Consider the following 111,974-nt stretch of genomic DNA (forward strand, 5'->3'; position numbering starts at 1 on the left):
CCCGTAGCCGAGATACGCCGAGCACCAGGGCTCGTTGAGCGTGGTCCAGGTGTGCACGCGGTCGCCGAGCGCCGCGCCCATGATCTCCGCGTAGCGCTCGAAGGCGTCCGTCGTCGCGCGCGACGTCCAGCCGCCGGCATCCTCGAGGTACTGCGGCAGGTCCCAGTGGTAGAGCGTCGCCACCGGACGGATGCCCCGGTCGAGGAGCCCATCCACCAGGCGGGAGTAGAAGTCGATGCCGGCACGGTTGACTTCGCCGGATGCGGTGGGGACGATGCGCGGCCAGGCGATCGAGAAGCGGTACGCCTCCAGTCCGAGCTCGCTCATGAGATCGAGATCGTCGTCGACGCGGTGGTAGTGGTCGCAGGCCACGTCGCCGGTGTCGCCGTTCCAGACCTTGCCCGGCGTCTTGCTGAAGGTGTCCCAGATCGAGGGGGTCCGGTCGTCTTCGGATGCCGCACCCTCGATCTGGTACGACGCCGTCGCCGATCCGAAGGTGAAGTGGGCGGGGAAGACGAGTCCGGAACCGCGGTAGTCGTCGCGGGTGGGCGGCACAGGCATTTGCAGGGTCCTCGAGAGCGGTCCAGGGCGACGAGGTCTCGATGGGGGAGGGGATTCGAGACCCCGCCGCCGGCCTAGGTCGTGATGCGGATCTCGGCGATGACCTCGCCGTACTCGGTCTCGCCGACGGGCGTGAAGCCGACCCGGTGGAAGAAGGTCTCCGGGCCGCCCTCACCGGCCTCGTAGATCACGTCGACGTGATCCATGCGGCGGGAGCGGGCCTCGTCGACCAGCGCCTCGACCGCATAGCGGCCGACACCGCGGCCCTGATCGTCGGCGTCGACGTTGATGCGCCACAGTACGGAGCGGAAGTGCTCCTCCGGCGCCTCGGGATCGAAGTTCGCGCTGACGAAGCCGACGACCTCGTCGCCGTCGAGGATAACCCGCTGCCAGGAGGTCTGCGGGTTGATGACGGTCGCTGCGATGCCGTACGAGACGGGCGCAAGGAACTGCTCCTGTCCGGGCTTGAGCGACAGGTTGTTCACAGCGACGATCGTCGCAGCGGAGAGTTCGACCATGCGCAGTTCGGACATGTCACCAGGCTAACCCCTCGCGACGAGCCGGACACGCCCCGGGGGACATTTCACCCGGAGCATCCTCATCCGCCGCCCACCGACAGGCGTCCGGAGCACCCGCGGGCCGCGGGCTCGGAGCCGCTCAGGTATCTTGGTATCGAGACAAATCACCCCGCGAACGGAGAACCTCCCGGTGACCGACGACGCCATCATCTACACGTACACAGACGAGGCACCGGCGCTCGCCACCGCCTCGTTCCTCCCGATCATCCAGGCCTACACCGGCCAGGCCGGCATCGAGGTCGAGACCCGCGACATCTCGCTGGCAGGCCGCATCCTCGCGGCGTTCCCGCAGAAGCTCACGCCGGAGCAGCAGGTCGGCGACGCGCTCGCCGAGCTCGGCGGGCTCGCCACCCTCCCGGAGGCGAACATCATCAAGCTGCCGAACATCTCGGCATCCATCCCGCAGCTCAAGGGCGCGATCGCCGAACTGCAGAAGCAGGGCTTCGACATCCCCGACTTCCCGGACGACCCGACCTCCCTCGAGGAGAAGGACGTCCGCGCCCGCTACGACCGCATCAAGGGCTCCGCCGTGAACCCGGTGCTGCGCGAGGGCAACAGCGACCGCCGCGCCCCGCTCGCGGTGAAGAACTACGCCAAGAAGCACCCGCACCGCAACAAGCCGTTCGCGGAGGGGTCCAAGACCCGCGTCGCGACGCTCGGGCACGACGACTTCAAGCACAACGAGCGCTCCTGGGTCGCCGCCCACGACGACGTGCTGAGCTTCCGTCACACGGCCGAAGACGGCACCGTCACCGTGCTCAAGGAGGGCCTCAAGGTCCTGCCGCGCGAGATCATCGACGCCACGTTCCTCTCCGCCAAGGAGCTCGACGCGTTCCTCGCCGAGACGCTGCAGACGGCGAAGGCCGATGACGTGCTGTACTCCGTGCACCTCAAGGCGACCATGATGAAGGTCAGCGACCCGATCATCGTCGGTCACGTCGTGCGGGCATTCTTCAAGGATGTCTTCGCGCAGTACGGTGACCAGCTCGCCGCTGCCGGCCTGAGCGCGAACGACGGACTCGGATCGATCCTCTCGGGCCTGGCGAACGTCACCGGTGGTGACGAGATCGCCGCCGCGTTCGACAAGGCGATCGCCGAGGGCCCGCGCCTGTCGTACGTGAACTCCGACAAGGGCATCACGAACCTGCACGTGCCGAGCGACGTCATCGTCGATGCGTCGATGCCCGCGCTGGTCCGCAACGGCGGCAAGCTTTGGGGCAAGGAGGGCGAAGAGGCGGACACGCTCGCCGTCATCCCCGACTCCTCGTACGCCGGCGTCTACCAGGCCGTGATCGACGACGTGATCGCGAACGGTCCGCTCGACCCGGCCACGATCGGCACCGTCCCGAACGTGGGCCTCATGGCTCAGGCCGCCGAGGAGTACGGCAGCCACGACAAGACGTTCGAGATCGCCGCGGACGGCATCGTGCAGGTGCTCGACAGCGAGGGCACCGTCCTCATCGAGCACCAGGTCGGCAAGGGCGACATCTGGCGTGCGACGCAGACCAAGCACATCCCGGTGATGGACTGGGTCAAGCTCGCCGTCACCCGTGCCCGCGCGACCGGTGTTCCCGCCGTGTTCTGGCTCGACGCGAACCGCTCGCACGACGCGCAGATCATCGCGAAGGTGCACCAGGGGCTCGCGACGCTCGACACCAAGGGCCTCACGATCACGATCCTGGCGCCCGAGGAGGCCACCCGCTACACGCTCGCGCGCATGCGTCACGGTCTCGACACGATCTCCGTCACCGGAAACGTGCTGCGCGACTACCTGACCGACCTGTTCCCGATCCTCGAAGTGGGCACGAGCGCCAAGATGCTCTCGATCGTCCCGCTGCTCGCGGGCGGCGGACTGTTCGAGACGGGCGCCGGCGGCTCGGCTCCGAAGCACGTGCAGCAGCTCGTCGAGGAGAACTACCTGCGCTGGGATTCGCTGGGCGAGTTCTTCGCTCTCGCGGCGTCGCTCGAGCACTTCGCCGACCGCACCGGCAACGAGAAGGCCCGGGTGCTTGCGGAGACGCTCGACGCCGCGACCGGCACGTTCCTCGAGGAGGACCGGTCTCCGGGTCGTGCTCTGGGCACGATCGACAACCGCGGCAGCCACTTCTACCTGAGCCTGTACTGGGCGCAGGAGCTGGCGAAGCAGACGAAGGACGCCGAGCTCGCCGCGGCCTTCGCGCCGATCGCGGCCACCCTCACCGAGAACGAGGAGAAGATCGTCTCCGAGCTCAACGCGGTGCAGGGTGCCCCGGTGGAGATCGGCGGCTACTACCGCCCGGACGACGCGCTCGTCGAGGCGGTCATGCGCCCGTCCGCGACGCTGAACGGCATCGTCGACGCACTGCGCTGACGAGACGGAGAAGGGGCGGATGCTGCGGCATCCGCCCCTTCTTCATATCCGGAAACGAGGTGAGAAGAAGGTCTCCCACCGCTTTCGCGTGGATCGCGCGTCAGTAGTGGACGGAGATCTCCAGACCCTTCGGCGACCAGTCGTACACGTACTTGGCGAGGTTGATCGGCAGGTTGACGCAACCGTGGCTCATGCGCTGGCCGAAGTTGTTGTGCCAGTACGTGCCGTGGAACCCGATGTTCGGCGCGAACCAGGTGATCCAGGGGACATCCTTGGTGCAGTACGGGGCGCCTTCGTAGCAGCCCATGTCCTGCATGCGAGTGTGCGCGAACACCTTGAAGTTGCCGGTGGGTGTCAGCGTGCCGGGGAGCCCGGTCGAGACCGCCCAGGAGTTCACGACGGCATCGTTCTCGTACAGCGTGGCACGCTGCGTGCTCAGGTTGATGTCGATGTGGCGGTAGAGGCTCACCGTCTCGAACGGCGTCTCGCTCACGCTCAGCGGGTACACCCCGTTGCCGGTCTGCAGCTGCTCGGCGAAGTCGGCCGCGATCTTCGAGGTGTCGCCGACGGAACGACCCGCGACTCCCTCGGTCTCGGCGCGCAGCACGGTGCCCGCCGAGTCGACGATGTTGGTCGCGTTGACGGGGGCGCGATCGACCGCAGCGGGGAGCCCGTCGACCGTGGCCTGGATGGCCTTCGGGTCGGCGTCGATCTTGAGCGTGCCGTCTTCGTCGACGATCGTCAGCCAGCTGGCGACGGTCGCGGCATCGACGGGAACGGTGCGCTCGTCGCCAATGTAGAAACCGGCTGTCGTGATCATCGTGTTGAGTTCGGTCGCGAGCGTCGTCGCGTCGGCGTCGCTCACGGACGGGGATGCCTCCGCCGCATCGCCGGAGTACTCCAGCGCCGTGGAGCCGTCGGCGATCGCGTCGGTGAAGGCGGCCCGGAGAGCGTTGACGTCGATGCCCGTGCCGGTCTCGGACGGCGTGATGACGTAGGTGCCGCTGGCCGCATCGAAGACGACACCGGCATCCACCGGGTCGTCGAAGCTGGTCGGCACCGCGGCGCGCAGTGCGGCATCGGCCTTGGCCGTGTCGAAGGTGATCTCGGCGGGAACCGGATCGCCCATCCAGGCGCCGAGGTTCCACAGCGGGTGCTCGGCGAAGGCCTTGTCGGCCAGTGCGGTCGCATCGACGCTGGCACCGAGGTCGGTTCCGGTGAGCACAGTGCCGTCTCCGTCGCCGGTGAGCGTGACCTCGGTCTGCGCGAGATGGGAGTTGATGGCGTCGGCCGCGGCTCCCGGTGTCATCCAGCCGACGGGGATACCCGCGACGGTCGTTCCGGGAGCGATGAGGATCATCGAGGCAGCGCCTGCGCCGAGGGCGACGACACCGAGGCCGAGGCCGAGGCCGATCCACAGGCCGAGGCGGCGCTTCTTGGGTGCGGGCTCGATGGGGGCCCAGGCCAGCGGCTGCTCGCCGGTGGTGGGCGGGACGATGGCGGTGGGCGCGTCGGTCGAGGAGAGCACCGCGGTGGATGCCGTGTCGTCGCCGTGCGCCTCGGCCGCTTCGCCCGGCGCAGAAATCAGATCGGTCACGAACTTCACCCCCCGGTTCTCAAACGTGTCCTAGCGTTCAATGGTACGGGATGGCGGATAACGGGAAGGCAACGGTCGCCGGACTCACATTGCCTTCCCAGAGGGTCAGTCGACGATGGCGATGCCGTCGATCTCGACCAGCATCTCCTCGCGGGGCAGGCCCGTGAACACCGTCGTGCGCGAGGGCAGGACGCCGTTGGTGGTGTGCGCGGTCACGAAGGCGCCGTAGGCGTCGTTCATGATGGGGAAGTCCTCGCGCTTGGTGAGGTAGACGCGCAGCATCACGACGTCGTCGAACGTGGCGCCGGAAGCCTCGACGATCGCCTTGACGTTCTCGAGCGTGCGGGTGGTCTGCGCAGCGACGTCACCGGGGAAGAGGTACTCGTTGGTCTGCGGGTCGACGGGGCCCTGGCCCGAGACCTGCACGAACGGACCCTTGCGGATCCCCTGGGAGAACGTGTGGGCGGGAGCGGGGGCGGCATCGGTGGAAACTCGGATCTTCGCGGTCATGCCGCCAGCCTAGTAGCCTTGTTAGATGCCTCTACAAATTCCGGATCCCGTTCTCGGCGCCTGGACGAAGGGCTTCCCGGCGCACGCCGCGGGCCTCCGCCTCTCGGAGGTCGCCGGTGCCGACCTGCGCCTGTCCGACCTGGTGACGCCGGTGCTCACGGTGCATGAGGACGCGCTGACGCACAACGAGGAGACGGTGTTCTCGTGGGCGCAGGAGCAGGGAGTGCTGCTCGCTCCGCACGGCAAGACCACGATGGCGCCCGCCCTGTGGCAGCGGCTGTTCGATGCCGGCGCCTGGGCGATCTCGGTGGCCACACCGTGGCAGGCGGAGGTCGCGGTCGATGCCGGCGTCCCGACCGTGCTGATCGCGAACGCCGTCACGGATCCGGCCGCGGTGCGACACCTGGGCGCGCTGCTCGCCGCCGACGAGGGGCTGCGCGTGCTGTGTTGGGCGGACTCGCTCGCCGGCGTCGCGATCCTCGCCGCGGGGATGGGGGAGGCCGCGCGTCCGCTCGACGTGCTGGTCGAACTCGGTGGGGCGCATGGTCGCACCGGCGCGCGCACCGTCGCCGAGGGGGAGCGGATCGCGCAGACGATCGCGGACGCCCCGGGTCTGCGCCTCGCGGGCGTCACCGGATACGAGGGCCCGTTCGGCCCGGACCGCAGCGACGCATCCGTCGCCGCGGTCGATGCGTACCTGCGCACGCTCGTCGAGCTGCACGACCGGTTGGACTACCCCGCGGGTGTCCGGCCGGTGCTCAGCGCCGGGGGCAGTTCTTTCCCGGATCGGGCGGCGGCAGTGCTCTCCGCACGGAACGGCGACGCGGACGTCGTGCTCCGCTCGGGCGCGTTCCAGATCCACGACGACGGCTTCTACTCGCGGATGTCCCCGTTCGGTCCCCTCGTCGGCACGGCGCCGCTGCGCTCGGCGATGCACGCCTGGTCGCGCGTGGTCTCGCAGCCGGAGGACTCTCTGGCGCTGCTCGACGCGGGCCGGCGCGACGTGCCGTTCGATCTCGATCTGCCCGTCCCTCAGTCGGTGGCCGGTGAGATCACCGCACTGAACGATCAGCACGCCTTCCTGCACCTCGCGGACGAGGCGACGGTCGAGGTCGGCGACGTCGTGCGGCTGGGGCTCTCGCACCCGTGCACCGCATTCGACAAGTGGCGGGTGGTCGCCGTGATCGACGATCCCGACGCCGACGACCCCCGTGTGATCGGAGCGGTGGCGACATGCTTCTGAGTGCGGAGAAGGCCGCCGCTGGGCTCGTCCGGGTCTACCGCGGGGCGACGGTCGTCGATGGAACGGGATCGCCGCGTTACGTGGCCGACGTCGCCGTGGAGGGCGCCAGGGTCGTCGCGATCCTGCCCGCCGGAGAAGCGGCATCCGGGGTGCTCGAACTCCCCGAGGGTGCGGTCGAGGTCGCGGCCGATGGGCTCGTCCTCGCACCCGGTTTCATCGACATGCATGCGCACAGCGAGCTCGCCGTGCTGAGCGGCACCGCGCACGAGGCGAAGATCCGCCAGGGCGTCACGACCGAGGTGCTCGGCCAGGACGGACTGGGCTACGCCCCGCTCGACGATGCGACGGCTGCCGTGATCCCCGCCCAGATCGCGGGATGGAACGGTCTGCCGACAGACGCGCCGTGGCGCACGGTGGACGACCTGCTCGTCGCGATCGACGCGGTCGCCGTCGGGAACGCCGCCGTGCTCGTGCCGCAGGGCAACCTCCGGATGATGGTCGTCGGCCACGAGAACCGCCCGGCGACGTCGGACGAGATCTCGCGGATGGCCGACCTGCTGGGTCGGGCTCTGGACGCCGGCGCGTTCGGGATGTCGAGCGGGCTCACCTACACCCCGGGGATGTACGCCGACACGGCCGAGCTCGAAGCGCTGTGCCGCGTGGTCGCCGAGCGTGGCGGCTACTGGGCGCCGCACACCCGCAGCTACGGCGGGGGTGCGCTCGAGGCATACCGGGAAGCTCTCGACATCGGTCGGCGCACCGGCTGCCCCGTGCACCTCACACACGCGACCATGAACTTCACTCCGAATCGTGGGCGTGCCGATGAGCTCCTCGCGCTGATCGACGAGGCCATCGCGGATGGTGTCGACGTCACCCTCGACACCTATCCGTACCTGCCGGGGGCCACCACGCTCGCGGCGCTCCTGCCGAGTCGTCTGGCGGCGACGGGTGATCTGCTGCGCGCCGTCTCCGCTCTTGATGCGGCCGGTCGTGAGGCACTGCGCGTCGAGCTCGAAGAGGTCGGCTGCGACGGATTCCACGGCGAGAAGGCCGACTGGACCCAGATCCAGATCTCAGGGGTGGCCAACCCCGCGCTCGCGGACCTCGTCGGTCGCACCGTCGCGGAGATCGCCGAGGCCACGGGCCACCGCGCGGTCGACGTGGTGGTGGACACGATCATCGCCGACGCCGGAGCCACGGGCATCCTGATGCACATCGGCGATGAGGAGAACGTCCGCGCCATCATGCGCCACCCGCAGCATGCGGGCGGGAGTGACGGCATCCTCATCGGGGCGCGACCGCACCCACGCGGCCGCGGGACGTTCCCGCGCTACCTCGGGCACTACGTGCGCGAGGTCGGCATCCTGACGCTGGAAGAGGCAGTCCGCCACCTCGCGGGAACCCCCGCGCGGCGTCTGGGCCTGGACCGCGGCGACGCCCCCCGTGGCGTCATCCGGCAGGGAGCGACGGCCGACCTGGTGCTGTTCGACCCCGAGACGGTCGCTGCCGGTGCGACGTTCGAGGAGCCCTTCACCGCTCCGCGCGGCATCGTCGAGGTGCTGGTCGGCGGCGTGCCCGTTCTGGTCGACGGTGACATCACGGGTCGCACGCCCGGTCGTGCGCTGCGGATGCCGCCTCCGGCGCACCGGGCGACGGTTCCCCGCGTGGATGCGCGTATCGACCCGGCGGCTGCAGGTTTCGCCTGGACGACGGCGACACCCGTGCTCGCCGCCCCCGAGCTCGCCCCCTCCGCCGCCCGATTGGGTGGGGGATCGCCGGACGACGGCGCTGCTCCGATCCGGCTGCTGGTCGACGAGAGCGTCGGGGCGGATGCCGCATCGGCAGGCCGCATCGGAGCGGAAGCGTTCCGGGTGACGGTCACCGTCTCCGGCGTCGAGATCCGCGGTGCGAGTGCGGCCGGCGTGTTCCGCGGCGCGACCTGTCTGCGCCAGCTGCGCGACCCGGAGGCCGCAGAGGGACTGATCCCGGCTGGGGTCTGGGAAGGTTCGCCCGCATACAGCTGGCGGGGGACGATGCTCGACGTCGCCCGGCACTTCCGTCCCGCCGACGAGGTCCGTCGTCTGATCGACCTCCTCGCCGACCACCACCTCAACGTGCTCCATCTGCACCTCACCGATGATCAGGGCTGGCGTTTCGAGGTGCCGGGGTATCCACGGCTCACCGAGGTGGGTGCCCGGCGGGAGGCCACGCAACTCGGTCACGGTCCACTCGCGACCGTCGAGCCCGGTGTGCACGAGGGTTACTACACGACGGACGAGCTGCGCGACCTCGTGGCCTACGCGCGCGAGCGTTTCGTGACGCTCGTGCCCGAGGTCGAGCTGCCCGGACACATCCAGGCAGGCCTGGCGGCCTATCCCGAGCTGGGCAACCGCGACGTGGGGGAGCCGGTCGAGTCCGCCTGGGAGCGATTCGGGGTCAATCCGCGCACGCTCGCCCCGACCGAGGCATCGCTGGCGTTCGGTCGCGCGGCGATCGATGCGCTGTGCGACGTGTTCGACTCGGAGTGGATCGGGATCGGCGGCGATGAGGTGCCCGTGACGGAGTGGGCGCAGAGCGCGGCCGCCGCCGAGCGGATGGTCGAGCTCGGACTCGCGACGCCGCATGACGTGCAGCCCTGGTTCACCGCACACTTCGTCGCGCACGTCCGCTCTCGTGGCCGCGTGGCGCTGGCATGGGACGAGGTGCTCGAGGGTGACGTGCCCGAGGGGGTCCGCATCCTTGCATGGCGTGGTCCGGTGGCGATGCGCGAGGCCCTGCGCCGTGGCATCGAGGTCGTCGCGTGCCCCGATCTCGAGGTGTACCTGGACTACCCGCAGTCGGAGTCGGAGGAGGAGCCGATCAGAGTCGGTCCGCCACTGACTATCGAGCGCGCCTACACGCTGCGCGTCGAGGACGGGGCGGTGGGCGGACAGGCGAACGTCTGGAGCGAGCACCTGCCCACCCGCGACCGGGTCGACTTCGCGCTGTTCCCCCGTCTGGCGGCGCTCGCCGAACGGCTGTGGGAGGGCGGCGATCCTGCGCCTTTCGCGGACTTCGGGCGGCGCCTGCCGACGCATCTGCGACGCCTCGCGGCGGCAGGGGTGCGGTATCGTCCCCTGGACGGGCCGACGCCCGTTCAGCGGCGGGCGGGAGTGCCGGGGAAGCCCCTCACGATCGAGGCGCGGGAGGCGATCGTCGCGGGGCTGGTCGAGCGTCTCGTCGAGCGCGCGAACTCGGTCGCCGCGGGTGATCGAAAGTAATGTAACGTTTCGGTAACCCTCCCCGCGCGTCTGCGGGGAGAGGTTGCGTAAATTTTGTTCGTAAGGTCTACTAACAAACATGTCCGTTTCGGATGAACCGCGTCCCACATCGCCGTCAGAGTACGCCGGTGCGAATGCGCACGCCTTCGGCCCGGGGCGCCACCTGCGCTCGCGATCGAAGGTGCTTCCCGAGCACGCCCGCGGGCACAACCGTGCGCTCGTGCTGCAGACGCTCTACCACGCCGGCGCGATGAGTCGCGCCGACCTGTCGCGGGAGACCGGACTCACCCGGGTCACCATCTCGGACCTGGTCGCCGAGTTCATCGTCGACGGCATCGTGATCGAGATGGGCGTCCGTGAAGCGGTCGGCCCGGGCAAACCCCCGATCCTCATCGACATCGACCGTGTCGGGCATCAGATCGTCGGCCTCGACCTCTCCGGACCCGATGCCTTCGCCGGCGCCGTCCTGAGTCTCGACGGCGACGTGCTCGAGCGCCGTGAGGTGCCACGCCCGGCATCGCCCGACGGCGAAGCCGCCTACGCCGCCCTCCGCGAGCTCGCCGAGAGCCTGATCGCGGCTTCGACGCAGCCGCTGCTGGGCGTCGGCATCGGGACTCCCGGTGTCGTGCGCCCCGACGGCGTCGTGCTCAGCTCGCCGAACCTCGGCTGGACGAACTTCCCTCTCGAGGCGAAGCTCAGTGTCGACCTCGACCTGCCCGTCCTCGCCCGCAACGATGCCAACGCGGCCGTGCTCGCCGAATACACCTTCGGCGAAGCCAAGGCCGACTTCATGCTGATCAAGATCGGCAAGGGCGTCGGTGCCGGCCTCATCACCGGCAGCCAGCCGCTGCTGGGCAGCCGTTTCGCCGCGGGAGAGATCGGACACGTCGTCGTCGGAACCGACGGCGGCCCGCGCTGCGCGTGCGGCAAGGACGGCTGCCTCGAGGCCTGGCTCAGTGTGAACCGCCTGGGCGCGGCGATCGCGGCGGAGCCCGACACGCGTGACGAGATCCTGCGGGACGCCGGAACGCGCATGGCGATCGCCATCGCCCCCATCGTTGCCGCACTCGACCTCTCCGAGGTCGTGCTCTCGGGGCCCGCCGACCTGCTCGACGGCGTCCTGATCGACGCGGCGATCGAGACGCTGCACGCACGCACGCTCGAGGGCGTCTTCGAGGACGTCGTGGTGCGCCTGACCCACCAGGACGACATCGTCCTGCGCGGAGCCGCCGTGATGGTGCTCTCCGGACAGCTGGGAGTCTCGTGATCGGCGTCTTCACCAGGACCGGCGCGGCGGGGAGCGGCATCCGATGACGGGTGCAGGCACTGCCGACCGTCTCGGTCGGCAGATTCGTGTGGGCCTCGACGTCGGCGGCACCAAGATCGACGCGGTGGCGGTCGACCCGTCCGGAGACATCCGCGGACGACTCCGCCGCCCCACGGGCTGGGGCGATGACGCAGTCGTCGAGAGCATCGTGACGACCGTGGCCGCGCTCGCCGAGGAGTGCGGCTTCCCGCTCTCCGACGTCGGCTCCGTCGGGATCGGCATCCCCGGTCTCGTCGATGCGGACGCCGGTCGCGTCGACCACGCGGTCAACCTCGGCGTGGAGTCCCTCGACCTCGCGGCCCGTGCGGAGCGGGCCCTCGGAGTGCCTTTCCGCGTGGAGAACGACGTGAAGGCGGCCGCCCTCGGTGCTGCCGTCCTCAGTGGTGTGGCCGGGTCGATGGCGTACTTGAACCTGGGGACCGGTGTCGCCGCAGGCATCGTCATCGACGGACGCATCTGGCGCGGCTCGCGCGGCACGGCCGGCGAGGTCGGGCACCTCTCGGTCGACCCGCACGGCCGACTGTGCGGGTGCGGACAGCACGGATGCGTCGAGACCTTCTGCGGCGGTGGTGCCCTCGCCAAGGCTTGGGGGCGTCCCGGCGCGCTGCCGATCCGCGACATCTTCGACGCGGCCGACGCGGGCGACGCGCTCGCTCTGGCCCTCCGTGACGACCTCTTCCACGGGGCGGCGGCAGCGGTGCGGGTGCTCGTGCTCTCCGCCGACGTCGAGACCGTGGTCATCGGCGGAGGTCTCACCGCGCTCGGCGAACGGCTCGAGAACGGCATCCGCAGCGCCCTGCACGCCGGCGCGGAGGCATCGCCGTTCATGCGGTCGCTCCGCCTGGATGAGAGAATCGAACTGCTCCCCGCGGGTTCGCCCGCAGCCGCCTTCGGCGCCGCACTCGTCGGCGCATCCATCACCGAAAAGGAGACCGTTCCGCATGGCTGAGGTCGTCATCGTCGAGAATTCCGAGGCCGCCGGCGCGCTGGTCGCCACCGAGATCCTCGCACTGATCGAACGTCGTCCCGATGCGGTTCTGGGACTCGCCACCGGATCGACTCCGCTGCCCGTGTACCAGGCCCTGCGCTCCACGCTCGCAGGCCGCGACGTCTCGCAGGTGCGCGGCTTCGCGCTCGACGAGTACGTGGGCATCGACCCCGCGCACCCGGAGAGCTACCGCTCGGTGATCACCCGCGAGGTCGTCGAGCCGCTCGGACTCGACCCCGAGCGCATCCATGTCCCCAACGGCGCCCAGGCGACGATCCAGCACGCCGGCGACGACTACGAAGCCGCCATCGAGGCGGCGGGCGGGGTCGACCTGCAGATCCTCGGCATCGGCACCGACGGACACATCGGCTTCAACGAGCCCGGCTCGTCGTTCGCCTCGCGCACGCGCGTGAAGACGCTCACGGAGCAGACCCGTGAGGACAACGCCCGCTTCTTCGACTCGATCGACGACGTGCCGATGCACTGCATCACGCAGGGGCTCGGGACCATCCTGAAGGCGCGCCACCTCGTGCTGCTCGCCTTCGGGGAGGGCAAGGCCGAGGCCGTCGCCGCGGCTGTCGAAGGGCCACTGACGGCGCTGCTGCCGGGCTCGGCGATCCAGCTGCACCCGCACGCGACGATCGTCGTCGACGAGGCCGCCGCTTCGCGCCTCGCGCTCGCCGACTACTACCGCTACACGTTCGCCAACAAGCCCGCCTGGCAGGGCATCTGACCCCCGCCGGACGCCTGCTCAGCCCGCGAGGGCGGGCCAGGCGATCGGCAGCAGATGCTCGACGCTCAGCGGCGCGAGCGGAAGCGTCGCGACATCGGCGGGTGTGATCCAGCGCAGCTCGGCGAGTTCCGCCTGAACCGTGACGGCCGCAGGATCGACCGATGCCGCGAAGGCATCTGCGACGACCCGGTGGCCCGGTTCGTTGGCCGCCGCCGAGACGAACCGGCCGAGCGGGCGCAGGTCGGCCTCGGCGAGCAGCACACCGAGTTCTTCGTGCAGCTCGCGGATCAGCGTCTGGGCCGCGGATTCGCCGGGCTCGGGTTTGCCGCCGGGCTGCATGAACCGGGTCGTCCCGTGCTTGCGCACGACGAGCACGCGGCCGTCGTCGTCGACGATCACGGCGGCGCTCACATGGATGTCAGGCATCGGGGCTGAACACCTTTCCGGGGTTGAGGATGCCGAGCGGGTCGAACACCGCGGCGATCTGACGCTGGAGCATCCACTGGTCGTCGCCGAGCTCCTCGGCGAGCCAACGCCGCTTGAGGACGCCGATGCCGTGCTCGCCGGTGAGGGTGCCGCCCAGGCGGATCGCCGCACGGAACAGGTCGTCTGCTGCCGCCCACACCTGCGGCGGCACCTCGGGCCCCTCGAAGACGAAGTTCGGGTGCAGGTTGCCGTCACCCGCATGGGCGACGGTCGGGATCGTGAGTCCGTGCTCGCGCTCGATGCGGGCGATCTCGTCGAACATCGCGGGCATGGCGCTGCGCGGCACCGAGACGTCTTCGATCAGCGTGGTGCCCAGGGAGGCCATCCCGGCGTGCATCGACCGGCGGATCGCGAGCAGACGCTCGCCCTCCTCGCGATCATGGGTGACGGCCGTGACGCCGCCGTGCGTGCGCAGGATCTCCGCGATCGTGTCGGCTTCGACTCCGGCCGCGGGGCCGTCGGTCTGGATGGTCAACTGCGCGGCTCCCGCGCTCGGGGCGGGGAGGGCGAGGAGCGCGTGCACCGCCGCGAGGCTGGCCGCATCCATCAGTTCCATGATCGCCGGTTGCACGCCCGCTGCGGTCACGGCGGCCGATGCGGCAGCGGCATCGCGTACACCGGGGAACGTGGCCGTCACGGTGCAGGTCTCGCCCTGCACGAGCCGGCGCAGCTTGAGCGTCGCACCGACGACGACACCCAGTGTGCCCTCGGACCCCACGACCAGGGCAGTGAGATCGAGTCCGGTGACGCCCTTCACGCTGCGATGCCCGAGGTGCAGCAGCCGACCGTCGGCGAGCACCAGATCGACCCCGAGCACGGCGTCGCGGACCACACCGTACTTGGCGCAGAGCAGGCCGCCCGCACCCGTCGCGATGTTGCCGCCGACCGTCGAGATGTCGCGGCTCGCCGGATCGGGTGCCCACCACAGTCCGTGGCGGGCGAGCTCGACGTTGAGGTCGGCGTTCAGGATGCCCGGCTCGACCACGGCAAGCAGATCGTCGGGGCGGATCTCGCGGATCGCGGTCATGCGCCGCATCGACAGCACGATCTCACCCGCACCGGCATTGGCCGCCCCGGCGAGACCGGTGCCCGCGCCGCGTACCACGACCGGTGTGCGGGTCTCGGTGGCGATGCGCATCGTCTGCTGGACATGGTCGACCCGCTCCGCGTGCACGACGGCGAGTGGACGGCCCGCCGCGGCATGGCCGGGACGATCGGCCCTGGCCTCTTCGAGCGAGGCCTCGCTGGTGTCGACGATCGCGCCGAGGGACTCCCGCAGGAGGGTGACCACGGTCACGACGGAGCGCTCACGACGCGCGGCTCATGACAGGGCGCGCCGACCGCTGAGGACGCCGGCCACGACGGCCACGAGAGCGAACGCCGTGCCGATCAGGGCCTGCCCCATCGACCACCACGCGATCGTGACACCGACGTAGATCAGCAGTTCGACTGCGGCGCGCAGGAACGGGTGCACGCGCAGGACGGGCCGCGGGGAGAGGAACAGCGCCCAGATCAGGATCACGACGACGGGTGCCCCGATGCCGATGACGATGTTCCAGGGGAGATCCCAGCTGGCGAAGCCCCACAGGGCGAGAGATGCCACCGCGACCACCAGGACGATGGCGCGGACGACGTCGAGCGCGGTGATGACCGGGCGGTCGACGCCGGGGACGGGAGCGGGATCCGAGGACATGGATCCAGTCTATTCGGCGGTGGAGGGGCCTTCGGCCGGGGCGACGGGGGACTCGACGGCGTCGACGGCGGGAGCCTCGGCCGCCGGTGCGGTCTCGACCCGGGCCGCGGCGGGAGCGGCAGGAGCCGTCTCGACGGGAGTCGTGTCCGCAACGGGCGCATCCTGCGCCGGCGCCGACGCGGCGGGTGCGGACTCGGCGGGCGTCGCCTTCTCCACGGAGAGCACGGCATCGTCCGCCGTCGGTGCCGTCTCCACCGGTGCCGGATCCTCGACCGGTGCCGGATCGACGGGCGGCTCTTCGCCAAGGCCGCCGCGCGGCTCGAGCGAGAACAGGGTCGTGTCTGCCGACGGTCCGGGCGCCGACGCGAGGACGTACCGGAACGTGACGGTGGTGACCGTGGCGAAGACGTACTGCGGGACCGTCGGAGTGAGCACGATCGTCCCGGCTCCGGCGGCGTCGAGCACCGCCGTGCCTCCGCCGACAGTGCTGCCGTCGAGCAGGGCTTCGATCGTGGACCCCGGGGCGCCGGTGACAGGAACGGTGTAGACGATGCGGAGGCCGAGCGGGTCGTCGAAGAACTCGACGCTCGCGGTTCCCCACACCGGCGGCGTGGTCGGAGTGGCCGGGTCCACGGGGTCGACGGGGTCGACTGGATCGACGGGCTTCTCCGGCTCCACGGGCGTCGCCGGGTCGACCGGAGTGGTCGGTGGCGTCGTCACCGGCGGCGGTGCGACATCGGGCGCGGCCGTATCCGTCTGCTCCGGAGTGGCCGGCTCGTCGGCCGGGGGAGCGGGCTCGACGGGCGGGACCACCGGCGGCTCGGCGGCGACGGGCTGCTCAAGGCTCATCGCCTCGTCGGGGCCGACGTCGGCAGCGATCGATGACGAGTCCTGATCGCCGGCGCTGGGCAACGAGGTAGCGGGGTTCGCACCCGCGAGCCCCGGGATGATCGCGGCCGCGGCGACGACACCCGCGACGACCAGGGCTGCCGATCCGGCTCCGACGAGCGCGCCGATCCCGGTGAATGCGCCTCCCGAAGAAGCTGCGCCCGAGGACGAACCCGCGGCGCCGCCGGCCGAGCCGCCCGAACCGGCGCCAGCACCTCCGGCGCCGCCCGCGGCGATCCCGGTCGCTGCCTGCACCGCGCCGCCGTCTCCGCCGAACACGGCACCGGGGATGGTCGAGGCGCCGCCCGCGAGCGCGACGATCGGAGCGCCGCCGCCCTGCAACGTGGCGAGGTATCCCGCGGCGCCGGTGACGCCCAGCACGAGCGGCAGCAGCACGAGTGCGAGGCGGGTGGAGACGTCCTTCGCCTCGGCGGCGACGATCATGCACCGTGCGCACTCGTCGAGGTGGACTTCGAGTCGCTTGTGATCGCGAGTGCTCAGGTTACCGCGGGAGTACGCGCCGAGGTGCTCGATCGTCCACTGGCATTCGGAGCCCTCGGCCGCGCTGCGCAGGTGCGCCTGGATCCAGGCCTCGCGCAGACCCTCACGGGCGCGGAACGCCAGCTGCGACACCGCGCCGGCCTTCATCCCGAGAAGGGGACCGACCTCCTGCGGCTTCATCTGCTCGATCTCGGTGTACCAGAGCACCTCCTGCCAGCGGGAGGGCAGGCTGCGGAAGGCCTGTGCGGTCAGGCTGCGGTCGAGTGCCTCGTTCGCCGCCTGGTCGGTGGTCTCGGGATCGGCGACCGCGTCGAGCTCGTCGATCGCGGTCTCTCGGCGGGAGCGACCCCAGCCGGCCGCGGTGTTGCGGATGCTCGTGAAGAGGTAGGCGCGGAAGGAGCCGTTGGGCCCGCCGCCCTTGACGATCGCCTGGTAGATGCGGGTGTACGCCTCCTGGACCAGGTCGTCGGGGTCGATCGAGGACGTGACGGAGCGGGCGACCGAGAGGCCGGACGGATAGTGGCGGCGCCACAGTTCACCGAAGGCCTCCGTGTCGCCCGAGCGGGTGCGGAGGATCAGGTCGGCGTCGCCGACCGATTCGTCGTGAGTCGTCTTCTCTTCGTGCACAATCATCCATCTGTCGCGGGACGCAGATGCGCCTCCACAGGAAGAGACGCGTGAGAGCGCCACTCATCACGCGACGTCACCATTCTCTCGCGAATCTCCCAGGGAAGCCACCCTTCCGCGGAATTCCGAGCCGATCCCCGGGGGAAGATCAGCCCGCGGAGAACTTTCTCGAAGATTTTCGAGAAGTCGCGTAATGAATCCGGGAGACCACCGTCTCATCCCATAGAGACAGCCGTATGGATCCCACCGGGGGGCGGGATCCAGGCGCTGGTGCGGGGGGTAACTGCACCAGGAGGGCGGTTCGGGAGCCTCGGGGGAGGAGTGCCCGGCCCCCCATCTCTCGAGGGGGGACTGAGGCCGCCGATCTGGGGAACGGCGGCCTCCCATCCCTCACCCACGCATGACCGGAGAGCGCAGAGCTGCGCGTCGCTCGCCGAGCCGTCCTTCTAGAAGACGTGCAGCCGTGGACCCGACCACACGCGTGCGACGCGCAGCTCCGCATCCAGCAGCACGGCATCGCCGATCAGGCCCGGGCGCAGAGCGCCGAGCGCGGCGTCGCGGCCGATCGCCCGCGCCGGAGTCTCCGTGAGCGCCGTGACCGCATCGGCGAGCGCCACTCCCGCCTGGACGGCCCGCCGGAGAGCGACGTCCTGCGTCAGCGTCGATCCGGCGATCGACCCGGTGTCATCGGCACGGGCCACGCCGTTCTCGACCGTCACGCTCACGGCGCCGAGGTCGTAGTGGCCGTCGGCGCTTCCCGCCGCCGCCATCGCGTCCGTGATCAGGGCGACCCGACCGGGGGCGGCGTCGAACACCAGCTTGATCACGTGCGGGTCGAGGTGCACGTTGTCGGCGATCGCCTCCAGCACCACGCGATGATCCGCCGCCGCGGCGAGAACCGGCCCCGGAGCGCGGTGGTGGATGCCGGGCATGGCATTGAACGCATGCGTGAGGATCGAGGCTCCGGCGTCGAACGCGGCGACCGTCATCTCGGCGTCCGCGTCGGTATGACCCACGGCGGCGGCAGACCCGGCGGCCACGATCTGGCGGATCGCCTCGAGCCCGCCCGGCAACTCGGGGGCGATCGTGACCTGACGGATCGTGCCACGGCCGGCTTCCAGCAGGCGGGCGACGTCCGCGGCGGCGGGGTGCCGCAGCAGGGACGGCTCGTGCGCGCCGTGGTGGCCGGGGTCGAGGAACGGTCCTTCGAGGTGCGACCCGAGGATGTCGGCGTCGGTCTCGGTCAGCTCGGCGATGAGCGCCACGCTCTGCGCGAGTGAGTCCAGGGAGGCCGTCACGAGCGAGACGACCGCGCGTGTGGTGCCGTGCTCGCGGTGCAGCGCGCGTGCGGTGCGGATCGCATCCACACCGTCGTCGAAGGCCGCACCCGCACCGCCGTGCCCGTGGATGTCGATGAAGCCGGGCGTCAGCAGGGCGCCGGGCCCGGCGACGGAGGTCGCATCCACGACCTCGTCGGCCGCCGCCCAGTCCGTTCCGATACCACGTGCGGCGACGAGGCCGTCCTCGATGCGGACCCAGCCGTCCTCGACGATCTCACCGCGGTCGATGATCCGGGCGGAGTGGATGACCAGCGAACCTGTCGCGGAGGAATGGGTGCTCAACGTGCGCTCCAGGGAATCTCGGATGCGGGGTGGAAATCGACCCCCTCAGCCTTCCACAGCGGGGCGAGCGAGCCGACCCGCACGCGGAACGACTCCCAGGCGCGCTCCGGACCCTCCTTCGGCGACCACGCGATCTCGGCCTGTGCTGCGGCCCGCGGGAAGACCAGCTGCTCCACCTCGGAGAGGGTGCGGGTCGTCTCCGACCACAACGGGGCCTCGACACCGAGGATCGCGGTGTCCGGCACATCGAGGACGGCGGTCGGCTCCCACTCGTAGGCGGAGCGGACGTCGATGATCGCGGCCCAGGTGAGCCCGAGGGGGAAGTCCTCGCTGTACTTCATGTCGAGGTACGTGACGTTGGCCGCCGACATGATCAGCGCGCCGCCGCGCGCGACGAAGTGCTCGGCCTCTTCGGCGTGGGTGCCCTCCGGCGTGGTCTTGCCCCAGTACTGCCCCACGGTGCCCTCGGCGATGTTCGCCGCCGAGCCCATCTCGTGCCAGGCGACGGGAGTCTTGCCCGCCTCCACGACGATCGCGGTCGCCCGCTCCGCGAACAGGTCGAAGTCGGCCTGCGGGGTGCCGAGGGACTCGTCGCCGCCGATGTGGATGTAGGGGCCGGGGGTCATCTCAGCAAGCTCGCGCACCACATCGCGCACGAAGTCGTAGGTGCGCTCCTCGTGAATGCGCACGCTGGAGTGCCCGACGCCCCACCCGAGGTAGGTCTCGCCCGCGACGGGGAGTGGCTGACCGAGGCGCTCGGAGTCGGCGACGAGATTGTCGTTGAGCACGGGAGCCTCGACGAGTTCCGGGTAGGCGACGCCGATCGCGTGGGTGTGTCCGGGGAGGTCGATCTCCGGGATCACGATCATGTGCCGGGCGGCCGCGTACGCCACGATCTCGCGGTAGTCGTCCTTCGTGTAGAAGCCGCCGGGGTCGCCGTTCGCCGAGGTCGCGGACGACAGCTCGGTGAGCCGCGGCCAGGAGTCGATGTGCACGCGCCAGCCCTGGTCGTCGCTGAGGTGCAGGTGCAGGTGGTTGAACTTGAGGGCGCTCGTGCTGTCGATGAACCTCTTCACGTCGTCGACGCCGAAGAAGTGCCGCGCGACGTCGAGCATGACGCCGCGCCGGGCGAAGCGCGGGGAGTCGGCGATATCGGCGCCGAGCAGCGACCAGCCGTCGTCGTCCTGTCGCAGCAGCTGCAGCAGGGTCTGGACGCCGTAGAAGACGCCGGCCTCGTCGGCGCCGACGATGACCGCGCGGTCGCCGATCTCCAGCGTGTAGCCCTCGGGGGCGGAGGATTCCGCGTCGATGATCAGCTCGATGTCGGCGGGCGCCGTCTCGACGGGGGAGAGGCGGAGGCCGGTGCGGCTCTCGATCGCCTCGATCAGCAGGGCCACGGCGGGCGAGGAGCCGAGCACGCGCGTCGTCGCGGTGATCGGCATCCGTGCCTCTCGTGCGACGGCGGAGACGGGCACGGGGACGAGGGGAAGAGGATGAGGAAGGACCATGAACAAAACCTACCCGTCGCAGTCGTCCAGCGGAATGGTGGATGTCGAATCGATTCTGTGCCGGTCGCGGGGGAGTGCCCGCGTTCGATGCCGTGTGCATCGGCTATGCTCGTAACCGTCGCGACTGGCGTCTGGGTGGACTACCACCGGGGAGCGACTGACCACGGAATTCGACCGCGCGCCTGGGCCGATAGGAACACCCCTTTCGAATCCGTTGTCAAAGGAGCACGTCATGACCGACCGTTACTTCAACGCCCCGCTTTCCGAGGTCGACCCGGAGATCGCCCAGGTCCTGGATCGCGAGCTGAAGCGTCAGCAGACCTTCCTCGAGATGATCGCCTCGGAGAACTTCGTGCCGGTCTCGGTGCTGCAGTCGCAGGGGTCCGTCCTCACCAACAAGTACGCCGAGGGATACCCGGGTCGCCGCTACTACGGCGGGTGCGAAGAGGTCGACGTCGCCGAGTCGCTGGCGATCGAGCGGGCGAAGAGCCTGTTCGGCGCCGAGTTCGCGAACGTCCAGCCGCACTCCGGCGCCTCCGCGAACGCCGCGGTCCTGCACGCGATCGCCCGGCCCGGCGACACGCTCCTCGGCCTGTCCCTCGACCAGGGCGGCCACCTCACGCACGGCATGAAGATCAACTTCTCGGGACGCCTCTACGACATCGTCGCCTACGGCGTCGACCCCGAGACCTCGACGATCGACATGGCCGAGGTGCGTCGTCTCGCGATCGAGCACAAGCCGAAGGTCATCATCGCCGGCTGGTCGGCCTACCCCCGCACCATGGACTTCGCGGCGTTCCGCGAGATCGCCGATGAGGTCGGCGCACTCCTCTGGGTCGACATGGCGCACTTCGCCGGCCTGGTCGCCGCCGGGCTGCACCCGAACCCGGTGCCCCACGCACACGTCGTCTCCTCGACCGTGCACAAGACGATCGGCGGCCCCCGCTCGGGCTTCATCCTCACCAACGACCCCGAGCTCGCCAAGAAGATCAACACCGCGGTCTTCCCCGGCCAGCAGGGCGGTCCGCTCATGCACGTGATCGCCGCCAAGGCCACCGCGTTCAAGCTCGCCGGCACGCCGGAGTTCAAGGAGCGCCAGGAGCGCGTGCTGCGTGGTGCGAAGCTGATCGCCGAGCGTCTCTCGCAGCAGGACGTGAAGGACGCCGGCATCGCGGTGCGCTCGGGCGGCACCGACGTGCACCTCGTGCTGGTCGACCTGCGCGACGCCGAGATCGACGGCAAGCAGGCGGAAGACCTCCTCCACGACATCCACATCACCGTGAACCGCAACGCGGTCCCGAACGACCCGCGTCCGCCGATGGTCACCTCGGGTCTGCGCATCGGCACCCCGGCGCTCGCGACCCGCGGCTTCGGCGACGCCGAGTTCACAGAGGTGGCCGACATCATCGCGCTCGCGCTGCTCCCGGGCGCCGACGTGGACGCGCTGCGTGCCCGCGTCGACACCCTGGCCGCCGCGTTCCCGCTCTACCCGGACCTGCAGCAGTGACCGCGAAGATCCTCGACGGCAAGGCCGCAGCCGCGGCGATCCGTGCCGAACTGACCGAGCGGGTCGCCGCGCTGAAGGCCAAGGGCATCACCCCGGGCATCGCGACCGTGCTGGTGGGCGCCGACCCGGCGTCGCAGCTCTACGTGGGGATGAAGCACCGGCAGTCCGAGGGCATCGGGATGAACTCGATCCAGCGCGAGCTGCCGGCCGATGCCACACAGGCCGAGGTCGAGGCGCTGATCGACGACCTCAACGCCGATCCCGCCTGCCACGGGTACATCGTGCAGCTGCCGCTGCCGAAGCACCTCGACACCGACGCGATCCTCGAGCGGATCGATCCGGCAAAGGACGCCGACGGTCTGCACCCGACGAACCTCGGGCGCCTCGTGCTGAACGTCAACGGGCCGATCCACACCCCGCTGCCGTGCACGCCGCGGGGTGTGATCGAACTGCTGCTCCGCAACGACTACGACCTCAAGGGCAAGCACGTCGTGGTGGTCGGGCGCGGAGTCACGATCGGCCGCTCGATCGGTCTGCTGCTCACGCGTCGCGACCTGAACGCCACGGTCACGCTCACGCACACGGGAACGGTCGACATGGGCCGCTACCTGCGTGAGGCCGACGTGATCGTCGCCGCGGCCGGGGTGAAGCACCTCATCCGTGCCGAAGACGTCAAGCCGGGCGCCGCGGTGCTCGATGTCGGCGTCACCCGTGAGACCGACGACGAGACCGGCAAGAGCCTGGTGTTCGGCGACGTCGCCCCCGACGTGGCGGAGGTGGCGGGATACCTCTCCCCGAACCCCGGCGGTGTCGGCCCGATGACGGTCGCCCTGCTCATGACCAACGTGGTGGAGGCGGCGGAACGGCTCGTCTGACCCGCGCCGAAGCCTCGCACAACGACAGAAACGTCGCAGGGATCCCCGGGATTCCTGCGACGTTTCTGCGCTTCTGCGAAGTTCTCGCTCGGTCAGCCGAGCTCGTCGAGCATGCGGCGCTGCTCCGCCGTCAGGCCGTCCTTGAGCTCTTCGCGAGCGGCGGCGGTCTCGGGAGTCTCCGGCGCAGGTGACGCGGCGGCGGAAGACTGCGCGCCGCTCTTCACCCGTGCCTGCGCGGAGTCGTAGATCTCGCCGACCTTGGCGTGCAGGCGGTCATCGATCCGGTCGTAGATCATCCACCCGGTGAGCAGGGCGATCGGCGGGAGCACGAAGCCCCAGAAGCTGGACACCCGCACACCGCTCAACCACACGGTCAGCACCCACACGATGAGCTCGACGAGGTAGACGAGCACGTACTGCACGACCTTCTCACCGGCCTTCGTCCGGTCGGCGGCCGACTTCGCGGCGGACTTGCGGAACGCCCGGGAGAGCAGGGGCTTCACGAACAGGGTGGCGAGGGTCAGGACGACGGATGCCCACAGCGCATTCCATCCGACCGAGGCGCCGGGCAGGAGCAGGCCGATCAGGAGCAGCACCGCCACGTTGAACACGTAGAGGGCGACGAACCGGACGATTCCGTTCTTCATGCGACCAGAATCCCACATCGTCGGGGGTCCGGGCGAGGCGATCTCGCCGCCGTAAACTGAACCCCGGCGACCCTGCCACCCCCTCCGCGCCCCGGGAGACGTCATGACGATCGACCTCGATCCGCTGTTGGATTCGATCGACATCCTGACCACGGCCGACGGTGCGCACTGGGAGGCTCATTCGCACGACGATCACGAGTTGCTCTCCGCGATCAGCCAGTCGGTCACCGTCGTCACTCCCGACGCGGTCTACATCGCCCCGCGCGGCACGAGCATCTGGATCCCGGCCGGAGTCGTGCACGAGGTGACCGCGGCTCCGGGCAACAGCATGCGATGCACGTGGTTCGAGCCGGACGCGGGGGCGATGCTCACGAGCAGGGTGGTCGTGACCACGGTGCCTCCGCTGCTCGACCGCGTGCTCGCGGAGCTGGTGCGTTACACCGACCCGGCGCGACGGGCGCGCGCGGAGGCGTTCGCACTCGACCTGCTCGCCGACTCGCGCGAGACGGGAGTCGGGCTGCCCACGCCGACGAGTCCGTGGCTGCGCGCGGTCGCCGATGCGCTCATCGCCGACCCCGCAGACCGTCGCACCGTCGACGCCTGGGCTGCGCACTCCTCCGTGAGCGTGCGCACCCTCATGCGGCAGTTCGCGGCGGAGACCGGGATGACCTTCTCGCGCTGGCGGGCGGAGCTGCGTCTCCAGCTGGCGATGTCGATGCTCGCGAACGGGACCGAGGTGGGACGCACGGCCCGGGCTGTGGGCTTCGAATCGCTCGCCGCGTTCTCGGCCGCGTTCCGAAGGCGGGCGGGCGTCTCGCCACGCACGTTCGCGCGCACGCACGGCTCGGTGACCGATTCGCGCGCATAGTCGACCGATCGGCGCAACTATCGCCATCGAACCGGGCACGACGGCGCGACATAATTAGGTAACCCTTGCCTTAATTGGAGAACCTGTGCGCCCATCACCGCGCCTGCGAGCCGCGCTCGCAGCAGCCGTCATCGTCCCCCTGTTCGCCGTCACCGCGTGTGCCTCCGCCGGATCGTCCGGTGGTGACGCCGCGAGCGGAGACACCGTCGTCGTCGACACCGTGTACGGGGAGGTGACGGTTCCCGCCGCGCCCGAGCGCGTGGCCGCCGTGTCGTATGACACCCCGTGGCAGGTGATGTCCCTCGACGTGCCCGTGATCGCGACGATCGACTACACGCAGTGGATCGACACGTACACCGAGGATCAGCAGGCCTACATCGCCGACGCCACCGCCGTCGGCACCTACGGCGAGATCAACTTCGAAGCCCTCGCCGGTGCCGCCCCCGACGTGATCGTGGGAGATGCCTATGAGGTGGACGAGGCCACGTTCACGCGTCTCAGCGAGATCGCGCCGACCGTGATCGTCGGCGGCGACGAGCGGGGCGACTGGCAGACGCTCACCGAGGACCTGGCGACGGCGCTCGGTGCGCACGACACCTGGGCGGAGGCGAAGGCCTCGTACGAGGCGCGCCGCGACGAGGTGAAGGAGCAGTACGCCGACGTCATCTCCGCCAACACCTGGGCGAACTTCTCGCTCGGCGACGAGGCGGGGCAGTTCTCCATCCAGCTCCCGACCGGCGCGACGGGCAACCTCATCGTCAACGAGATGGGGCTCGCCTACGGGAAGGGCATCCCGCTCGAGGACGAGGGCGGCTTCGGCTACGCCTCGTTCTCACTGGAGCAGATCGGCACGATTCTGGACGGGGTCACGGTCGGCCTCACCTTCGAGAACCCGGACGGCACGATGATGCCCGCGATTCAGGACGTGATCGACAGCAGCCTGTTCCAGCAGCTGGACATCGCGACGTCGGGACGCGTCTACGGGCTCTCGACGAGCGTCACGGACTACCGCAGCGCCGAGGCGTGGATCGACGAGCTCACGGCCAAGGTCCTCGAGCCGCTGTCGCAGTGACCGGACTCGCCACGGACGGTCGGCGGCGCGTCCGCCGTCCGTCCGACGCGATCGTCCTCCCGATCGTGCTGCTGCTCCTGATCGCCGCGATCGGGGTCAGCATCGCGGTCGGGCCGCGCACGTTGTCGCCCGAAGAACTCCTCGCCGCACTCACCGCCCCGACAGGAACCGAAGCGGACCTCATCGTGCGGGACGTGCGCCTGCCGCGTACGTTCATCGGGATCGCGGCCGGCGCGGCACTCGCCGTCGCGGGTGTGATCATGCAGACGCTGACGCGCAACCCGCTCGCCGAGCCGGGGCTGCTGGGCGTGAACGCTGGGGCCTCCCTCGCGGTGGCCATCGCCATCGTGGTGCTGGACGTCGGCGACTTCGGCGCGACGATGTGGTTCGCGTTCGCCGGCGCCGCGATCGCCAGTGCCGTGGTCGCACTCATCGGCGGAGTGGGACGCGGCGCCTCGATCGGTCGGCTCGCCCTGACCGGCGTCGCGGTCGCGGCCGTGCTGTCGGCAGCGACCTCGGCACTGAGCCTGATCGATCCCGCGTCGTACCAGGCGATGCGGCTGTGGGGTGCCGGTGCGCTCGGCGGACGCTCGCTCGACGCCGCCGTCCTCACCCTCGCGGTGGTCGGCGCCGGGCTTCTGCTCGTGGTGCTGCTCGCCCCGGGCATCGGGCTCCTCGCGCTCGGGGAGGACACCGCCCGTGCGCTCGGCGGACGGGTCGGAGCCGTGCGCATCGGCGGGTTCATCGCGATCGCCGTGCTCTGCGGAGCAGCGACGGCCGCGGCCGGGCCGATCGCGTTCGTCGGGCTCCTCGTGCCCCACGCGCTGCGGGCCGTCTTCGGGCCGGACACCCGCCGCCTGCTCGTCTACAGCGTTCTCGCCGGCCCCATCCTGTTGTTGGTCGCCGACGTGCTGGGCGGCATCCTGATCGCCCCGCGCTCGATCCCGGTCGGCGTGATGACCGCCTTCCTCGGTGCGCCGGTGCTCGTGGCCCTCGTGCTGTCGCGCCGGGTGCAGGCCGACGGAGCACCCTCGTGATCGTCGGCTCGGTCGTCGCCGTGCCGCCGTCCACGCGCCGCCGCCGCATCATCATCTGGGTCGTCGCGACCGTCGCACTGCTCGTGCTGGGCATCGCGGGGCTCACCCTCGGAGACGCTCCGGTGTCGGCCCCGGACGCGCTCATGGCACTGTTCGGCGGCGGAGAGCCCGGCACGCGGCTCATCGTGCTCGGATGGCGGCTGCCGCGCGTCGTGCTCGGCGCGGCGATCGGCGCGATGCTCGCGCTCTCCGGTGCGCTGTTCCAGGTGGTCACGCGCAATCCGCTCGGCAGCCCCGACATCCTCGGATTCTCCGCGGGTGCATACACGGGCGCCCTGGTCGTGATCGTCGGCGGGTCGGTGAGCACCCTCGCCCTCACGGTCGGTGCGATCGGCGGCGGCATCCTGTCGGCCGCTCTCGTCTTCGCCCTCGTGGCCTGGCGCGGTGCGAGCGGCACCCGCCTGATCATCGTCGGCATCGCCCTCACCGCCATGCTCGGCGCGGTGAACACCATGATCGAGCTCGCGGCCGACGACGTGGTATCTCGCAGCGCCGCCATCTGGGGCGCGGGGTCGCTGAACGGCATCGACGGTCGATGGATCCCGGTGATGCTGGGGACCCTCCTGCTCGGCGCCGCGGTGATCGCGGCATTGCGTCCGGCACTCGCGCTCTACGAGCTGGGCGAGGACCGTGCGGCCTCGCTCGGCGTGCACCCCATGCGGCTGCGGCTGACCGCCATGCTGGTCGGCGTGGTGCTGCTCGCCGTCACCATCGCCGCGGCCGGACCACTCGCCTTCATCGCGCTGGCCGCCCCGCAGATCGCGCGACGCCTGTGGCGCAGCGGTCCCATCCCGTTCGCCGCATCCGCCCTGACCGGCGCCGTGCTGCTCGTGCTGAGCGACCTCCTCGCCATGCGACTGTTCGCACCGACCATGCTCCCCACCGGACTCGTCACCATCGGGATCGGCGGACTCTACCTCGCCTGGATGCTCTCCGGCGCGAATCGAAGGAGGCGCTGATGCGCACCGATGCCCCCGTCTACACGGCCGAGGTCGTGGCCCGCACCACCGTCACCCCGCACATGCTGCGCATCACGCTCGGAGATGTGCGGGATGCGGAGGGGCGGAGCTTCGTGTCGAGCGGGCGCCCCGACGAGTTCTTCGGGCTGTGGCTGCCGACCCCCGACGGGCGCGGCGTGAAGCGCTACTACTCGGTCCGGGAGTGGCGGGCGGAGGAGAGCCAGCTCGACATCGACTTCGTCGTGCACGCGCACGGGCCGGCGACCGGGTGGGCTCGTGCGGCGAAACCGGGGGACCGCGTCGGCTTCGACTCGGCCCGCGGACACTATGCGCCACCGGAGGGGACGGAGCGCGTGGTGCTCGTCGGCGATGCGACGGCTCTGCCCGCGATCGGACGCATCCTCGAGGAGCGCACGGCATCCGCGCCGCCCGTGTGCGCCATCCTCTCGGTCGACGATCCGGCGGACGAGCAGACCTTCCCGTTCCGGAACGACGACGTGGTGCGCTGGGTCGCCGCAGGCGAGATGCTCGCCGCGATCGTCGCGGAGACGACGGCCCCGCAGCCGGCGACCTACCTCTGGTTCTCGGGGGAGTCGGGGCTCATGCGAGACGTGCGGCGACACGTCAGGCACACGCTCGGGTGGCCCACCTCGCGCTACATGACCATGGGGTACTGGCGACGGGACGCGGAGCGCTGGAGTGCCGAGTTCGACCGGAAGCCGGGACTGGAGCAGCGGATCGCGCAGATCTGGGAGAGCGGCGAAGACGACGAGACCCAGCGGGACCGGGTCGACGAGCTGCTGACGAGGAACGGGCTGTGACCGATACGACCTTCGACATCCGCGGTCTCACCGCCGGGTATCCGCACGCCGCGCCGATCTCGGTGGGCCTCGATCTGTCGATCGATCGGGGCTCGTTCGTCGCGATCATCGGACCGAACGCCTGCGGCAAATCGACTCTCCTCCGCACGATCGCCCGACTGCTGCCCGCGCTCGCCGGATCGGTGCTGCTCGACGGCCGCGACATCCGCACGCGCGGGGCGAAAGAGCTGGCGCGCGAGCTCGGCCTGCTGAGCCAGTCCGCGGAAGCGCCGGACGGCATGCGCGTCGCCGACCTCATCGCACGAGGCCGCTACCCGCACCGTCGTGCCTTCTCCGGGTGGAGCGACGCGGACGAGCAGGCGGTCCGCAACGCCATGGAGCGCACCTCCGTGCAGGAGCTGGCGGAGCGCCCGATCGACGAGCTCTCCGGCGGGCAGCGTCAGCGGGTCTGGCTGGCGATGGCGCTCGCGCAGGAGACCGACGTGCTGCTGCTCGACGAGCCGACGACGTTCCTCGACATCACGCACCAGCTCGACATGCTCGATCTGTTCCGTGCCATCAATCGGGAGCACGGGACCACGATCGTCGCCGTTCTGCACGACCTGAACCAGGCAGCCCGCTACGCGGATCGGATCGTGGCCATGCGTGACGGAGCGATCCTCCGCACGGGAACGCCCGCAGAGGTGCTCACGCCCGACGTGATGGCGGGCGTGTTCGACCTCGACTGCACCGTCATCCCGGATCCGGAGACCGCGACGCCGTTGATCATCCCGCGACGCCGCTGATCGTACCCGGGGGTCCGGGCGAGGCGATCTCGCCGCCCGTTCGGCTCAGAGCGCCCGGTACAGGTCCCAGGCGCGCTGGCAGGCCGCGGCGACCTCCCGCACGTGCACGGGGTCCTCCGTGATCCACTCGGTGCCGGGGCGGTGGAGCTCTTCCACGGCGGCAGGCCCGAGCAGGTACTCGCGCAGGAACTCGGCCTGCACCGCGTCGAGGGTGAGCGCGGCCTCTGCGGCGCGGTCGGCGAGCTCGCGGAAACGGACTCCGGCCGCACGGATCTCCTGGCTGCCCAGATACGGCGTGTTCAGCGCCACCTCGTCGGGCTGCTCGACGCGGAATCCCGCGCGGTGCGCGTCCGCGAGTGCGCGCAGCCGCTCCGGATCCATGGTGGGCGGATCGGCGGGGTCGCGTTCATCGCCCCGGGCGTCGCCGCGGTTCGAGAGCGCGACCACCGCGGGCAGCCGGTCCTCCGGGGCACGGGTCACGCTCACGGCGCCGTCGCGCGTCGTGGTGGTGTTCATGGTGTCGTGGACCGACAGGCGCGTGAACTGCCCGCCGGTGCGGAGCTTCTCCGCGACGAAACGCTCGGTCAACGCATCGCGGGTGCTCTCGTAGACGCCCAGCCCGCGCTCGCCGACCTCCACGAAGGTGTGCACGAGTCGGTCGAGTTCCGCGTCGTCCTCCGGCACGTCGAGGATGGGGAAGAACGAGAACGTCACCGGACGGATCGCATCGACGCCGGCAAGATCGACCTTCTGCCAAGGCCCTGCGGCCCGGGTGCGTGCGATCGCCTCGGTCAGGTCGGCGGCGATGTCGGCGGGACGCGCACGGTTCGGGTCGCGCACCAGGCGCGGATGCGGGTTGATGACGGCGACGATGCGGCGGTCGTTGCGGGCCCATTCGCGCACGATCGCGTCGGTGGCGACGTCGGTGAAGTCGTACTGCAGTCGACGGGTCAGCGCGGGCGAGAGGAACGGGACGAGCTCCTCGGGAATGCGCGCGCCGGCATGCGGGGCGCTCACCAGCACGTCGGCTTCGGCGATCGCCTCGTCGAGGGTCCTGTTGTCGCTGTCGGCGAAGACCGTGATCTCCTGCGCCGTGAAGGTGTGTCCAGCCGGGATCAGGTCGAGGTCGCTCATGGGGTCATGGTAGCCGCGGGCACTCCCGCACGGTCAGCCCTCTCGGAACTTCGCAAGACGACGGAAACGTCGCAGGAATCTCCAGGATCTCTGCGACGTTTCTGCGTCTCTGCGAAGTTCTGCGTGCCCGATCAGCCCTGTGCGTGCAGCGAGCTCTCGATGCCGCTGATGCGGGCCTGGTCGTCGAACCGGAACGTCGCGGTGCCGGAGGCGTCGACCACCGTGGCCCCGGAGAAGGCCTCGTCGGTCCAGGACAGCGTCCAGCCGGCGAGTCGGGCCAGATCCCACACGGCCGTCCGCGCGTCGGGGAGCGCGAGACCGGACAGCACCCGGGGGAGCGCGATGACCGCGTCGGCCACCGTGAGCGGTGCGAGCGGCGCGTCGAGCAGGAACACCGCACGGGTGCCGTTGCCGACCGGCGCGGAGTAGTACGGCGCGCGTCCGGTCAGCTCGACGGCCACACCGCCGATCGTGTGGGCGGCCTGCGCGATCCACTCGTCGTCTGCCGCGGCATCGGCGGGGAACGGCACCTCGGCCGTGGTCAGCTCGACGATGCCGTGCTCGGCGCCGTAGGCGTGCAGTTGCGCCGCGACGCCCTGCGCATCGCCGCTCGGGTGCGCCCACGCCCACAGCAGCGAGCGGGGTCCGGGGGCGATCGTCGCGATCAGGTGCGCGCGGGTGACGAGCTGACGCGACGGGTCGGCATTGGCCGTGAAGGTCAGCGTGCCGGCGGCCATATCGGCGTCCCACCGGTGCTCGCCGAGAGCGTCGGCGGCGGCGGAGAGGGCGTCCTGTCGCAGCGCGACGAAGAGGGCGGCACGGTCGGCGAGGGGCTGGAGCGCGGCGAAGGTCATGCCCACAGTCTCGCGGGGAATGCTATGAATCCGCTAGTTCACGCGGATCTCGTCGAGCGGATCAGTAGCTGGCGCGTGCGCTGCCATCGGCACCGAGGAAGCGTGCGGTCAGCGCTTCGGACGCCCGGGCGAGGAGCGCGACGTCGGCGCCGACCGCCACGAATTCGGCACCCGCGGCGAGGTAGGCGTCCGCGGCAGCGGGGTCGAACGCGTTGACGCCGACGGGTTTGCCCGCTGCCGTGACGGCGGCGAACACCCCCTCGACCGCCGCGACGACCTCGGGGTGCGTCTGCTGGCCGAGCAGGCCCATGGAGGCGGACAGGTCGGACGGGCCGACGAAGACCGCGTCGACGCCGTCGACCGCGGCGATCTCGGCGGCAGCCTCGACACCCGCGGTCGTCTCGATCTGCACGGTCAGAGAGGTGTGCTGCGCGGAGTCCTGCAGGTAGCGGTCGACGCGGTTCCAGCGAGCGCTGCGGGCGAGGGCACTGCCCACTCCGCGCACACCCTCGGGCGGATACCGGGTCGCGGCGACCGCGGCACGCGCCTCCTCAGCGGACGACACCATCGGGACGATCAGGTTCTGCGCGCCGAGGTCGAGCACCTGCTTGATCGCGACCTGGTCGTTGGACGGCACGCGCACGAGCGGAGTGATCGGATAGGCGGCCACGGCCTGCAGCTGCAGCAGCACCGACTCGAGCGTGTTCGCCGAGTGCTCCATGTCGATGAGCAGCCAGTCCAGGCCCGATCCGGCGGCGACCTCGGCGATGAGCGGGCTGCCCGAGCACACCCACATGCCCACGAACGCGTGGTCGGAATCCGCGAGCTGTTCGCGGAAGGACGGGGCTAGACGAAGCGGCATGCGATTGTTCCCATCGGTCCGTAGTCGCACAGCACCTCGTCGCCGCGCGACACCCACATCGGGCGTGTGAACGATCCTGCCAGGATGATCTCGCCCGCCTCCAGACGCGCGCCGTGCTGGTGGAACTTGTTCGCGAGCCACGCGACGCCGGTGGCGGGGTGGCCGAGCACGCCGGCGGCGACCCCGGTTTCCTCGATCTCGCCGTTGCGGGAGAGCACGCCGGGCACCCAGCGCAGGTCGATCTCGTCCGGGCGCTTGCGCACCGTGCCGAGCACCATCGCGCCGTAGGCGGCGTTGTCGCTGATCGTGTCGACGATCGTGCGGCCCTCGAGCTCGATGTGCGAGTTCAGCACCTCGAGCGCCGGTACGGCGTAGTCGATCGCGGCGAGGGCATCCTCCAGTGTGCAGTCCGGGCCTGCGAGGGGCTGCTTCAGCACGAAGGCCAACTCCACCTCGATGCGCACATTGGAGAAGTGGTCGACGGGGATGTCGGCGCCGGATTCGTAGACGGTGTCATCGAACATCACGCCGTAGTCGGGTTCGGTGATGCCGGTCGCCTGCTGCATGGCCTTCGACGTGAGGCCGATCTTGCGGCCGACGAGCCGACGGCCCGCCGCGATCTGCGAGTCGCGCCACACACCCTGGATCGCGTAGGAGTCCTCGACCGTCGCTTCGGGCCAGCGTGCCGTGATCCGCGGGATCACCCCGTGCGTGCGGTCCGCGTCGGCGAGCTCCGCCGCGATCTGCGTGATCGTCTCGTCAGAGAGCATCCGTGCCTCCTAGAGCTGGTGACCCAGTTTGTACTCGCCCTGTTTGTACTCCGGCATCGAGTTCTCGCCCTCGTCGGCTCGCGTGTAGGAGAAGCCGTCGGCGCCGATCGTCACGGCCATCTCGCTGGAATCGGTGCGCGCGATGACGGGCTGCGGGTTGCCGTCCAGGTCGAGCACGAGCGAGGCGTCGGTGTACCAGGAGGGCACGACGGGGGTGCCCCACCAGTCGCGGCGCTGGTTGTCGTGCACGTCCCACGTGACGACGGGGTTGTCGGGGTCGCCGGTGTAGTAGTCCTGCGTGTAGATCTCGACGCGGTGGCCGTCGGGGTCGCGCAGGTACAGGTAGAAGGCGTTCGAGACGCCGTGACGGCCGGGGCCGCGTTCGATCGCGTCGGAGCGGCGGAGCGCGCCGAGCTTGTCGCAGATCGCGAGGATGTTGTGCTTCTCGTGGGTCGCGAAGGCGACGTGGTGCATGCGGGGTCCGTCGCCGCCGGTGGCCGCAGTGTCGTGCACGGTGGGCTTGCGGCGCATCCACGCCGCATACACGGTGCCCTCGTCGTCCTGGATGTCCTCGGTCACGCGGAAGCCGAGGTCCTGGTAGTGCCGCACGGCGCGGGGCACGTCGGGCGTGACCTGATTGAAGTGGTCGAGACGCACGAGCTCGCCGGGCGTGTGCAGGTCGTACCGCCAGGAGAGGCGCTCGACGTGCTCGGTGGCGTAGAAGAACTCGTACGGGAAGCCGAGCGGGTCGACCACGCGCACCGAGTCGCCGATGCCCTTGACGAAGCCGTTCTCGTTGCGGCGCACGTCGCAGCCGAGCTCGGTGTAGAAGGCGACGGCCCGGTCGAGGTCCTCCGCCGAGCGCACCCGGTAGGAGAATGCGGCGACCGCGGCGATCGGGCCCTTGCGGAGCACGAGGTTGTGGTGGATGAACTCCTCGGTGGAGCGGAGGTAGATCGCCTCGTCGTCCTCCTCGGTCACGTACAGGCCGAGGATGTCGACGTAGAACTGGCGCGACGCGGCCAGGTCGGTCACGACGATCTCCATGTACGCGCAGCGCAGGATGTCGGGCGGCGTGCTCTTCGGCGTCGCGACGGGGTTGTCGGACTGGATCGGCGCCTCCTGGCTCACGTAGTAGCCCGAGGAGGTCAGGGTCTTGGCGGTCTTGTCGGTCATGTCAGCGTCCTTGCTCGTCCGTGCGGGTGTGTCAGTTCTTGCCGAAGGTCGGGTTGTGTGCGCCGCCGAGCGTGATGTGCACGCTCTGCTGGTCGGTGTAGAAGTCGATCGAGCGGTAGCCGCCCTCATGCCCCAGGCCCGAGGCCTTCACGCCGCCGAACGGGGTGCGGAGGTCGCGCACGTTGTTGCTGTTCAGCCACACCATGCCCGCCTCGACCGACTGGGCGAAGTTGTGCGCGCGCTTGAGGTCGTTCGTCCAGATGTACGCCGCGAGGCCGTACTTGGTGTTGTTCGCCAGCGACAGCGCCTCCTCGTCGGAGTCGAACGGCGTGATCGCGACGACCGGGCCGAAGATCTCCTCCTGGAAGATGCGGGCGTCGGGGGCGACATCGGCGAACACGGTCGGTGCGACGAAGTTGCCCTCGTCGAAGCCCTCGGGGCGACCGCCACCGGCGAGCAGACGGCCCTCGGACTTGCCGATCTCGACGTACGACATGACTTTGTCGTAGTGCTCCGGGTGCACGAGCGCGCCGACCTCGGTGGCCGGGTCGTGCGGGTAGCCGACCTTCACGCGCTTCGCCTGCGCGGCGTAGCGCTCGACGAACTCCTCGTAGATCGAGCGCTCGACGAGGATGCGCGATCCGGCGGTGCAGCGCTCGCCGTTGAGGGAGAAGACGCCGAAGATGGTCGCATCGACTGCGGCCTCGAGGTCGGCGTCGGCGAACACCACAGCAGGCGACTTGCCGCCGAGCTCCATCGACAGACCCTTGAGGAACGGCGCGGCGTTGCCGAAGATGATCTGCCCGGTGCGGCTCTCGCCGGTGAAGGAGATGAGCGGCACGTCGGGGTGCTTCACCAGCGCGTCGCCCGCATCCTCGCCGAGGCCGTTCACGAGGTTGAAGACGCCCTGGGGGAGACCGGCCTCCTCGAAGATGCCCGCCCACAGCGAAGCCGACAGCGGCGTGAACTCGGCCGGCTTGAGCACGACCGTGTTGCCGGTCGCGAGCGCAGGACCGAGCTTCCACGACTCGAGCATGAACGGGGTGTTCCAGGGCGTGATGAGCCCGGCGACGCCGATGGGCTTGCGGTTGACGTAGTTCATCTGGCGGCCGGGCACCTTGAAGGCGTCGTCCGACTGCGCCACGATCAGGTCGGCGAAGAAGCGGAAGTTCTCGGCCGCGCGGCGGGCCTGGCCGAGTGCCTGCGTGATCGGCAGACCGGAGTCGTAGGACTCGAGCTCGGCGAGGCGGGCATCACGGGACTCGACGATGTCGGCGATCCGGTGCAGCACCCGCGAGCGCTCGCGGGGGAGCATCCGCGGCCAGGGGCCCTCATCGAATGCGCGCTTCGCGGCGGCGACGGCGAGTTCGATGTCGGCCTTCTTGCCCGCGGCGGCGGTCGTGTAGGTCTGGTTCGTGACCGGGTCGAGCACGTCGAACGTGTCGCCGTCGACCGAGTCGACGAAGGCGCCGTCGATGTAGTGCTGGATGTGGTCGGGCAGATCGGCGGGGATGCGCGAGTCGGTCATGACAGTCCTCCTGGAACGTGAGCGGTACGGGTGTGCAGCGCATCGAGGAACGCGTCCCTCGTGCGCCAACGGTGGTTGCGGGCGGCGAGTTCGATCTCGAGCGGATCGGCCCCCGCCCGGATGAGCTCGAGGATCTCGGTGTGCTCCTCGACCGAGTGCTGGGCGCGTCCGGGAACAGACGCGAACGTGGAGTCGCGGATGCCGGAGAGCCGCGACCAGCCGCGGTGCACGAGGTCGAGCAGGTGCGGGTTGGGGCACGGCTCGAACAGCACGGAGTGGAACTGGCGGTTGAGCTCGGTGAACGCATGGGCGTCGAGATGGTCGAGCATCTGCGCCATGCGGTCGTTGATGCGGGCGGCTTCGTCGAGCGCATCCTCATCGAGCAGGGGCGCCGACAGCGCGGTCGCCACACCCTCCACGACGCCGAGGGTCTGCATGGTGTGGGCGTACTCGCTCTCGTCGACGAGCGTCACGCGTGCGCCGACGTTGCGCTCGAACGTCACGAGCCCCTCGGCCTCGAGCCGACGGATCGCCTCGCGCACCGGCACGACGCTCATCTGCAGCTCCTCGGCGATCGAGCCGAGCACGAGGCGGTAACCGGGGCTGAACATGCGCGCCGTGATGCGCGAGCGGATCCACTCGTACGCGACCTCGGACTTGCTCGCGGCGGTCATCGTCATCGCGCACTCCGGTCGGCGATGGCGGCCTCGTAGCGGGCGCGCCATTCGGCGTTCATCGGGAACAGTCCGTCGACCGGATGCCCGGCGGCGACCTGCTCGGCGATCCAGGCGTCTTCGATCTCCTGCGCGACGGCATCGGCGGCGACCTCCGCGGCGAGCGCGGGCGGGATCACGATCACACCGTCGCTGTCGCCGACGATGATGTCGCCGGGCTGCACGGTCGCCCCGCCGCAGGAGATGGTGACGTCCACATCCCACGGCACGTGCTTGCGGCCGAGCACGGACGGGTGCGCGCCCTGCGAGAAGACGGGCAGGCCGATCTCGGCGACGGCGTCGAAGTCGCGCACGCCACCATCGGTGACGACACCGGCGGCGCCGCGGGTCTTCGCGCGGAGGGCGAGGATGTCGCCGAGTGTGCCGGTCGTGGCATCGCCGCGGGCTTCGATCACGATGATCTCGCCGTCCTCCACGGCATCGAACGCGCGCTTCTGGGCGTTGTAGCCGCCACCGTGGCTCCGGAAGAGATCTTCGCGGAACGGCACGAAGCGCAGCGTCCTGGCGGTGCCGACGATCTTGCGGCCGGGGATGTTCACCGCGACGCCGTCGATGAAGCAGGAGTGGTGTCCGCGCTTGCGCAGCTGTGCGGAGAGCCCGGCGGTGGGGGCTTCGAGCAGCAGCGCACGCAGGTCGTCGGACAGCAGCGGCGTCGTCTCGACGGGCGGGAGGCCGGCCTCCTCGCGGGAGCCCCACGCCTCGGTGCGCTGCAGGTCGTCGACGGCGGGGAGGGAGCCGAGGTCGCCGTCGAACGGCACCTCACCCTGCGTCACGGTGGTGATCAGGCGGCCGGAGGTCGGGGCACCGGGTGCATCCGGAGCATCCACCTCGACCTCGACGACGTCGCCGGGCACGATGACCGAGGAGCCCGCGGGAGTGCCGGTGAGGATGACGTCGCCCGGCTCGAGCGTGAAGTGCTGGGAGAGGTCGGCCACGAGCTGGGCGAGCGGGAAGATCAGCCCGGCCGTGGTGTCGTCCTGTCGGAGTTCGCCGTTCACCCAGGCCCGCACCCGAAGGGCGGTGGGGTCGACGGTGCGGGCGTCGATGAGCTGCGGACCGAGCGGCGTGTACCCGTCGCCGCCCTTGGAGCGGACGTTCGAGCCCTTGTCGTTCGCCCGCAGGTCGTACAGTCCGAGGTCGTTCGAGGCGGTGACCGCGCCGACGTGCGCCCACGCCTCGTCGAGCGACACGCGCCGCGCGGCCGTGCCGATCACGAGCGCGATCTCGCCCTCGAAAGCGAGGAGTTCGGTACCGGCGGGCCGCTCGACCGCGCCGCCGGAGACGCCGACCGAGCTCGCCGGCTTGAAGAAGTAGGAGGGGGCAGCGGGGCGCCTGCCGCGCTGGTCGGCGCGGGACGCGTAGCTCAGATGGATCGCGATGATCTTGCCGGGTCGGCTGATCGGGTCCGTCACGGGGCGCCTCCTCGCGCTCGTCTGGTGTGGTGCAGGGGACGCCTTGTGCGTCGTATTCGAAATCATATATCATCGGTTCACCCCTCGGCAAGCACTTCGGATTCACGTCCGCGCACGCCGTGACAATGCGGTCACAACCAAAGGAGACACCCCATGAGCGGGCAGTCACAGGATGGGTTCACGCCCACCGGAACCATCGCGACAGCGGCCGATCGACGCCGCGTCGTGTTCGCCACCGTCGTCGGCACCACTGTGGAGTGGTACGACTTCTTCATCTACGCGACGGCCGTCGGCCTCGTCTTCGGGCAGCTGTTCTTCGCCCCGCTCGGAGCGGACAGCGCACTCGTCGCCTTCGCCACCGTCGGCGTCAGCTTCCTGTTCCGCCCGCTCGGGGCGTTCCTCGCAGGGCACTTCGGCGACAAGCTCGGGCGCAAGGCCGTGCTGATGTGGACGCTGATCCTGATGGGCGCGGCGACCGCGCTGATCGGTCTGCTCCCGACCTACGAGAGCATCGGCGTGATGGCGCCGATGCTGCTGGTGCTCCTGCGCATCATCCAGGGCATCTCGGCCGGCGGCGAGTGGGGTGGCGCGGTGCTGATGGCCGTCGAGCACGCTCCGCGCAAGAAGCGCGGCATCTTCGGCGCCTCGCCGCAGATCGGTGTGCCGCTCGGGCTGCTGCTGGCCTCCGGAGTCATGGCCATCATGACCGCGATCGCGCCGGGCGACCAGTTCCTCTCCTGGGGCTGGCGTGTGCCGTTCCTGCTCAGTGTGGTGCTGATCCTCGTCGGGTACTACGTGCGCCGCAAGGTCGAGGAGAGCCCGGTATTCGCCGAGCTCGCCGCACGCAAGGAGAAGGCGAAGATGCCGATCGTGCAGCTGTTCCGCAAGCACCTGCTCCTCGTGATCATCGCCGCGCTCGTGTTCGCAGGCAACAACGCGGTGGGCTACATGACCACCGGCGGCTACATCCAGAACTATGCCACGAACCCCGAGGGGCCGATCGGCCTCGAGCGCGGTCCCGTGCTGTGGGCGGTCGCCGGATCCGCGGTCACCTGGCTGCTCACGACCCTGCTGGCCGGATGGGTCTCCGACCGCATCGGCCGTCGTACGACCTACCTCATCGGGTGGGTGTTGCAGTTGGTCGGTGTCTTCGCACTGTTCCCGCTCGTCAACACGGGTGAAGTCGGCCTGCTGTTCGCGGGGATCGCGATCCTCACGATCGGTCTCGGGTTCACGTACGGGCCGCAGGCGGCGCTGTACACGGAACTGTTCCCGGCGAGCATCCGGTTCTCCGGCGTCTCGATCTCGTACGCGATCGGGGCAATCGCCGGCGGGGCCTTCGCGCCGACCATCGCCACGGCGATCGTGCAGGCGACGGGTTCGACCAACGCGGTCACCTGGTACCTCGCAGGCATGACCGTGCTGGGCCTCGTCGCGACGCTGCTGCTGCGCGACCGCTCCGGCATCCCGCTCGGACCGGACCGCGAGGAGAAGCAGGCCGTCAGCCCGATCTACGGACTCGCGAAGGCCTGATCCCGCCTCGTCGCGCTGCGGGATCGAAAACGCGCGTCTATTCACCCGTAGGCGTGCGTTTTCGATCGCGCCACGCGCTGTTGGGGCGGGAGGGGTCAGCCGTCGAGCGCCTCGCGGATCACGGTCGCCGATCGCTGCAGTCGTGCGGCGATCACGGCGTCGTCGAGGTCGGTCGCCACGTGCACGACGGCGATCGCGGCGGGGCGCTGCCCGCGGAGCACGAGGGGCACCGCGACCGACTGCACCGTGGGGATCACCTCGTCGTGGCTGGTGGCGTATCCGCGCCCCTCGGTCGCGGCCACGTCGGCAGGAAGAGACGCGGGCACATCGGTCGGCCACTCCGTCGTCGGCAGCTGCGCGAGGATCGCCTTGCCGGGGGCACCGACCGTGACGGGGTGTCGTGCACCGGGCCGCTGGGCGACGCTCGCGACCGCGTGGCGGGGCTCGACGCTGGCGAGCGTGATGCACTCGGCGCCGTCGAGCACGGCGAGGAAGCATGTCATGCCCAGCTCGTTCGCGATCGCGGTGAGCTCGGGAAGCGCTTCCGCCTGCAGGTCGTGCGCGACGCCGGCGGCGAGGGCGGCCATGCGGGCTCCGAGGCTCACGGCACCCGCGGCGTCGCGGGTGACCAGTCCGTGGTCTTCGAGGGTGCGCAGAAGGCGGTAGGCGATCGAGCGGTGCACGCCGAGGCGGGTCGCGATCTCGTCGATTGTGAGGGGGCCGCGCGCGTCGGCCAGCACCTCGAGGATGCGGATGCCGCGGCTGAGCGTCTGCGACGCGGGGGAGCTGGTCGTGCTCTCGGGCATGCGTGCGCTCCCTTGCGATCGCGGACAGGGCGGATTAGGCTGTGTTCAATAGTAGAACAGTGTGTTCGAATATAGAACATGCCGCTTCGCAAAGCAACACCCGACGAACGCAACACCCGACGAAGAAGTCCGGAAGGAATCGACGACGATGCAGTTCCACCACCACGGCTACGTCTCCGCTGACCCGCGCGTGCAGGACGCCGCCGGCATCGGCGCGGACCGCCCCGCCGACCTGCCCGACGAGATCGACGTGCTCATCGTCGGCTCCGGGCCCGCCGGGATGCTGCTCGCCGCACAGATGTCCCAGTACCCCGGCATCTCCACGCGCATCATCGAGAAGCGCGACGGACGCCTGCCCCTCGGCCAGGCCGACGGCATCCAGCCGCGCAGCGTCGAGACCTTCCAGGCCTTCGGATTCGCCGAGCGCATCATCGCCGAGGCGTACAACATCGGCTGGATGAACTTCTGGGGCCCGAACCCCGACAAGCGCGACGAGATCATCCGCACCTCGCGCACCGCCGACTACGCCTACGACATCTGCGAGTTCCCGCACCTGATCGTCAACCAGGCACGCGTGCTCGACTACTTCGCCGAGGCCGCCGCGAACGGACCAGGACGCATCGTGCCCGACTACGGCGTCGAGTTCATCGGCCTCACCGCGCACCCCGAGGGCGAGCACCCCGTGGAGGTGCGCGTGCGCTACGTGGCGGGGGAGCGCGCGGGCGAGGAGCGCACCATCCGCGCGACCTACGTCGTGGGCTGCGACGGGGCCCGCAGCGGCGTGCGCGAGGCGATCGGCCGCAGGCACGTCGGCGGGATCTCCGCCCACGCCTGGGGCGTCATGGATGTGCTCGTGAACACCGACTTCCCGGATTGGCGCACCAAATGCGCGATCAACTCCGAAGCGGGCAACATCCTGCACATCCCGCGCGAGGGCGGCTACCTGAGCCGGATGTACATCGACCTCGGCGAGGTCGCCGACGACGACGACCACCGCGTGCGACAGACGCCGATCGAGGAGATCATCCGCCGGGCCAACGAGATCCTGCACCCGTACACGCTCGATGTGCGCGAGGTCGCCTGGCACAGCGTGTACGAGGTCGGCCACCGCGTGACCGACGGCTTCGACGACGTGATCGACGACTCCGGACGCACACCGCACGTCTTCCTGACCGGCGATGCCTGCCACACGCACAGCGCCAAGGCGGGTCAGGGCATGAACGTGTCGATGCAGGACGGCTTCAACCTCGGTTGGAAGCTCGGCTCGGTGCTGACGGGCCGCGCGCCCGAGACGCTGCTCGCGACTTACGGTGCAGAGCGGCGTCCGGTGGCGCAGCAGCTGATCGACTTCGACCGCGAGTGGTCGAGCCTGATGGCCCGCAAGCCCGAGGAGATCTCCGACCCCAACGACCTCGCCACCTACTACCTCGCCACGGCCGAGTTCCCGTCGGGGTTCATGACGCAGTACGCCTCGTCGATGATCACCGGCACCGACGCGCACCAGGCGCTCGCCGCGGGCTTCCCGCTGGGCAAGCGGTTCAAGTCGGCCGAGGTCGTGCGCGTGGGCGACGGCAACGTGACCCACCTCGGGCACCACGCGAAGGCCGACGGCCGCTGGCGCGTCTACGCGTTCGGTGACCGCACCGGCGAGACGCTCGCGGCCTGGGCCGAGCAGGCCGCACCGGTGTTCGCGCGCTTCACCCCGGCGGATGACGACGTCGACGCGGTGTTCGACGTGAAGGCCGTGTACCAGCAGCCGTTCGACGAGGTCGAGGTCACCACGGCCCCCGCGCTGTTCCAGCCGAAGACGGGTCCGCTCGGTCTCACCGACTGGGAGAAGGTCTACGCGGCGGGTCCCAGCAAGTGGTGCGAGACCGACATCTTCGCCGCGCGCGAGCTGTCCCGTGACGGCGTGGTCGTCGTGGTGCGGCCCGACCAGTACGTGGCGGCGATCCTTCCGTTGGACACGGTCGACGAGCTCGCGGCGTTCCTCGAAGGCGCTCTGCTGCCGGCGCGCTGAGGGCGGGTCTCCGCGTCTGAAGGAGTTCTCCCGATCTGAAGGAGAGCTCGCGCGGACTGGTCCTGCGATGCGTGAGATCTCCTCCGCGGGCGATCTCGGCATGACACGTGTCACGTCGAGGAGATGACATCTCCCTCCGGTGTCGTGCGCGGCATCCGGCGAGGCTGGAAGCATGAACAGTTCCTCCGTGGATGCAGCGGCGCCGCAGGTCGCCGCACGACCCGCATCCGAACCCTCGAACTCCGCACCTGTGGTGCTCGACCTGCGCGGTGTGCGCCGTCACTTCGGCACGGGCGACCGCCGCGTGCAGGCCGTCGACGGGATCGACCTCTCGGTCCGGCGTGGTGAGGTCGTCGCGCTGCTGGGTCCGAACGGCGCCGGCAAGACGACCACCCTCGACATGCTGCTCGGGCTCACCACCCCCAGCAGCGGCACCGTGCAGGTGCTCGGCGTCTCGCCGGAGCGGGCCACGGCGAGCGGCGAGATCGGTGCGGTGCTGCAGACCGGCGGACTGCTCGGAGACCTGACGGTGGGGGAGACCGTGCGCCTGATCGCCTCGCTGCACGGTGCCGACGCCCTCCGCCGTGTCCCCGAGGTGATGGCGCGCGCCGACCTGGAACCGCTCGCCCGTCGCCGCGTGTCGAAGTGCTCCGGCGGGGAGCAGCAGCGCGTGAAGTTCGCGCTCGCCATGGTCTCCGATCCCGACATCCTGGTGCTCGACGAGCCGACGGCGGGGATGGACGTCACGGCACGCCGCCACTTCTGGGATGTGATGCGGGCGGACGCGGACGCCGGTCGCACCATCATCTTCGCCACCCATTACCTCGAGGAGGCGGAGCAGTTCGCTCGACGGACCGTGGTGATGCACCACGGCACGATCGTCGCGGATGCCCCGACCGCCCTCCTGCGCGCCAGCCTCGGCGAACGCACGGTCTCCGCGACGGTCGACGCCGACTCCGCGGCTCTCGCCGGGACGCTGCGGGCGGTCGACGGTGTCACCGCCGTGCGCCTGGACGGCGATCGACTGAGTCTGCGGGCCGCGGATTCCGATGCCGCCGCGCGCATCCTGCTCGACCACGGTGCTCACGATCTGGAGATCGCCGCCCCCACCCTCGAAACCGCCTTCACGGCCCTCACGGAGAACTGACATGCTCGTCTCACCCACCATGCTGCGCATCGAGGGCGTCCGCCAGCTGCGCAACCCCTACACCCTCGCGTTCACCCTGGCGATGCCGGTCGCGATGTACCTGCTGTTCGGTGCCGGGATGGGCTACGGCAGCCTCTCCGCCGGCCACGGGAACGTCTCCTTCTACGTGATGACGTCGATGGCCGCATACGGCACGGCGGTCGCGATGAGCTCGCTCACCTCGCTCGCCGCCACCGAGTCGAAGCAGGGCTGGGGCCGCCAGCTCGCTATGACACCGTTGACCACCGCCGGCTACGCGCTCACGAAGCTGCTCACGGCGGTGTCGTTCGCGGCCCTCGCCCTGGTGGCGGTGTTCACCGCCGGCGCGATGACGGGGGCGCACGTGGACGACGTCTGGCGGTGGGCCGCGACGGCCGGCATCATCCTCGGGATCGGTCTGATGTGCGGGCTGTTCGGGCTCGGCGTCGGACTGTTCTTCAGCTCGGATTCCGCGGCCGCTCTCGCATCGATCTCGATGACGTTCTTCGCGTTCTTCGGCAACGTGTTCATGCCGCTCGACGGAGTGATGCTCGACATCGCCCGGTTCACGCCCCTGTACGGCTTCGTGGCGCTCAGCCGCTGGCCGCTGACCGACGGGGTGCTCACCACCGGGCAGACCGACCCGCTGTGGATGTTGTTCCTCAACGTCGCCGTCTGGCTCGCCCTGTTCGCCGCCCTGGTCATGATGGGCATGAAGCGGTCGCGGGCGCGGCAGTAGTCGCGGGCGCCGACAGTAGGTTGGACGGATGACGCAGCACGCGAACCCGGAGCATCCGGGATCACCGGGGCCCACCCGTGACGCCGCGCAGTTCGCGGCGGCGGGTGCGGCCCCGGCGGCCTGGTCGGCACCAGGGGCACGCCGCACGGCGGGGAAGGATCCGTGGGCGCGGTTCGGATGGCTGATGGCCGTGATCTGGCTGGTGTTCCTCGTCTATCCGGTGATCGCGCTCGTGCGCTCCGAGGCTCCGCTCGTGTGGGTGGTCGTGGGCTGGGTGGCCCTGGTCGCCTTCATCGTGCTCTACGTGACCGGGTTCATGCACGGGATGCGCGGCGGCGGAGGGCTCGGTCGGACGCCGTCCACGCGACAGTGGGTGACGTTCGCGGCGCTCATCGCGTGCGCGCTGATCTCGGTGCCCGCCGAGGGAGGCTCGGCCCTCAGCTTCCTGCCGTTCATCATGTCGTTCGCCTCGTACGGACTCACCCGGGTGTGGCACTGGATCACGACGATCGCGGCCGTCGCGATCACGGCGCTGTGCGTGTTCCTGCTGCCGGGCGGACTCGGCTACCTGTCCGTGCTCGCGATCGTGGGACTGCTCGGGATCGTGAACACCGTGACGACCTGGCTCATCCTGCGCTCCGCGGAGGCCGAGCGGCTGGGACTGGAACTGGCGACGAGCGAAGGACGCGAGGCCGTGGCGCGCGACGTGCACGACCTGATCGGGCACTCGCTGACGGTCGTGGGTCTGAAGGCGCAGCTGGTGCGGCGCCTCATGGACACGGATCCCGAGCGGGCCAAGGCCGAACTCGCGGACATCGAGCAGCTGACGGCGGAGGCGATCGCGGGGGTGCGTTCCACGGTGGCGGGAGCGCGGGCCACCACCCTGGTCGAGCAGCTCGCGTCGTCGCGCGATGCACTGCGCGCGGCGGACATCGCCCTGCAGGTGACGGGGGAGCCGGGCGCGCTCTCCCCGGTGCAGGCGATCACCGCGAGTTGGATCCTGCGCGAGGCGACCACGAACACGCTGCGTCATTCGCGGGCTCGCACAGTGCGGGTGCAGCTGGCGCCGGGGCGACTGGTGTTCGAGGACGACGGTGTGGGAGCCGGCGCGGCGGAGGGCAACGGCATCCGGGGCATGCGCGAGCGCGCGGCCGCGGCGGGGGCGGGTTTCGTCGTGGGGGCATCCGACGATCCGGCCGGCGGCACGCGTGTGGAGGTGACGTGGTGACGGCATCGAGCGACGGCATCCGGCTGCTGATCGCGGACGACCAGGCGCTGGTGCGCGGCGCGCTCGGTGCGCTGCTCGACCTGGAACCCGATCTGACCGTGGTCGGCATGGCTCCCGACGGCGCGGAGGCTGTGCGGCTCGTCGAGCAGCTGCGGCCGGATGTCTGCCTGATGGACATCCAGATGCCCGGGATGGACGGGGTCGATGCCACACGGCGCATCCGGGAGGCGAGCCCGACGACGCGGGTACTGGTCGTGACGACCTTCGCCCGCCCGGGGTACCTGCGCTCGGCGCTGGATGCCGGGGCGAGCGGCTTCATCGTCAAGGACACGCCGGCCGAACAGCTGGCCGAGGCGGTGCGCCGCGTGCACTCCGGGATGCGGGTGCTGGACCCTGCGCTCGCCGCGGAGAGCCTGTTCGAGGGGGCGAACCCCCTGAGCGACCGGGAGCGGCAGGTACTGAGCCTCGCGGCGGACGGACGTTCGGCGGCAGCGATCGCCGCGGAGGTGTTCCTGTCGGCGGGCACCGTGCGCAACCACCTGTCCGCCGCGATCGGGAAGACGGGCGCGGTGAATCGCGCGCAGGCGGTCCGGATCGCGCAGGACAAGGGCTGGATCTGACGGCCGGATCGCCTGGTCGGGCACGGCGCCGGGGTGTTCCGGGCGGACCCTGGTGGGTGTCGGTGGCCGCGCGTACCGTGGACGCCGACGGGCGACGGCGCCCGACAGGAGGAGTGCGTGATGGACTGGAAGATCGAGCTCATCTTCGTGCCGGTCACCGATGTGGACAGGTCGAAGGAGTTCTACGAGAAGATCGGCTTCAACCCCGACTGGGATCAGACACCCACCGACGGCCTGCGGTTCGTGCAGATGACGCCGCCGGGGTCGGCCTGCTCGATCGCGTTCGGCACCGGCTTGGGCATCGACCTCGAGCCGGGGAAGCAGAACACGATCCAGGTCGTGGTGCCCGACGCCGATGAAGCCCTGGCGCATCTGCAGGGCGTCGGCGTGGAAGCCCGTGGCGTGCAGGACCTCGACTGGGGGCGCTTCGTGTCGTTCGACGACCCGGACGGCAACACCTGGACCCTGCAGGAGCTGCCCGACTACGGGGCCTAGGGCTCAGCGGGTGGTCAGCCGATGCGCGAGGCGCCGCCCGAGACGACGATGCCCCCGGTCGCGGGGATCATGACGCGCAGTTCACTGGGACGGCCGACGTGCGCGCCCTGGCGGATGCGGACGTCGGCTCCCGTGAATCCCGCGCTGCGCAGGTAGGCGCCGACGGATGCCGCTGCCGAGCCCGTCGCCGGATCCTCCGTGATGCGACCGACCGGGAACAGGTTGCGGGCCTCGAGCTCGGCGGGGTCATCGGCGTGGAGCACGGTGACAGTGCCGAGCCACCCCTGCTCGCGCATCAGGGCAGCGACCTCGGCGGGGGCGAAGCGGAACTGGTGGAACAGCTCCCGATCCGACAGGAACAGGATGGGATGCCAGTTGCCCGCGAACGCCTCACGGGCGGGGAAGCGCGGGTCGAGGTCGGATGCGTCCAGCCCGAGCAGCGTGAGCAGGCGGTCGCGCACGTCGTCGTCGAGCTCGCGCACCCGCGGCTCGACGCTCGTGAACGACACCTCGACCGCCCCGGAGTCATCGCGCACGGTGCTCATCGTCACCGCGCCGGCCACCGTGTCGAACCGGATCGGGCCGGGGCCATCGCGTTCGGCCAGGGCCACGGCGGTCGCCACGGTCGCGTGCCCGCAGAACGGCACCTCGGCGGCCGGTGACCAGTACCGCACCTGGTAGCGCGGCACATCGGCATCATCCGCACGCCCGACCAGGAACGCGGTCTCCGAGTAGCCGACGTCCGCCGCGATCCGCTGCATGTCGGCGTCGTCGAGACCCTCCGCATCGAGCACGACCCCGGCCGGGTTGCCGCCGTCCGGTGTCGCCGCGAAGGCGCTGAAACGCAGGATCTGCACGTCATTCCACATGGCGAGAGCCTACGGGGATGCGCGGTCTCACGAGTTCACGCGGATGATCTCCTGCTGATACGGCGCGATGACATCGCCTGAGATGCGCAGGTCGAGGAGCAGGAAGCGTCGGGTCGCGGGATCCTCCTGCGCCCAGGTCGCCAGACGATCGAGGTCGGCGAGCGTACGAACGACCACGCCCTCCGCGCCCACGGCGCCGCCGAACGCGGCGAAGTCGACCTCGGGGATCCGCATCGGTCCCTCGGCCAGGCCCTTGAGCCCGTACAGGTTGACCTCGGCCCCGTAAGCGGCGTCGTTCCAGACCACGGCCACGCCCCGACCACCCGCCGCACGTACGGCGGATTCCAGGTCGGCGATCGCCATGAGCCCGCCGCCGTCGCCCGAGGTGAGCACGACGGTCGACTCCCTGCGGGCGAGCGCGGCACCGACGACGCTCGGCCAGCCCTGCCCGATCGACTGGAACGCCGTGCCGACCATCATCATGCGGTCGGGGGCGGCGACCGGCCAGTACATGTTCGCCCAGCCGATGAAGTGTCCGCCGTCGGACACCACCACGCGGTCCTCGGGCAGCAGCTCGGCGATGCGGCGCGCTGCGGATCGCGGGTCGAGACGTCCGTCCGGGGCGAGCTCGTCGCCTGCCTCGTAGGTGCGGGCCGCCGCGATATCGACCGACTCGCGCCACGGCGTCGCGGGGCGGTCTGCGCCGATCCGCGCGACCAGTGCTTCGGCGGCCAGACGGGCATCGGCACGGACGAACCCGCCGACGTGCGCGTGGGTCGCTGCGGGGGCGATATCGATCTGGAACACGCGGGTGCCCGGCGCGAACAGCTCGCCGAACCGCATCGTGAACTGATTCAGCGCCGCTCCGAACACGACGGCGACATCGGCCGTGCGGACGAGCTCCATGGCCCCGTCCGCACCGAAGCCGCCGGTCACGCCCAGGTCGTACCTCGGGTCGGGGAAGACACCCCGGCCCAGCGCCGACGACGCGGTCAGCGCACCCGTCGCCTCGGCGAGCTCGCCCAACGCCGCACTCGCGCCGGACAGCCAGGCGCCGCGCCCGGCCAGCAGGAACGGACGCTCCGCACTCGCCAGCGCCGCGGCGATCTCGTCGAGCATCCCTTCCGCGAACTCCCCGCGCGGGGCGAGCGGGGCCGGGATGCGCGGCGACGGCGCCTCGGGCACCGGGCCGGCTTCGAGCGCGGCGACGTCGTAGGGGATCGCGAGCACGACCGGCACGCGGTACGTGAGAGCATGCTCGATCGCGATCACGGTGGTCGCGGCGGCATCCGCACGGCCGACCGTATAGGTGCGCGCGCCGACGGCGGAGGCGAGGGCGATCTGGTCGACGTCCCAGGGGCGCGGGCCGGAGGTGGGCTCGTCGCCCACCACGAGCACGAGCGGCACGTGTGCCTGCACGGCCTCGGCCAGCGCGGTCAGGGTGTTCGTGAATCCTGCGCCGTAGGTGGAGGTGCCCGCCGCGATGTGTCCGGATGCGCGGAAATGGGCGTCTGCCGCGACCACGGCGCCCTGCTCGTGACGCACCGCGGTGAACACGGCATCCGTCTGCGTCTCGATCGCATCGAGGAAGTAGGCGTTGCCGTTGCCCATCACGCCGAAGACGGCGTCGATGTGCTGGGCGAGGGTGAGTGCGACGTGCGCGGAGACGGAGGGCATGCGAGGGCCTTTCGAGACAGGGACGGAGGAGTGCGGATTCCGTATGTGTCTCGCCTTCGCGACCTCGCGAAGCGCTTCGTGCCTCTTTTGCAGACACCGGCAGGGCCGGACGCGCCCAGTATACCGGGCGGGTCGTCCACAGCGGGATGCGCGAGAATGCCGCAATGACTGATGCAGCGATCGAGCGCGAGACACTCACCTGGGACGGCTTCGGGGCGGCGACGCGCGACCTTGCGCGGACCATCCTCGACAGCGGATTCATGCCCGAGGTGGTGGTTGCCATCGCGCGCGGCGGACTCCTGCCGGCGGGGGCCATCGCATACGGGCTCGGCGCGAAGAACTGCGGGGCGATCAACGTCGAGTTCTACACCGGCATCGGCACGGTGCTGGACGCCCCCGAGGTGCTTCCCCCCGAGCTCGACATGGCCTATCTCGACGGGCGCCGGGTGCTGCTCGTCGACGACGTCGCGGACTCCGGGCGCACGCTCGCCCTGGCCGTGCAGCTGCTCCAGGACAAGGGCGCCGACGTGCGGTCCGTCACGATCTACACGAAGCCCTCCACGATCATCCAACCCGACTTCGCGTGGAAGGACACCGATCTCTGGATCAACTTCCCCTGGTCGTTCCGCGGCACCGTGCGCGAAGAGGACGAGGGGCTCGCTCCCTCGGCCTGATCGGGTCGCTCAGCCCCTCAGCAGCGCGCGAAGGGATGCGATGGTGTCGGCCTCGGCGGGAATCTTGTCGGGGCGGTAGCCCTTCACCCGGGCGAAACGCAGCGCGATCCCGCCGGGGTACCGCGGAGAACGCTGCACACCGTCGATCGCGATCTCCACGACCAGCTCGGGGCGCAGGAACACGGTTGACGCCGTGCGGTGCGACTCGTGCTCGGGGAACTCGGCGGTCTGCCAGCGCAGAAGCTCGTCGGTGAGTCCCTTGAACGTCTTGCCCACCATGACGAATTCGTCGGGGTCGCCGAACTCACCGTCGGGGTCACGCGCGCCCAGATGCAGGTTGGACAGCCAGCCGCGGCGACGCCCGGAACCCCACTCCGCGCCGAGCACGACCAGATCGAACGTCAGCACGGGTTTGACCTTGACCCAGGACTTGCCGCGGCGACCGGCCGCGTAGGGCGCCTCGATCGCCTTGACGACCACGCCCTCGTGCCCGGCGGCGAGGGCGTCGCGCGACAGCTGCTCCGCCGCGTCCGGCTCCTCGGTGACGATGCCGGGGATGCGCCAGTCGCCGGCCACGCGGTCGAGTTCGGCGAGGCGGACGGAGAGGGGCTTGTCGATCAGATCGCGCCCGTCGACGTGCAGCACGTCGAAGAACCAGGGCCGCAGCGCCAGCTCGCGAGAGACGTCGGCCCCGAACCGCGACATGGTCTCCTGGAAGGGACGCGGGCCGCCGTCTTCATCGAGTGACAGCGTCTCGCCGTCGAGGATCAGGTCGTGCGCGGGCAGCGCGCGCACGATCTCGACGATCTCGGGCACCCGGTGTGTGATGTCGGCCAGGCTCCGCGTGTAGACGCCGACCTCGTCGCCGTGGCGGTGCACCTGGATGCGGGCACCGTCGAGCTTGTACTCGACCGACGCCGGGCCGGTGATCTCGAGGGCGGCCGAGGGCGTCGCCGCCGTGGCCGCCAGCATCGGCAGAACCGGACGGCCCACTCGCAGGCCCACCGCTTCGAGCTCGCCCGCCGTGCCCGTGAGGGCGAGGCGCGCCGTTTCACCGAGATCGCCGGACAGCATCGCGGCGCGCCGCACGATCGCCGGCGGCTGTCCGCTCGCGCGGGCGATGGCGTCGAGGAGCACCCCCGAGAGCGCACCCGTCCGCAGCTCCCCGAGCATCGAGCGGGCGAGGAAGTCCCACTCCTCGGCCGTGGCGCGGGAGGCGAGGTCGCCGAGGATGCCGCTGCGTGTCGCCGCCGAGCCCGACCCCGAGGTCGTGGCCAGCGCCTCCAAGGAACGGTCGACGTCGCCGACCGTGAGGGTCGGGCTCTCGGCATGCGCGATGTCGAGGGTCGCGATGCCGCGCCAGCCGACGCCCAGCCTGCCCTGACGAGGAGTCGCGAGCAGGAGGCCGACGACGGCGAGGATCCCGTCGGGAGCGGCGCGGGAAAGGAGGTCTGCGAGCGCGTCGATCTTGGCGAGTCGGGACGATGTGGCCCCGACACGGTCGGCGGTGGAGACGAGCTCGTCGAGCTTCATCCCCGCATTCTCGCACCGGGGTCGGACATCCGCTCAGCGGCCGTGGAACTCCGGCCGGCGCTTCTCCTGGAACGCGGCGAACCCCTCGCGGTAGTCGTCCGTATCGCACAGGGCCGCCTGCGCCGCGTTCTCGACACCGACCGACTCCCACAGCGAGAGCCGTTCGTCGCGGATCCGCGCGATGAGGTCCTTGCTCGCGAGGAACGCGGCGGTGGCCCCTCGCGCGGCAGCGGCGGCGGCCTCGGTCGTCGCCTGCACGACCTCGTCGTCCGGGAAGACGCGCGAGAACAGGCCGGATGACACGGCCTCCGCACCGCTCATCAGGCGTCCGGTGTAGATGAGGTCGAGCGCCTTGTGGGCGCCGAGGCGTTCCAGGAACAGGGCGTGACCGCCGGAGTCGAGCGTCGCGCCGAGCGCCGCGAACGGGGAGCCGATCTTCGCCGACTCCGCGACGTACACGACGTCGGTGGCGATCAGCAGGCCGAGTCCGACCCCGAGGCAGGCGCCGTGCGCGACCGCGAAGGTCGGGGCGGGGAAGCGTGCCATGCGCTGCAGCAGCGGGGTGACGAGGCCGCCCAGGAAGCCGAGCACGTCATCGTCGCGCGGATCGACGCCCGAGATGTCGCGCCCGGCGCAGAACGCGCGTCCCTCGCCTCGCAGCACCAGTGCCCGCACGCCCGCGGCCTCTGCGGCCTCGTAGGCGGCGGCGACCTCGTCCAGCGCCTGCTCATCGAGCGCGTTGAGCTTCGCCGGCGCGTTCAACACGATCGTGGCGACGTCGTCGGCGATGGTGAGGTCGATCATGGGGCCTCCGGGTCAGACGTCGTAGTCCACGACCACGCGGTCGCTGGTCGGGTGGGACTGGCAGGTGAGCACGAAGCCGCGCTCGAGCTCGTCCGGCTCCAGGGCGTAGTTCTCGGTCATCGTGACGCTGCCCTCGAGCACGCGGGCGCGGCAGGTGCCGCACACCCCGCCCGCGCAGGCGAAGGGCGCGTCGGGGCGCACGCGCAGCGCCGCGTTGAGCACCGATTCGTGCGCGTCGACCGGGCTCTCCACGGTCGACGAGACGCCGTCGAGCGTCACCTCGATGCGGAAGGTCTTCTGGCCGGCCCGCACTTCGACGGGACGAGCGGTGCGCGCGGGCTCGTCGCCGGTCGTGAACAGCTCGAAGCGGATGTGCGAGCGATCCACCCCGACATCCGCCAGCACCTCGCGGCACAGATCGACCAGCGCGAGCGGCCCGCACAGGAACCACTCGTCGACGGTCGACGGCGGGATGAGCGTGCCGAGGACCGTGCGCAGCTTCTCCTCGTCGATCCGGCCGGAGAGCACGGGGGCGGCCCGCTGCTCGCGGGAGAGCACGTGGTGCAGCACGAGCCGGGTGGGGTAGCGGTCCTTGAGGTCGGCGAGATCTTCCAGGAACATCACGTCGAGCGTCGCGCGGTTCGTGTACAGCAGAGTGAACCGTGAGGTGTCGGAGCGGGTCAGCACGGTGTGGGCGAGCGCCATCAGCGGGGTGATGCCCGACCCCGCCGCGATGCCGACGACGTGCCGGTGGTCGAGGTCGTCGAGCCCCGAGGTGAACGTGCCCTGCGGGCTCATCACGTCGATCTCGAATCCGGGGTGCAGGCCGGTCTGCGCCCAGGTGGAGAACAGGCCGCCCTCATCGCGCTTCACGGCCACGCTCAGGCGCGTGTCCTGTCCGTCGTCGCGATGCTCCGGGGCCCGGCACAGCGAGTACGAGCGCCGCACCTCGACTCCGTCGAGCGTGGTGCGCAGGGCCACGTACTGGCCGGGCAGGTGGTCGTACTCGTCGGCGAGGGCGGCGGGCACGGTGAAGGTGACCTCGACGGAGTCGTCGGTCAGTGGGCGGACATCCTCGACCGTGAGCGTGTGGAAGCGGGCCCGGGTGCGGGGGGACACGGCGCGCGGCGTGGTCGCGCGCGGCGCAGGTGCCGGAGCCGAGGTGAAGAGCGACATGTCAGTGCACCTTGAAGTGGTCGAAGGGTTCGAGGCACGCGCGGCACTCGAACAGCGCCTTGCAGGAGGTGGATCCGAAGTGCGAGACCTCGCGGGTGTCGAGAGAGCCGCACCGAGGGCAGCGCACGCTCAACGACAGCCGGATGGGTCCGGTCGACACCGCCGCGCGACCGGACGGCGGGGCGATGCCGTAGGCCGCGAGCTTGGTCTTGCCGGCGTCGGTCATCCAGTCGGTGGTCCACGCGGGGGAGAGCACGAGGCGCACCTCGACCTCGTCGTAGCCGGCCGCCGTGAGCGCGAGGACCACATCGTCGCGGATGGTGTCCATGGCGGGGCAGCCGCTGTAGGTGGGCGTGATGTCGACGTGCACGCGCGACCCGTCGACCTCGACCGCGCGCAGCACGCCCAGGTCTTCGATCGTGAGCACCGGCACCTCGGGATCGGGCACGGATGCGGCGATCCGCCACGCCGCCTGGTTCGGGGTGAGGGTCACCATGTCGCCCCCGGGTGTCGCCTCGCCAGCACCTGCATCTCGGCGAGCAGGTGTCCGAGCGGCGTCGCGTGCGCACCGTGCCGTCCGCCCGCGGACGAGGCCGCGACGGCCGGAACCGACAGCTCGGCCTCGGCGAAGACGGTGCCGACCACGCGGTCGAATCCGCCGCGCAGGGTCGACGGTCGCACCGCCGCGTCGCCGAGTCGCTCGATCAACTCGTCGTCGCGGAACAGCTCGTCCACATACGGCCAGACGTCACCCAGCGCGCGGATCATCCGGGCACGCGACTCCTCCGTGCCACCGGCGAGGCGTAGCACCCACTGCACGGCGTGATCGCGGTGGTAGTCGACCTCCTTGAGCGACTTCTCGGCGATCGCGGCGAAGGTCTCGTCGCTGCTCGCGCGGAGCGCGGAGTACAGCTCGAACATGTACGTCGCCACCACGAACTGCCGGGCGATCGTCTGCGCGAAGTCGCCGTTGGGCTGCTGCACGATCCACGCACAGCGGAACTCGGGCTCGTCGCGGAAGAACGCGAGGTCGTCTTCGCTGCGCCCGTCGTACGACCCCGCGTAGTGCAGGAAGGAGCGGGCGTGGCCGAGCAGGTCGAGGGCGATGTTACCCAGGGCGACGTCCTCCTCGAGCTCCGGGGCGCGAGAGATCCAGGCGCCCAGCTGCTGCGAGAGGATCAGCGCGTCGTCGCCGAGGCGCAGCGCGTACTCGGCGACGTCCGCGGACGCGGCGACCGCGCCCGTGCCCGATAGCTCCTGCGAGAGGCGGAGCTGGTCGACCGAGACGTCGCCGTGGATGTCGAGGTCGTCGTGCGCGCTGGTCGGGTGCATGGCGCTCACAGGTGCGGCACCCCCTCGGACGCCGTGTAGTAGACGGCGTGGCGGTAGTTCTTGCCGGCGGGGCTCTCGAAGTACGCGCCCTTGGCGTCGGGGTCGCTGGTCGTGATCGCCTCGGCCGGAGCGACCCAGATCGACACGCCCTCGCCGCGACGCGTGTACAGGTCGCGGGCGTTGCGGATCGCCATCTCGGCATCCGGCGCGTGCAGGGAGCCGACGTGGACGTGGCTGAGCCCGCGGTTCGCGCGCACGAAGACCTCCCACAGCGGCCAGGGCTCGCGCTCGTCTGCGCCGGGAGTCGCCATCACGCCACCGCCTTCGTCTTCAGGGACTGCTTGCGGGCGTATTCGGCCGCGGCTTCGCGCACCCAGGCGCCCTCTTCGTGCGCGGTTCTGCGGCGCTCAAGCCGCTCGGCGTTGCAGGGGCCGTTCCCGCGCAGCACCTCGAAGAACTCGTCCCAGTCGATCTCGCCGATCACGTACTGCCCGGTCTCCTCGTCGAAGCGCAGATCCGGGTCGGGGAGCGTGATGCCGAGGATCTCGGCCTGCGGCACGAGCATCCCGACGAAGCGCTGGCGCAGCTCGTCGTTCGAGAAGCGCTTGATCTTCCACTTCATCGACTGCGCCGAGTTCGGCGACTGGTCGTCGGGCGGCCCGAACATCGCCAGACTCGGCCAGTACCAGCGGTTCACCGCGTCCTGCGCCATCGCGCGCTGCTCCTCGGTGCCCTGCATGAGGGAGAGGAGGATCTCGAATCCCTGCCTCTGGTGGAACGACTCCTCCTTGCAGACGCGCACCATGGCGCGGCCATAGGGGCCGTATGAGGCGCGGCACAGCGGCACCTGGTTGCAGATCGCGGCGCCGTCGACGAGCCAGCCGATCGCGCCCATGTCGGCCCAGGTCGGGGTGGGGTAGTTGAAGATCGAGGAGTACTTCGCCTTGCCGCTGATGAGCTGGTCCATCATCTCGTCGCGGGTGGTGCCGAGCGTCTGTGCGGCGGAGTACAGGTAGAGGCCGTGACCGGCTTCGTCCTGCACCTTCGCCATCAGGATCGCCTTGCGCTTGAGGCTCGGCGCGCGCGTGATCCAGTTGCCCTCCGGCTGCATGCCGATGATCTCGGAGTGGGCGTGCTGGGAGATCTGGCGCACCAGGGTCTTGCGGTACGCGTCCGGCATCCAGTCGCGCGGCTCGATGCGCTGCTCGTTGGCGATGAGCTCGTCGAACAGACGCTCCTCATCGGAGATCTCGCCCACCAGGGACAGGTCTGCGGGACTGGTCATCGTCGACTCCTCGGCTCCGGTCATCTTTACTGACCGATCGTTAGGTAATTCTGACATATCGGGCGCCGGCTTTCAAGACGGCGTTGGGAGTGACCGCGTGGTCGAAAACGCGCCCCGGAACGGGTCGGGAAGCACGTTTTCGACCCCGAGCGGAGGGGTGTCGGCGGGGTGGGGCAGAGTGGAGTCATGACCTCTGACGCACCCGTCGACACCCGTGGGGCCGCCCTCGCCGCGCTGCGCGAGCTCGTCGGCCGACCGGACGCCGACTTCCACGACGGGCAGTACGAGGCGATCGCAGCGCTCGTCGAAGGGCGAAGGCGCGCGCTCGTGGTGCAGCGCACCGGATGGGGCAAGTCCGCGGTGTACTTCGTCGCGACGCGGCTGCTGCGACGACAGGGGGCTGGGCCGACCGTGCTCGTGTCGCCGCTGCTGGCGCTCATGCGCGATCAGATCGCCGCCGCCGAACGCGCAGGCGTGCGCGCCGTTGCGATCAACTCCACCAACGCGCACGAGTGGGCGGACGTGCTCGGGCAGCTCGACCGCGACGAGGTCGACGTGCTGCTCGTCTCGCCCGAACGGCTCAACAACCCCGCATTCCGCGAGCAGCAGCTTCCCGCGCTCGTGCGTCGCATCGGGATGCTCGTGGTCGACGAGGCGCACTGCATCAGCGACTGGGGTCACGACTTCCGCCCGGACTACCGGCGGCTGCGCGACCTGATCGCGCAGATGCCCGCCGACGTGCCGGTGCTCGCGACCACCGCGACCGCCAACAGTCGCGTGGTGGCCGACGTCGCCGAACAGCTCGGCAGCCTCCACGGCGACCTCCCCGCGGACGCGGGCGCCGCGGCTCCCGTGCTCACGATCCGCGGGCCGCTCGCCCGGACCTCGCTGCGACTGGGCGTGCTGCGGCTGCGTGATTCCGCAAGCCGCCTGGCCTGGCTGCTCAGCCACCTCGACGACCTGCCCGGATCCGGCATCATCTACACCCTGACCGTCGCGGCCGCGGTCGACACCGCCCGATTGCTCCGTGACCACGGTCACGACGTGCGGGCGTACACCGGGCAGACCGACACCGAGGAGCGCGCCGAATCGGAGGGCCTGCTCAAGCGCAACGAGGTCAAGGCGCTGGTCGCCACGAGTGCTCTCGGCGTGGGCTTCGACAAGCCCGATCTGGGTTTCGTCCTGCACCTCGGGGCGCCGTCATCGCCAGTCGCCTACTATCAGCAGGTCGGTCGCGCGGGTCGTGCCAGCGAGAGCGCCGACGTGCTGCTGCTCCCCGGCGTCGAGGATCGTGACATCTGGCACTACTTCGCCACCGCGTCGATGCCCGACCGGGAACGAGCCGAACGGGTGATCGGCGCGCTCGGCGATGCGCCACTGTCCACGCCCGCCCTCGAGGCCATGGTCGACATCCGGCGCACGCCCCTCGAACTGCTGTTGAAGGTGCTCGATGTCGACGGCGCGGTGCAGCGCGTGCAGGGCGGCTGGGTCGCGACCGGAGAGCCGTGGACCTACGACGCCGAGCGCTACCAGCGCATCGCCGCCGAGCGTCTCGCCGAGCAGCAGCACATGATTGAGTACGAGCAGACCGACGGCTGCCGCATGGAGTTCCTGCAGCGGGCGCTCGACGACGACACGGCCGCACCCTGCGGGCGATGCGACAACTGTGCGGGCGAATGGTTCCCGCGGGAGATCGGCACCGCGGCGACGACGCAGGCCGCCGAGTCGCTCGACCGCGTCGGGGTGCCGATCGAGCCGCGTCGTGCGTGGCCGACCGGAGCCGATCGGCTGGACGTGCCCGTGCGTGGCCGGATCGCCGCCGACGAGCAGGCCGGCGAGGGGCGGGCGCTCGCGCGACTCACCGATCTGGGCTGGGGTGGCGTACTGCGCGAGCGCTTCGCCTCCGGTGCGCCGGACGCCGCCGTGACGCCGCACCTGCTCGACGGATGCGTGCGCGTGCTCGCCGCGTGGGGCTGGGCCGAGCGTCCGGTCGCCGTCATCGCGATGCCCTCGCGGTCGCATCCGCTGCTGGTCGACTCGCTCGCTCGCGGCATCGCCGAGGTCGGACGCCTGCCCTACCTCGGGGCGCTCGACCCGGTCGGGGGAGGCCCGTCGGGGCAGCCGGGAGGCAACAGCGTGTTCCGCCTCGCCGGTGTCTGGGAGCGGTTCAGCGCCGCGCACCTCGACATTCCGGTCGGACCCGTGCTGCTCGTGGACGACCTGGTCGACAGTCGCTGGACCATGACGGTCGCGGCGCGCGAGGTGCGCAGGGCGGGTGCGACCGAGGTGCTGCCCTTCGCGCTGGCGCTGCGCGGCTGAGCCGGCCGCTCGGGGCGTTCAGTCGTCGGCGGGGGCGATGCGCGGAGGCCACGAGGTGGCGCCGAGCTCGCGCGAGATGTTCCGTGCGGTCTCGCGCAGGGCGTTGAGGATGGCGTCGGAGGGCGGTGTCTGCGACGTCGGCATCACCACGGCCACGGCGGCGACGATGTCGTTCGACGCATCGGCGACGGGAGCGGCGATCGAGGACTCGCCGAGCACGGCCTCGTCGAACTCGCCCGCACTGCCGCGCTCCGCGATCGACGGCAGTTCCAGGGTGAGCCGTGCGATGTCGGTGACGGTGTCTCCGGTGAGGCTGCGCAGCGGCTGCTCGAACACGCTCTGCTGGAAGCCCAGGTCGTAAGCGAGCAGCACCTTGCCCATCGCGGAGGCGTGCGCCGGGATCGCGACGCCGGTCTCCAGCATCTGCTGACTGTCGTCGGGGCGGAGGTTGTGGTGGATGACCAGGACGTCGGTGAAGTGGGGTGCGCCGAGCCGTACGGACAGGTTCGTGCGACGCGCGAGCTCCTGCGTCCAGCGCATCGCCCTCGCGCGCACGTCGAGCGTGTCGAGGTACACGTTGCTGAGGCGCAGCAGGGTGGGGCCGAGCATGTAGCGCTGACCGCCACGCTCCTTCGCCACGAGCCCGTGCGAGCGCAGCGACTTCACGATCCCGTGCACGGTGGACGGCGGCAGGCTGAGCGCGAGGGAGAGATCGGTGATGCCGAGATGGCGCGCTCCCTGGAGCAGTTCGAGGATCTTCGCTGCGCGGTCGATCGCTTGGATCACGGCCCTCCTCCTTCCGGTTCGTCGTCGATCCGGTTCGTCGTGCCGGTCTTCAGGATTGATCTTGACAACCCGGCAGGCTCCGAGCATATTCGACATTAACGAATTGCTTTCCGATTTTCGCGAAAATCACGAAGGATCAAAGGAGATCGAACGATGAAGAAGCTCATCAACGCCCCCGAGGACGTTCTCGTCGAATCCCTGAAGGGTGTGGCGCTCGCTCATCCCGAGCTCTCGGTCGACCTGGAGAACCACGTCATCACGCGGGCGACGCCCAAGGCGCAGGGCAAGGTCGCGGTGGTTTCCGGAGGCGGCTCCGGCCACGAGCCGCTGCACGGCGGTTTCGTCGGACCCGGCATGCTCGACGCAGCCGTCGCCGGAGAGGTCTTCACCTCGCCGACGCCCGACCGGGTGCAGGTCGCGACCAAGGCCGTCGACCGCGGCGCCGGCGTGCTGCACATCGTGAAGAACTACACCGGCGACGTGCTGAACTTCGAGATGGCGGCCGAGCTCGCCGCCATGGACGGCATCGAAGTGGGCAGCGTCATCGTGGACGACGACGTGGCCGTGCAGGACTCGCTCTACACCGCCGGACGTCGCGGCGTCGGACTCACCGTGCTGCTGGAGAAGATCGTCGGCGCCGCCGCCGAGGAGGGGCGCGACCTCGCCGCGGTCGTCGAGCTCGCCCGGAAGGTCAACGGCCAGGGACGCTCGATGGGCATGGCGCTCACCAGCTGCACCGTGCCGGCCGCGGGCAAGCCCACCTTCGACCTCCCGGACGATCAGATGGAGATCGGCATCGGCATCCACGGCGAGCCCGGCCGTCACCGCGAACCCCTCGCCCCGGCATCCGAGATCGCCCGACAGCTGGTCGAGCCGATCCTCGCCGACTTCGACTTCACCGGACCGGCCATCGTCATGGTCAACGGCATGGGCGCCACCCCGCAGATCGAGCTCTACCTCATGTACGCGGAGGTCGCCGCGTTGCTGGAGAAGGCGGGTGTGCAGGTGGTGCGCAACCTGGTCGGCAACTACATCACCTCGCTCGACATGGCCGGCTGCTCGGTCACGGTCCTCAAGGCCGACGACGAGATCCTCGCGCTGTGGGACGCCCCCGTGAACACCCCCGGACTGCGGTGGGGCGCGTGATGGCGGCGATCGACACGGCAGTGCTCGCGGACTGGGTCTCGCGTTTCGGGGCTGCGGTCACCGAGAAGCGCGACTGGCTCACCGAACTCGACTCCGCCATCGGCGACGCCGACCACGGGGCCAACATGGCGCGGGGAATGAGCGCGGTCGCGGAGAAGCTCTCCGCCGGCACGCCCGCGACGGTCGACGACCTGCTCAAGACCGTCGGCATGACGCTGGTGAGCTCGGTCGGCGGCGCGAGCGGTCCGCTGTACGGCACGTTCTTCCTGCGCATGGGGATGACCGCCGGACCGGTCACAGAGCTCGACGGACCCGGCCTCGCAGCGGCGCTGCGGGCCGGGCTCGAAGGAATCGTGGCGCGGGGCAAGGCCGAGGCCGGGGACAAGACGATGTTCGACGCGATGGCGCCGGCGGTGGACGCGTTCGATGCCGCGCTCGCCGCGGGGTCGTCGATCCCGGAAGCCGCGACGGCTGCGGCTGCGGCTGCGGACGTGGGGCGCGATGCCACGCTGCCGCTCGTCGCGCGCAAGGGCCGGGCGAGCTACCTCGGCGAACGCAGCGCGGGTCACCTCGATCCGGGGGCGGCCTCGACCGCGATCCTGTTCGAGACGCTCGCCGCGGCGGTGGCGGGCAGCGCCTGATGATCGGCATCGTCGCCGTCTCCCACAGCGCGCGGCTCGGGGAGGCGGCCCTGGAGCTTGCCCTGCAGATGGTGCCGGGTGGGGGAGCCCGCGTGCAGGTCGCGGCCGGTGCCGGGGTGGACGCCGACGGTGCGCCGATCCTCGGCACGGATGCCGTCGCGGTGGCGTCGGCGATCGACGAGCTCGCGGCGGACTGCGACGGCGTGCTGGTCCTGATGGATCTCGGCTCGGCCGTGCTGAGCGCCGAGCTGGCCTTGGAGCTGCGGGCGAGCGATGTTCCGGTGCGCCTGGCACCCGCGCCGTTCGTGGAGGGTCTGCTCGCCGCGGTCGTGGCGGCGGCCGCGGGGGCGTCTCTCGACGCGGTCGCCGCAGAGGCGACTGCCGCCCTCGCCGCGAAGACGGGACAGCTGGACGTCCCCGAGGACGACACCCCGTCCCTGCCAGTGAGCTCGACGGAGGATGCGGCGGGTGAGGGGGACATCGTCCGCCGCGTGCGGGTGCGCAATCCGCAGGGCATCCACGCCCGCCCCGCCGCGCTCATCGCCCAGGCGTCCGCGGGCACGGACGTGCGGGTGCGACGGCTGCCCGATGGCCCGGAGGCCGCGGCTGCGAGCCTGTCCCGCCTGCTGATCCTGGGCGCGAGACAGGGCGACGAGCTGGAGCTTACCGCCCGGGGAACTGACGCCGCCGCAGCGCTCGACCGTCTGGTCGCGCTGTTCGACGACGGGTTCGGGGAAGGGACCGAGGGGGTCGCGGCCGCTCCGACGCCGAGGGACGCGGAGCCGACGGCGACCCCGGAACCGGCACCCGTGATCGAGGCAGGCACCGTCCTGCACGGCCGCGGCGTGAGCCCCGGTCGGGTGGCGGCACCCGTGGTGCACATCGCGCCACCGCTGCCGGAGCCCGAAGCAGGCGCGCAGGTTCCGGTGGAGCGTCGCGACGCCGAGGTGTCGGCGATCGAATGGGCGGCCGTGGCCGTGGCCGACCAGCTGCGCACCCGCACCGCACAGGCGACGGGCGAGGCCAGGGCGATCCTCGATGCGTCCCGGCTGCTCGCTTCCGATCCGGAACTGGTGTCCGAGGCGACCGCGCTCGTGCGGGCGAAGGGACGAAGCGCGGCGCGCGCCGTCTGGGAGACCGCCGCCGAGCATGAGAAGGGGCTGGCGGCGCTGGGCGGGCGCATGGCCGAGCGCGCCGCCGACATCCGCGACGTGCGCGACCGCATCATCGCCGAGATCCTCGAAGTCGACATGCCGGGTGTGCCGGAGCGCGATGAGCCGTTCGTGCTCGTCGCGACCGATCTCGCTCCCGCCGACACGGCCGCGCTCGAAGGCGGCCGCTGTGTCGCGCTCGTCACCGAGCAGGGCGGTCCCACTTCGCACACCGCGATCATCGCGCGTTCGCTCGGCCTTCCCGCGGTCGTCGGTGTGGGCGGAGCCACGGGCATCCCGATCGGCGCCACCCTCCTGGTCGACGGCGGGCGCGGAACGGTGGAGGTCGACCCGTCCGCCGCGCGCATAGCCGATGCCGCGGACGCGGCGAGGGTCGTGGAGTTCGACGGCAGAGGACGACTCGCCGACGGCGAGCGGGTGGCGCTGCTCGCGAACGTGGGTGGCGCGCCGGACGCGATCGCCGCCGCCGCCGCGCACGCGGAGGGCATCGGGCTCTTCCGCACCGAGTTCTGCTTCCTGGATCAGGTGGATGCCCCGTCGGTCGAGGAGCAGACCGCGGCGTATCGCGGTGTGCTCGCCGCCTTCCCCGGACGCAAGGTCGTGGTCCGCACGCTGGACGCCGGAAGTGACAAGCCCCTGCCCTTCGCGAACGCGGAGCACGAGGACAACCCGGCACTGGGCGTGCGCGGACTGCGGATCGCGCGTCGTCGTCCGCAGCTGTTGGACGATCAGCTGTGCGCCCTCGCCTCGGCGGCCGCGGACGAGTCCGCCGAGGTCGGGGTGATGGCGCCGATGGTCGCGACGGTCGAGGAGGCGCGCGGGTTCGCGGAGCGGGCGCGCGCCGCCGGCATCAGCCGGGTCGGCATCATGATCGAGACGCCGTCTGCGGCGCTGCTGGCCGCCGAGCTGTTCGAGGTGGTCGACTTCGTGAGTCTGGGGACCAACGACCTCGCGCAGTACACGATGGCGGCGGATCGGCTGCTCAGCGACCTCGGCGACCTCAACGACACGTGGCAGCCCGCCGTGCTCCGCCTGATCGGGACGGTCGGTGCGGCCGGGCGCGCCGCGGGAAAACCGGTGGGCGTGTGCGGAGAGGCTGGCGGCGATCCGCTGCTCGCCCCGGTGCTCGTCGGGCTGGGGGCGACGTCGCTGTCGATGACGGCGCGATCGCTCGGACGCGTGGCCGAAGCGCTCGCCGAGGTGTCCGATGCGGATTGCCGACGCGCGGCCGACGCCGTGCTGGCCGTCGCGACCGCGGAGGAGGCCAGAGCCGCTGCCGAAGCCGTCCTCTGCGAGGCCGGTACCCGCTGAACCGCTCCTGAGCGCACCGTGTATGCGTGAGACGGAATGCGATCCGTATCATTCTCATCTCGACATGGAGGTGGTTCCTCTTGAGGGCCACCGCACCCCGTAGCCTCGCAGCAGAGGGGGGGCGTCGCAGTCGCGACCCACGTGTCCATCGGAGGATCATGTCGCGTTCGCGTTCGTTCGTCACCGCCGCTCTCGGCATCGTCGCCGTCGGACCACTGCTCGCTCTCGCAGCCTGTGCGTCGGAGCCGCAGGCGGCCCCGACCCCGACGCCGACGCCGACCGCGGCAGCACCGGAGCCCTACGCCGGACCGGTGCATTTCGTGGGAGACGAGCTGGACTGGTTCCTGCCGACGGCTGAGCAGATCGCGGCGACGATCCCCGGGGCCGGCGAGATCAGCGATCCCGACGCGAACCTTCAGCAGGTGTCGGATGGATGGGGCGCCACGATCGATCCGGAGATCTGCACGGTGCTCCTGTACGAGGCGTCGCTGGGCTCGATCGGCGCCCGCACGATCACCTGGACGGGCGCCGCGGGCGACGGCCGCGACGGCTACCTGCACGCGCTGCAGTTCGCCGACGAGAAGCAGACGCAGGCGAAGATGGACGAATACCTCGCCGCTGCCCGGGCGTGCGGGCAGTTCACGTTCGACGGACATGACTCCTCGTACGCGGCCGTCGTCGTCGACGAGCCGGAGGGTGTGCAGGCGATCGCCGCACCGCTCATGATTCCCGGCGATCAGGGCGAGTGGGTCTGGACGTACTTCGGCATCTCCTCGGTCGGCAACGTCATCGTCGAGTTCTGGCAGCCCTTCACCGGCGAGCCGGGCCTGGACTCCGCCGCGGCCGCGCGCCTGCTCGCCGATCAGGCGGAAGCGGCTCGAGACCGGCTGGTGGAGACGCTGACCGAGAACCCGCCGGTGCCGCGCGAGGAGCCGCCCGCCGCAGACCCGGCGTCGGCATGGAGCACATGGACGATCGGTTTCGACGGAGTCGGACAACTGCGCCTCGGCGAGGACTTCGCGACCGTGGCCGCCGCGGCTCCGGGGGCAGAGGTCATCGCGCCCGAGGGGGGAGCCGGCGACGGCACCCTGGTGAGCCCTGACGGCAGCGCGCGCATCCTGGTCCGGACGCAGGACACGTCCACCATCGTCACGCAACTCCGAATCGGAGCTCTCGCCGCGTATGAGGCTCCGAAGCCCGACGGCGCGGCGCTCCCTCGTGCGGGGACGGTCGGCGTCGGCGATCCCGTGAGCGCCGCGATGACCGCGTTCCCCGGGGGCACCGTGGTGCACGTGATCTCTGCGGGGCTGGACTACTACGGTGTCGCGACGCGGGACGGACACGTGATGATGTTCCACACGGACCGCGATGCGGCGGATCCCGAAGCCCGCATCATCGGCATCACCGCGGAGGATGCGAACCTGCGGCGGCACTACGGCTTCTCGCCGGAGAGCTGAGGCGGAACCGGTCCCGGGTGGTGATCAGGCCCGGTTCGTGGTGAGCGAGCGGCCGCGGAACTCCGCGACCGTCTCGCCCGTGTCATCCGCCACGGTCACGTCATAGAGGCCGGTGCGTCCGCTGATGATGCGGCGCACCGCGGTGGCCGTGAGGGTCTGACCGCTCGTGGTCGACTTCAGGAACGTGATGTCGGCGCCCGCGGCGACCGTCACGCGTTCGTCCTCGTTGCAGGCCAGCGCGAAGGCGGTGTCGGCAAGGGCGAACACCAGGCCGCCGTGGGTGATCGCGAAGCCGTTCAGCATGTCGTCGCGCACCCGCATCGACACCACGGCGCGTCCCGGTTCGTCGTGCTCCACGACCATGCCGAGCGCGGCGGAGGCGCGATCCTGGCGCATCATCTCCCTCATGCGGGCACCGCGGCGGCGACGGGCTCCTTGGTCACGAGCGTCAGCACGTCGTAGGTCGCGACCGTCTCGTCATCCTGGTTGCGGATCACGGCATCCCACCGCACCTCGCCGTACTCGTCGGTCTCGCGCGGGGTGATCTGCTTCGCGGTGAGCTCGACGCGGATGCGGTCGCCGGGGGAGACGGGCGTGACGAACCGGAGGTTCTCCAGGCCGTAATTGGCCAGCACAGGCCCCGGCTCCGGGTCGACGAAGAGCCCGGCGGCCCAGGAGACGAGCAGGTAGCCGTGCGCGACGCGTCCGGGGAAGAACGGGTTCGCGGCAGCCGCAGCCTCGTCCATGTGCGCGTAGAACGTGTCTCCCGTGAAGTGCGCGAAGGTCTCGATGTCGTCGAGCGTGACCTCGCGGGAGGCGGACGCGACCTGGTCGCCGATGTTCAGCTCGGCCAGCGACTTGCGGAACGGATGCCGTCCCTCGCTGTGCGCCGCGGCACCCGCATGCCAGATGCTGGTGAGGGCGGTGAGCATCTGCGGCGAACCCTGCACGGCGGTGCGCTGCATGTGGTGCAGCACGGCGCGGATGCCGCCCAGCTCTTCACCGCCGCCGGCACGCCCCGGCCCGCCGTGCACGAGGTTCGGCAGTGGCGATCCGTGTCCGGTCGAGGATCGGGCGTCGTCGCGGTCGAGCAGCAGCATGCGGCCGTTGAACGGGGCGATGCGGGTCGCGAGCTCGACGGCCTGCACCGGGTCGTGCGTCGCGATGCTCGTCACGAGCGAACCCCCGCCGCGTCCAACCAGGGCCGCGGCATCCGCCGTGGTGTCGTACGTGAGGAGCGAGGCGACGGGGCCGAACGCCTCGACCTCGTGCACCGCGTCGCTCTGCGGGTCGTCGAAGCGCAGCAGCACGGGCGCGACGAACGCGCCTTCGGACGGTGTGCCGATGCTGCCGTCGGCGAGGCGCACCTCGGGGGCCTCCGTCGACCCGATCACGAGCTCTCCACCGGCGTCCTGCAGCGCGCGCACCTGGCGCAGCACCTCGTCGCGCTGGGCGGTCGAGGCGAGCGGGCCCATGGTCACGCCCTCGGCCCGCGGGTCGCCCAGCACGGTCTTTTCGGCGATCCGTGCGCGCACCGCGTCGATCACGGCGTCCGCCGTCGCCGTCGGGACGAGCGCCCGCCGGATCGCCGTGCACTTCTGCCCCGCCTTCGTGGTCATCTCCGTGACGAGCTGGCGCACGTACGCGTCGAACTCCGGAGTGCCCGCGACGGCGTCGGTGCCGAGCACGGAGGCGTTGATCGAATCGGTCTCGGCCGTGAAACGCACGCCACCGGTCTGCACGGCGGGATGCGCCCGCAGGCTCTCGGCGGTGGAGGCGCTGCCGGTGAACCCGACGAGGTCGCCCAGGCGCAGATGCTCGAACAGCGTCGGCACGCTGCCGCTCACGAGCTGCAGCGATCCCTCGGGCAGCAGTCCGGACTCGACGAGGATCCGCACCATCGCCTCGGCGAGGTAGCCGGTGGGTGTGGCGGGCTTCACGAGCGTCGGCATGCCGGCGAGGAAGGCCGGCGCGAACTTCTCCAGCGACCCCCACACGGGGAAGTTGAACGCGTTGATCTGCACCGCGACGCCGGGAAGCGTCGTGTACACGTGGCGGCCGAGAAACGTGCCGTCCTTCGAGAGGGGTTCGACCGGTCCGTCGACGTGCACGGTGCCGTTCGGCAGCTCCCGACGGCCTTTCCCGGAGTACGAGAACAGCACCCCGATGCCGCCGTCGATGTCGACCCAGGAGTCGGTCTTGGTGGCACCGGTGCGCGCGGACAGGGCGTACAGCTCGTCCTTGCGCGCGGTGAGGGCGATCGCGAACTGCTTGAGCAGCACGGCGCGCTGGTGGAACGTGAGCGTCCGCAGGCTCGCCTGGCCGACCGTGCGCGCATACTCCAACGCGGCGCCGAGATCGAGGCCCTCGGTGCTCACGGTCGTGACGATCTCCCCGGTCGAGGCATCGCGCACCACCGTGGGAGCGCCGGTCGGGGTGGGCGTCCACCACGCGCCTTCGACATAGCTCGGCAGGACGGTGCTCGACAGCTGCTCGGTCATGGTGTCTCCTCGTTCCATCGGTAGAAGCCTTCGCCGCTCTTGCGGCCGAGCCGGCCGTCGGCGACCATCGCCCGCAACAGGGCGGGCGGTTCGAATCGGGGGCCCAGCGAGGCGGCGAGCTCCTCCGCGATCCCGAGTCGCACGTCCAGTCCGACGATGTCGGTGGTGCGCAGCGGGCCGACCGGATGCCGGTAGCCGAGCGTCATGGCCGCGTCGATGTCGGCCGCGCTCGCGACACCCTCCTCGAGCATGCGGATCGCCTCGAGCCCGAGCATGACGCCGAGTCGCGACGAGGCGAAGCCGGGGGAGTCGCGCACCACGATCGCGGCCTTGTCGAGCGCCTGCACCCAGGCGCGTGCGCGGTGGACGACGGCATCATCGGTGCGCGAGCCGCGGACGAGCTCGACCAGTGCCGAGGCGGGCACCGGGTTGAAGAAGTGCAGCCCGAGGAAGCTCTCCGGGCGGGCGCGCTGCGCCGCAAGGTCGTCGATCGAGATCGAGGACGTGTTGGAGGCGAGCACGGCGCCTTCGGGCATTGCCGCCTCGGCCCGACCCAGCGCCTGCTCCTTGAGCGCGCGGTCCTCGGGGACGGCTTCGACGACCAGGTCGCAGTCGCCGAACAGTGCGACGTCGGTGCCGCACTCGAAACCGTCGCGCAGCGGCACCTCTTCCAGCTGCGGATCACGTTCGAGCGAGCGGCGGATGCTGTCGCCGAGGCGTTCCGCGGCCGAGCGAGCGGCCGCGTGATCGCGCTCCACGACGCTCACGCGCGAGCCGGCGAGCAGGAACGCGTGCGCGATGCCCGCTCCCATCCGGCCGCCGCCGAGCACCCCGACACGGGCGGGGGCGGAACTGCTCGTCTCGCTCATCGTCGGGACCTCTTCTCCAGGAACTCGGTCATGCGGCGCTGCTTCTCGGGCGACTCGAACAGCTCGGCCTGTAGCGCGAGTTCGACGGCCGGATGCTGGGCGCGCGGCGCCCGCAGCGCGCGCTTGGTGTGCCGGGTGGCGAGGTCATCGGCCGCGGCGATGCGGTCGGCGAGCTCGTGCGCAGCATCGAGCAGATCGGCGGGCGGATACAGCGCCGAGACCAGCCCCCAGCTCAGGGCCTCTTCCGCGGTGAGGATGCGTCCGGTGAGCAACAGCTCGCTCGCGCGCGCGGCACCCACGATCTCGGGCAGTCGCCAGGTCGCCCCGGCCGCGGCCATGATGCCCAGGCCCGTTTCGGGGTTGCCGATGCGCAGCGCGGGGGTTCCGATGCGGATGTCGGCCGCGTACGCGAGTTCCGCGCCGCCGCCGAGCGCCCAGCCGTCCATCGCGGCGATCACGGGCATCGGCAGCTCGTTGATCCGGATGAACGCCATCGCGTTGATGCCGCGGCGCGCGTCTTCGGCGGTGCGTTCGCGGAGCTGCGCGATGTCGGCGCCGGCGGCGAACACGCCCTCCGAGCCGGTCAGGATGAGCACGCGCGGGTGCTCCTCGAGCGCGGCGCACAGAGCGTGCAGGGCGTCGATGGTCTCCTGGTCGATGGCGTTGCGCTTGTCGGGGCGGTCGAGCGTCGCCACGACGCGGTCGTCGTGCTCCTCGATCTGCAGCGTCATCGCACACGCTCCACGATCATGGCGCTGCCCTGGCCGACGCCGACGCACATGGTGGCGAGTCCGAGGTCGACGTCCTCGCGCTCCATCCGTCCCAGCAGGGTCACGACGAGCCGGCTCCCGCTGGAGCCGAGCGGGTGCCCCAGCGCGATCGCGCCGCCGTCGCGGTTGACGATGTCGGGATCGAGTCCGAGACGGCGCATCGACGCGAGCGACTGGGTGGCGAACGCCTCGTTCAGCTCGACCGCCCCGATCTGTGAGAGCGCGAGTCCGGCTCGCTGCAGTGCCTTCTCGGTCGCGGGCACGGGGCCGAGACCCATGATCTCCGGCGCGAGGGCGGCCGAGGTCGCCGAAACGATCCGTGCGCGCGGGATGAGGCCGTGCGCGCGGACGGCCTCGGCGCTCGCCACCACGATCGCGGAGGAGCCGTCGTTGAGCGAGCTGGAGTTCCCCGCGGTCACGACGCTGCCGCCCGCGACGACGGGACGCAGCGCGGCGAGTGCGTCGAGATCGGTGTCTCGGCGCGGGCCCTCATCGACCGTGACCTCGCCCGCGCGGGTGGGCACTGCGACGATCTCGGGTGCGAAGCGGCCCGCATCGATCGCGGCAACGGCCAGGCGCTGGCTGCGCAGCGCGAAGGCGTCGGCATCCTCGCGGCTGATGCCGTCGCGACGGGCGACCTCCTCCGCGGTCTCCGGCATCGAGAACGTGGCCTTGTCGCGCGCGGCGAGGCGCGGGTTGGTGAAGCGCCACCCGATCGAGGTGTCGAACGCCTCGCCCGGCTTCGCCCACGGCCGCTCCGGCTTGGCCTGCACCCACGGCGCGCGCGTCATCGACTCGACACCGCCGGCGACGATGAGGTCGGCGTCGCCCGCACGGATCGCCTGCGCGGCCATCGCGATCGCCGACATCCCGGAGGCACAGAGCCGGTTGACGGTGATGCCGGGGATGCTGTCGGGGAGGTCGGCGAGAAGTGCGGCCATGCGCGCGACGTTGCGGTTGTCCTCGCCCGCCTGGTTCGCCGCGCCGAGGATGACCTCGTCGATCGCGGAGTCCGGGACGCCGGCGCGGTCCACGGCGGCCCGCACGACGAGGGCGGCGAGGTCGTCCGGGCGCACGCTCGCGAGCGCGCCGCCGTAGCGTCCGACCGGCGTGCGGACCCCTCCCACGAGGAACGCGTCTGCCATCACACCCTCCCGAACGCGCGCAGCGGATGCTCGATCAGCTCGGTCACCCGGCGCAGGAACCCTGCTGCGTAGCCGCCGTCGCACACGCGGTGGTCGAAGGCGAGGGACAGCTGCACGATGCGCCGCGCGACGATGGCGCCGTCGACGACCCACGGGCGCTCGATGATCCGCCCGATGCCGAGGATTGCGACATCGGGGTGGTTGATGATCGCGGCCGAGCCGTCGACCCCCAGACCGCCGTAGTTGTTGAGGGTGAAGGTCGATCCGCGCAGGCGCTCGGGTGGCATCGTGCCGGCGCGGGCGGTGACGGCGAGCTCGCGCAGGGCGGTGTCGAGCTGCTCGACCGTCAGCTCGTGGGCACGCGCGAGCACGGGGACCAGGAGGCCGCGCTCGGTGTCGGCGGCGATTCCGAGGTTCACGCCGTCGAACGAGATCAGCTCCTCGGCGCTCTCGCTGAGGCGCGAGGCCAGCACGGGGTAGTCCTCCAACGCCAGCAGCACGAAGCGAGCGAGGAGTGCCGTGACCGACGGGGCCTTGCCGTCCGCGGGGGCCATCTGCGCACGCAGGTCCCACAGCGCGGTGGCATCCACGTCGACCCACACGGTCGCCTCGGGGATCTCCGAGCGACTGCGGGTGAGGGTGGCGCTCACGGCGCGACGCAGGGCCGACATGCGCTCGCGGGAGAGCACGCCGAGTCCGTCGAGCGTCTCGCCGGTCCCAGCCGCGCGGCTGGTCGCTGCGCCGGTCCTGGAGCCGGTGGTGGAGCGGTGGTGCGCGGCGGCGCCGTCGACGGCGTTCTCGACCGCGGCCTGCAGCACATCGGCGCGCGTGACGGCGCCGTCGGGGCCGGTCGCGACGATCGCGTGCACGTCCAGCCCGAGATCGCGGGCGAGGCGACGCACGAGCGGGGAGCGCACCGCGACGGGACGACGATCCGTGGAGTCCGTGCGTGCCGGCGCGGGTGCCGGCTCGGGGGGCGGGGCAGCGGCACGGCTCGCACCCGACGCCGCGGGACGGCGGCGCCCCGTCGTGCTGCGGGACGTGGTGCCGTAGCCGATCAGCACGTTGCCCGACCCGGCGCGCTCTTCCTCGCGGTACGCCTCGTGCTCGGGCTCACCGGGCTCACCGGGCTCACCGGGCTCACCGGGCTCACCGGGCTCGGCGAGTGCGGGCGTCGCCGGCGCGGCGGTGTCGGACGCGGAGGCGTTCGGATCCGCGACCTCGAGCACCGGAGCTCCGACGTCGATCGTGTCGCCCGCGGTGCCGTGCAGCGCGGTGACGACCCCCGCGAACGGCGACGGCAGCTCGACGACGCTCTTCGCGGTCTCGACCTCGGCGATCGGCTGGTCGGTGGCGATGGTGTCGCCGACCGCGACGAGCCACTGCACGAGTCCGGCCTCGGTCAGTCCCTCTCCGAGGTCGGGCAGGCGGAAGACCAGCGTTCCGGTGTGCGGTTTCAAGGGGGCGCTCATACGTCCTCCTCCCAGTGCAGCGTGTCGATCGCGTCGAGCACGCGGTCGACGTCGGGCAGATACCAGTGCTCGAGCTTCGGCGGCGCATACGGGGTGTCGAACCCGGTGACCCGGCGCACGGGAGCGGCGAGGTACTCGAAGCACCGCTCGAACACGCGCGCCTGGATCTCGGAGGCGACGCTCACGTACCCCGGCGCCTCGGCGATGACCACGGCGCGACCGGTGGATCGCACCGCGGCTGTCACGGTCGCGTCGTCGAACGGCGAGAGCGAGCGCACGTCGACGACCTGCACGCTGCGGCCCTCTGCGGCGGCGACCTCGGCGACCTCGAGCGCCAGCGGCACCGAGCTGCCGTAGGCGAGCAGCGTGACGTCCGTGCCCTCCCTGGCGATGCGTGCGGTGCCGAGTTCGGCGGTGATCGTGGTGTCGACCTCGCCCTTGGCCCAGTACAGCTTCTTCGGTTCGAGGAAGATCACCGGATCCGGCGAGGCGATGGCCGCTCGCAGCAGTGAATACGCATCCTGCGGGGTGGACGGGCTGATGACCGTGAGTCCCGGCGTGTGCGCGTAGTAGGCCTCGGACGAGTCGCAGTGGTGCTCGACGCCGCCGATGCCGCCGCCGAACGGGATGCGGATCACCAGGGGCATCCGCATGCCGCCGCGGGTGCGGTTGCCGAGCTTCGCGACATGGCTGACGACCTGCTCGAAGGCGGGGAGCGCGAACGCGTCGAACTGCATCTCCACGACGGGACGCATGCCGTTCATGGCCATGCCGACCGCGGTGCCGACGATCCCGGACTCCGCGAGCGGGGTGTCGAAGCAGCGGTCCTCGCCGAAGCGCGCCGTGAGGCCGTCGGTGATGCGGAACACTCCACCGAGCGCGCCCACGTCCTCTCCGAACACCACCACGTCCGGGTCGGACGCGATCGCGTCCGCGAGGGCGCGGTTCAACGCGGCGGCCATGGTCATGGTCGACACGGTGCCCGCCTCGGCGTCGGCGCGGGTGTCGTCCTGGGCGATGGTCATCGGTGGCCTCCGTTCGGCGTCGCCCCGGCATCGGCGAGGTGCGATCGTTCGATCTCGTCGCGCAGCAGGTGCCACTGCTCGTCGAGCTGGGGGGAGCGGTGCGCGGTCACGAACCGGAACAGGTCCTCCGGGTCGAGGTCGGCATCGGTGTTCAGGGCGGTGCGCATGGCCGCGGCGATCTCCTCCGCCCCCGCGGCGAAGCGCTCCTCGGCATCGGCGTCGAGGGCTCCGATGGCGGTCAGGTGGGTGCGCAACCGCGTCAGCGGGTCGCGGGCGATCCACGCCTGCACCTCGTCGCGTTCGCGGTAGCGCGTGTCGTCGTCGGCGTTCGTGTGCGCCTGCATCCGGTAGGTGTGGGCTTCGACGAGAGTGGGTCCGCCACCCGAGCGCGCTCGTCCTATCGCCTCGTCGAGCACCGCGAGCACGGCGGCGACGTCGTTGCCGTCGACGCGCTGTCCTGGCATCCCGTAGCCGATGGCCTTGTGGGCGAGCGAGGGAGCAGCGGTCTGCCGGGACAGGGGCACGGAGATCGCGAACTCGTTGTTCTGCACGAAGAACACGACCGGCACGTGGAAGACGGCGGCGAAGTTCATCGCCTCGTGGAAGTCGCCCTCGCTCGTGGCGCCGTCGCCGCAGAGGGCGAGCACGACCGTGTCCTCACCGCGGTGCGTGGCGGCCTGGGCGAAGCCGACCGCGTGCAGCAGCTGGGTGGCGAGCGGGGTTGCCTGGGGCGCGACGCGGTGCGCGCGCACGTCGTAGCCCGAGTGCCAGTCGCCCTTGAGGAGCACCATCGCATCGGCGGGCTCGACGCCGCGGGCGATCACGGCGACCGAGTCGCGGTAGGTGGGGAACAGCCAGTCCGTGTCGCCGAGGGACATCGCGGCGCCCACCTGGCACGCCTCCTGCCCGTGCGACGACGGGTAGACGGCGAGGCGGCCCTGACGCACCAGGGCACCGGCCTGATCGTTGATGCGCCGGCCCTCGACCAGATCGCGGTACGCGGCCAGCAGGGTGGCGGTGTCGGGGAGCGCGTAGTGCTCGTCGGCGACCGGCGCGCCGTTCTCGTCGATCAGTTGCACCGCGGTGTCTCGCGGCAGCATGTCGGTGTGCAGCATGCGTTCGCCCTCCTTGCCGAACTCGATGAGGACAGCATGCCGCCGATGCGACACTCGTCCAACAGGAAATGACGAATCCTGGATGAAAGCGTCTGTTGTGGTGCATTCTTGATCGAAGTGTCAGAAATACTGCACGGAAGGAAGGGGTCGCATGGTCGCGCTGGATGAGACGGATCGGGCGATCCTCGAGGAGCTGCGACGGGATGCCCGTGCCTCGATGACGGCGATCGCGGATGCCGTGCACATCTCCCGCGCCGGAGCCCATGCCCGGATCAAGCGCCTCACGGATGCCGGGGTCATCACCGGCTACACGGTGCGCACCGACCCCGTGCTGCTCGGACATCACGCCAGCGCGTTTGTGACCCTCGCGATCGAGCAGGCGACGTGGCAGGCGGTGAGCGAACGGCTCCGGGCGATCCCCGAGATCGAGCACATGGCACTCGTCGGCGGCGACTTCGACGTGATCCTCCTGGTGCGGGCCAGCGACGCCCGCGACCTGCGCCGCATCGTGCTGGAGGACATCCAGGCCATCCCGTCGATCCGTTCCACGCGGACCACCCTCATCTTCGAGGACTACCCGCGCAACTGAGCCCGCACCCGCGCCCGTGGGACACTGGGGCTGTGAGTCAGACGGTGAGCGGCCAGACGGAGCCGGCCAGGCGCGGACGCCCGGGGTACGACCGCCGGGGGCTGCTCGACGCGGCGATCGCCGTCTTCAACGAATCCGGCTACGACGCCACCTCCGTCGCGGCCCTGGCCACCCGGCTGGGCCTGTCCAAGGCCGCCCTCTACCACCACTTCTCCTCGAAGGAAGAGATCCTCGAATCCGCCCTCGGTGACGCGCTCGACGGGCTCGAGGGCGTGCTCGACGACACGCGGGACATCATCGCGAGCGACCGGCTCGCGGCGGTCCTGGAAGGAGCGGTGCGCGTCCTCGCCGCACAGCTGCCCGCTGTCACGCTGCTGCTGCGCGTGCGGGGGAACAGCGAGATCGAACGGCGGGCGCTCGAACGGCGACGTGCGTTCGATCAGGAGGTCACCCGCATCGTGCGCGAGGCGCAGCGCGAAGGCGCCGTGCGCGCCGACGTCGATGCCTCCGTGGCGACACGACTGCTGTTCGGCATGGTCAACTCGCTCGTCGAGTGGTACCGACCCGGGGGAGCGGAAGATGCGGACGCGCTCGCCGGAGACGTGCTCACGGTGGCCCTCGACGGACTCCGCACGCGCTGACCCCGCCGTGTCGCGCGGTGGTCGTCAGCCGCCGGTCGCGAGCTGCGACGACACCGCGACGATCGCGAGCGACAGCACGCCGAAGCCGGTCGCGAGCACGGTCAGCGCGAGCAGCATCCCGGCGCCGGGCGGCAGGACGGTCGGGCTCCGCGGGGCATCGGGCAGCGTCGAGCGCAGCCACGCGGTCATCCGCAGCTGCCGGCGCCGTGCCCCGAACCAGAGCACGCACGCCGTGACCAGTCCGATCGCTCCGGGGACGACGCCCCAGCCCGCGACGGACGGAGGCAGCACGAGCGGGAAGATCCGCAGCGACACGAGGGAGCCGACCGCGATCGCCAGCGCGGTGCGCCGCCATGCGAGCTCGGTGCGCTCGGGCTGCAGACCCGGATCGAAGAGTCCGGGAGCGGGCACCACCCGACGGTTCACCGCCAGAGCACCCCGGCCAGGACCAGCAGTCCGACGACCGTGACCACGATGGCGAGCACGACGGCCGAGAACGCGCCGGGCAGCGGACGCGAGCGACGCAGGGCACGCTCGGCGCGCATCCACTCCCACCAGGCGAGCGGTGCGACCGCGGTGCCCGTGATCATGAGCACCAGCGATGCCGCCAGACGGAACCCGGCGTGCAGGTCGAGACCGAGCACCTCCAGCGCGACACCGCCCGCGATCAGCGCGAGACCGGTGCGCGTCCAGGCGAGGAAGGTGCGCTCGTTGGCCAGGGAGAACCGCGGATCGGGTTCCTCCCCGACGCCGTACACCGAGGCGGGGAAACGTCGCATCGCCTCATCGTACTGGCGACGCGGCGCACGGGCGACGCGGCGCCGGTCAGTCGATCGTGAGCGCGAACCCGTCGGGGGTGGCGGTGACCGAGACCTGCGACAGGTCGGCGACCTGCACCGTCGGGTGGTGTGCCGCCGCATGCCGGCCGACGCCGACCACGCGCATGCCGGCCGCGAGCCCGGCCTGGATGCCGGCGCCCGAATCCTCGAACACGACGCAATCGGACGGGTCGATGCCCAGCAGTTCGGCGGCGCGCAGGAAGCCCTCGGGGTCGGGTTTGGATGCCGACACGTCCTCGGCCGTGACGCTGTGCGCGGGCAGGGTGAGCCCGGCCGCGCGCATCCGCGCCGTCATCAGGGCGACGTTCGCCGAGGTGACGATCGCGTGCGGGTGGGGCTGCAGGGCCTCCAGCAGCGCGCGCGCCCCCGGGATCTCGACCACGCCGTCGACATCGCTCGCCTCGGTCGCGAGCATGTCGTCGTTCTCGCGGAGGTTGATGGCGTGGTCGCGCTCGGGCAGCATGATGGCCATGCTCTGATGCCCCTGTCGGCCATGCACGACGTGCAGCACCGTCTCGGGGTCGATGCCGTGCGGCTCGGCCCACGCCAGCCAGAGCCGTTCCACTACCGCGGTCGAGTCGACGAGGGTGCCGTCCATGTCGAGGAGGACGGCGCGGGCGGAGAGGGTCTGGGTCACCCGTCCAGGCTACTGCCGCGGCCGAGCACGCCGGACTCCTAGGATGTGGTCCGGGAGGACGAGGATGAACGCGCTCGCGAGCAGGGTCATGCAGGTACTGCGACAGGTGCGGGGCCCGGAGACGGCGGAGGCCGTGTTCGAGGCGACCGCGCTGATCGTCGGCAGCGGCTTCTTCGTCGCGGGTTTCGTGATCGGGCTCCCGGTGTTCTGGGGGCACGAGCTGTCGATCAGCGGCAGCGGCTCGATCGGCGTGTTCGCTGCCGTCGGCGGCGCGATCACCGCGGCGATCGCCTTCACGCTCGGCCGTCTCGCCGTGCGACCCGAGGTGCGGGATCCGGAGGCGGTGCGGGACGGGTTCACCGTTCCCGGCGACCGGCTGCGCTGGTACGACCTCGCCGCGATCGCGTTCGCTCATGCGGCCATCGCCTACCTCGGCTGGATCGGCATCGCGGCGCTGCTGGAGCGGAGCTTCACCGACGCGCCGGTGTATCCGTTCCCCGGGGCGGTGCTGGTCGCCGTCGCCTTCGCGCTGACCGGCTACGTGTCGTTCCTCAGTGCCGTGGCGCTCACTCCCATGGTGCTGTCGCTCGTGCTCGCGGTGTTCCTCGTGATCGGCGCATTCGCCAGCATGCTCGCCTCCAGCGATGTGCACTGGTGGCGCGACAACCTCTCGGCGCTGGGGATGAGCACCAACAGCTCCTCGGTGGCGTTCAACGTGACGCTGATCATCGCGGGCGTGATGGTGACCACGATCTCGCGCTACGCCACCGCGGGGCTGCCGGCCGAGACGCCCGAGGAGCGGCGAGGGCGCTTCATCGTGCGCGGCGGTCTGATCCTGATGGGGATCTTCCTCGCGTGCGTCGGCATCTTCCCGGTGGACGAGTTCTTCCTCCTGCACAACACGGTCGCGACGGGCATGACGGTCGTGTTCGGCGTCGTCGTGGTGGGGCTGCCGTGGTTCCTGCACAGCATTCCGCGGGTGTTCGTCGCGTTCGGCTGGGTGTACGTGCTGGTGATCATCCTGCTGGCCGCGTTCTTCGCGGTCGGGTACTACAACCTCACCGCCGTCGAGCTCATCGCCGCGGTGCTGATCTTCAGCTGGATCATCGTCTTCCTGCGCACGGCCGGCGCGCAGCGGCCCGAGACCGTCTGATCTGGGCGGTCCCGCTCAGTCGCGGAGGGCGCGCATCGCGTCGTGCGTGCGCTGCAGGGCATCGACGGTCTCGGAGAAGCGCCGTTTCGCGACACCGATGAACAGGCAGTCCACGAGCGTGAGCTGCGCGATGCGGCTGACCATGGCGCCCGCGCGGAACGAGGATTCACGCACTTCGGTGAACAGCGCGTGGTCCGCCGCACGGGCGAGCGGGGAGTCCTTCGCCGAGGTCACCGCGATCGTCCCGGCGCCGTGCGCACGGGCGGTCTCCAGGAAGCGGAGCGTCTCGATCGTGGAGCCCGCGTGCGAGAAGCCGATCGCGACGGTCGGCGCGGTCTGCAGCACGCTCGCGGCCACGGCCTCGTGCGGGTCGGCGAGCACGTGGGCGTTGCGGCCGACGCGGAGCAGCTTGTGCGCCAGGTCCTCTGCCACGAACTGGCTCGCGCCGATGCCGTACAGCAGGATGCGCTCGGCGCCGTCGATCATGTCGATCGAGGCTTCGAGCACGTCGAAGTCGAGTCTGGCGACGGTCTCCTCGATCGCGAGCAGCTCGAGCGACGCGAGCTTCGACACGGCTTCCTGCAGGGTGTCGTCGTCGGAGATCTCCGACCCGAAGGCGCCGCGTGCCGAGAACTGCGCGGCTTCCTTGCCGAGCTCGGTCGCGAGGGCCATGCGCAGCGGGGCGTAGCCGCTGAAGCCGATCGCGCGGCAGAAGCGCACCACGGATGCCACGGAGGTGCGGCACTCGTCGGCCAGCTCGTTGATCGTCTTGTCGATCACCACCGAGGGGTTCTCGCGGACCGCCTTCGCGATGCGGGAGAGCGATGGTGGCAGGGTCGAGGCAGCCGCTTCGATCGTCGACTGGATGCTCATGGTCCTCCGGTGGTCCGGTGTAAATTCTTTTCGTTGAGTCTACTTGCCATGTAGTCTCTTTTCACTACCTGTTTCGTCTGACGGAGAGAAGGGCCGCTGAACGTGTACACGACCGCATCCGTCGATCTCGGCAAGTCTCGATGCCGGGTCGCCCTCACCGGTGACGGCGCGCGCATCGAACGTCAAGATGCCGGAGCCCCGGGGCTCGCCGCCGCCGGCGGCACGACCGCGGCTCTGGACTCGATCCTGCCGCTCCTCGCGGACGCCCACAATCTCTCCTCGATCGGCGTCGGCGCCGCGGGCGCGTGGCTCGCCCCGACGGCCGCCGCGGAACTGGCCGCTCACCTCGCCGCAGCGACCGGCGCCATGGTCGCCGTCGCCTCCGATGTGGTGACCGCGCATGCCGGTGCACTCGCCGGGGATGCGGGCGTGCTCCTCATCGCAGGGACCGGCGCGGCAGCCCTCGGCATCGACGCCGACGGTGCACGCCTCATCGATGGATGGGGGCCCGAACTCGGCGACTTCGGCAGCGGCTCCTGGCTCGGACGCGAGGCGCTGCGTGCCGTGCTTCGCGCCGACGACGGACTCGGCCCGATCACCGCCCTCACGTCTGCGATCGCCACGCCCGTCGGTGCGGCATCCGACGTCCAGGCCTGGCTCGCGCAGGACGGGCCGCTCCCGCGACGGCTCGCGACCCTCGCCCCCCTCGTGCTCGACGCAGCCGAGGCGGGCGACGACGTCGCCGGCCGCATCGTGGCGGAGGGCATCCGCCTGCTGACCGCCACGGCCACGACCGCTTCCACGGTCACCTCCGATGTCGTGGTCCACGGAGGGCTCACCGAGCACCCGTGGTTCCGCGCCGCCCTGACCTCCTCCCTGCAGACCGCCGGGCGCCGGATCGTGTCCGCGCGCGGGGATGCCCTCGACGGGGCGCTGCTCCTGGCGCGCCGTACCGACCTCCCACATGAAAGGTTCGTCCACCGTGCCGAACGATGACTCCCGCCTTGCCGCTCTCCTCGCCGTGCTCGAGCGCCTCGACACCGAGGCGTCGACGACCGAGCGCGGCGACCTCGACCTGCTGGGCACGGCCGAGCTCGTGCGCCGGATGAACGCCGAGGACCGCCGGGTTCCCGAGGCCGTCGCCGGTCGGGCCGAGGAGATCGCGGCAGCGGTCGACGGCATCACCGAGCGGTTCCGCCGCGGCGGTCGGCTGATCTACATCGGTGCAGGAACCGCAGGGCGCATCGGCGTGCTGGACGCGAGCGAGTGCCCGCCCACGTTCGGCACCGACCCGTCGATGGTGGTCGGGCTCATCGCGGGCGGCGAGACCGCCATCCGGTCCGCGGTGGAGAACGCCGAGGACGACCCCGACGCCGCGGAGACATCGCTGCGGGAGCTCGGCCTCACCGAGGACGACACGGTGGTCGGCATCTCGGCCTCCGGACGCACGCCCTACGTGGTCAGTGGACTCACGTACGCGCGGAGCATCGGTGCGTACACGGTCGCGATCGCCTCCAACGCCGACTCCGAAATCGGCGCCGAGGCGGAGGTCGCGATCGAGGTCGTGACCGGGCCGGAGTTCATCTCCGGATCCACCCGGCTCAAGTCCGGCACCGCGCAGAAGCTCGTCGTGAACATGCTCACGACCCTGTCGATGATCAAGCTGGGCAAGACCTATCGGGGCGTGATGGTCGACCTGCTCGCCACGAATGAGAAGCTGCACGCGCGCTCCATCCGCACCGTGTCGCAGCTCGCCGGCGTCGACATCGACCGGGCGGCCACGGCGCTCCACGCCGCGGAGGGCTCGGTCAAGCTCGCTCTGCTGATGCTCGCCGCGGATGCGACGCCGCAGGCCGCCGCCTCCGCGCTCGACGAGGCCGACGGCATCCTGCGCGAGGCGATCGCCGCGCTCGCCTGATCTTCGAGCCCGCACGACAGGGACCCGAGGCCCTGCCGCGTCGGGGCATCCTTCGCACTCGGACATCTGCGGCGCGCTCCGCGACAAGTGCGGCCGGAAGCGGCAGTCGACAATGAGAAGACGACCAGCTTCTCGACTGTCGCTGGCCCGCGCCACGCTCGAAGGAGAGTCCCCGATGTCCGATTCCGCCGCTTCCGCAGCCGCCGCGCTGCTCGACCGCATCCAGGCGCCGGAGGGCGCCGGCCGGGACATCCCGGATGCCGCGACCCGGGAGATCATCGGTCGCGCTCCCGTCGCATCGGTCGGTGACCTCGACGAGGCGATCGCGCGCGCGAAAGCCGCCCAGCCGGCGTGGGAAGCGCGGGGGCATGAGGAGCGGAGCGCGCTGCTGCTTGCCGCGGCCGACGCCATCGACGCCAACGCGGAAGGCCTGGCGTACCTGCTCTCCCGCGAGCAGGGCAAGCCCTTGAACGGTCCGAACGCCCGCTTCGAGCTCGGCGCGTGCTCCGCCTGGCTGCGCACCAACGCCACGACGGCGATCGAGCCGCAGGTGCTGGTCGATGACGAGACGCTGCACGCCGAGCTCGTCTACAAGGCGGCCGGCGTCGTCGGCGCCATCGGCCCCTGGAACTGGCCGCTCATGATCAGCATCTGGCAGATCGGTCCGTCCCTGCGCATGGGGAACACCGTCGTCGCGAAGCCGAGCGAGTACACGCCGTTGAGCGTGCTCGCGATGATCGCCGTGATGAACGAGGTGCTGCCCGACGACGTCCTGATCGGCGTGTCCGGCGATCGCGAGGTCGGCGCGCGGCTCGCCTCCCACCCGGACATCGCGAAGATCATGTTCACCGGCTCGACCGCCACCGGACGCCGCATCATCGAGAGCTCGGCCGGCAACCTCGCGCGCCTGACCCTCGAGCTCGGTGGCAACGACGCCGGCATCGTGCTCCCCGGCACCGATGCGGCAGCGATCGCGGAAGACCTCTTCTGGGGAGCCTTCATCAACACCGGCCAGACCTGCGCCGCGATGAAGCGCCTGTACGTGCACGACTCGGTGTACGACGAGGTCGTCGACGCGCTGGCCTCGATCGCCGGCTCCGTGCCGATGGGCAACGGCCTCGACGAGAACAACGTGCTGGGGCCGCTGCAGAACCGTGCCCAGTTCGACATCGTCAGCCGCCTGGTCGACGACGCCAAGAGCCGCGGCGCGCGCATCGTCACCGGCGGCGAGTCCGCGCCCGAGCTCGGAGAGCTCTTCTACCGGCCCACCATCGTCGCGGACATCGACAACGACGCGGCGCTCGTGCAGGAGGAGCAGTTCGGTCCCGCGCTGCCGGTGATCCGGTACAGCGACGTCGACGAGGCCTTCGCCCTGGCGAACTCCCTCGACGTGGGCCTGGGCGCCTCGGTCTGGTCGAGCGACCCGGAGGCGGCGCGTGAGGCGGCTTCGCGGATGCAGTCCGGCACGGTGTGGATCAACTCGCACGGCGGCCTGCACCCGATGGTGCCGTTCGGTGGCGTCAAGAGCTCCGGCTACGGGCTGGAGTTCGGCGTCGAGGGGCTCAAGTCCGTCGCCGTCACCCAGGTTGTCTCCGGTCCGGGTCGGAAGGCCTGACCCGTGCGCTCTGCCATCGTCGTCGGAGCCGGCACCTCGGGGGCCATCGTCGCGCGTCGTCTCGCCGACGCCGGGGTCGCGGTGACCCTCATCGAAGCCGGCGGGTACGACACCAACCCGGCCATCCACGACCCGTCCCGCGCGGGCGAGCTCTGGCACTCCGCCGAGGACTGGGACTACTTCACCGTTCCGCAGCAGCACGCGGGCGGACGCCGACTGTACCTGCCGCGCGGCAAGGTCACCGGCGGATCGCACGCGCTGAACGCCATGATCTGGGTGCGCGGAGCCGCATCCGACTACGACGCCTGGGAGCGCGGAGGGGCGACCGGCTGGAGCTGGGCCGATGTCGAACCCGTGTACGACGCGATCGAGAACGATCTGCTCCCGGTGACGGACGACTACCCCCTCTCGCCGATCCAGGCGTCGATCATCGATGCCGCCGTGCAGGAGGGGCTGACGCACAACCCGGACTACAACGGCGGCACGCTCGACGGGGTCTCGCAGGAGCAGGTGACCATGCGCGACGGGCGCCGGGTCAACACCTGGACCGCCTACGCGCAGCCGGTGGCAGAGAAGCTGACGCTCCTCACCGGTCGTGAGGTGCACTCCGTGATCGTCCGCGACGGGCGTGCCGTCGGTGTGCGCCTGGGGGAGGGGGAGGACTCCGAAGAGGTCCTCGCGGACGAGGTGATCCTCTCCGCCGGTGCGATCGGCACTCCCGTGATCCTGCTCCGTTCGGGGATCGGCCCCGCCGCCGAGCTCACGACGCTCGGGATCCCCGTGGTGCACGATTCCCCCGGCGTCGGGAAGAACCTCCATGACCACCTGCTCTCGCCCGTGATCTTCGCGACCGGGCGTCCGGTCGGACCTCCGCAGCCGGGGGTCTCGGTGACGCAGACGCACCTCTTCTGGCGCAGCCGCGACGATCTCGGCGAGCCCGACACGCAGCCGATCAACTTCTCGGTGCCCATGTGGGGTGAGCTCGAGCCGCGTGGCGACGACGGCTTCACCCTCATGGCCGGGCTCGTGACACCGCGCAGCCGCGGCACTCTCCGGCTCACCGGGGCGACGCTCGCGGACCTGCCGGCCATCGACCTGGCGGCGTTGGAGGACGAGCGCGACGTGGCCTCGCTGGCTGCGTCCGTGCGGCAGTGCCGTCGGATCGGAGCGCGCCCTGCGCTCGGCGAGGAGTGGGGCGCGGTCGAGGTGTATCCGGGGCCGGAGGTGTCCGACTCCGGAGTCGAGGACTGGATCCGCCGCACCGCCATCACGTACCACCACCAGGTCGGCACGTGCCGCATGGGGACGGACGCGGAGGCCGTGGTGGATCCGCAGCTGCGCGTCCACGGTGTGGCGGGTCTGCGCGTGATCGACGCCTCGGTCATGCCGACCGTGCCCACCGGCAACACCAACGCCCCGGCGGCCATGATCGGCGAGCGCGGCGCGCGCTTCGTGCTCGAGGGCTGAAGGCGCGGCGCGTGATGCGGTCAGCGGGCGGCGGGCGCCGCAGGGCGGCGGAGCGTCGACAGCAGTGCGTCGAGTCCGTCGTTCAGCCGGCCGTCGCCCGCCGAGTCCGGCATCAGCACCGAGATCATCTGCCAGCCCGCGTTGCGCGACGCGATCTCGTTGACCGCCGTCTCGATGTCGATGCCGTCGGCGAGTTCTCCATCCTCACGCGCCTCCACCAGGCACTGACGGAACAGGTCGCGCCAGTGCAGGTTGTTGACGCGGTGGATCCTGGTGACCTCGTCGTCCTGCGAGGCGTGATCCCAGAACGCGATCACCACCTTGGCGTACAGCGGGCCGTTGGGGCTGTACGGCAGGATCTCCCGGCACATCCGCCCCAGGGCCTCCAGCCCGCGCACGCCCTCGATGCGGGCGTGGATGCGGTCGTTCGCGAGGGTGTACAACCGCAGGAAGGCCGCGGTGAGGACGCTCCGCTTGTCGGGGAAGTACCGTGCGATCGCGCCGTGGGCGTAGCCCGCCTCCGTGGCGATCTCGCGCATCGTGAGGTTGTCGAACCCCACCCGGATGATCACCTGCGTCGCTGCGTCGGCGATGTGGGCGCGACGTTCCTCGTGGTCGACGATCTTCGGCATCGTGTTCCTTCCTCGCGCGAACGTGTCTCGCATCCACAATTCTCTATTTGATGTTTTTAGTCACCAACTGGTGACGAATGTAATCCGATCGTAACCTATCGCATGAAAGGGACGAGTACGATCTTTAAAATCACCAGACGGTGACTAACTCGAAGAGGAGTTCTCATGAACGTCAAACGACTCGCACGCCGGGCATCCGGCGTCGTCGTGGCAGCCGCAGTCCTGGCACTCGCAGCCTGCTCATCCGAGCCGGCAGGGACGCCGTCCGGCGACAGCGGGGAGCTCACGACGCTCAAGGTCGCGACCATCGGCCTGATCTCCGACGGAGCGCTCGTGCTGGGGCAGGAGCAGGGCTTCTTCGAGGAGGAGGGCCTGAAGCTGGAGACCTCCGTCGTCGCCAACCCTCCCGCCGGACTCGCCGCAGCCCAGGGTGGACAGGTCGACGTGGCCTACGCTCCCAGCATCCCGCTCCTGAACGCGCTCGGCAGCGGCGTCCCGCTGAAGGTGGTCGCCCCCGCCGACGGCTTCGTCGCGGGGGCCGCGGATGCTGAGGACCCTGCAGCAGTCGACGACACCGGACTCTTCGCCTCGGCGGCGAGTGGCATCACGTCCGTCGCCGACCTGAAAGGCGCGACCATCGCGATCCCCGCGCGCAAGGCGCAGCTCGAAGTCGTGATCTCCGACGCCCTCGACCGTGCGGGGGTCGATCCCGCCTCCGTGGAATGGGTCGTCCTGGACTTCACGTCCGCGGTCGCCGCGCTGCAGAGCGGCACGGTCGATGCCGCCGGTCTCGTCAGCCCGTTCACCGCAGAGGCCGCGGCTGCGGGCGCGGTGTACCTCGATTCGCCGTCCGTCGGGTTCTTCGAGGAGGGTGCCGTGGGCCTGTGGACCGCGGGGGAGAGCACGATCGCGGCCAAGGGCGACGCCATCGCCGCATTCCAGCGGGCCGTCGCCAAGAGCAACGCGTACGCGAACGAGCACCCGGAGGACGCGATCCAGGCCGGCATCGACGCCACCGGATCCACGTTGTCGGTCGACGACATCAAGCTGCCCTACTGGCCGGCGGCGGTCGCGCCCATCGACCTCGAGCGCGTGAACGACAAGCTCGTGGCCCTCGGGTTCCTCGAGGCCCCGGTCGACCTCGAAGGCGTCGTCGTCGCCGCCGGATGATGCTCATGAACCGCTCCTCCCTCCTCCCGCCGCTCGTTGGAGCAGTCGGCGTCGTCTCGGCGCTGGCACTCTGGGAGTGGTCGGCGACCGCCGGCCCCCTCGCCGCGTCACCGCTGCCGGCCGCCACCGCCGCCCTCGGCGAGGCGGTGCGCCTGCTCGGAACCGCCACGACCTGGACGGCGCTCGGCGACACGCTCACGATGGCGCTCGTGGGGCTCGTCCTCGCGATCCTCATCGGCGTCGCCCTCGGGGTCGCCATCGGCACCTCGCCGCTCGCGATGCATGCCACCAGGGTGCCGCTGGAGTTCCTCAAGCCCATCCCGCCCATCGTGATCCTGCCGGTCGTGGTGCTGGTGATGGGGCCGACGGCGAGCATGGGGATCTTCCTGGTGTTCTTCGGCTGCTTCATCGCGATCGCCGTCCAGGCATCGGCCGGGGTGTTCGACACCGATCCGGTCGCCCGCGCCACCGGACGCTCGTACGGCATGGGGAGATCCGAGGTCCTCGGCCGCATCGTCCTGCCCAGCGCGTTGCCGTACATCGGCACGGCGGTCAGGGCGGCAGCGCCCACCTCCCTCGTCATCGCCGTGGTGGCGGGACTGCTCGGGGGCGGACCGGGGCTCGGTCAGAGCCTGTTGCTGTCGCAGATCTCCGGGAACCAGGCGCAGCTGTTCGCCTACGTGCTGATCCTCGGCGTGCTCGGACTGTTGATCCAAGGGCTCAGCCAGTGGGGCGAGCGCACGCTCCTGCACTGGCACCCGCAGTACCGGAAGCAGGTCTTCTGATGACGCTCACCTCGTCGATCCAGACCCGCACGCGGCTCGCGCGACGTCGCGGCCAGGGCGGCCTCCCGCGCAGCGTACTGATCGGCGCCGAGATCGCGGTTCCCGTGCTGCTGCTGGTGCTGTGGTGGTTCGCCTCCGCCGCATCGACCAACGCGTTCTTCCCACCGCTGCAGGTGATCCTCCAACGGCTCGGGCAGCTCCTGCAGACGCCGTCCTTCCTGCTGGACATCGCCTCGTCGGTCGGCAACCTGGTCGTGTCGTTCCTGCTGGCGACCGTGATCGGCGTGCTCCTGGGGCTGCTGCTCGGTCTCATCCGCCCGCTGAGCTGGTTCGTCGAGCCGACGATCCACTTCTTCAGGGCGATCCCGCCCGTGGCGCTCGTGCCGATCTTCGTGTCGCTGATCGGTTTCGGCACCGAGACCCGCATCCTCTCGATCACCCTGGCCGCGGTGTTCCCGATCCTCATCTCCACGATCGACGGCGTGCGCGCCGGCGAACCCACGCTCGAGATGGTCAGCCGCGTCTATCGGCTCAGCGGACCGGAGCGGCTGTTCTCGGTGATGCTCCCGGCGGCGAGCCCGCGCATCCTGTCCGGCATGCAGGTGAGCCTGATCACGGCTTTCGTCGTGATGATCGCGAGCGAGATGCTCGGATCGTCCACCGGACTCGGCGCGGCCACCCTGCTCGCCCAGCAGTCCTTCGCGATCCCCGACATGTGGGCGGGCATCCTCGTCCTCGGGATCATCGGCTACGCGGCCACCGCCGTGTTCACCCTCTTCCGGCGCCGCGTGCTGCGCTGGTACATCGCCTCCCAGCAACAGGAGAAGAACGCATGACCCTCACCGAACACGCCCCCGTGCGCCTGAGCGTGCGCGGCCTCGCCAAGTCGTACCCGACCAAGAACGGTCTCGTCCCGGTGATCGCCGACCTCACCTTCGACGTGCACGTCGGCGAGGTGTGCTGCATCGTCGGGCCCTCGGGCATCGGCAAGACCACGCTGCTGAAGTGCCTCACCGGTCTGCAGAGCGTCACGGCGGGCACGGCGGCGATCGACGGGACCGTGATCGACGGTCCGCCCGAGGAGATGGCCCTGGTCTTCCAGGAGTACACGCGGTCGCTGATGCCGTGGCTCACGGTCGAGAAGAACGTGCGGCTGCCGCTCACGCACCTGCACCTGCCGGCCGCGGAGCGCGAGGAGCGGATCGCCGCGGCGCTCGACGCGGTCGGGCTCGCGGGCGCGGAGTCGAAGTATCCGTGGCAGCTGTCCGGCGGCATGCAGCAGCGCGTCGCGATCGCCAGGGCCATCGCCTACCGACCGGAGGTGCTCGTGATGGATGAGCCGTTCGCCTCGGTCGACGCGCAGACGCGCTTCGAGCTCGAGGACCTGTGCCTGCGCATCCGCGAGCAGTTCGGCATGACGATCGTGATCGTGACGCACGACATCGACGAGGCCGTGTACCTGTCCGACCGTGTGGTGGTGTTGGGCGAGCGTCCGGCGAAGGTCACCGAGATCCTCGAGATCGACTTCGGCGGGCCGCGCGATCAGCTGACGACCCGTGCACTCCCGGCCTTCGCGGAGCTGCGCACCGAGATCTTCGGCCTGATCCGGAAGGCGGGCTAGATGTCGGTGCCGATGGAGGCGCGCGGCTACGAGCGATTCGGTGGGCGTGCTGCGGAGTTCACGTCCGACGCCGAGCCCTGGTGGCCGGAGCCGCGTCGCGCGGGGGCGGGCGCGCCCAACGTGATCGTGATGCTGATCGACGACCTCGGGTTCAGCGATCTCGGGCCGTTCGGGAGCGAGATCGAGACGCCGCGCATCGACGGCCTCGCCGACGACGGCTGGGTGTTCACGAACTACCGGACCGCGCCGATGTGCTCACCGGCCAGGGCAGCGCTGCTCACCGGGCTGAACCCGCATCGTGCGGGCTTCGGCTTCGTCGCCCACATCGACCCCGGCTACCCGGGCTTCAGCTGCGAGCTGCCGGAAGCCGCCCCCACGCTGGCGGAGTCGCTGCGAGCCGGCGGCTACGCGACCTTCATGGTCGGCAAATGGCACCTCACGCTCGAGTCGCGCCTGCACGACGGCGCCGACCGGAGCTCCTGGCCGCTGCAACGCGGGTTCGACCGGTACTTCGGCAGCATGGACGGCTTCACCTCGCTCCATCACCCGCACCGGCTCGTGCAGGACAACTCCGTGGTCGACGTCCGCGAGTACCCCGACGGCTTCTTCCTCACCGACGAGTTGACCGATCGCGCGATCGGCATGATCGACGACCTGCGCGTCAACGATCCGGACAAGCCGTTCTTCCTGTACTACGCGCACACGTCGGTGCACGGGCCGATCCAGGCGAAGGACATCGACATCGAGAAGTACCGCGGCCGCTACGAAGCCGGCTGGAATCGGATGCGCGAGGAGCGGTTCGCCCGGCAGCGCGAGCGGGGCATCGTGCCGACGCATGCGGAGCTGCCGGCGGACGCGATCGCGGACGGTGCGCAGATCCCGGCCTGGGACGACCTGGCCGAGGAGGATCGGCGGCTCTTCGCCCGACACATGGAGGTGTACGCGGCGTCCGTGGACGAGATCGACCAGAGCGTCGGGCGGCTGCTCGACCGGCTCGACCGGAGCGGGGAGCGCGAGAACACCATCGTCGTGATCGCCAGCGACAACGGCGGCACGGCGGAGGGAGGCCCGACCGGCACCCGGAGCTACTTCGCGCAGTTCGGCGCACACGGTGCGATGCCCGCGGGCTGGGTGACGGATGTTCCGCGGGAGGTCGAGGAGATCGGCGGTCCGCGGCTGTTCGGTCAGTACCCCACCGGATGGGCGCGCGTCTCGAACACCCCCTTCCGCTCGTTCAAGGCCACGACGTACGAGGGGGGAGTGCACGCGCCGCTGATCATCTCGTGGCCGGATGCACCGATCCAGGGCGGGCTTCGTGACCAGTTCGTCTTCGTGTCCGACCTCGCACCGACGCTGCTCGACCTCTGCGGCATCGCCCCGCTGGACGAGCGTCACGGACAGCCGGCGCTCGACATGGACGGCGGGAGCATCGTCGAGGTCCTGGCCGATCCGGCAGCTCCGGGACGAGAGAGCCAGTACTTCGAATGCGTGGGGCGGCGGGCTGTCGTCGACGGCGCCTGGAAGGCCCTGTCCCGCGTGGCTCCGACGAAGGCCGAAGGCCCCGCGGGCGGGGTGTGGGAGCTGTACGACCTCGCCGCCGATCCGACGGAGACGACCGACGTCGCCGCCGAGCATCCGGAGCGCGTGGCGGCGCTCGCCGCACAGTGGCAGGTCGAGGCCTGGCGCAACACTGTGTTCCCCCTCGACGACGAGGGTGCGCTGTTCCGGCTGCGCCCCGACACCGAGGAGCCTCTGTCCGCCCCGATCGACCTGGTGCCCTTCCGTCCGCCGCTGGAGCGGTTCCGCTCGGCCAAGCTCACCGTGCTGCGCTCCTTCGCGGTCGAGGTCGATCTCCTCACGGGGCAGGAGACCGCGGGGGTGATCGTGGCGCACGGAGATCAGGGCGGCGGCTACCTCCTGGCCATCGACGACGGCGCTCCGCTCGTGGTCTACAACGCCTACGGGGAGATGCATCGTGCCCGTGGCGTCCGGCTCTCGTCCGGGGAGCATCGGATCGTGCTGCGGGTCGACGAGCATCCGGAACTGCGCTGGAGCCTGACCGTCGAGGTCGACGGCGCCCATGCCGCCACGATCGACAGCGTGCCGATGCTGATCGGGATGTCGCCGTTCACGGGAATCAGCGTGGGCTACGACTTCGGCGGTCCCGTCGATTGGGACCTCCATGAGCGGCAGCGCTCGTATCCGTTCCGCGACGGGGAGCTGCGCCGTGTGCGCTACGTCCCCGGTGCGCGCTCGCCGCACGATGCGACGGTGCTGCGTGCCGTCGGCCAGGCGGTGCTGGCACTGGCCGACTGACCGGGTGGGCGGTCGATGCCGGCGTCTGAGGGGTCGCCGGCATCGACCGCCCGCTCTCTCGTCAGTCGCCGTGCACCCGTCGCCCGGCGAACCAGGTCGAGACGATCGCGGTGCGCACGATGTCCTCGGCGGGACCGGCGATCGCGTCACGGGACAGGACGACGAAGTCCGCAGACTTGCCGGGGGTCAGCGAGCCGGTCTCCTCGCCCAGCCCCATCGCGGTGGCGGCGTTGATCGTGAAGACCTCCAGCGCCTCCTCGGCGGTGATGGCCTGCTCGGGCCACAGCGTGCCGGGCGCGCGGCCGAAGGGATCGGCCCTCGTCACGAGTCCCTGCAGGCCCTCGAGCGTGTTCGGCGACTCGCTCACCGGCCAGTCCGAACCGCCGGCGACGCGGGCTCCCGCGTCGATCAGCGCCCGGTTCGGCTGCGAGTGCTCCGCGCGCTCGCCGAGGACCTCGGCCAGTGCCTGGGGGATGACACCGGGGTACCAGATGAACGGCGAGATGTCGGCCGAGACGTCCAGGGCCTGCAGCCGCGGGATGTCCGACTCGGCCAGGAACTGCCCGTGCGCGATCTGGATCGGGGTGGTGAAGCCCTCGCTGCGCAGCTGCTCGGTGGCATCGAGCACGAGGCGGGCGGAGCCGTCGCCCGTGCAGTGCACCTTGGCGCCGAGACCGCGCCGCGCCACGGAACGGAGCCATCCGACGAGCTCGTCCAGGGTCATGGTCGTCTCGCCGTGGAAGTGCGCTCCGTGCGCGGCATCCGCGAGATAGGGCTCGAGGAATGATGCGGTGCGCGCGGGCGGGACGCCGTCGAGGAAGATCTTCACGAAGTCCGGGCGGTGGTGCGCGGTGCGGAACTCCTCGCCGCGGTCGAGCAGCGGCTCGCCGATCGGGTCGAAGCCGAAGATCTCGTCGTTGATCAGCAGGGAGGAGACCACCCAGGCGTCGAGCTCGTCGGCGCGGTCGAGCTCGGCGAGCGCGGCGAGGATCTCGACGGACACACCCGCATCCTGGAACGCCGTGACCCCGAACGAGTTGAGGATCTCGACGCCGCGGCGCGAGGCGGCCGCGTGCTGTGCGGCGGTGAGTCCGCCGCTGCGGTCGTAGGCCTCCTGCACCGGGATGCCTGCGGCCTCCAGCAGCACGCCCGTGGGGGTGCCGTCGTCGGGATCGAGCACGGTGACACCGGCGGACGGGATGCTGTCCGCGGTGATGCCCGCCAGCTCCAGCGCCCGGCTGTTCGCCCACCGGTTGTGCCGCGAGTCCTCCATGAGGACCACGGGTCGCCCGCCGGCGGCATCGTCGAGCAGCCGCCGGCTCGCGGTGTTCGCGAGCGACGGCAGCAGTGTCGTGGCGACCGCTCCACCCACGATCCAGGCATCCGCGGGAAGGGTGTCCGCCTTCTCGCGCACCCGATCGAGGATCTCGTCCCGCGTGAGCGATGGAGCCAGCGACAGTTCGAACAGCTCGGTGCGCCCGGCGAGCGCGTGGTGGTTGTGCACATCGACGAAGCCGGGATACACGGCGGCGTCGCCGACCTCGAGCACCTGCGTCCGGCGGCCGCGGAACGACTCGATGTCGGACCGCGACCCGACCGCGAGGATCCGCCCGTCACGGACCGCGAAGGCCTCGACGATCGGGTGCGCCCGGTCGGCCGTGCGGATCACGGAGCCGGTGACGATGAGGTCGGCGACGAGATCGGTCATGTCAGATGTCTCCGAAGGTCGCGGGCTCGAGCTCGGGCGTGTGCACCGTCGTGGAGAGCAGCCGGCCATGGGCGCCGAAGGTGAAGTGCGTGGGCACCTCGCCGCTCTCGTCGAGGCCGAACAGCACGCCGTGCGAGCGGATCGCGTTCACGTCGCGGTGGTCGGCGATCGTCACGGACGCGCACGGGATCACCTTCTCGCGCCAGGCGAAGACATAGATACCCGGCCGCACCTCCCACACGCTGTTCTCGTCGGTGTCGGCCAGACCGCGCTCGGGGCCGGCGAGGCACTGCCAGGAGTACCACCGCGGCGACAGGTACACGTGCTCGTACGCGTGCTCCGTGCTGTAGACCCACTCCACCCGCCGACCGATCAGCGTCGCGGTCGGTGCGGCCTCGGTGCCGGTGACCTCGGCGCCCTCGATCACGCCCGGTGCGAAGTGGTGCTGCACCCGGGTGCGCCCCTTCTCGGGAGCGGGGAGGATGTCGGAGATCACGGCCAGGGCACGACCGTGACGCAGGTCGAGGATCAGCGAGACGGCCTCGTTCGGCAGGTACCGGTGGTGGAACTGCACGAAGTACAGGTCCTGATCGACCTCGAACGCCTCGTAGTCGTCGGTGTCGGATGCCGCCTCTGTCGGGTCTTCCGCGCCCGGCTGGTACTCCCAGGTCACGGTGCTGTCGGCGAAGCGGTGCACGATGCGGGTGCCGCGGCCGTCGACGACCGTGATCTCGCGGCCGCTGAGGGCCGTGCTGTGCGGAGCCTTGTTGGCGTCGAAGCCCGGTGCCAGGCCCTCGAGCGGCAGCCAGGTGGAGGTGTCTGCGGGGTTCAGCGTCGTCATGATGTCGATGTCCTTACGTCGGTGCGGGGAGAGGTCAGCGGTCGCTGAGCTTCTCCAGGTCGGAGGAGAGGCCCTCGTACACGGCGGGCCGGGAGCGCTTGAGGTAGGCGCCGTAGACGATGCCGCCGATGAGTGCGAGGACCAGCAGCAGCGGCATCAGGCGGATCGCGAGCTCCTCGGACCCCGCCACGATGTTGAAGTTGACGATCGCGAGGATCGAGATCGCGGCGATGCCGAGGAATCCGATGCCGGGGGCGATGAACGTGCTCCACCACCGCGGGTCCTGGCGACGACGGAAGTAGACCACGATCGAGATGGCCGCGAGTCCCTGCAGGATCAGCACGCTCAGGGTGCCGAAGCCGAGCATCGCCGGCACAAGGGTGAGGATCGGATCGGCGCCCGCGATCGCGAAGATGATCGCGACGATGCCGGCGAACCCGGCCTGCACCACGCCGGCGATCTGCGGGGAGCCGTTCGCGCGGGTGCGGGCGAGCGCCTGCGGAAGGATCTTCGCGCGGCCCAGCGAGTAGAGGTAGCGGGTCGCGGAGTTGTGGAACGCCAGCATCGCCGCGAACAGGCTCACCAGGAGCAGGATCATCATCACGGTCGTCAGCGGGCCGCCGAGGTACTGCTGCGAGATCGAGAAGATCAGGTCACCGGTCGGCAGATGCTCGAGGGCGGTGGCCTGTGCCTGTGCGACGCCGGTGGCGCTCACGACGGCCCAGGTGGTGACGCCGAGGATCACACCGATCGCGATGATCGAGGTGTAGGTGGCGCGCGGGATCGTGCGCAGCGGCTGCTTGGCCTCCTCGCTGAACAGCGCGGTCGCCTCGAAGCCGAGGAAGCCGGTCGCCGCCAGCAGCAGACCGATCGGCAGCGAGCCGGAGAACACCGCCTCCGGGCTGAACGCCGCCAGATCGTAGCCGGTCTGCACGAGCACGGAGATGTCGAACACGACGAGCATGAGCACCTCGAGTACCAGGCACACGCCCAGCACCTTCGAGCTGAAGTCGACGCCGATCCGGGCGAGCACGAAGCACACCACGATCGACAGGAGCCCCCAGACCAGCCAGTTCACATCGAGACCGGTGAGGTCGCGGATGATGGTCTGCATGAAGAAGCCGCTCGTGCCGATCGTGCCGACCACGAAGAAGTTGTAGCCGAGCGTCGCGATCAGGCCGGCGATCAGGCCGCCGGTGCGTCCGAGACCCTTCACCACGAAGGCGTAGAAGCCGCCGGCGTTGACCAGCTGCTTCGACATCTGCGCGTAGCCGATCGCGAAGAGCAGCAGGATCCCCGCCACGAGGAAGAACGACATCGGTGTGCCGCCGCCGTTGCCGAGGGCGATGGCCAGCGAGGCCACGACCACGATGCCGGTCAGCGGTGCGACCGCGGCGAGGACCAGGAAGACGATGCCGGCGACGCCGAGGGCGCCGGGACGGAGGGAAGTATGGTTCTGCGTCGTGGACGCAGATGTCGGGTCTGCCACGTCGGCTCCTTTGCGGGTGACGGCCGTGCGGGCACGGCGTCGATGACGAGGGGGATCATCGATACAGCGAGTCTGCTCGTGCCGCCGCGGTCGCGCTTGACCCTGAGTGAAAGACGATGGTGCCACCGTGCACAGCCCGTCGGCGAAGGTTCGCAGAGCCCGCCGCGGGGAGCAGGATGACCGAGATGGATCTTCAGCTGCACGACACGACGGCTCTCATCACCGGAGCGGCCAGCGGCATCGGGCGCGCCACCGCGCTCGCGCTCGCCGCGGAGGGCGTTCGAGTCGCACTGCTGGACGCGGACGGCGCCGGCCTTCAGGAGGTGGCTCGCGAATGCGCGGAGGCCGTGGCCCTGGTCGGCGACGTCACCGACGAGACCCAGGTCCGGGCCGCCGTGCATGCGGGGGTGACGGCGTTGGGGCGGCTCGATGCGGTCGTCTGCTGCGCCGGGGTGTCCGGCCCGGTGGGGACTCCGATCGAGGAGACCGCCCTCGACAGCTGGAACCGGGTGCTCGCCGTCAACGTGACCGGACCGTTCCTGGTGCTCAAGCACGCGCTGCCGGCGCTGCGGGCGGCGGACGCCGCGTCCGTCGTGCTGCTGGCCAGCGACTCGGCTCTCGTGGCGTCGCCCGGCATGGTGCCGTACTGCACGTCGAAGGCTGCCGTGGTCCAGTTCGGGCGCGCCCTGTCGGTCGACCTCGCCGACACCCGCATCCGGGTGAACACGGTCGCGCCGTCGATCGTCGACACTCCGATGAGCCGTGGCGACCTCAGCGCCGCGGCGTTCGACGAACCGTTCTTCCCCGTGCAGAGCGCGGAGGAGGTCGCCGCGCACGTGACGTACCTCGTGTCGCCGCGCGCGAGGGCGATCAACGGCACCACGGTCGTCTGCGACTTCGGGTACACCGCCCGTTCGGGTTTCCCCGCCTGATGCGACCGCGTCCGGTGGCAACGAGCGCATGCGCGCCAGAACACCAGAGGAGCACACATGGGAACCGTGGTCGGATCGACCGTCTCCGGACGCGTCATCGTCATCACCGGAGGGGGAACCGGGATCGGAGCCGCCATCGCCGAGCGGTATGCCGCCGAAGGGGCACACGTCGTGGTGGTCGGTCGTCGTCCCGAGCCGCTGCACGAGGTCGAGCGTGCCGTCGGTGCCGTGCCGATCATCGCGGATGCGGCCGACACGGACTCGGCGAAGGCAGCCGTGGCCGAGGTGCTCGCGAGGTTCGGCCGCATCGACGTGCTGGTCGCGAATGCCGGCGGTCACGGCTTCTCTCCCGTAGGCGAGACCGACGACGGGAGCTGGGATGCGGCCATCCGCGCCAACCTCACGACGGCGTTCACGATGTCGAGGGAGGCGCTGCCCGCGCTGATCGAGGCGAAGGGGCAGATCGTGATCGTGTCGTCGCTCGCGGGGCTCTTCGCCGGACCCTCCGTCGCCGGGTACACGGTGGGCAAGCACGCCCTGATCGGACTCACGCGCACCCTCGCCCGCGACTACGGTCGACACGGCGTGCGGGTGAACGCCATCTGTCCCGGCTGGGTGCAGACGCCGATGGCCGATGACGAGATGGACGAGTTCGCCACGCACGCGGGCCTCGACTCGCGCGAGGAGGCCTATGCGAAGGTCACCGCGGACGTGCCGCTGCGTCGTCCCGCCCGACCGGCCGAGATCGCCTCGGTCGTGCGGTTCCTCGGCTCCGGGGAGTCGTCGTACGTCACGGGGGCGGTGATCGTCGCCGACGGCGGCTCGCATGTGGTCGACGTGCCGACCATCGCCTTCGATCACGCCGGCATGTGACCCTGCGCGGTCACCCGCCGAGGTAGGCGCGGTGCAGGAGGCCGGGGTCGGCTCGCAGGTCCGCGGATGTGCCCTGGAAGGACACCCGGCCTCCTGCGACGACCACGGCCTCCTGGGCGAGGCCGAGTGCGAGCTGGGTGAACTGCTCGACCAGCAGCACGCCCACGCCGGAGTCGGCGATCGATTTCACGATCGGCATCAGGCGCATGAACACGACGGGGGCGAGTCCCAGTGACATCTCGTCGATGAGCAGGATGCGCGGCTTCGCGGCGAACGCGCGTGCGAGCACCACCATCTGCTGCTCGCCGCCCGAGAGCAGCGCGGTCGGCGCGTCGATCCGCTTCTCCAGCTCGGGGAACTGCGCGAGCGCGGCCTCGAGCTCTCCGGGGGTGCGTGCGGTGAGGGAGATGTTCTCCCGCACGGTCAGCGAGGGGAACACCGCGCGCCCCTGCTCGATGTGCACGATCCCGCGCCGGGTCCTCGTGACGCGCGAGAACTTGTCGATCGGCTCGCCGTCGAGGGTCATGCTGCCGGCGGAGTGCGCGGTGACGCCGGACACCGATTCGATCAGGCTCGTCTTGCCCGCACCGTTCGGGCCCACCAGTGCCAGCACCTCGCCGCCGGTGACGCGCAGCGAGACATCGGAGATCACGGGGCCGGCACCACGACTGACGGTGATGCCCTCCAGGACGAGTTCGCTCACTTCAACAGCTCCGTCTCTCCCATGTACGCCTTGACGACGTCGGGGTTCGCGAGGACCTCGGCCTGCGGTCCGCTGGCCAGGACGCGGCCGAAGTCCAGCACCGTCAGGGTCGGGCACACGGATCGGACGAGATCGAGGTCGTGCTCGATGATGATGAGCGCGACGCCGTAACGCTCCGGCAGCTCCCGCAGCCGCGCCGCGAGTGCCAGATGCTCGTCGTGCGAGAGGCCGGCGGCGGGTTCGTCGAGGATCAGGAGTCGAGGTCGGGAGACGACATTGGCGGCGACCTCCACGAGCCTCCGCGTGCCGACGTCGACGCTCGACAGCCGTGCCCCTGCGGGCGGGCAGCCGAAGAACGCGAGCACCTCGTCGATGTCCGACGAGGCGAGCCGGCGCCTGGCCACGAACCGCACGTAGGCGCCGACGGTGAGGGACGGCGGCACGCGGTCCTGCTGGAAGGTGCGCCGGAGTCCCAGGCGGGCACGCCGCGTGGGGGAGAGACCGGCGAGATCACGGTCCCCCAGCACCACTCGGCCCCCGTGCTTAGGCAGGAATCCGCTGATCGCGTCGACGAACGTCGATTTCCCGGCGCCGTTCGGGCCGATGAGCCCCATGATGGACGCGGCGGGGACCTGGAACGAGACGTCGTCCAGCGCCTTGAGGGCGCCGAACTGCACCGTCAGGCCTTCGACGCTCAGCACCGGTGCGCCGTCGAGCGCCGCTGCGTCGACCGTGGCGGTGGTCGTCGTGGTGATCGTCCCGGCATCCGCGTCGGCGTCCGGGGGGAGCGCCGTCAGCGCGGCGCTCGTCGTCCTGCGGTCGGCGCGACGCCAGATCAGGTTGCGGATGCCTTGGCCGAGGTTCGTGCCGCTGGTGAGCGCCTGCACGCCCAGCACGCCGAACACGACGAAGGCCCAGTCCTGCGGGACTCCCCAGCGCTTGAGGAGCTCGGGGACCAGCACCCACAGCAGCCCGCCGAAGATCGCCATGTCGATCAGGTGCGCGCCCGACATGATCGCGAGCACGTAGAGAGCCAGCGACTGCAACGGGGTGAAGCTCGATGCGAACGGCAGCTGCACCTGGCCGGCGAGCAGCCCGCCCGAGATGCCGCCGAGGGCGGCCGAGACCGCGAACGCGGTGAGCTTCGCGGTCTGCACGCTCTGCCCGGCGGCGGCCGTGCCTCGTTCGGAGAATGCGACCGCCTTCCAACTCGATCCCCAGCGGCCGCGCTGCAGGAAGAACGCGCCGAGTGCGCAGACGGCGAGCACGATGATCGAGAGGAAGAAGAACTGGCGGTCGTTCGAGAACATCTCGGGCCTCTCGACCGCGATGCCGTCGGCCGAGCCGGGGAACTGGATCTGCACGAGGGTCACTCCGGCGGCAGCCGCGAAGCCGAGGGTGACGACGGCGAGGTTCACCCCGCGCAGTCGCAGCGCCGGGAGGCCGACGAGGATGCCGACCAGGCCTGCCGCGACGCCGCCGAGGACCAGCCACACGATGAATCCGCCGGGCGCCTGCAGGACGTTCAGCAGCGACACGATCCAGGCGCCGACGGCGGCGAAGGTCAGCTGGCAGAGCGCGATCATCCCGGCGGATCCGGTGACGATGCCGAGACCGAGGATGGCGATCGCCGCCGTGACCGCGCTGATCGCGAGGAAGACGAAGTATCCCGGCAGCGCGGCACTGAGGATCGCGCCCACGCCGATGCCGGCGAGTGCGACCGCGAACGGCCAGGTGATCCGGAACCAGGGACGGTCAGCGAGCGGCATCCCACACCTCCTTGCGCTGCGTCCAGAGCAACAGGACGACGATGAACAGGAACGGGAGGAAGTTGCGCACGAGCGCCACTTCGTCGATCTGCGCGACGAGCCCGCCGAGGACACCCAGCACGATCCCGCCGACCACGGCGAGGTCGAGTCGGCGGAAACCGCCGAGCAGGGCGGCCGCCGCAGCCGGGACGATGAGCATCGACAGGCTGGTCGCATCGTTGGACTGCGAGGGCGCCACGATGATGATCGCGATCGCGCTGATCACGCCGGTGACGAACCAGACCGCGATCGACAGCGGACGCGAGCGGATGCCGAGGAGCTCGGCCGTGGTCGGCCGCTCCGAGAGCGCGCGCAGCTGCGTGCCGACGCGGGTGCGGCGCAGCACGAGCTGGACGGCGATGGCCGTGACGATCGCCATCGCCACGGTCGCGACCGTGACCTGGCTGATCACGACGCCGCCGAACGAGAACGCGGGCCCGGCGATGATCGGCGTGAACGGCTGGGGCTTGTTGCCGAACAGGATGAACGACAGCGAGATGAGGAGCAGGAGAGGGCCGACGGTCATCGCCGAACGGGTGGTGGTGGAGGCCTCGGACAGCCAGGTCGCCGCGATGAATCCGATCGCGGCGGAGAGGAGCCCGGCGACCAGGACACCGAGCACGGAGCCGAGCCAGATCGGCAGGTCGAGCTCGCGCACGAACCACACGGCGGTGAAGGCGCCGAACATCCCGGTCGCCGCCTGGGCGAAGTTCACCACCCGCACGAGGCGGGACATCAATGTCAGGCATACGCCGAGGACGGCATAGAGCCCGCCGGCGGCGAGACCGGCGATGGCGCCTTGCAGCATGAGGCGTCCTTTCTGTTCCGAGGGGGCTTTCGGTTCCGCTGGGGGTGGGCCTGCCGCCGGGAATGCGCCCGGCGGCAGGCGGTCGGTGGGCTACTCGCCGATGCGGAGCCAGTCGTCGGCGACCTTCTCCCAGGCGTTGGTGCCGGACTTCAGGATGATCGGCCAGCCCGCGGTGTTCTGCGTGCCGAAGGCGTAGGGCGTGCCGACCATCGGGTTCTCGATCGGGTCCATGCCCTTGAGCGCCGCCGACACGCTCTCGCGCGTGATGTCGCCGTCGATGCTCTTCAGCACCTCGATGAAGTAGGTCGCAGCGAGGTACCCGCCCTGGCTGAACGAGGTGAGGGGGATGTCGTTCGCTTCCATCAGCTCGCGCCAGTCGGCGTTGATGTCGCTCTCGTCGGTGAACGGGTAGAACTCCGCCGGCACGTAGATGCCCGCGCCCGCGTCGTCGATCGCCTCGGCGAAGTTCTCGCTGTAGACGCTCGTCAGATACAGCCAGGTCACGTCGTCCCAGCCCTGTGCGTTCGCGGCCTTGACCTGTCCGATCGCGTCGGGCTCGACCGGGTTGATCGCCAGAGCCTTGCAGCCCTGGTCGCGCGCCTTGACGATGTAGGGCGTGTAGTCGGAGGCGCCGTACGGGACGGTGTCGTCGACGTACTTCGGCTTCTTGCCGGTGATTTCGGTCCACTTGTCGATCGCGGCCTGGTAGGTCGGACGCGTGGATCCGGCGATCTCGAGCAGGATGCAGATGTCGTCGAGGCCGAGCACCTCCGAGCCGTACTGCAGCGTCAGCGTCATGTCGTTGAACGGTCCGACGTTCGCGGGCGAGATGTTGTCGCTGTCGAAGCAGCCGGTGTCCACGCCGATGCCCGGCATCGACAGGATGCCCTCCTGCTCGTAGTACTTCGCGTTGATCTCGCACTCGATGAGGCTGGCGGAACCGACGAGCGCGACGGCACCGTCGCTGCCGACCAGCTCCCGGGCGGAGGCGGTGGCCGTGGCCGGGTCGCCCTTGTCGTCCAGCATCTTGTAGTCGATCTTGCGTCCGTCGAGTCCGCCCGCGTCGTTGAAGGCGTCGAACACGGCCGCGGCGGCCTGCGAGGCCTCGGGGAACGTCGCGGGCCCGCTGATGGTGTTGACGGAGCCGACGACGATCGGGTCGCCGTCGCCACCGCCGGCGCTGCCGTCTCCACCGGCGCAGCCGGCGAGGGTGAGGGCGGCCACGGCGAGGAGCGCCGCAGTGCCGGATGCTCGTGTGTTCATGTGCTTCCTGCCTCTCGTGTTCGGGTGGTGCTGTGTTCGGTGGTGCTGTGTTCGGGTGGTGCGGTGTTCAGGCGCGCACAGCGCGGTTGACGAGCTCGGTGTCGGTGAACTGCTCGAAGGCGACGATCTCGCCATCGGCCACCCGCCACACGTGGGCGACCCGTGCGGCGAAGAAGCGCCCGGTCTGCGTATAGGTGCCGGAGTAGGTGCCGATCGCCACCACGACGTCGCCGCCGTCGATGACCTCGTCGATCGCGACCGTGTAGTCGTCCCATTCCTCCTGGATGCGTCCGAACACGTTCCGGGCCACGGCATCCGGACCGATGTAGGTGCCGGCGTACGGGAACCCGGCTGCCTCGGTCCAGTGGATGTCGGCGGCGAAGGGGGCCAGCATCCCGTCGAGGTCGCCGCGGTCGTTGGCGGTGTAGTGCTGGCGGATCAGGTCGGCATTGCTCATGGGTTCTCCTCGGTTCCGGGCCGTCCGGCGTCAGACCGGCTGGGCGTCGGGGTAGTCGACGGAGCCGAGCGGGTAGATGTGGCCGCCTCCCCGGGAATGCTCGGCGTCGCCGTCTCCCGTGAGTCCGAGGAAGATCCCGGTGGTCATCAGCTGGTAGCCGAGGTCGTGCAGCCACACGCTGGCCACGGCGATGCGGAACTCCCGGAAGCAGAACAGGTACAGGCCGTCGGCGAACTTCCAGACGGTCGACAGGTCCATGTCGCCGTGACCCCGCTGCACGCCCTCGAGGCACTGCCAGGCGTAGCGCTGACTGGAGATGTACACGTGCTCGTAGAGGTGATGCGGGCTGTAGCGGTAGACGTTGCGCTTGCCGATGAGGTCGCGGCTCGGGCCGGGGACCTCACCGCTGGCGGGTCCCGCGTCGGTCGTCGCCGCCCAGAAGTCCTGTCCGACCTGTGGTGTGCCCTCCACGGCCTCGGCGGCGATCCGCGAACGGACGACGGTGGCCCGGTTCGTCGTCGTCGAGAACACCACCGTGACGGCTTCGCGCGAGCGACTGCGCATCGGGATGTTGACGAAGACCACGTCGTCGCGCACGCGCACGGCGTCGTACGGGTCGGTGCCGGAGGCGGCCCAGCCGGCCCAGTCGACGGTGTCCTCGGAGAACCGCAGACTCAGGGTCGAGTCGTCGTCGAGGGTGAGGGTCAGCGCCGTGCCGGCGAGCGGCGTGTTCGGCAGGCGGAAGGTGTCGATACCCGCGGCGAACTCATCGTACGTGCGCCACTGGTCGAGCGCAGGGTCGGTGGAGATGTCGGTCATGAGGGTCCTGACGTCGCACGCGGCGGGGCCGCATCGCCCCGGGCACCGCGTCATCGTGGTGCGCTTGCCTCATGCTGGTTGGGCGCCCCGCATCCCCTCAAGGTCGTGGCGATCATCGCGCGCCGAGAGTCAACCGGCGTGCCCTCCGGGGCAAGCGGCCAGCTCGTGAGCGCCCGAGGCGCGTCAGTGTGCGGCGCGGTACTCGCTGGGGGAGACGCCGAAGGTCGACTTGAACGCGCGGCTGAAGTGCGCGGCGTCCACGAAACCCCAGCGGGCGGCGATCGCCGCGACCGGTCGATCGGCGAGCATCGGATCGAGCAGGTCGCGGCGGCACTGCTCGAGGCGACGCGTGCGGATCCAGGTCGAGACGGTCACGCCCTGCTCCTGGAAGAGCCCGTGCAGGTGCCTGGTGGAGATGAAGTGCGCGGCGGCGATCGATGCGGGTCCGAGGTCGGTCGACGCGAGGTTGCGGTCGATGTGCGAGCGGATGCGCTGCACCAGCGCACGATGCGGATCGGCCGACACCTGGTCGAGTCCGAGCTCGCGGGTGAAGACGGTGGTCACGAGGTCGAGCGCACTGTGCGCGAGTCGTGCCCCCGTCGTCCCCGCGAGCTGGTCGAGGTTGCCGGCGAGCTGCGTCAGATAGGGCACGACCATGCCGCCGAGGCCTTCGTGGCCGGAGATGCGCACCGCGGTGAGCTGCCCGACCATGTCGGCCGGGAGGCTGATGAGGTGCTTCGGGAACATCACGACCATCGTGCGGAAGTCCTCGTCGAACACGAGCGAGTACGGGCGGTCGGTGTCGTACACGGCGAGGTCGCCCGCCTGCAGCACGGCCTCGCGGTCGTCCTGGATCAGCAGACCGGTGCCGGAGAGCATCAGGCTGACCTTGAAGTAGGAGCGGTCTCCGCGGGCGATGAGCTCGGGGGTGCGCTCGACGACGTGCGACGTGGCGCGCACATCGTTCACGTGCACCTCATCGACGGACGCGCCGCGGATGACCCCTCGGAAATGGTCCGGGCCGTCGGTCGTGACCTGCAGGGGGACGAAGGACTCGGAGACGGCCGCACGGAAGTCGCTGATGTTGCGCGCGACGAGCGTGGACACCAGTTCGGCAGCGGGTGCACCGTTCATGACTGATCACCTCGGGTGGTGGAACGACGACGTTGTATACGATCCGTTCCGCGATGTTATCACCGCAGCGAGCGAACGGGATGCCTCTCTCCCGGAGTCAGTGGTCGCCTCTCCCGGAGTCAGTGGTCACAGGTGCAGACGCCTCCGTCGCAGCACCTGCCGGAGGCGCCCGCGTGCGCCTGCGTCGACTCCGGCACGTCCATGGCGGGGTTCTGGTCCAGGAAGCCGTAGGGCTTGAACCAGAAGCCGGCGTAGTCGACGGGCATGATCGGCCAGTCCTCGGGGCGCGGGAAATGCGTCAACCCGAACGTGTGCCACAGCACGATGTCCTCACCGTCGATCGACCGATCTCCCGCTGTGTACTCGGGGAGTCCCGCGCCGCCCTGGTGCGCGTTGGGGTAGCGGCCGGCCGGCCAGATCTGCCCCTGTTCGTGCTTGGTCGCCCAGAGGTGCTTGGTGGCGAACGCGGCGCGCGCGGCGACGGAGGAGGCGGGATCGGCCATGAGCAGCGCGGTCGGCTCCGGCACGAGGTGGTAGGCGGTCGGGCGACCGACGTGGTTCGTCCGCGAGGTGCTCTGCACCTCCCAGACGCGGGCGACCGAGCTGTCGGCCTCGCGCTGCGCCTGCGACTCGGTCGCCAGGGTCGTCTCCGACCAGGAGAAGGCGTTGCCGAAGGGGTTGTCCTCGCCCATCGGCACGCGCTGGGCGTCGACCTCGACCAGGCGGTTGTCCTCGCCGTCGATCGCCACGTCGAGGCGTGCGCAGAAGAGGTGCTGGTGCACGGGCGCGAACACTCCGGGGGCGAGTTCCGTGGCGTGCTTCTGGCGGACACCGGGCTCACCCGCCGCCGCGAACACGATGCCGGTCGCCTTCGCGACGACCTCGATCGATCCGTCGAGGTAGAAGTGCCAGTAGAAGCCGTAGTCGTAGTTCCCGATCGTGGAGAAGTACGACACCACGAAGCGGCGCGAGCGGCGCACGTCGGCCCGACCCGACAGGTCGGTGTGCTTCCAGAGGATGCCGTAGTCCTCTTCGTGCATGCAGATCACGTTGGGGATGCGCACCGGGTGACCGTGGTCGTCGGCGACGTGTCCGTCGAGATAGTGGATCACTCCGAGGCAGTCGCAGCCGAGCTCGAGGTGGTTGGCGTTCTTGCCGAGCAGGTACTCTCCGGCGTCGAAGTAGCTGATCCAGAAGCGACCGGGGGCGGTGTCGCCGTACGGCACGACCATCTCGGGCACGCTCGCCCGGCTGAGCACCGAGCGACCCTGGAACGTCACGTCGTGCAGCACGAGTCCTTCGCGGGCGTTGAAGTCGACGCGCATGGACCACCCCTCCCACTCGACGAGCGAGCCGGAGACCGTGAAGCTCGGACCCTCCGGCTGGGTGATCTCGATGGGCTTGAGGCTGGTGCGCGCCGCGCCCTGCACCTCGGGGTAGTAGTTGCCGTGGCCGGCGGGAACCGGCACGTCGCCGTGGTCCTCGACGCGGATGACGCCGTTCGCGGTGAGATCGATGTGCACGATGAGTCCCTCGACCGGGTGCGCCCACGGGGAGTCCTGCTCGTCGTACTTGAGGAAGGTGAGGGAGCGGATCACGCGCCGCCCGACCTCATCCGCCCGGCCGGTGTACCCCGGGGCGAGCGGCCCGCAGAAGGCGAGGTCCATGTGATCGGCGAGGCCGCGGCGGGTCATGGCCGCCTGCCACTCGGGGGAGGCCTTCGCGATCGTCTCGGCGCGCTCGTACTCCTCGAACAGGTACTGCGGCTGACCGTACGGCGGGGCGTCGTTCGGCACGCGCTCGGTGCGCAGGACCTCGCCGCGGGTGAGGGACACGATGACCTCGGTCGCGACGCCGGTCGTGGTGTCCAGCAGTGTCACATCGACGCGGCGGTCGATCGGGGAGCCAGGGCGCCACGCGGCGATCTCCTCCTTCGTGGCCTCGTCGGGGAGCAGCATCGGCACCCGGGTGCTCTCGGTCAGGAGCCCGGCGGCGTCGAGGATGGCTCGCGCGGCGGCGATCTCCTCGCCGGTGAGCGGGTCGTGCGGATGCGGGGCGGCGATCTTCTCGATGGAGACGGGCTGCGGAGCGTGGTGGGACATCATCGACCTCACTATTTTCGAGCGACTGCTCAATAAACGGGTTGCGACGATGATACGACGGCGCGACGACGCTCCACAACCATCGATGCGGGTGCGGTCGGACGCCGCTCGCGCGGGGCTCAGGCGCGCCAGGGGGCGAGGACGCCGTCGAGCACGGCGAGGTGCGCGGCGGCGGGCTGAGGTTCGGTGACCTCGACGATCTGCTGCCCGTAGGTGATCGAGCGCAGCAGCGACAGCACGGCGTCGGCGGGGGTGTCGGCGCGCAACTCGCCATCGTCGACCGCCTCGGTGAGCGCGATCCGGATGCTGTCCTGCCAGGTCGCGAGCGTCGGCGTCGCACCGTCCGGGACCGGTGCGAGGGTCGCGAGGCGTCCCCAGAAGCCGACCACCACGTGCGCTTCGGTGCGGGTCGTGTCGTCGATCGGGAGGACTTCGCGCATGAGTGCCTGCAGTCGTGTCAGTCCGCGCAGGCCTTCGGTCGCTTCCGCGATGCGCGCGTCGGTGCGGCGGGTGACTTCGGAGGCTGCCGCGCGCACGACCTCGTCGAAGCCGTCGAAGTAGTGCCACAGCGAGCCGGTGGCGACGCCGAGCTCCTTCGCGACGGCGCGTGAGGAGACGCTCTCGTGCCCGTCGCGGGCGGCGACGGAGAGCAGCGCCTCGGCGATCTGCCGGCGGCGCTCCGCGTGATCGACGATGCGGGGCACCTGACTATCCTGTCGTATCGCACCTGGGTCTGGCTATGTTGAGCGATCGATCAATATACTGCCCGGGTGGAGCATCTCCTTCCCGCAGCACCGTGGCTGATGGCGGCAGCGGCGATCGTCTCGGCGGTGGCCTGCCTGGCGGCGTGGCGCGCGGTGCCCTGGCAGGGGCGGCAGACGGCTCTCATCATGGCCGCCGCGATGCTGATCATCGCCGTGACGGATGGCAACGCCCTCACCGGACTGGTCCTCGGTGCGGTGCTCCTGGTCTCGGCGATGCTCGGCACGATGGGGGTGCGCGGCACGGCGTCGGCCGCGACGTGCTGCCACCGTGCCCTCGTCTCGCTCGTGATGGCGATCTGCTCGTTCGAGAGCGCCTCCACGCGGGCGGCGACGACAGTCACGGCGACGACAGGCGCGGTGACGACAGGCGCGGTGACGACAGGTGCGGTGACGGAGGTCGCGGCCGCAGGGCACGGCGGACACGAGCTGAACGGCGTGCTGTCCGTCCTCGTGCTGGTCGGGGTGGTCGGCGTCGTGCTGTGGACCGTCCTCGCGGAGTGGTTCGTCGCACCGGTGCATCACGGGAGGACCGCGCGACTGCTGACGACCGAGTCCTGGGCCATGGCCGCCGGCGTCGCCGTGATGTGCCTCGGGTTCTGACCGGGCGCGCCCCCTGCACACTCCGGTACCGTGGCCGCATGCCCCTCGCTCTGATCACCGGCGCCGCCCGTGCGAACAGCATCGCCGCCGGCATCGTCCCTCGACTGCGCGCGGCGGGCTGGACGGTCGTCACCAGCGACCTGCACGATGCCGACCACCCCGCCGACCTCTCGACGGCCGACGGGCCTGAGGCGCTGATCGCCGAGGTGAACGCCGCACACGGTCCGATCACCGCCCTCATCCTGAGCCACGCCCACGACGTCGAGTCGGGCATCCTCGACACCACCGCCGCGAGCTTCGACACCCACATCGCCGTGAACGCACGCGCGAGCCTGCTGTTGATCGCGGCTTTCGCGCGACAGGCCGCCGGCGACGGGGGAGTAATCCTGGCGCTCACCAGCGACCACGTGACCGGCAACCTCCCGTACGGTGCCTCGAAGGGCGCGCTCGACCGGCTCGTGATCTCGGCGGCACGCGAGCTCGGTCCCCGCGGCATCTCCGCGAACGTGCTGAACCCCGGCCCGATCGACACCGGATGGATGGACGACGGCACCCGCTCCTCGCTCGGGGAGATGACACCACTCGGCCGGCTGGGGCGTCCGGCCGATGTCGCCGCGGTCGTGGAGTTCCTGGTCTCCGACGAGGGTCGCTGGATCTCCGGGCAGCTGCTGAAATCGGACGGCGCGTTCTCCGCCCGCTACTGAGGCGCCGCGGCGGGGCGCACGAACACCCACGCCGCGACGGCCGCCACCGCCGCGGCGAGCGTCATGGTGACGGCCATCGTGACCGCGTTCGTGCCGCCCACTCCGGCGGCGAGCGGTGCGAGCACCGGTCCGAACAGGAACGTCGCCATGCCCAGCAGTGCGGACGCGGTGCCGGCGCGGGCACCGTGGTGGGCGAGGGCCAGCGTCTGGCCGTTGGGCCCGCCGAGGCCGGAGCAGAGCATGAAGCCGATGAGCGCCGCGATCACGCCGTATGCCCCGGTGCCGGTCGTCGCCAGCACCAGCAGCACGAGCGTGGCGAGCAGCGTCGCCGTGATGCCGCCCAGGTACACGCGCAGCGGTCCCCATCGGCGTACGACGAGCCGGCTGGTCTGGCTGCCGGCGATGCTCGCCAGCGCGCCGGCCGCGAACGCGAGACCGAAGGTCTGCGGGCTCAGGCCGAACTGATCCTGCAGCACGAACGACGACATCGACAGGTAGGTGAAGAACGCGACGCCGCCTCCCGCCGCGGCGCACAGCACCGCCACGAACAGCCGATCGCGGACCACGGCGCCGGCATGCGTGCCCAGTGCCATGAGACCGCCGCCGTGCCGCTCGGAGGGTCGCAGCGTCTCAGGCAGGGCGAACACCACGATCAGGAGCAGCACGACTCCGACGGCGCTGAGCACGCCGAAGATTCCGCGCCAGTCCATGATCCGGGCGAGCTGCCCGCCGACGACCGGCGCGATGATCGGCGCGGTGCCCGACACGAGGAACAGCAGCGACAGCATCCGCGACAGCTCGACGCCCTCGAACTGGTCGCGGGCGATGGCCAGGCAGATCACGATGCCCGCCGAGCCGGCGAGCCCCTGCAGGAAACGGGCGACCAGCAGCAGCTCGATGTTCGGCGCGACCGCGCACACGAGGGAGAGCACGGCGAAAGCGGCGACCCCGATCATCAGCGGCAGGCGCCGACCGAGGCGATCGCTCAGCGGTCCCGCGACGAGCTGCCCGAGACCGAGACCGATCATGCACGCCGACATCGTCACCTGCGCCAGGGCCTCCGTCGTGCCCAGCGACGCGGCCAGCTGCGGCAGCTGCGGCAGATACAGGTCCATCGACAGCGGGCCGAACGCCTCCAGCATCCCGAGCACCAGCATCGCCCGCAGCGTGCTCATGCGCGGGCGCGCGGGCCCCTCGGCGAGGGGCAGGCTCATCCTTCCCGGCGCAGGATGCGGCGCAACCAGCTCTCGCGGGCGGCGACGGCGGCCTGGGAGACCTCAGCATCGGGAGAGAACCCGGCGAACCCGTGATAGCCGCCCGCCCAGACGTGCAGCTCGGCCTGTCCTCCGGTCGCCCAGATGCGCAGCGCATAGTCGACGGCCTCATCGCGGAACGTCTCCGCGGCGCCCACCTCGATGAACGCGGGAGCGAGGCCTGCGAGGTCGGTGGCACGGGCGGGGGCCGTGTACGGAGAGACCCGATCGGTGAACCGGTCGTCCGCGGCGATGGCATCCCACGCGGTGTCGTTGTTGTTCCGATCCCACGCGCCGAAGCCGTCGTACTGTCGGCTGGAAGAGGTCTCGTTGCGGTCGTCGAGCATCGGACACCCGAGCAGCTGACCGGCCAGGCGCGGTCCGCCGCGGTCGCGGGCGATCAGGGCGACGGCGGCGGAGAGGCCCCCACCGGCACTCATCCCCGAGGCGATGATGCAGTCGGGATCGATGCCGAGTTCCTCGGCATGCGCGGCCATCCATTCCAACGCGGCGTAGCAGTCCTCGGCCTGCGCCGGTCCCGGGTGCTCGGGTGCCAGGCGGTACTCGACCGCGACGCCCACGACGCCGTGCCTTTCAGCGAGGTCGATGAGTTCCGCGGTGCCGAAGAACCGGGTGCCCAGCACCATGCCGCCGCCGTGGATCGACAGCACCGCGGGGGCGGGCGCGGCTGCCGATCGGGTGGGACGCACGATCGTGATCTCGATGTCGGGCGCGCCGACAGGGCCGGGAATCACGCGGTCCTCCCAGGTGACGTCGCGCCCCTCGGCCTGCACGGCCATCGACGGGATGATGGTCGCGAAGTGGTCCCGGTTCGCGTGGATCGTCTCCGCACGCAGCGGGATGATCTCGACCATCCCGACGAAGGCGTCGAGCCCGGCGACGAGCTCCGGGTCGTAGGGGACCGGCCGCGGCGCGGTCATAGTGCGGCCCGCCAGATCCGGCGCAACCACGACGCGCGGGCGGCGAGGGCGGCGCGCGAGATCTCGGCCTCCGGCATGTACATGTCGAATCCGTGCGCCCCGCCTCCCCAGACGTGCAGCTCGGCCTGTCCGCCGGTCGCCCAGATGCGCAGTGCGTACTCGGTGTCCTCATCGCGGAACGCCTCGGCCTCTCCCACCTCGATGAACGCGGGCGGGAGTCCGGCGAGGTCGGCCGCGCGACTCGGGGCCGCATAGGCGGGAGCATCCGCACGGAAGGCCAGGTCGTCGCCCAGCACGCACGACCACGCCAGCAGATTCAGCTCGCGCTGCCAGGTGCCGATGCCGTCGTACTGACGGCTCGCGACGGAGGTGTTCGTGTTGTCGATCATCGGGCACAGCAGCAGTTGTCCCGCCATCTCCGGGCCCTGCCGGTCGCGGGCCAGGAGGGCGACCGCGGCCGTGAGGCCTCCACCCGCGCTCCCGCCGCCGACCACGATGCGCTGCGGATCGATGCCGAGCTCGGCGGCGTGCGCGTGCACCCACACGAAGGCGGCGTAGCAGTCCTCCACCCCGGCCGGGTAGGGGTCCTCGGGTGCGAGTCGGTACTCGACGTTGACCGCGACCACTCGGTGCTCGGCGACGATGTCGACCACGCGGCCGGTCTCCCAGGAGCGGTGGCCGACGATCATGCCGCCGCCGTGGATGTTCACGAACCCGGGGAGCACATCGCCGCGCGTGCCGGTCGGGCGGAACACCGTGATCTCGATGTCGGGCGCGCCGTCAGGACCGGGGATGACGCGGTCCGCCCACTCGATGTCGCGGCCGGCGATGACCGTGTCGTTGTCGGGGAACATCCGGTCGACGCCCTCGCGTGGAAGGGTGTCACGGGTGAGGGCGGGCTGCGGGTTCTTCGCGAGCTCGTCGAGCACGGCCTGCACCTCGGGATCGAAGGGCACGGGCGTGACGGTCGGGTGTCCGACGGCGGTGGTGGTCATGGTTCTCCTTGCAGCGGTGTGGGGGAGCGGGGGTCAGGGGCCTTCGGGATCGACGACCCCTTCGTCGGCCCAGAACGGTTCGACGAGGCGGCGCAGCTCCTCGGCGCCGACGCGGTCGACCAGGGCTGCGGCGTCGAGATTCGCGCGCAGCTGTTCGATGCTCGATGCGCCGAACAGCGTGGTCGTGAGAGCCGGATGCGTGAGCGTGAACGCGATCCCGAGCTGCGCGGGTGAGACGGCGAGCGAGGAGGCGAGGTCGGCGAAGGCCGGCACGTCCGCGATGATCCGCTCCCGGATGTCACCCGGGTCGCGTCCGATCTGCCGGTCGCCTCTGATCTTCCCGGCCAGCACACCGCCCTCCAGGCAGTCGGAGGCCTGCAGGGCCAGCCCCTGCTCCCAGAGGCGCGCGAACGGTTCGCCGTCGGGGATCGAACGTCGGGAGACGCTGTACTTGAGCTGGGCGATCTGCGGGCCGGCGACACCCTCTGCGGACGCGATGTCCATCAGCGCCTGGATGCTCGACGCCGACCAGTTGTTCACTCCCCACGCGCGGATCAGACCGGCCTCCGCGAGCCGGGCGAGGTCGAGCACGAGGTCGCGCAGGTCGAGGTCGTCACGGCGCAGGTCGCCGAGGATCACGAGGTCGGCGTGCTCCACCCCGACGCGTGTCAGGGCGTTCTCCAGCTGCGGGCGGAAACCGTCGTCGCCGAACGCCTCGAGCCACAGCTTCGACGACAGCAGCCACTCGTCGCGGCGAAGTCCTGCGGCGCGCACCATCGCGGAGAAGATGACATCCGTGAAGACGGGCGGTGCGCCCGGGGCGGAGTACACGCCGACGTCGAACAGGTTCACGCCGCGGTCGACTGCTTCGCGGAGCATGGAGACCGCGTCGGCGAAGTCCATCCGGTCGTAGGTGTGCCAGGAGCCGAGCGAGAACAGCGAGGCGTCGATGCCACTGCGGCCGATCTCGCGGAGGGGCAGGAGGGGAGTGGTCATGGGAGTCCTCACCGTCTCGGGTCGATGACGGCCTTGACCTCATCGAGGTGGTGCATGTGGGCGATCTTCGACGACGCCTCGGCGAGACCGACCGGCTCGCTGAAGAGGTCGTCCCAGGGGAATCGGTCGGCGAACGCGGTGAAGAAGTCGATCGCGCGCGCGTAGTCGGAGATGTCGCCGTTGAGCGAGCCGACGACGGTGAGCTCCTTGCCCATGATGCTGCTGATCGGGAAGCCGTCGCCCGCGGGTCCGGTCGACCCGACGATCGTGACGGTGCCGCGCTGGGCGGCAATCGCGATCGCGTCGGGCCCGACGCTCGGAGCGCCGGCGAAGTCGAAGACGTGGTCGGCACCGCGGCTTCCCGTCAGCGCCAGGACCTGGTCGACGACCGGACCATCGCGGAAGTCGACGACCGCGTCGGCGCCGAAGCGGCCGGCGAGTTCCAGGCGCGACGCGGGGGCGCCGACCGTCACGACCTGGCCCGCGCCGGAGATCTTCGCGACGGCCGTGGCGAAGATGCCCAGCGCACCCGCGCCCTGCACGACCACGCTCGAGCCCGGACGGATGCGTCCTGCCCGCTCGAACGCCCGCAGGACGGTCTTGGCCGCGCATCCGGCCATCGAGGCCCAGGTGTCCTTGACGGATGACGGGAGCAGCAGCTTCGCCGCACCGGGGGTCACGTAGGCGTACTCCGCGAGGCCCGCGGTGGCGAAGGGGTGCACGTCGGCGCGCTGCAGGAAGCCGTACCCGCGATGCGAACAGGCGACGGGCTCGCGCAGCACCACGCAGCCGTAGCACTCGCCGCAGGTCGACTCGGACCAGCCGATGCGGTCGCCGGGGGAGAGCGGACGTCCGAGGGCGTCCTTCGTGTCCGGTCCGGTGGCGACGATCTCACCGACCATCTCGTGGCCGAGCACCATCGGGAGCATGCCGGGGAAGGTCATCCGCCCCTCCCAGATCTCGATGTCGGTGCCGCACAGCGTGGTGCAGGCGATGCGCACGAGGGCGGCGCCGGGTTCGATCTCGGCGGGGAGCGGGAGGTCCTGCAGGGCGAGCGGTTCGCCGTGCGCGGTGAGCACGGCGGCGCGGGTGGTGGTGGGGAGTGGCATGCGGATTCTCCAGTCGCGGGCGGATGGCGGATCGGAAAAGGGGCCTGGGAAGGGGCGGGAAGGGGTGGAATCGATCCCGCGTCAGACCAGGAGCTGGCCGCCGTCGACGGCGACGGACACTCCGGTGATGTGGCTGGCGGCATCGCTCGCGAGGAACAGCA

General features: G+C 70.6%; 104 protein-coding genes and 1 riboswitch (2 of these 105 cut by a window edge). Of the genes, 43 read left to right on the forward strand and 61 right to left on the reverse strand.

Annotation, left to right across the window (positions count from 1 at the left end; translation table 11 throughout):
• Together WFM69_RS11010 and WFM69_RS11015 are read right to left on the reverse strand one after the other, a co-directional pair.
• Positions 1–561, reverse strand: partial view of a GH1 family beta-glucosidase gene (locus WFM69_RS11010; protein ID WP_337004559.1) — the beginning only. 876 nt of this gene lie to the left of the window's left edge; only the first 561 of its 1,437 coding nucleotides appear in the window; the start codon lies at positions 559–561; the stop codon falls past the left edge of the window.
• 74 nt (positions 562–635) lie between these two features.
• On the reverse strand, positions 636–1,094 hold the full coding sequence (locus WFM69_RS11015; RefSeq protein WP_337004561.1) for a GNAT family N-acetyltransferase: 459 nt from the start codon (positions 1,092–1,094) through the stop codon (positions 636–638).
• A gap of 175 nt (positions 1,095–1,269) precedes the next feature.
• Here WFM69_RS11015 and WFM69_RS11020 point away from each other — a divergent pair, with 175 nt between their 5' ends.
• Entirely contained in the window at positions 1,270–3,489 is a 2,220-nt protein-coding gene (locus WFM69_RS11020) for an NADP-dependent isocitrate dehydrogenase (protein ID WP_337004563.1), read from the forward strand.
• A gap of 100 nt (positions 3,490–3,589) precedes the next feature.
• Here WFM69_RS11020 and WFM69_RS11025 read toward each other — a convergent pair whose 3' ends face one another.
• Complete coding sequence (locus tag WFM69_RS11025; protein WP_337004565.1) at positions 3,590–5,086, reverse strand: L,D-transpeptidase family protein; 1,497 nt, start codon at positions 5,084–5,086, stop codon at positions 3,590–3,592.
• A gap of 105 nt (positions 5,087–5,191) precedes the next feature.
• Positions 5,192–5,596 carry a RidA family protein gene (locus WFM69_RS11030; protein WP_337004567.1) on the reverse strand — a complete coding sequence of 135 codons (405 nt, stop codon included), beginning with the start codon at positions 5,594–5,596 and terminating at the stop codon, positions 5,192–5,194.
• A 25-nt stretch (positions 5,597–5,621) separates the two neighbouring features.
• On the opposite strand from WFM69_RS11030, the gene WFM69_RS11035 reads away from it, so the two are divergent.
• From WFM69_RS11035 to nagB, 5 genes are all read left to right on the forward strand, one after another.
• Positions 5,622–6,839 carry an amino acid deaminase gene (locus WFM69_RS11035; RefSeq protein WP_337004569.1) on the forward strand — a complete coding sequence of 406 codons (1,218 nt, stop codon included), beginning with the start codon at positions 5,622–5,624 and terminating at the stop codon, positions 6,837–6,839.
• Complete coding sequence (locus WFM69_RS11040; RefSeq protein WP_337004571.1) at positions 6,830–10,099, forward strand: family 20 glycosylhydrolase; 3,270 nt, start codon at positions 6,830–6,832, stop codon at positions 10,097–10,099. The genes WFM69_RS11035 and WFM69_RS11040 overlap by 10 nt, the downstream gene beginning before the upstream one ends.
• Positions 10,100–10,178: 79 nt before the next feature.
• A complete protein-coding gene (locus WFM69_RS11045; RefSeq protein WP_337004573.1) occupies positions 10,179–11,366 on the forward strand; it encodes an ROK family transcriptional regulator in 1,188 nt (395 codons plus the stop codon).
• A 43-nt stretch (positions 11,367–11,409) separates the two neighbouring features.
• The gene (locus tag WFM69_RS11050; protein WP_337004575.1) at positions 11,410–12,375 is read left to right on the forward strand and encodes an ROK family protein; all 966 of its coding nucleotides are present in this window, start codon (positions 11,410–11,412) and stop codon (positions 12,373–12,375) included.
• Complete coding sequence (nagB, locus tag WFM69_RS11055; RefSeq protein WP_337004577.1) at positions 12,368–13,147, forward strand: glucosamine-6-phosphate deaminase; 780 nt, start codon at positions 12,368–12,370, stop codon at positions 13,145–13,147. The genes WFM69_RS11050 and nagB overlap by 8 nt, the downstream gene beginning before the upstream one ends.
• An 18-nt stretch (positions 13,148–13,165) precedes the next feature.
• Here nagB and WFM69_RS11060 read toward each other — a convergent pair whose 3' ends face one another.
• From WFM69_RS11060 to WFM69_RS11085, 6 genes are all read right to left on the reverse strand, one after another.
• Complete coding sequence (locus tag WFM69_RS11060; protein ID WP_337004579.1) at positions 13,166–13,573, reverse strand: NUDIX hydrolase; 408 nt, start codon at positions 13,571–13,573, stop codon at positions 13,166–13,168.
• Complete coding sequence (locus tag WFM69_RS11065; protein WP_337004581.1) at positions 13,566–14,930, reverse strand: FAD-binding oxidoreductase; 1,365 nt, start codon at positions 14,928–14,930, stop codon at positions 13,566–13,568. Before WFM69_RS11065 ends, WFM69_RS11060 begins: the two co-directional genes overlap by 8 nt.
• 24 nt (positions 14,931–14,954) lie before the next feature.
• Positions 14,955–15,326 carry a YrdB family protein gene (locus WFM69_RS11070; RefSeq protein WP_337004583.1) on the reverse strand — a complete coding sequence of 124 codons (372 nt, stop codon included), beginning with the start codon at positions 15,324–15,326 and terminating at the stop codon, positions 14,955–14,957.
• Between the two features lie 9 nt (positions 15,327–15,335).
• Positions 15,336–17,342, reverse strand: coding sequence for a sigma-70 family RNA polymerase sigma factor (locus tag WFM69_RS11075; protein WP_337004585.1), 2,007 nt, complete (start codon positions 17,340–17,342; stop codon positions 15,336–15,338).
• A gap of 446 nt (positions 17,343–17,788) precedes the next feature.
• Complete coding sequence (gene nagA, locus WFM69_RS11080) at positions 17,789–18,964, reverse strand: N-acetylglucosamine-6-phosphate deacetylase (protein ID WP_337004587.1); 1,176 nt, start codon at positions 18,962–18,964, stop codon at positions 17,789–17,791.
• Entirely contained in the window at positions 18,961–20,472 is a 1,512-nt protein-coding gene (locus WFM69_RS11085; RefSeq protein ID WP_337004589.1) for a family 20 glycosylhydrolase, read from the reverse strand. Before WFM69_RS11085 ends, nagA begins: the two co-directional genes overlap by 4 nt.
• Before the next feature lie 110 nt (positions 20,473–20,582).
• Positions 20,583–20,667, forward strand: a riboswitch (ZMP/ZTP riboswitch).
• 37 nt (positions 20,668–20,704) lie between these two features.
• On the opposite strand from WFM69_RS11085, the gene glyA reads away from it, so the two are divergent.
• Positions 20,705–21,979, forward strand: coding sequence for a serine hydroxymethyltransferase (gene glyA / locus WFM69_RS11090; RefSeq protein ID WP_337004591.1), 1,275 nt, complete (start codon positions 20,705–20,707; stop codon positions 21,977–21,979).
• The gene (locus tag WFM69_RS11095) at positions 21,976–22,854 is read left to right on the forward strand and encodes a bifunctional methylenetetrahydrofolate dehydrogenase/methenyltetrahydrofolate cyclohydrolase (RefSeq protein ID WP_337004593.1); all 879 of its coding nucleotides are present in this window, start codon (positions 21,976–21,978) and stop codon (positions 22,852–22,854) included. Before glyA ends, WFM69_RS11095 begins: the two co-directional genes overlap by 4 nt.
• Before the next feature lie 92 nt (positions 22,855–22,946).
• On the opposite strand, the gene WFM69_RS11100 is transcribed toward WFM69_RS11095, so the two are convergent.
• Positions 22,947–23,501, reverse strand: coding sequence for a hypothetical protein (locus tag WFM69_RS11100; RefSeq protein WP_337004595.1), 555 nt, complete (start codon positions 23,499–23,501; stop codon positions 22,947–22,949).
• A gap of 103 nt (positions 23,502–23,604) precedes the next feature.
• On the opposite strand from WFM69_RS11100, the gene WFM69_RS11105 reads away from it, so the two are divergent.
• From WFM69_RS11105 to WFM69_RS11130, 6 genes are all read left to right on the forward strand, one after another.
• Positions 23,605–24,369 carry a helix-turn-helix transcriptional regulator gene (locus WFM69_RS11105; protein ID WP_337004597.1) on the forward strand — a complete coding sequence of 255 codons (765 nt, stop codon included), beginning with the start codon at positions 23,605–23,607 and terminating at the stop codon, positions 24,367–24,369.
• 85 nt (positions 24,370–24,454) lie between these two features.
• A complete protein-coding gene (locus WFM69_RS11110) occupies positions 24,455–25,441 on the forward strand; it encodes an ABC transporter substrate-binding protein (protein WP_337004599.1) in 987 nt (328 codons plus the stop codon).
• Entirely contained in the window at positions 25,438–26,478 is a 1,041-nt protein-coding gene (locus tag WFM69_RS11115; RefSeq protein WP_337004601.1) for a FecCD family ABC transporter permease, read from the forward strand. Before WFM69_RS11110 ends, WFM69_RS11115 begins: the two co-directional genes overlap by 4 nt.
• Positions 26,475–27,497, forward strand: coding sequence for a FecCD family ABC transporter permease (locus tag WFM69_RS11120; protein ID WP_337004603.1), 1,023 nt, complete (start codon positions 26,475–26,477; stop codon positions 27,495–27,497). The genes WFM69_RS11115 and WFM69_RS11120 overlap by 4 nt, the downstream gene beginning before the upstream one ends.
• Complete coding sequence (locus WFM69_RS11125) at positions 27,497–28,318, forward strand: siderophore-interacting protein (protein ID WP_337004605.1); 822 nt, start codon at positions 27,497–27,499, stop codon at positions 28,316–28,318. Before WFM69_RS11120 ends, WFM69_RS11125 begins: the two co-directional genes overlap by 1 nt.
• Positions 28,315–29,103, forward strand: a complete 789-nt coding sequence (locus tag WFM69_RS11130) for an ABC transporter ATP-binding protein (RefSeq protein ID WP_337004607.1) — start codon at positions 28,315–28,317, stop codon at positions 29,101–29,103. Before WFM69_RS11125 ends, WFM69_RS11130 begins: the two co-directional genes overlap by 4 nt.
• Positions 29,104–29,148: 45 nt before the next feature.
• Here the strand turns inward: WFM69_RS11130 and WFM69_RS11135 are convergent, their stop codons facing one another.
• The 8 genes from WFM69_RS11135 to WFM69_RS11170 form a co-directional block, all read right to left on the reverse strand.
• Positions 29,149–30,237 (reverse strand): N-formylglutamate amidohydrolase, encoded by a 1,089-nt coding sequence (locus WFM69_RS11135; protein WP_337004609.1) that lies wholly within the window; start codon positions 30,235–30,237, stop codon positions 29,149–29,151.
• 131 nt (positions 30,238–30,368) lie between these two features.
• Complete coding sequence (locus WFM69_RS11140; protein WP_337004611.1) at positions 30,369–31,091, reverse strand: DUF6882 domain-containing protein; 723 nt, start codon at positions 31,089–31,091, stop codon at positions 30,369–30,371.
• 61 nt (positions 31,092–31,152) lie between these two features.
• A complete protein-coding gene (locus WFM69_RS11145) occupies positions 31,153–31,953 on the reverse strand; it encodes an HpcH/HpaI aldolase family protein (RefSeq protein WP_337004613.1) in 801 nt (266 codons plus the stop codon).
• Entirely contained in the window at positions 31,938–32,723 is a 786-nt protein-coding gene (locus tag WFM69_RS11150) for a fumarylacetoacetate hydrolase family protein (RefSeq protein ID WP_337004615.1), read from the reverse strand. The genes WFM69_RS11145 and WFM69_RS11150 overlap by 16 nt, the downstream gene beginning before the upstream one ends.
• Before the next feature lie 9 nt (positions 32,724–32,732).
• Positions 32,733–33,899: a 3,4-dihydroxyphenylacetate 2,3-dioxygenase gene (gene hpaD, locus WFM69_RS11155; protein ID WP_337004617.1), complete on the reverse strand. Its 1,167-nt coding sequence runs from the start codon at positions 33,897–33,899 to the stop codon at positions 32,733–32,735.
• Between the two features lie 31 nt (positions 33,900–33,930).
• Positions 33,931–35,427: a 5-carboxymethyl-2-hydroxymuconate semialdehyde dehydrogenase gene (gene hpaE / locus WFM69_RS11160; protein ID WP_337004619.1), complete on the reverse strand. Its 1,497-nt coding sequence runs from the start codon at positions 35,425–35,427 to the stop codon at positions 33,931–33,933.
• Positions 35,424–36,107: a GntR family transcriptional regulator gene (locus tag WFM69_RS11165; RefSeq protein ID WP_337004621.1), complete on the reverse strand. Its 684-nt coding sequence runs from the start codon at positions 36,105–36,107 to the stop codon at positions 35,424–35,426. Before WFM69_RS11165 ends, hpaE begins: the two co-directional genes overlap by 4 nt.
• Positions 36,104–37,573, reverse strand: a complete 1,470-nt coding sequence (locus WFM69_RS11170) for a fumarylacetoacetate hydrolase family protein (protein WP_337004623.1) — start codon at positions 37,571–37,573, stop codon at positions 36,104–36,106. The genes WFM69_RS11165 and WFM69_RS11170 overlap by 4 nt, the downstream gene beginning before the upstream one ends.
• Before the next feature lie 153 nt (positions 37,574–37,726).
• On the opposite strand from WFM69_RS11170, the gene WFM69_RS11175 reads away from it, so the two are divergent.
• The gene (locus WFM69_RS11175; RefSeq protein ID WP_337004625.1) at positions 37,727–39,106 is read left to right on the forward strand and encodes an MFS transporter; all 1,380 of its coding nucleotides are present in this window, start codon (positions 37,727–37,729) and stop codon (positions 39,104–39,106) included.
• A 95-nt stretch (positions 39,107–39,201) separates the two neighbouring features.
• Here WFM69_RS11175 and WFM69_RS11180 read toward each other — a convergent pair whose 3' ends face one another.
• Positions 39,202–39,912 carry an IclR family transcriptional regulator gene (locus WFM69_RS11180; RefSeq protein WP_337004626.1) on the reverse strand — a complete coding sequence of 237 codons (711 nt, stop codon included), beginning with the start codon at positions 39,910–39,912 and terminating at the stop codon, positions 39,202–39,204.
• 148 nt (positions 39,913–40,060) lie between these two features.
• Between WFM69_RS11180 and WFM69_RS11185 the strand changes: the two genes are divergently transcribed.
• From WFM69_RS11185 to WFM69_RS11210, 6 genes are all read left to right on the forward strand, one after another.
• Positions 40,061–41,932: an FAD-dependent monooxygenase gene (locus tag WFM69_RS11185; RefSeq protein ID WP_337004628.1), complete on the forward strand. Its 1,872-nt coding sequence runs from the start codon at positions 40,061–40,063 to the stop codon at positions 41,930–41,932.
• A 172-nt stretch (positions 41,933–42,104) separates the two neighbouring features.
• Positions 42,105–43,079, forward strand: a complete 975-nt coding sequence (locus WFM69_RS11190; protein WP_337004630.1) for an ABC transporter ATP-binding protein — start codon at positions 42,105–42,107, stop codon at positions 43,077–43,079.
• A gap of 1 nt (position 43,080) precedes the next feature.
• Positions 43,081–43,836 (forward strand): ABC transporter permease, encoded by a 756-nt coding sequence (locus WFM69_RS11195; protein WP_337004632.1) that lies wholly within the window; start codon positions 43,081–43,083, stop codon positions 43,834–43,836.
• A 28-nt stretch (positions 43,837–43,864) separates the two neighbouring features.
• Complete coding sequence (locus tag WFM69_RS11200; RefSeq protein ID WP_337004634.1) at positions 43,865–45,064, forward strand: sensor histidine kinase; 1,200 nt, start codon at positions 43,865–43,867, stop codon at positions 45,062–45,064.
• Positions 45,058–45,684, forward strand: coding sequence for a response regulator transcription factor (locus tag WFM69_RS11205; protein ID WP_442928376.1), 627 nt, complete (start codon positions 45,058–45,060; stop codon positions 45,682–45,684). Before WFM69_RS11200 ends, WFM69_RS11205 begins: the two co-directional genes overlap by 7 nt.
• Positions 45,685–45,804: 120 nt before the next feature.
• Entirely contained in the window at positions 45,805–46,179 is a 375-nt protein-coding gene (locus WFM69_RS11210) for a VOC family protein (RefSeq protein WP_337004638.1), read from the forward strand.
• Between the two features lie 14 nt (positions 46,180–46,193).
• Here WFM69_RS11210 and WFM69_RS11215 read toward each other — a convergent pair whose 3' ends face one another.
• Entirely contained in the window at positions 46,194–47,048 is an 855-nt protein-coding gene (locus tag WFM69_RS11215; protein WP_337004640.1) for a PhzF family phenazine biosynthesis protein, read from the reverse strand.
• 27 nt (positions 47,049–47,075) lie between these two features.
• A complete protein-coding gene (locus WFM69_RS11220; protein WP_337004642.1) occupies positions 47,076–48,725 on the reverse strand; it encodes a thiamine pyrophosphate-binding protein in 1,650 nt (549 codons plus the stop codon).
• A 164-nt stretch (positions 48,726–48,889) separates the two neighbouring features.
• On the opposite strand from WFM69_RS11220, the gene WFM69_RS11225 reads away from it, so the two are divergent.
• Positions 48,890–49,399: a phosphoribosyltransferase gene (locus WFM69_RS11225; RefSeq protein ID WP_337004644.1), complete on the forward strand. Its 510-nt coding sequence runs from the start codon at positions 48,890–48,892 to the stop codon at positions 49,397–49,399.
• Positions 49,400–49,408: 9 nt separating this feature from the next.
• Here the strand turns inward: WFM69_RS11225 and WFM69_RS11230 are convergent, their stop codons facing one another.
• The 7 genes from WFM69_RS11230 to paaA are packed head-to-tail and all read right to left on the reverse strand — an operon-like array spanning position 49,409 to position 55,529.
• Positions 49,409–50,932, reverse strand: a complete 1,524-nt coding sequence (locus WFM69_RS11230; protein ID WP_337004646.1) for an ATP-dependent DNA ligase — start codon at positions 50,930–50,932, stop codon at positions 49,409–49,411.
• Between the two features lie 33 nt (positions 50,933–50,965).
• On the reverse strand, positions 50,966–51,736 hold the full coding sequence (locus tag WFM69_RS11235) for an enoyl-CoA hydratase/isomerase family protein (RefSeq protein ID WP_337004647.1): 771 nt from the start codon (positions 51,734–51,736) through the stop codon (positions 50,966–50,968).
• A 12-nt stretch (positions 51,737–51,748) separates the two neighbouring features.
• The gene (gene paaE / locus WFM69_RS11240) at positions 51,749–52,912 is read right to left on the reverse strand and encodes a 1,2-phenylacetyl-CoA epoxidase subunit PaaE (RefSeq protein ID WP_337004648.1); all 1,164 of its coding nucleotides are present in this window, start codon (positions 52,910–52,912) and stop codon (positions 51,749–51,751) included.
• Between the two features lies 1 nt (position 52,913).
• Positions 52,914–53,408, reverse strand: coding sequence for a 1,2-phenylacetyl-CoA epoxidase subunit PaaD (gene paaD, locus WFM69_RS11245; RefSeq protein ID WP_337004650.1), 495 nt, complete (start codon positions 53,406–53,408; stop codon positions 52,914–52,916).
• Positions 53,402–54,244 carry a 1,2-phenylacetyl-CoA epoxidase subunit PaaC gene (paaC, locus tag WFM69_RS11250; protein ID WP_337004783.1) on the reverse strand — a complete coding sequence of 281 codons (843 nt, stop codon included), beginning with the start codon at positions 54,242–54,244 and terminating at the stop codon, positions 53,402–53,404. The genes paaD and paaC overlap by 7 nt, the downstream gene beginning before the upstream one ends.
• A gap of 5 nt (positions 54,245–54,249) precedes the next feature.
• Positions 54,250–54,555 carry a 1,2-phenylacetyl-CoA epoxidase subunit PaaB gene (gene paaB / locus WFM69_RS11255; RefSeq protein ID WP_029262355.1) on the reverse strand — a complete coding sequence of 102 codons (306 nt, stop codon included), beginning with the start codon at positions 54,553–54,555 and terminating at the stop codon, positions 54,250–54,252.
• Positions 54,555–55,529 carry a 1,2-phenylacetyl-CoA epoxidase subunit PaaA gene (gene paaA / locus WFM69_RS11260; protein WP_337004655.1) on the reverse strand — a complete coding sequence of 325 codons (975 nt, stop codon included), beginning with the start codon at positions 55,527–55,529 and terminating at the stop codon, positions 54,555–54,557. The genes paaB and paaA overlap by 1 nt, the downstream gene beginning before the upstream one ends.
• Positions 55,530–55,715: 186 nt before the next feature.
• On the opposite strand from paaA, the gene WFM69_RS11265 reads away from it, so the two are divergent.
• Entirely contained in the window at positions 55,716–57,848 is a 2,133-nt protein-coding gene (locus WFM69_RS11265) for a RecQ family ATP-dependent DNA helicase (RefSeq protein WP_337004657.1), read from the forward strand.
• An 18-nt stretch (positions 57,849–57,866) separates the two neighbouring features.
• Here WFM69_RS11265 and WFM69_RS11270 read toward each other — a convergent pair whose 3' ends face one another.
• Positions 57,867–58,634: an IclR family transcriptional regulator gene (locus WFM69_RS11270; RefSeq protein ID WP_337004659.1), complete on the reverse strand. Its 768-nt coding sequence runs from the start codon at positions 58,632–58,634 to the stop codon at positions 57,867–57,869.
• Positions 58,635–58,787: 153 nt separating this feature from the next.
• Here WFM69_RS11270 and dhaK point away from each other — a divergent pair, with 153 nt between their 5' ends.
• From dhaK to WFM69_RS11290, 4 genes are all read left to right on the forward strand, one after another.
• A complete protein-coding gene (dhaK, locus tag WFM69_RS11275; RefSeq protein ID WP_337004661.1) occupies positions 58,788–59,780 on the forward strand; it encodes a dihydroxyacetone kinase subunit DhaK in 993 nt (330 codons plus the stop codon).
• Positions 59,780–60,421, forward strand: coding sequence for a dihydroxyacetone kinase subunit DhaL (gene dhaL / locus WFM69_RS11280; protein WP_337004663.1), 642 nt, complete (start codon positions 59,780–59,782; stop codon positions 60,419–60,421). Before dhaK ends, dhaL begins: the two co-directional genes overlap by 1 nt.
• Positions 60,421–62,904, forward strand: a complete 2,484-nt coding sequence (gene ptsP, locus WFM69_RS11285) for a phosphoenolpyruvate--protein phosphotransferase (RefSeq protein ID WP_337004665.1) — start codon at positions 60,421–60,423, stop codon at positions 62,902–62,904. The genes dhaL and ptsP overlap by 1 nt, the downstream gene beginning before the upstream one ends.
• Positions 62,905–63,062: 158 nt before the next feature.
• Positions 63,063–64,361 carry a hypothetical protein gene (locus WFM69_RS11290; RefSeq protein ID WP_337004667.1) on the forward strand — a complete coding sequence of 433 codons (1,299 nt, stop codon included), beginning with the start codon at positions 63,063–63,065 and terminating at the stop codon, positions 64,359–64,361.
• Positions 64,362–64,385: 24 nt separating this feature from the next.
• Here the strand turns inward: WFM69_RS11290 and paaI are convergent, their stop codons facing one another.
• The 8 genes from paaI to WFM69_RS11330 are packed head-to-tail and all read right to left on the reverse strand — an operon-like array spanning position 64,386 to position 73,258.
• Positions 64,386–64,760: a hydroxyphenylacetyl-CoA thioesterase PaaI gene (gene paaI, locus WFM69_RS11295; protein ID WP_337004669.1), complete on the reverse strand. Its 375-nt coding sequence runs from the start codon at positions 64,758–64,760 to the stop codon at positions 64,386–64,388.
• Between the two features lie 5 nt (positions 64,761–64,765).
• Positions 64,766–66,862, reverse strand: coding sequence for a phenylacetic acid degradation bifunctional protein PaaZ (gene paaZ, locus WFM69_RS11300; protein WP_337004671.1), 2,097 nt, complete (start codon positions 66,860–66,862; stop codon positions 64,766–64,768).
• Positions 66,859–67,731, reverse strand: a complete 873-nt coding sequence (locus WFM69_RS11305; protein WP_337004673.1) for a 3-hydroxyacyl-CoA dehydrogenase family protein — start codon at positions 67,729–67,731, stop codon at positions 66,859–66,861. Before WFM69_RS11305 ends, paaZ begins: the two co-directional genes overlap by 4 nt.
• Complete coding sequence (locus tag WFM69_RS11310; RefSeq protein WP_337004675.1) at positions 67,728–68,462, reverse strand: enoyl-CoA hydratase/isomerase family protein; 735 nt, start codon at positions 68,460–68,462, stop codon at positions 67,728–67,730. The genes WFM69_RS11305 and WFM69_RS11310 overlap by 4 nt, the downstream gene beginning before the upstream one ends.
• Positions 68,459–69,646, reverse strand: a complete 1,188-nt coding sequence (locus WFM69_RS11315; protein ID WP_337004677.1) for a thiolase family protein — start codon at positions 69,644–69,646, stop codon at positions 68,459–68,461. Before WFM69_RS11315 ends, WFM69_RS11310 begins: the two co-directional genes overlap by 4 nt.
• Complete coding sequence (locus tag WFM69_RS11320; RefSeq protein ID WP_337004679.1) at positions 69,646–71,118, reverse strand: dihydrolipoamide acetyltransferase family protein; 1,473 nt, start codon at positions 71,116–71,118, stop codon at positions 69,646–69,648. The genes WFM69_RS11315 and WFM69_RS11320 overlap by 1 nt, the downstream gene beginning before the upstream one ends.
• Entirely contained in the window at positions 71,115–72,143 is a 1,029-nt protein-coding gene (locus tag WFM69_RS11325; RefSeq protein ID WP_337004681.1) for an alpha-ketoacid dehydrogenase subunit beta, read from the reverse strand. Before WFM69_RS11325 ends, WFM69_RS11320 begins: the two co-directional genes overlap by 4 nt.
• Positions 72,140–73,258 (reverse strand): thiamine pyrophosphate-dependent enzyme, encoded by a 1,119-nt coding sequence (locus WFM69_RS11330; RefSeq protein ID WP_337004683.1) that lies wholly within the window; start codon positions 73,256–73,258, stop codon positions 72,140–72,142. Before WFM69_RS11330 ends, WFM69_RS11325 begins: the two co-directional genes overlap by 4 nt.
• Before the next feature lie 151 nt (positions 73,259–73,409).
• Between WFM69_RS11330 and WFM69_RS11335 the strand changes: the two genes are divergently transcribed.
• Positions 73,410–73,847 carry an Lrp/AsnC family transcriptional regulator gene (locus tag WFM69_RS11335; protein WP_337004685.1) on the forward strand — a complete coding sequence of 146 codons (438 nt, stop codon included), beginning with the start codon at positions 73,410–73,412 and terminating at the stop codon, positions 73,845–73,847.
• A gap of 32 nt (positions 73,848–73,879) precedes the next feature.
• Positions 73,880–74,488: a TetR/AcrR family transcriptional regulator gene (locus WFM69_RS11340; protein WP_337004687.1), complete on the forward strand. Its 609-nt coding sequence runs from the start codon at positions 73,880–73,882 to the stop codon at positions 74,486–74,488.
• 24 nt (positions 74,489–74,512) lie between these two features.
• Here WFM69_RS11340 and WFM69_RS11345 read toward each other — a convergent pair whose 3' ends face one another.
• The 3 genes from WFM69_RS11345 to WFM69_RS11355 are packed head-to-tail and all read right to left on the reverse strand — an operon-like array spanning position 74,513 to position 75,964.
• Entirely contained in the window at positions 74,513–74,899 is a 387-nt protein-coding gene (locus WFM69_RS11345; protein ID WP_337004689.1) for a DUF202 domain-containing protein, read from the reverse strand.
• Between the two features lie 11 nt (positions 74,900–74,910).
• Positions 74,911–75,267, reverse strand: a complete 357-nt coding sequence (locus WFM69_RS11350) for a YidH family protein (RefSeq protein WP_337004691.1) — start codon at positions 75,265–75,267, stop codon at positions 74,911–74,913.
• 46 nt (positions 75,268–75,313) lie between these two features.
• On the reverse strand, positions 75,314–75,964 hold the full coding sequence (locus WFM69_RS11355) for an HAD-IA family hydrolase (RefSeq protein ID WP_337004693.1): 651 nt from the start codon (positions 75,962–75,964) through the stop codon (positions 75,314–75,316).
• A 64-nt stretch (positions 75,965–76,028) separates the two neighbouring features.
• Here WFM69_RS11355 and WFM69_RS11360 point away from each other — a divergent pair, with 64 nt between their 5' ends.
• Entirely contained in the window at positions 76,029–77,117 is a 1,089-nt protein-coding gene (locus WFM69_RS11360) for a DUF998 domain-containing protein (RefSeq protein WP_337004695.1), read from the forward strand.
• A gap of 15 nt (positions 77,118–77,132) precedes the next feature.
• Here the strand turns inward: WFM69_RS11360 and WFM69_RS11365 are convergent, their stop codons facing one another.
• Positions 77,133–77,990, reverse strand: a complete 858-nt coding sequence (locus WFM69_RS11365) for a MurR/RpiR family transcriptional regulator (RefSeq protein ID WP_337004697.1) — start codon at positions 77,988–77,990, stop codon at positions 77,133–77,135.
• A gap of 102 nt (positions 77,991–78,092) precedes the next feature.
• Here WFM69_RS11365 and WFM69_RS11370 point away from each other — a divergent pair, with 102 nt between their 5' ends.
• The 4 genes from WFM69_RS11370 (at position 78,093) to WFM69_RS11385 (ending at position 82,990) form a co-directional block, all read left to right on the forward strand.
• Entirely contained in the window at positions 78,093–78,986 is an 894-nt protein-coding gene (locus WFM69_RS11370; RefSeq protein ID WP_337004699.1) for an N-acetylglucosamine kinase, read from the forward strand.
• Positions 78,973–79,908 (forward strand): N-acetylmuramic acid 6-phosphate etherase, encoded by a 936-nt coding sequence (gene murQ, locus WFM69_RS11375; RefSeq protein WP_337004701.1) that lies wholly within the window; start codon positions 78,973–78,975, stop codon positions 79,906–79,908. Before WFM69_RS11370 ends, murQ begins: the two co-directional genes overlap by 14 nt.
• Positions 79,909–80,083: 175 nt before the next feature.
• A complete protein-coding gene (locus WFM69_RS11380) occupies positions 80,084–81,523 on the forward strand; it encodes an aldehyde dehydrogenase family protein (RefSeq protein WP_337004702.1) in 1,440 nt (479 codons plus the stop codon).
• Between the two features lie 3 nt (positions 81,524–81,526).
• Positions 81,527–82,990 carry a GMC family oxidoreductase gene (locus WFM69_RS11385; protein WP_337004704.1) on the forward strand — a complete coding sequence of 488 codons (1,464 nt, stop codon included), beginning with the start codon at positions 81,527–81,529 and terminating at the stop codon, positions 82,988–82,990.
• A 20-nt stretch (positions 82,991–83,010) separates the two neighbouring features.
• Here the strand turns inward: WFM69_RS11385 and WFM69_RS11390 are convergent, their stop codons facing one another.
• Positions 83,011–83,622, reverse strand: a complete 612-nt coding sequence (locus tag WFM69_RS11390) for a TetR/AcrR family transcriptional regulator (RefSeq protein ID WP_337004706.1) — start codon at positions 83,620–83,622, stop codon at positions 83,011–83,013.
• A gap of 165 nt (positions 83,623–83,787) precedes the next feature.
• On the opposite strand from WFM69_RS11390, the gene WFM69_RS11395 reads away from it, so the two are divergent.
• From WFM69_RS11395 to WFM69_RS11415, 5 genes are read left to right on the forward strand one after another with little or no spacing between them, the layout of a single operon-like run.
• The gene (locus tag WFM69_RS11395) at positions 83,788–84,792 is read left to right on the forward strand and encodes an ABC transporter substrate-binding protein (protein WP_337004708.1); all 1,005 of its coding nucleotides are present in this window, start codon (positions 83,788–83,790) and stop codon (positions 84,790–84,792) included.
• 5 nt (positions 84,793–84,797) lie between these two features.
• Positions 84,798–85,577 carry an ABC transporter permease gene (locus WFM69_RS11400; protein ID WP_337004710.1) on the forward strand — a complete coding sequence of 260 codons (780 nt, stop codon included), beginning with the start codon at positions 84,798–84,800 and terminating at the stop codon, positions 85,575–85,577.
• Positions 85,577–86,413, forward strand: coding sequence for an ABC transporter permease (locus WFM69_RS11405; protein ID WP_337004712.1), 837 nt, complete (start codon positions 85,577–85,579; stop codon positions 86,411–86,413). Before WFM69_RS11400 ends, WFM69_RS11405 begins: the two co-directional genes overlap by 1 nt.
• The gene (locus WFM69_RS11410; RefSeq protein ID WP_337004714.1) at positions 86,410–87,198 is read left to right on the forward strand and encodes an ABC transporter ATP-binding protein; all 789 of its coding nucleotides are present in this window, start codon (positions 86,410–86,412) and stop codon (positions 87,196–87,198) included. Before WFM69_RS11405 ends, WFM69_RS11410 begins: the two co-directional genes overlap by 4 nt.
• On the forward strand, positions 87,199–89,514 hold the full coding sequence (locus WFM69_RS11415) for an arylsulfatase (protein WP_337004716.1): 2,316 nt from the start codon (positions 87,199–87,201) through the stop codon (positions 89,512–89,514).
• 61 nt (positions 89,515–89,575) lie between these two features.
• Here the strand turns inward: WFM69_RS11415 and WFM69_RS11420 are convergent, their stop codons facing one another.
• From WFM69_RS11420 to WFM69_RS11430, 3 genes are read right to left on the reverse strand one after another with little or no spacing between them, the layout of a single operon-like run.
• The gene (locus WFM69_RS11420) at positions 89,576–91,222 is read right to left on the reverse strand and encodes an amidohydrolase (protein ID WP_337004718.1); all 1,647 of its coding nucleotides are present in this window, start codon (positions 91,220–91,222) and stop codon (positions 89,576–89,578) included.
• A gap of 1 nt (position 91,223) precedes the next feature.
• On the reverse strand, positions 91,224–92,063 hold the full coding sequence (locus WFM69_RS11425) for a molybdenum cofactor biosynthesis F family protein (RefSeq protein WP_337004720.1): 840 nt from the start codon (positions 92,061–92,063) through the stop codon (positions 91,224–91,226).
• Between the two features lie 34 nt (positions 92,064–92,097).
• On the reverse strand, positions 92,098–93,552 hold the full coding sequence (locus WFM69_RS11430) for an APC family permease (RefSeq protein WP_337004722.1): 1,455 nt from the start codon (positions 93,550–93,552) through the stop codon (positions 92,098–92,100).
• A 185-nt stretch (positions 93,553–93,737) separates the two neighbouring features.
• Between WFM69_RS11430 and WFM69_RS11435 the strand changes: the two genes are divergently transcribed.
• Together WFM69_RS11435 and WFM69_RS11440 are read left to right on the forward strand one after the other, a co-directional pair.
• Positions 93,738–94,484, forward strand: a complete 747-nt coding sequence (locus WFM69_RS11435; RefSeq protein WP_337004724.1) for an SDR family NAD(P)-dependent oxidoreductase — start codon at positions 93,738–93,740, stop codon at positions 94,482–94,484.
• A gap of 57 nt (positions 94,485–94,541) precedes the next feature.
• Positions 94,542–95,357 carry an SDR family NAD(P)-dependent oxidoreductase gene (locus WFM69_RS11440; RefSeq protein ID WP_337004726.1) on the forward strand — a complete coding sequence of 272 codons (816 nt, stop codon included), beginning with the start codon at positions 94,542–94,544 and terminating at the stop codon, positions 95,355–95,357.
• 10 nt (positions 95,358–95,367) lie between these two features.
• On the opposite strand, the gene WFM69_RS11445 is transcribed toward WFM69_RS11440, so the two are convergent.
• From WFM69_RS11445 to WFM69_RS11485, 9 genes are all read right to left on the reverse strand, one after another.
• Positions 95,368–96,060 (reverse strand): ABC transporter ATP-binding protein, encoded by a 693-nt coding sequence (locus WFM69_RS11445; RefSeq protein WP_337004728.1) that lies wholly within the window; start codon positions 96,058–96,060, stop codon positions 95,368–95,370.
• On the reverse strand, positions 96,057–97,829 hold the full coding sequence (locus WFM69_RS11450) for a branched-chain amino acid ABC transporter ATP-binding protein/permease (RefSeq protein WP_337004730.1): 1,773 nt from the start codon (positions 97,827–97,829) through the stop codon (positions 96,057–96,059). Before WFM69_RS11450 ends, WFM69_RS11445 begins: the two co-directional genes overlap by 4 nt.
• Positions 97,816–98,676 (reverse strand): branched-chain amino acid ABC transporter permease, encoded by an 861-nt coding sequence (locus tag WFM69_RS11455; RefSeq protein ID WP_337004732.1) that lies wholly within the window; start codon positions 98,674–98,676, stop codon positions 97,816–97,818. Before WFM69_RS11455 ends, WFM69_RS11450 begins: the two co-directional genes overlap by 14 nt.
• Positions 98,677–98,766: 90 nt before the next feature.
• The gene (locus tag WFM69_RS11460; protein WP_337004734.1) at positions 98,767–99,939 is read right to left on the reverse strand and encodes an ABC transporter substrate-binding protein; all 1,173 of its coding nucleotides are present in this window, start codon (positions 99,937–99,939) and stop codon (positions 98,767–98,769) included.
• A gap of 67 nt (positions 99,940–100,006) precedes the next feature.
• On the reverse strand, positions 100,007–100,396 hold the full coding sequence (locus WFM69_RS11465; RefSeq protein WP_337004736.1) for a nuclear transport factor 2 family protein: 390 nt from the start codon (positions 100,394–100,396) through the stop codon (positions 100,007–100,009).
• A gap of 30 nt (positions 100,397–100,426) precedes the next feature.
• Positions 100,427–101,215, reverse strand: a complete 789-nt coding sequence (locus WFM69_RS11470; RefSeq protein WP_337004738.1) for a MoaF C-terminal domain-containing protein — start codon at positions 101,213–101,215, stop codon at positions 100,427–100,429.
• Between the two features lie 183 nt (positions 101,216–101,398).
• Positions 101,399–102,349 (reverse strand): helix-turn-helix domain-containing protein, encoded by a 951-nt coding sequence (locus tag WFM69_RS11475; RefSeq protein ID WP_337004740.1) that lies wholly within the window; start codon positions 102,347–102,349, stop codon positions 101,399–101,401.
• Between the two features lie 119 nt (positions 102,350–102,468).
• Complete coding sequence (locus WFM69_RS11480; protein ID WP_337004742.1) at positions 102,469–104,454, reverse strand: primary-amine oxidase; 1,986 nt, start codon at positions 104,452–104,454, stop codon at positions 102,469–102,471.
• Positions 104,455–104,570: 116 nt separating this feature from the next.
• Positions 104,571–105,155: a TetR/AcrR family transcriptional regulator gene (locus WFM69_RS11485; protein WP_337004743.1), complete on the reverse strand. Its 585-nt coding sequence runs from the start codon at positions 105,153–105,155 to the stop codon at positions 104,571–104,573.
• 66 nt (positions 105,156–105,221) lie between these two features.
• Here WFM69_RS11485 and WFM69_RS11490 point away from each other — a divergent pair, with 66 nt between their 5' ends.
• Positions 105,222–105,815 (forward strand): hypothetical protein, encoded by a 594-nt coding sequence (locus WFM69_RS11490; protein ID WP_337004745.1) that lies wholly within the window; start codon positions 105,222–105,224, stop codon positions 105,813–105,815.
• Positions 105,816–105,853: 38 nt separating this feature from the next.
• The gene (locus WFM69_RS11495) at positions 105,854–106,519 is read left to right on the forward strand and encodes an SDR family oxidoreductase (protein ID WP_337004747.1); all 666 of its coding nucleotides are present in this window, start codon (positions 105,854–105,856) and stop codon (positions 106,517–106,519) included.
• On the opposite strand, the gene WFM69_RS11500 is transcribed toward WFM69_RS11495, so the two are convergent.
• The 6 genes from WFM69_RS11500 to WFM69_RS11525 all read right to left on the reverse strand — a co-directional run.
• On the reverse strand, positions 106,513–107,733 hold the full coding sequence (locus WFM69_RS11500; RefSeq protein WP_337004749.1) for a multidrug effflux MFS transporter: 1,221 nt from the start codon (positions 107,731–107,733) through the stop codon (positions 106,513–106,515). The two genes, WFM69_RS11495 and WFM69_RS11500, sit on opposite strands and share 7 nt — an antisense overlap.
• Positions 107,730–108,713 (reverse strand): alpha/beta hydrolase, encoded by a 984-nt coding sequence (locus WFM69_RS11505; RefSeq protein ID WP_337004751.1) that lies wholly within the window; start codon positions 108,711–108,713, stop codon positions 107,730–107,732. The genes WFM69_RS11500 and WFM69_RS11505 overlap by 4 nt, the downstream gene beginning before the upstream one ends.
• A complete protein-coding gene (locus tag WFM69_RS11510; protein WP_337004753.1) occupies positions 108,710–109,708 on the reverse strand; it encodes an alpha/beta hydrolase in 999 nt (332 codons plus the stop codon). The genes WFM69_RS11505 and WFM69_RS11510 overlap by 4 nt, the downstream gene beginning before the upstream one ends.
• 33 nt (positions 109,709–109,741) lie before the next feature.
• Complete coding sequence (locus WFM69_RS11515) at positions 109,742–110,704, reverse strand: aldo/keto reductase (protein WP_337004755.1); 963 nt, start codon at positions 110,702–110,704, stop codon at positions 109,742–109,744.
• A gap of 8 nt (positions 110,705–110,712) precedes the next feature.
• Positions 110,713–111,813 carry a zinc-binding dehydrogenase gene (locus WFM69_RS11520; protein ID WP_337004757.1) on the reverse strand — a complete coding sequence of 367 codons (1,101 nt, stop codon included), beginning with the start codon at positions 111,811–111,813 and terminating at the stop codon, positions 110,713–110,715.
• Between the two features lie 81 nt (positions 111,814–111,894).
• On the reverse strand, positions 111,895–111,974 hold the 3' portion of the coding sequence (locus WFM69_RS11525) for an SDR family NAD(P)-dependent oxidoreductase (RefSeq protein ID WP_337004759.1). Its footprint extends 655 nt past the window's final position; the window shows 80 of its 735 coding nt (coding positions 656–735); its start codon lies beyond the right edge, outside the window; it ends in the stop codon at positions 111,895–111,897.

It is taken from the genome of Microbacterium sp. LB12 (genome assembly GCF_037150835.1).
GTDB lineage: Bacteria > Actinomycetota > Actinomycetes > Actinomycetales > Microbacteriaceae > Microbacterium.

What these genes read in the sequence shown, in the direction of transcription:
- WFM69_RS11015 (WP_337004561.1), bottom strand. Translation starts at nt 1,094, where the DNA reads ATGTCCGAACTGCGCATGGTCGAACTCTCCGCTGCGACGATCGTCGCT.
- WFM69_RS11030 (WP_337004567.1), bottom strand. Translation starts at nt 5,596, where the DNA reads ATGACCGCGAAGATCCGAGTTTCCACCGATGCCGCCCCCGCTCCCGCC.
- WFM69_RS11035 (WP_337004569.1), top strand. Translation starts at nt 5,622, where the DNA reads ATGCCTCTACAAATTCCGGATCCCGTTCTCGGCGCCTGGACGAAGGGC.
- WFM69_RS11040 (WP_337004571.1), top strand. Translation starts at nt 6,830, where the DNA reads ATGCTTCTGAGTGCGGAGAAGGCCGCCGCTGGGCTCGTCCGGGTCTAC.
- WFM69_RS11045 (WP_337004573.1), top strand. Translation starts at nt 10,179, where the DNA reads ATGTCCGTTTCGGATGAACCGCGTCCCACATCGCCGTCAGAGTACGCC.
- WFM69_RS11050 (WP_337004575.1), top strand. Translation starts at nt 11,410, where the DNA reads ATGACGGGTGCAGGCACTGCCGACCGTCTCGGTCGGCAGATTCGTGTG.
- nagB (WP_337004577.1), top strand. Translation starts at nt 12,368, where the DNA reads ATGGCTGAGGTCGTCATCGTCGAGAATTCCGAGGCCGCCGGCGCGCTG.
- WFM69_RS11060 (WP_337004579.1), bottom strand. Translation starts at nt 13,573, where the DNA reads ATGCCTGACATCCATGTGAGCGCCGCCGTGATCGTCGACGACGACGGC.
- WFM69_RS11070 (WP_337004583.1), bottom strand. Translation starts at nt 15,326, where the DNA reads ATGTCCTCGGATCCCGCTCCCGTCCCCGGCGTCGACCGCCCGGTCATC.
- WFM69_RS11085 (WP_337004589.1), bottom strand. Translation starts at nt 20,472, where the DNA reads ATGGTCCTTCCTCATCCTCTTCCCCTCGTCCCCGTGCCCGTCTCCGCC.
- glyA (WP_337004591.1), top strand. Translation starts at nt 20,705, where the DNA reads ATGACCGACCGTTACTTCAACGCCCCGCTTTCCGAGGTCGACCCGGAG.
- WFM69_RS11100 (WP_337004595.1), bottom strand. Translation starts at nt 23,501, where the DNA reads ATGAAGAACGGAATCGTCCGGTTCGTCGCCCTCTACGTGTTCAACGTG.
- WFM69_RS11105 (WP_337004597.1), top strand. Translation starts at nt 23,605, where the DNA reads ATGACGATCGACCTCGATCCGCTGTTGGATTCGATCGACATCCTGACC.
- WFM69_RS11125 (WP_337004605.1), top strand. Translation starts at nt 27,497, where the DNA reads ATGCGCACCGATGCCCCCGTCTACACGGCCGAGGTCGTGGCCCGCACC.
- WFM69_RS11135 (WP_337004609.1), bottom strand. Translation starts at nt 30,237, where the DNA reads ATGAGCGACCTCGACCTGATCCCGGCTGGACACACCTTCACGGCGCAG.
- WFM69_RS11140 (WP_337004611.1), bottom strand. Translation starts at nt 31,091, where the DNA reads ATGACCTTCGCCGCGCTCCAGCCCCTCGCCGACCGTGCCGCCCTCTTC.
- WFM69_RS11145 (WP_337004613.1), bottom strand. Translation starts at nt 31,953, where the DNA reads ATGCCGCTTCGTCTAGCCCCGTCCTTCCGCGAACAGCTCGCGGATTCC.
- WFM69_RS11150 (WP_337004615.1), bottom strand. Translation starts at nt 32,723, where the DNA reads ATGCTCTCTGACGAGACGATCACGCAGATCGCGGCGGAGCTCGCCGAC.
- hpaD (WP_337004617.1), bottom strand. Translation starts at nt 33,899, where the DNA reads ATGACCGACAAGACCGCCAAGACCCTGACCTCCTCGGGCTACTACGTG.
- hpaE (WP_337004619.1), bottom strand. Translation starts at nt 35,427, where the DNA reads ATGACCGACTCGCGCATCCCCGCCGATCTGCCCGACCACATCCAGCAC.
- WFM69_RS11165 (WP_337004621.1), bottom strand. Translation starts at nt 36,107, where the DNA reads ATGACGATGACCGCCGCGAGCAAGTCCGAGGTCGCGTACGAGTGGATC.
- WFM69_RS11175 (WP_337004625.1), top strand. Translation starts at nt 37,727, where the DNA reads ATGAGCGGGCAGTCACAGGATGGGTTCACGCCCACCGGAACCATCGCG.
- WFM69_RS11180 (WP_337004626.1), bottom strand. Translation starts at nt 39,912, where the DNA reads ATGCCCGAGAGCACGACCAGCTCCCCCGCGTCGCAGACGCTCAGCCGC.
- WFM69_RS11185 (WP_337004628.1), top strand. Translation starts at nt 40,061, where the DNA reads ATGCAGTTCCACCACCACGGCTACGTCTCCGCTGACCCGCGCGTGCAG.
- WFM69_RS11190 (WP_337004630.1), top strand. Translation starts at nt 42,105, where the DNA reads ATGAACAGTTCCTCCGTGGATGCAGCGGCGCCGCAGGTCGCCGCACGA.
- WFM69_RS11195 (WP_337004632.1), top strand. Translation starts at nt 43,081, where the DNA reads ATGCTCGTCTCACCCACCATGCTGCGCATCGAGGGCGTCCGCCAGCTG.
- WFM69_RS11200 (WP_337004634.1), top strand. Translation starts at nt 43,865, where the DNA reads ATGACGCAGCACGCGAACCCGGAGCATCCGGGATCACCGGGGCCCACC.
- WFM69_RS11210 (WP_337004638.1), top strand. Translation starts at nt 45,805, where the DNA reads ATGGACTGGAAGATCGAGCTCATCTTCGTGCCGGTCACCGATGTGGAC.
- WFM69_RS11215 (WP_337004640.1), bottom strand. Translation starts at nt 47,048, where the DNA reads ATGTGGAATGACGTGCAGATCCTGCGTTTCAGCGCCTTCGCGGCGACA.
- WFM69_RS11220 (WP_337004642.1), bottom strand. Translation starts at nt 48,725, where the DNA reads ATGCCCTCCGTCTCCGCGCACGTCGCACTCACCCTCGCCCAGCACATC.
- WFM69_RS11225 (WP_337004644.1), top strand. Translation starts at nt 48,890, where the DNA reads ATGACTGATGCAGCGATCGAGCGCGAGACACTCACCTGGGACGGCTTC.
- WFM69_RS11230 (WP_337004646.1), bottom strand. Translation starts at nt 50,932, where the DNA reads ATGAAGCTCGACGAGCTCGTCTCCACCGCCGACCGTGTCGGGGCCACA.
- WFM69_RS11235 (WP_337004647.1), bottom strand. Translation starts at nt 51,736, where the DNA reads ATGATCGACCTCACCATCGCCGACGACGTCGCCACGATCGTGTTGAAC.
- paaE (WP_337004648.1), bottom strand. Translation starts at nt 52,912, where the DNA reads ATGTCGCTCTTCACCTCGGCTCCGGCACCTGCGCCGCGCGCGACCACG.
- paaD (WP_337004650.1), bottom strand. Translation starts at nt 53,408, where the DNA reads ATGGTGACCCTCACCCCGAACCAGGCGGCGTGGCGGATCGCCGCATCC.
- paaC (WP_337004783.1), bottom strand. Translation starts at nt 54,244, where the DNA reads ATGCACCCGACCAGCGCGCACGACGACCTCGACATCCACGGCGACGTC.
- paaB (WP_029262355.1), bottom strand. Translation starts at nt 54,555, where the DNA reads ATGGCGACTCCCGGCGCAGACGAGCGCGAGCCCTGGCCGCTGTGGGAG.
- paaA (WP_337004655.1), bottom strand. Translation starts at nt 55,529, where the DNA reads ATGACCAGTCCCGCAGACCTGTCCCTGGTGGGCGAGATCTCCGATGAG.
- WFM69_RS11265 (WP_337004657.1), top strand. Translation starts at nt 55,716, where the DNA reads ATGACCTCTGACGCACCCGTCGACACCCGTGGGGCCGCCCTCGCCGCG.
- dhaK (WP_337004661.1), top strand. Translation starts at nt 58,788, where the DNA reads ATGAAGAAGCTCATCAACGCCCCCGAGGACGTTCTCGTCGAATCCCTG.
- dhaL (WP_337004663.1), top strand. Translation starts at nt 59,780, where the DNA reads ATGGCGGCGATCGACACGGCAGTGCTCGCGGACTGGGTCTCGCGTTTC.
- ptsP (WP_337004665.1), top strand. Translation starts at nt 60,421, where the DNA reads ATGATCGGCATCGTCGCCGTCTCCCACAGCGCGCGGCTCGGGGAGGCG.
- WFM69_RS11290 (WP_337004667.1), top strand. Translation starts at nt 63,063, where the DNA reads ATGTCGCGTTCGCGTTCGTTCGTCACCGCCGCTCTCGGCATCGTCGCC.
- paaI (WP_337004669.1), bottom strand. Translation starts at nt 64,760, where the DNA reads ATGATGCGCCAGGATCGCGCCTCCGCCGCGCTCGGCATGGTCGTGGAG.
- paaZ (WP_337004671.1), bottom strand. Translation starts at nt 66,862, where the DNA reads ATGACCGAGCAGCTGTCGAGCACCGTCCTGCCGAGCTATGTCGAAGGC.
- WFM69_RS11305 (WP_337004673.1), bottom strand. Translation starts at nt 67,731, where the DNA reads ATGAGCGAGACGAGCAGTTCCGCCCCCGCCCGTGTCGGGGTGCTCGGC.
- WFM69_RS11310 (WP_337004675.1), bottom strand. Translation starts at nt 68,462, where the DNA reads ATGACGCTGCAGATCGAGGAGCACGACGACCGCGTCGTGGCGACGCTC.
- WFM69_RS11315 (WP_337004677.1), bottom strand. Translation starts at nt 69,646, where the DNA reads ATGGCAGACGCGTTCCTCGTGGGAGGGGTCCGCACGCCGGTCGGACGC.
- WFM69_RS11320 (WP_337004679.1), bottom strand. Translation starts at nt 71,118, where the DNA reads ATGAGCGCCCCCTTGAAACCGCACACCGGAACGCTGGTCTTCCGCCTG.
- WFM69_RS11325 (WP_337004681.1), bottom strand. Translation starts at nt 72,143, where the DNA reads ATGACCATCGCCCAGGACGACACCCGCGCCGACGCCGAGGCGGGCACC.
- WFM69_RS11330 (WP_337004683.1), bottom strand. Translation starts at nt 73,258, where the DNA reads ATGCTGCACACCGACATGCTGCCGCGAGACACCGCGGTGCAACTGATC.
- WFM69_RS11335 (WP_337004685.1), top strand. Translation starts at nt 73,410, where the DNA reads ATGGTCGCGCTGGATGAGACGGATCGGGCGATCCTCGAGGAGCTGCGA.
- WFM69_RS11350 (WP_337004691.1), bottom strand. Translation starts at nt 75,267, where the DNA reads ATGCGACGTTTCCCCGCCTCGGTGTACGGCGTCGGGGAGGAACCCGAT.
- WFM69_RS11360 (WP_337004695.1), top strand. Translation starts at nt 76,029, where the DNA reads ATGAACGCGCTCGCGAGCAGGGTCATGCAGGTACTGCGACAGGTGCGG.
- WFM69_RS11365 (WP_337004697.1), bottom strand. Translation starts at nt 77,990, where the DNA reads ATGAGCATCCAGTCGACGATCGAAGCGGCTGCCTCGACCCTGCCACCA.
- WFM69_RS11380 (WP_337004702.1), top strand. Translation starts at nt 80,084, where the DNA reads ATGTCCGATTCCGCCGCTTCCGCAGCCGCCGCGCTGCTCGACCGCATC.
- WFM69_RS11390 (WP_337004706.1), bottom strand. Translation starts at nt 83,622, where the DNA reads ATGCCGAAGATCGTCGACCACGAGGAACGTCGCGCCCACATCGCCGAC.
- WFM69_RS11395 (WP_337004708.1), top strand. Translation starts at nt 83,788, where the DNA reads ATGAACGTCAAACGACTCGCACGCCGGGCATCCGGCGTCGTCGTGGCA.
- WFM69_RS11400 (WP_337004710.1), top strand. Translation starts at nt 84,798, where the DNA reads ATGAACCGCTCCTCCCTCCTCCCGCCGCTCGTTGGAGCAGTCGGCGTC.
- WFM69_RS11405 (WP_337004712.1), top strand. Translation starts at nt 85,577, where the DNA reads ATGACGCTCACCTCGTCGATCCAGACCCGCACGCGGCTCGCGCGACGT.
- WFM69_RS11410 (WP_337004714.1), top strand. Translation starts at nt 86,410, where the DNA reads ATGACCCTCACCGAACACGCCCCCGTGCGCCTGAGCGTGCGCGGCCTC.
- WFM69_RS11415 (WP_337004716.1), top strand. Translation starts at nt 87,199, where the DNA reads ATGTCGGTGCCGATGGAGGCGCGCGGCTACGAGCGATTCGGTGGGCGT.
- WFM69_RS11420 (WP_337004718.1), bottom strand. Translation starts at nt 91,222, where the DNA reads ATGACCGATCTCGTCGCCGACCTCATCGTCACCGGCTCCGTGATCCGC.
- WFM69_RS11425 (WP_337004720.1), bottom strand. Translation starts at nt 92,063, where the DNA reads ATGACGACGCTGAACCCCGCAGACACCTCCACCTGGCTGCCGCTCGAG.
- WFM69_RS11435 (WP_337004724.1), top strand. Translation starts at nt 93,738, where the DNA reads ATGGATCTTCAGCTGCACGACACGACGGCTCTCATCACCGGAGCGGCC.
- WFM69_RS11440 (WP_337004726.1), top strand. Translation starts at nt 94,542, where the DNA reads ATGGGAACCGTGGTCGGATCGACCGTCTCCGGACGCGTCATCGTCATC.
- WFM69_RS11450 (WP_337004730.1), bottom strand. Translation starts at nt 97,829, where the DNA reads ATGCCGCTCGCTGACCGTCCCTGGTTCCGGATCACCTGGCCGTTCGCG.
- WFM69_RS11455 (WP_337004732.1), bottom strand. Translation starts at nt 98,676, where the DNA reads ATGCTGCAAGGCGCCATCGCCGGTCTCGCCGCCGGCGGGCTCTATGCC.
- WFM69_RS11460 (WP_337004734.1), bottom strand. Translation starts at nt 99,939, where the DNA reads ATGAACACACGAGCATCCGGCACTGCGGCGCTCCTCGCCGTGGCCGCC.
- WFM69_RS11465 (WP_337004736.1), bottom strand. Translation starts at nt 100,396, where the DNA reads ATGAGCAATGCCGACCTGATCCGCCAGCACTACACCGCCAACGACCGC.
- WFM69_RS11470 (WP_337004738.1), bottom strand. Translation starts at nt 101,215, where the DNA reads ATGACCGACATCTCCACCGACCCTGCGCTCGACCAGTGGCGCACGTAC.
- WFM69_RS11475 (WP_337004740.1), bottom strand. Translation starts at nt 102,349, where the DNA reads ATGAACGGTGCACCCGCTGCCGAACTGGTGTCCACGCTCGTCGCGCGC.
- WFM69_RS11480 (WP_337004742.1), bottom strand. Translation starts at nt 104,454, where the DNA reads ATGATGTCCCACCACGCTCCGCAGCCCGTCTCCATCGAGAAGATCGCC.
- WFM69_RS11495 (WP_337004747.1), top strand. Translation starts at nt 105,854, where the DNA reads ATGCCCCTCGCTCTGATCACCGGCGCCGCCCGTGCGAACAGCATCGCC.
- WFM69_RS11500 (WP_337004749.1), bottom strand. Translation starts at nt 107,733, where the DNA reads ATGAGCCTGCCCCTCGCCGAGGGGCCCGCGCGCCCGCGCATGAGCACG.
- WFM69_RS11505 (WP_337004751.1), bottom strand. Translation starts at nt 108,713, where the DNA reads ATGACCGCGCCGCGGCCGGTCCCCTACGACCCGGAGCTCGTCGCCGGG.
- WFM69_RS11510 (WP_337004753.1), bottom strand. Translation starts at nt 109,708, where the DNA reads ATGACCACCACCGCCGTCGGACACCCGACCGTCACGCCCGTGCCCTTC.
- WFM69_RS11515 (WP_337004755.1), bottom strand. Translation starts at nt 110,704, where the DNA reads ATGACCACTCCCCTCCTGCCCCTCCGCGAGATCGGCCGCAGTGGCATC.
- WFM69_RS11520 (WP_337004757.1), bottom strand. Translation starts at nt 111,813, where the DNA reads ATGCCACTCCCCACCACCACCCGCGCCGCCGTGCTCACCGCGCACGGC.